The sequence below is a fragment of the Modestobacter versicolor genome, from assembly GCF_014195485.1.
Classification (GTDB): Bacteria; Actinomycetota; Actinomycetes; order Mycobacteriales; family Geodermatophilaceae; genus Modestobacter; species Modestobacter versicolor.
On the sequence record NZ_JACIBU010000001.1, the window covers coordinates 3,895,239 to 4,006,987 of the forward strand.

At 73.6% G+C, this 111,749-nt stretch carries 120 protein-coding genes and 1 pseudogene (2 of these 121 cut by a window edge); 96 read left to right on the top strand and 25 right to left on the bottom strand.

The window, feature by feature from the left end; genetic code table 11:
• Together rpoB and FHX36_RS19055 are read left to right on the top strand one after the other, a co-directional pair.
• Positions 1–1,056, top strand: partial view of a DNA-directed RNA polymerase subunit beta gene (gene rpoB / locus FHX36_RS19050; RefSeq protein ID WP_220035799.1) — the 3' portion only. Its footprint begins 2,454 nt before the window's first position; the window shows 1,056 of its 3,510 coding nt (coding positions 2,455–3,510); its start codon lies beyond the left edge, outside the window; its stop codon occupies positions 1,054–1,056.
• A 93-nt stretch (positions 1,057–1,149) separates the two neighbouring features.
• On the top strand, positions 1,150–5,049 hold the full coding sequence (locus FHX36_RS19055) for a DNA-directed RNA polymerase subunit beta' (RefSeq protein ID WP_110550667.1): 3,900 nt from the start codon (positions 1,150–1,152) through the stop codon (positions 5,047–5,049).
• A 111-nt stretch (positions 5,050–5,160) separates the two neighbouring features.
• On the opposite strand, the gene FHX36_RS19060 is transcribed toward FHX36_RS19055, so the two are convergent.
• The 3 genes from FHX36_RS19060 to FHX36_RS19070 form a co-directional block, all read right to left on the bottom strand.
• A complete protein-coding gene (locus FHX36_RS19060) occupies positions 5,161–6,201 on the bottom strand; it encodes an LLM class F420-dependent oxidoreductase (protein WP_110550666.1) in 1,041 nt (346 codons plus the stop codon).
• Between the two features lie 74 nt (positions 6,202–6,275).
• On the bottom strand, positions 6,276–6,491 hold the full coding sequence (locus FHX36_RS19065) for a hypothetical protein (protein ID WP_110550665.1): 216 nt from the start codon (positions 6,489–6,491) through the stop codon (positions 6,276–6,278).
• Between the two features lie 66 nt (positions 6,492–6,557).
• Positions 6,558–7,541, bottom strand: coding sequence for a chymotrypsin family serine protease (locus FHX36_RS19070; protein WP_110550664.1), 984 nt, complete (start codon positions 7,539–7,541; stop codon positions 6,558–6,560).
• Positions 7,542–8,163: 622 nt separating this feature from the next.
• Here FHX36_RS19070 and rpsL point away from each other — a divergent pair.
• The 36 genes from rpsL to truA all read left to right on the top strand — a co-directional run bounded on the left by rpsL (position 8,164) and on the right by truA (position 31,059).
• Positions 8,164–8,538, top strand: coding sequence for a 30S ribosomal protein S12 (gene rpsL / locus FHX36_RS19075; RefSeq protein ID WP_026857010.1), 375 nt, complete (start codon positions 8,164–8,166; stop codon positions 8,536–8,538).
• Positions 8,538–9,008: a 30S ribosomal protein S7 gene (gene rpsG, locus FHX36_RS19080; protein WP_110550663.1), complete on the top strand. Its 471-nt coding sequence runs from the start codon at positions 8,538–8,540 to the stop codon at positions 9,006–9,008. The genes rpsL and rpsG overlap by 1 nt, the downstream gene beginning before the upstream one ends.
• 88 nt (positions 9,009–9,096) lie before the next feature.
• The gene (gene fusA / locus FHX36_RS19085; RefSeq protein ID WP_110550662.1) at positions 9,097–11,196 is read left to right on the top strand and encodes an elongation factor G; all 2,100 of its coding nucleotides are present in this window, start codon (positions 9,097–9,099) and stop codon (positions 11,194–11,196) included.
• Between the two features lie 97 nt (positions 11,197–11,293).
• Positions 11,294–12,487, top strand: a complete 1,194-nt coding sequence (gene tuf / locus FHX36_RS19090) for an elongation factor Tu (protein ID WP_110550661.1) — start codon at positions 11,294–11,296, stop codon at positions 12,485–12,487.
• Between the two features lie 118 nt (positions 12,488–12,605).
• Positions 12,606–12,911 (top strand): 30S ribosomal protein S10, encoded by a 306-nt coding sequence (gene rpsJ, locus FHX36_RS19095; RefSeq protein ID WP_014742859.1) that lies wholly within the window; start codon positions 12,606–12,608, stop codon positions 12,909–12,911.
• 14 nt (positions 12,912–12,925) lie between these two features.
• On the top strand, positions 12,926–13,591 hold the full coding sequence (gene rplC, locus FHX36_RS19100; RefSeq protein ID WP_110550660.1) for a 50S ribosomal protein L3: 666 nt from the start codon (positions 12,926–12,928) through the stop codon (positions 13,589–13,591).
• Positions 13,588–14,376 carry a 50S ribosomal protein L4 gene (rplD, locus tag FHX36_RS19105; protein WP_258372570.1) on the top strand — a complete coding sequence of 263 codons (789 nt, stop codon included), beginning with the start codon at positions 13,588–13,590 and terminating at the stop codon, positions 14,374–14,376. The genes rplC and rplD overlap by 4 nt, the downstream gene beginning before the upstream one ends.
• Complete coding sequence (gene rplW / locus FHX36_RS19110) at positions 14,373–14,675, top strand: 50S ribosomal protein L23 (RefSeq protein ID WP_014742856.1); 303 nt, start codon at positions 14,373–14,375, stop codon at positions 14,673–14,675. The genes rplD and rplW overlap by 4 nt, the downstream gene beginning before the upstream one ends.
• A gap of 44 nt (positions 14,676–14,719) precedes the next feature.
• Positions 14,720–15,553: a 50S ribosomal protein L2 gene (gene rplB / locus FHX36_RS19115; protein WP_036334274.1), complete on the top strand. Its 834-nt coding sequence runs from the start codon at positions 14,720–14,722 to the stop codon at positions 15,551–15,553.
• Between the two features lie 23 nt (positions 15,554–15,576).
• Positions 15,577–15,858, top strand: coding sequence for a 30S ribosomal protein S19 (gene rpsS, locus FHX36_RS19120; RefSeq protein ID WP_110550659.1), 282 nt, complete (start codon positions 15,577–15,579; stop codon positions 15,856–15,858).
• Positions 15,859–15,879: 21 nt separating this feature from the next.
• A complete protein-coding gene (gene rplV, locus FHX36_RS19125; protein WP_110550658.1) occupies positions 15,880–16,347 on the top strand; it encodes a 50S ribosomal protein L22 in 468 nt (155 codons plus the stop codon).
• Entirely contained in the window at positions 16,347–17,261 is a 915-nt protein-coding gene (gene rpsC, locus FHX36_RS19130; protein ID WP_110550657.1) for a 30S ribosomal protein S3, read from the top strand. Before rplV ends, rpsC begins: the two co-directional genes overlap by 1 nt.
• A 2-nt stretch (positions 17,262–17,263) precedes the next feature.
• Positions 17,264–17,680 carry a 50S ribosomal protein L16 gene (rplP, locus tag FHX36_RS19135; protein ID WP_110550656.1) on the top strand — a complete coding sequence of 139 codons (417 nt, stop codon included), beginning with the start codon at positions 17,264–17,266 and terminating at the stop codon, positions 17,678–17,680.
• Positions 17,680–17,913, top strand: a complete 234-nt coding sequence (gene rpmC, locus FHX36_RS19140; protein ID WP_091536438.1) for a 50S ribosomal protein L29 — start codon at positions 17,680–17,682, stop codon at positions 17,911–17,913. The genes rplP and rpmC overlap by 1 nt, the downstream gene beginning before the upstream one ends.
• Positions 17,910–18,209: a 30S ribosomal protein S17 gene (rpsQ, locus tag FHX36_RS19145; RefSeq protein WP_110550655.1), complete on the top strand. Its 300-nt coding sequence runs from the start codon at positions 17,910–17,912 to the stop codon at positions 18,207–18,209. The genes rpmC and rpsQ overlap by 4 nt, the downstream gene beginning before the upstream one ends.
• A gap of 199 nt (positions 18,210–18,408) precedes the next feature.
• Positions 18,409–18,777: a 50S ribosomal protein L14 gene (gene rplN / locus FHX36_RS19150; protein WP_029433456.1), complete on the top strand. Its 369-nt coding sequence runs from the start codon at positions 18,409–18,411 to the stop codon at positions 18,775–18,777.
• 2 nt (positions 18,778–18,779) lie between these two features.
• Positions 18,780–19,127 carry a 50S ribosomal protein L24 gene (gene rplX / locus FHX36_RS19155; protein ID WP_246405513.1) on the top strand — a complete coding sequence of 116 codons (348 nt, stop codon included), beginning with the start codon at positions 18,780–18,782 and terminating at the stop codon, positions 19,125–19,127.
• Between the two features lie 5 nt (positions 19,128–19,132).
• Positions 19,133–19,717 carry a 50S ribosomal protein L5 gene (gene rplE / locus FHX36_RS19160; RefSeq protein WP_036334284.1) on the top strand — a complete coding sequence of 195 codons (585 nt, stop codon included), beginning with the start codon at positions 19,133–19,135 and terminating at the stop codon, positions 19,715–19,717.
• Between the two features lie 22 nt (positions 19,718–19,739).
• Positions 19,740–19,925, top strand: coding sequence for a type Z 30S ribosomal protein S14 (locus FHX36_RS19165; RefSeq protein ID WP_110550654.1), 186 nt, complete (start codon positions 19,740–19,742; stop codon positions 19,923–19,925).
• 139 nt (positions 19,926–20,064) lie between these two features.
• Positions 20,065–20,469 (top strand): 30S ribosomal protein S8, encoded by a 405-nt coding sequence (gene rpsH, locus FHX36_RS19170; protein ID WP_425487824.1) that lies wholly within the window; start codon positions 20,065–20,067, stop codon positions 20,467–20,469.
• A gap of 15 nt (positions 20,470–20,484) precedes the next feature.
• Complete coding sequence (gene rplF, locus FHX36_RS19175; RefSeq protein WP_110550652.1) at positions 20,485–21,024, top strand: 50S ribosomal protein L6; 540 nt, start codon at positions 20,485–20,487, stop codon at positions 21,022–21,024.
• The gene (gene rplR, locus FHX36_RS19180; protein ID WP_110550651.1) at positions 21,024–21,440 is read left to right on the top strand and encodes a 50S ribosomal protein L18; all 417 of its coding nucleotides are present in this window, start codon (positions 21,024–21,026) and stop codon (positions 21,438–21,440) included. Before rplF ends, rplR begins: the two co-directional genes overlap by 1 nt.
• 34 nt (positions 21,441–21,474) lie before the next feature.
• A complete protein-coding gene (gene rpsE / locus FHX36_RS19185) occupies positions 21,475–22,116 on the top strand; it encodes a 30S ribosomal protein S5 (RefSeq protein WP_110550650.1) in 642 nt (213 codons plus the stop codon).
• Between the two features lies 1 nt (position 22,117).
• Positions 22,118–22,300 (top strand): 50S ribosomal protein L30, encoded by a 183-nt coding sequence (gene rpmD, locus FHX36_RS19190; RefSeq protein ID WP_110550649.1) that lies wholly within the window; start codon positions 22,118–22,120, stop codon positions 22,298–22,300.
• 13 nt (positions 22,301–22,313) lie between these two features.
• On the top strand, positions 22,314–22,757 hold the full coding sequence (rplO, locus tag FHX36_RS19195; RefSeq protein ID WP_110550648.1) for a 50S ribosomal protein L15: 444 nt from the start codon (positions 22,314–22,316) through the stop codon (positions 22,755–22,757).
• A gap of 218 nt (positions 22,758–22,975) precedes the next feature.
• A complete protein-coding gene (gene secY, locus FHX36_RS19200; protein WP_110550647.1) occupies positions 22,976–24,286 on the top strand; it encodes a preprotein translocase subunit SecY in 1,311 nt (436 codons plus the stop codon).
• The gene (locus FHX36_RS19205) at positions 24,286–24,897 is read left to right on the top strand and encodes an adenylate kinase (RefSeq protein ID WP_110550646.1); all 612 of its coding nucleotides are present in this window, start codon (positions 24,286–24,288) and stop codon (positions 24,895–24,897) included. The genes secY and FHX36_RS19205 overlap by 1 nt, the downstream gene beginning before the upstream one ends.
• An 81-nt stretch (positions 24,898–24,978) precedes the next feature.
• A complete protein-coding gene (map, locus tag FHX36_RS19210; RefSeq protein WP_110550680.1) occupies positions 24,979–25,782 on the top strand; it encodes a type I methionyl aminopeptidase in 804 nt (267 codons plus the stop codon).
• A gap of 284 nt (positions 25,783–26,066) precedes the next feature.
• A complete protein-coding gene (infA, locus tag FHX36_RS19215) occupies positions 26,067–26,288 on the top strand; it encodes a translation initiation factor IF-1 (protein WP_012950459.1) in 222 nt (73 codons plus the stop codon).
• 70 nt (positions 26,289–26,358) lie between these two features.
• Positions 26,359–26,472, top strand: a complete 114-nt coding sequence (rpmJ, locus tag FHX36_RS19220; protein ID WP_014742835.1) for a 50S ribosomal protein L36 — start codon at positions 26,359–26,361, stop codon at positions 26,470–26,472.
• A gap of 14 nt (positions 26,473–26,486) precedes the next feature.
• On the top strand, positions 26,487–26,861 hold the full coding sequence (gene rpsM, locus FHX36_RS19225) for a 30S ribosomal protein S13 (RefSeq protein ID WP_110550645.1): 375 nt from the start codon (positions 26,487–26,489) through the stop codon (positions 26,859–26,861).
• 140 nt (positions 26,862–27,001) lie between these two features.
• Positions 27,002–27,409, top strand: coding sequence for a 30S ribosomal protein S11 (gene rpsK / locus FHX36_RS19230; RefSeq protein WP_026844840.1), 408 nt, complete (start codon positions 27,002–27,004; stop codon positions 27,407–27,409).
• A 35-nt stretch (positions 27,410–27,444) separates the two neighbouring features.
• Positions 27,445–28,071: a 30S ribosomal protein S4 gene (rpsD, locus tag FHX36_RS19235; RefSeq protein ID WP_110550644.1), complete on the top strand. Its 627-nt coding sequence runs from the start codon at positions 27,445–27,447 to the stop codon at positions 28,069–28,071.
• A gap of 120 nt (positions 28,072–28,191) precedes the next feature.
• Positions 28,192–29,259, top strand: coding sequence for a DNA-directed RNA polymerase subunit alpha (locus FHX36_RS19240; RefSeq protein ID WP_110550643.1), 1,068 nt, complete (start codon positions 28,192–28,194; stop codon positions 29,257–29,259).
• A gap of 143 nt (positions 29,260–29,402) precedes the next feature.
• Complete coding sequence (rplQ, locus tag FHX36_RS24045; RefSeq protein WP_110550642.1) at positions 29,403–30,185, top strand: 50S ribosomal protein L17; 783 nt, start codon at positions 29,403–29,405, stop codon at positions 30,183–30,185.
• A gap of 28 nt (positions 30,186–30,213) precedes the next feature.
• Positions 30,214–31,059 (top strand): tRNA pseudouridine(38-40) synthase TruA, encoded by an 846-nt coding sequence (truA, locus tag FHX36_RS19250; protein ID WP_110550641.1) that lies wholly within the window; start codon positions 30,214–30,216, stop codon positions 31,057–31,059.
• Here truA and FHX36_RS19255 read toward each other — a convergent pair.
• Both FHX36_RS19255 and mobA read right to left on the bottom strand, forming a co-directional pair.
• A complete protein-coding gene (locus tag FHX36_RS19255; RefSeq protein WP_110550640.1) occupies positions 31,056–31,721 on the bottom strand; it encodes an NAD(P)H-binding protein in 666 nt (221 codons plus the stop codon). The genes truA and FHX36_RS19255 overlap by 4 nt on opposite strands.
• Positions 31,722–31,730: 9 nt before the next feature.
• The gene (gene mobA, locus FHX36_RS19260; protein ID WP_183514021.1) at positions 31,731–32,339 is read right to left on the bottom strand and encodes a molybdenum cofactor guanylyltransferase; all 609 of its coding nucleotides are present in this window, start codon (positions 32,337–32,339) and stop codon (positions 31,731–31,733) included.
• A 42-nt stretch (positions 32,340–32,381) separates the two neighbouring features.
• Between mobA and fdhD the strand changes: the two genes are divergently transcribed.
• A complete protein-coding gene (gene fdhD, locus FHX36_RS19265) occupies positions 32,382–33,221 on the top strand; it encodes a formate dehydrogenase accessory sulfurtransferase FdhD (protein WP_110554124.1) in 840 nt (279 codons plus the stop codon).
• Here the strand turns inward: fdhD and FHX36_RS19270 are convergent.
• From FHX36_RS19270 to moeA, 3 genes are read right to left on the bottom strand one after another with little or no spacing between them, the layout of a single operon-like run.
• Positions 33,214–33,720 carry a MogA/MoaB family molybdenum cofactor biosynthesis protein gene (locus FHX36_RS19270; protein ID WP_110554125.1) on the bottom strand — a complete coding sequence of 169 codons (507 nt, stop codon included), beginning with the start codon at positions 33,718–33,720 and terminating at the stop codon, positions 33,214–33,216. The two genes, fdhD and FHX36_RS19270, sit on opposite strands and share 8 nt — an antisense overlap.
• Positions 33,717–34,190 carry a cyclic pyranopterin monophosphate synthase MoaC gene (gene moaC / locus FHX36_RS19275; protein ID WP_110554126.1) on the bottom strand — a complete coding sequence of 158 codons (474 nt, stop codon included), beginning with the start codon at positions 34,188–34,190 and terminating at the stop codon, positions 33,717–33,719. Before moaC ends, FHX36_RS19270 begins: the two co-directional genes overlap by 4 nt.
• Positions 34,187–35,392 carry a molybdopterin molybdotransferase MoeA gene (moeA, locus tag FHX36_RS19280; protein ID WP_110554127.1) on the bottom strand — a complete coding sequence of 402 codons (1,206 nt, stop codon included), beginning with the start codon at positions 35,390–35,392 and terminating at the stop codon, positions 34,187–34,189. Before moeA ends, moaC begins: the two co-directional genes overlap by 4 nt.
• A gap of 91 nt (positions 35,393–35,483) precedes the next feature.
• Here moeA and FHX36_RS19285 point away from each other — a divergent pair, with 91 nt between their 5' ends.
• From FHX36_RS19285 to FHX36_RS19345, 13 genes are all read left to right on the top strand, one after another.
• The gene (locus FHX36_RS19285; protein ID WP_221202968.1) at positions 35,484–36,455 is read left to right on the top strand and encodes a PfkB family carbohydrate kinase; all 972 of its coding nucleotides are present in this window, start codon (positions 35,484–35,486) and stop codon (positions 36,453–36,455) included.
• Positions 36,456–36,491: 36 nt separating this feature from the next.
• Positions 36,492–36,977 carry a beta-class carbonic anhydrase gene (locus FHX36_RS19290; RefSeq protein ID WP_110553633.1) on the top strand — a complete coding sequence of 162 codons (486 nt, stop codon included), beginning with the start codon at positions 36,492–36,494 and terminating at the stop codon, positions 36,975–36,977.
• Positions 36,978–37,152: 175 nt separating this feature from the next.
• Complete coding sequence (rplM, locus tag FHX36_RS19295; RefSeq protein WP_110553635.1) at positions 37,153–37,596, top strand: 50S ribosomal protein L13; 444 nt, start codon at positions 37,153–37,155, stop codon at positions 37,594–37,596.
• The gene (gene rpsI / locus FHX36_RS19300; protein ID WP_110553632.1) at positions 37,593–38,012 is read left to right on the top strand and encodes a 30S ribosomal protein S9; all 420 of its coding nucleotides are present in this window, start codon (positions 37,593–37,595) and stop codon (positions 38,010–38,012) included. The genes rplM and rpsI overlap by 4 nt, the downstream gene beginning before the upstream one ends.
• A 22-nt stretch (positions 38,013–38,034) precedes the next feature.
• Positions 38,035–39,378: a phosphoglucosamine mutase gene (glmM, locus tag FHX36_RS19305; protein WP_110553630.1), complete on the top strand. Its 1,344-nt coding sequence runs from the start codon at positions 38,035–38,037 to the stop codon at positions 39,376–39,378.
• A gap of 61 nt (positions 39,379–39,439) precedes the next feature.
• Positions 39,440–41,302 carry a glutamine--fructose-6-phosphate transaminase (isomerizing) gene (glmS, locus tag FHX36_RS19310; RefSeq protein WP_110553629.1) on the top strand — a complete coding sequence of 621 codons (1,863 nt, stop codon included), beginning with the start codon at positions 39,440–39,442 and terminating at the stop codon, positions 41,300–41,302.
• Between the two features lie 95 nt (positions 41,303–41,397).
• A complete protein-coding gene (locus FHX36_RS19315; protein ID WP_110553628.1) occupies positions 41,398–41,796 on the top strand; it encodes a holo-ACP synthase in 399 nt (132 codons plus the stop codon).
• Positions 41,793–43,229 carry an NAD(P)H-hydrate dehydratase gene (locus tag FHX36_RS19320; protein WP_183514025.1) on the top strand — a complete coding sequence of 479 codons (1,437 nt, stop codon included), beginning with the start codon at positions 41,793–41,795 and terminating at the stop codon, positions 43,227–43,229. The genes FHX36_RS19315 and FHX36_RS19320 overlap by 4 nt, the downstream gene beginning before the upstream one ends.
• Before the next feature lie 27 nt (positions 43,230–43,256).
• Complete coding sequence (gene alr / locus FHX36_RS19325; protein ID WP_110554327.1) at positions 43,257–44,411, top strand: alanine racemase; 1,155 nt, start codon at positions 43,257–43,259, stop codon at positions 44,409–44,411.
• Complete coding sequence (locus FHX36_RS19330) at positions 44,408–45,589, top strand: alpha/beta fold hydrolase (protein ID WP_110554326.1); 1,182 nt, start codon at positions 44,408–44,410, stop codon at positions 45,587–45,589. Before alr ends, FHX36_RS19330 begins: the two co-directional genes overlap by 4 nt.
• A 30-nt stretch (positions 45,590–45,619) precedes the next feature.
• On the top strand, positions 45,620–46,246 hold the full coding sequence (locus FHX36_RS19335; protein WP_183514027.1) for a uracil-DNA glycosylase family protein: 627 nt from the start codon (positions 45,620–45,622) through the stop codon (positions 46,244–46,246).
• Positions 46,243–46,701, top strand: coding sequence for a tRNA (adenosine(37)-N6)-threonylcarbamoyltransferase complex ATPase subunit type 1 TsaE (tsaE, locus tag FHX36_RS19340; protein ID WP_183514029.1), 459 nt, complete (start codon positions 46,243–46,245; stop codon positions 46,699–46,701). The genes FHX36_RS19335 and tsaE overlap by 4 nt, the downstream gene beginning before the upstream one ends.
• A gap of 81 nt (positions 46,702–46,782) precedes the next feature.
• Positions 46,783–48,642 carry a family 43 glycosylhydrolase gene (locus tag FHX36_RS19345; protein WP_220035932.1) on the top strand — a complete coding sequence of 620 codons (1,860 nt, stop codon included), beginning with the start codon at positions 46,783–46,785 and terminating at the stop codon, positions 48,640–48,642.
• Here FHX36_RS19345 and FHX36_RS19350 read toward each other — a convergent pair.
• On the bottom strand, positions 48,639–49,319 hold the full coding sequence (locus FHX36_RS19350; RefSeq protein WP_110552156.1) for an alpha/beta hydrolase: 681 nt from the start codon (positions 49,317–49,319) through the stop codon (positions 48,639–48,641). The two genes, FHX36_RS19345 and FHX36_RS19350, sit on opposite strands and share 4 nt — an antisense overlap.
• Before the next feature lie 94 nt (positions 49,320–49,413).
• On the opposite strand from FHX36_RS19350, the gene tsaB reads away from it, so the two are divergent.
• From tsaB to FHX36_RS19370, 4 genes are all read left to right on the top strand, one after another.
• Positions 49,414–50,043: a tRNA (adenosine(37)-N6)-threonylcarbamoyltransferase complex dimerization subunit type 1 TsaB gene (gene tsaB, locus FHX36_RS19355; RefSeq protein WP_110552155.1), complete on the top strand. Its 630-nt coding sequence runs from the start codon at positions 49,414–49,416 to the stop codon at positions 50,041–50,043.
• Positions 50,040–50,492 (top strand): ribosomal protein S18-alanine N-acetyltransferase, encoded by a 453-nt coding sequence (gene rimI / locus FHX36_RS19360; protein ID WP_220035931.1) that lies wholly within the window; start codon positions 50,040–50,042, stop codon positions 50,490–50,492. Before tsaB ends, rimI begins: the two co-directional genes overlap by 4 nt.
• Positions 50,493–50,559: 67 nt before the next feature.
• On the top strand, positions 50,560–51,600 hold the full coding sequence (gene tsaD, locus FHX36_RS19365; protein WP_110552154.1) for a tRNA (adenosine(37)-N6)-threonylcarbamoyltransferase complex transferase subunit TsaD: 1,041 nt from the start codon (positions 50,560–50,562) through the stop codon (positions 51,598–51,600).
• A 67-nt stretch (positions 51,601–51,667) separates the two neighbouring features.
• Positions 51,668–52,786: an NDMA-dependent alcohol dehydrogenase gene (locus FHX36_RS19370; protein ID WP_110552153.1), complete on the top strand. Its 1,119-nt coding sequence runs from the start codon at positions 51,668–51,670 to the stop codon at positions 52,784–52,786.
• Between the two features lie 15 nt (positions 52,787–52,801).
• On the opposite strand, the gene FHX36_RS19375 is transcribed toward FHX36_RS19370, so the two are convergent.
• Positions 52,802–54,043 carry a THUMP-like domain-containing protein gene (locus FHX36_RS19375; protein WP_343056666.1) on the bottom strand — a complete coding sequence of 414 codons (1,242 nt, stop codon included), beginning with the start codon at positions 54,041–54,043 and terminating at the stop codon, positions 52,802–52,804.
• A gap of 199 nt (positions 54,044–54,242) precedes the next feature.
• On the opposite strand from FHX36_RS19375, the gene groES reads away from it, so the two are divergent.
• The 3 genes from groES to FHX36_RS23660 all read left to right on the top strand — a co-directional run bounded on the left by groES (position 54,243) and on the right by FHX36_RS23660 (position 58,120).
• Positions 54,243–54,551 carry a co-chaperone GroES gene (gene groES, locus FHX36_RS19380; protein WP_014742799.1) on the top strand — a complete coding sequence of 103 codons (309 nt, stop codon included), beginning with the start codon at positions 54,243–54,245 and terminating at the stop codon, positions 54,549–54,551.
• Positions 54,552–54,668: 117 nt separating this feature from the next.
• Entirely contained in the window at positions 54,669–56,306 is a 1,638-nt protein-coding gene (gene groL / locus FHX36_RS19385; protein WP_110554070.1) for a chaperonin GroEL, read from the top strand.
• Positions 56,307–56,521: 215 nt separating this feature from the next.
• A complete protein-coding gene (locus FHX36_RS23660; protein WP_309147322.1) occupies positions 56,522–58,120 on the top strand; it encodes a GGDEF domain-containing protein in 1,599 nt (532 codons plus the stop codon).
• A gap of 88 nt (positions 58,121–58,208) precedes the next feature.
• Here FHX36_RS23660 and FHX36_RS19395 read toward each other — a convergent pair whose 3' ends face one another.
• A complete protein-coding gene (locus FHX36_RS19395; protein ID WP_246405516.1) occupies positions 58,209–58,508 on the bottom strand; it encodes a WhiB family transcriptional regulator in 300 nt (99 codons plus the stop codon).
• Positions 58,509–58,893: 385 nt separating this feature from the next.
• Between FHX36_RS19395 and FHX36_RS19400 the strand changes: the two genes are divergently transcribed.
• Positions 58,894–59,658 carry a LuxR C-terminal-related transcriptional regulator gene (locus tag FHX36_RS19400; RefSeq protein WP_183514033.1) on the top strand — a complete coding sequence of 255 codons (765 nt, stop codon included), beginning with the start codon at positions 58,894–58,896 and terminating at the stop codon, positions 59,656–59,658.
• 87 nt (positions 59,659–59,745) lie between these two features.
• On the opposite strand, the gene FHX36_RS19405 is transcribed toward FHX36_RS19400, so the two are convergent.
• Positions 59,746–60,168, bottom strand: coding sequence for a DUF5319 family protein (locus tag FHX36_RS19405; RefSeq protein WP_110551967.1), 423 nt, complete (start codon positions 60,166–60,168; stop codon positions 59,746–59,748).
• A 188-nt stretch (positions 60,169–60,356) separates the two neighbouring features.
• On the opposite strand from FHX36_RS19405, the gene guaB reads away from it, so the two are divergent.
• From guaB to guaA, 3 genes are read left to right on the top strand one after another with little or no spacing between them, the layout of a single operon-like run.
• Positions 60,357–61,877 (top strand): IMP dehydrogenase, encoded by a 1,521-nt coding sequence (guaB, locus tag FHX36_RS19410; RefSeq protein ID WP_110551968.1) that lies wholly within the window; start codon positions 60,357–60,359, stop codon positions 61,875–61,877.
• 4 nt (positions 61,878–61,881) lie between these two features.
• A complete protein-coding gene (locus FHX36_RS19415; protein ID WP_110551969.1) occupies positions 61,882–63,051 on the top strand; it encodes a GuaB3 family IMP dehydrogenase-related protein in 1,170 nt (389 codons plus the stop codon).
• Entirely contained in the window at positions 63,048–64,616 is a 1,569-nt protein-coding gene (guaA, locus tag FHX36_RS19420; protein ID WP_110551970.1) for a glutamine-hydrolyzing GMP synthase, read from the top strand. The genes FHX36_RS19415 and guaA overlap by 4 nt, the downstream gene beginning before the upstream one ends.
• A 220-nt stretch (positions 64,617–64,836) precedes the next feature.
• Here the strand turns inward: guaA and FHX36_RS19425 are convergent, their stop codons facing one another.
• The 3 genes from FHX36_RS19425 to FHX36_RS19435 all read right to left on the bottom strand — a co-directional run bounded on the left by FHX36_RS19425 (position 64,837) and on the right by FHX36_RS19435 (position 66,455).
• Positions 64,837–65,127 (bottom strand): hypothetical protein, encoded by a 291-nt coding sequence (locus tag FHX36_RS19425; protein ID WP_110551971.1) that lies wholly within the window; start codon positions 65,125–65,127, stop codon positions 64,837–64,839.
• Complete coding sequence (locus FHX36_RS19430; RefSeq protein ID WP_110551972.1) at positions 65,120–66,058, bottom strand: PspC domain-containing protein; 939 nt, start codon at positions 66,056–66,058, stop codon at positions 65,120–65,122. Before FHX36_RS19430 ends, FHX36_RS19425 begins: the two co-directional genes overlap by 8 nt.
• 163 nt (positions 66,059–66,221) lie before the next feature.
• Entirely contained in the window at positions 66,222–66,455 is a 234-nt protein-coding gene (locus FHX36_RS19435; protein ID WP_110551973.1) for a PspC domain-containing protein, read from the bottom strand.
• 132 nt (positions 66,456–66,587) lie between these two features.
• Here FHX36_RS19435 and FHX36_RS19440 point away from each other — a divergent pair, with 132 nt between their 5' ends.
• Together FHX36_RS19440 and FHX36_RS19445 are read left to right on the top strand one after the other, a co-directional pair.
• Positions 66,588–67,820, top strand: a complete 1,233-nt coding sequence (locus tag FHX36_RS19440) for an ATP-binding protein (protein ID WP_110551974.1) — start codon at positions 66,588–66,590, stop codon at positions 67,818–67,820.
• Positions 67,817–68,479, top strand: a complete 663-nt coding sequence (locus FHX36_RS19445) for a response regulator (protein ID WP_110551975.1) — start codon at positions 67,817–67,819, stop codon at positions 68,477–68,479. The genes FHX36_RS19440 and FHX36_RS19445 overlap by 4 nt, the downstream gene beginning before the upstream one ends.
• Here FHX36_RS19445 and FHX36_RS19450 read toward each other — a convergent pair.
• From FHX36_RS19450 to FHX36_RS19460, 3 genes are all read right to left on the bottom strand, one after another.
• Positions 68,445–69,701, bottom strand: a complete 1,257-nt coding sequence (locus tag FHX36_RS19450; protein ID WP_110551976.1) for an acetamidase/formamidase family protein — start codon at positions 69,699–69,701, stop codon at positions 68,445–68,447. The two genes, FHX36_RS19445 and FHX36_RS19450, sit on opposite strands and share 35 nt — an antisense overlap.
• A gap of 94 nt (positions 69,702–69,795) precedes the next feature.
• Positions 69,796–70,530 carry a PIG-L deacetylase family protein gene (locus FHX36_RS19455; RefSeq protein WP_110551982.1) on the bottom strand — a complete coding sequence of 245 codons (735 nt, stop codon included), beginning with the start codon at positions 70,528–70,530 and terminating at the stop codon, positions 69,796–69,798.
• 28 nt (positions 70,531–70,558) lie between these two features.
• Positions 70,559–70,837 carry a chorismate mutase gene (locus FHX36_RS19460; RefSeq protein WP_110551977.1) on the bottom strand — a complete coding sequence of 93 codons (279 nt, stop codon included), beginning with the start codon at positions 70,835–70,837 and terminating at the stop codon, positions 70,559–70,561.
• A 258-nt stretch (positions 70,838–71,095) separates the two neighbouring features.
• On the opposite strand from FHX36_RS19460, the gene pcrA reads away from it, so the two are divergent.
• A complete protein-coding gene (gene pcrA, locus FHX36_RS19465) occupies positions 71,096–73,387 on the top strand; it encodes a DNA helicase PcrA (protein WP_110551978.1) in 2,292 nt (763 codons plus the stop codon).
• A gap of 7 nt (positions 73,388–73,394) precedes the next feature.
• Positions 73,395–74,006: a class I SAM-dependent methyltransferase gene (locus FHX36_RS19470; protein WP_110551979.1), complete on the top strand. Its 612-nt coding sequence runs from the start codon at positions 73,395–73,397 to the stop codon at positions 74,004–74,006.
• Positions 74,007–74,009: 3 nt separating this feature from the next.
• On the opposite strand, the gene FHX36_RS19475 is transcribed toward FHX36_RS19470, so the two are convergent.
• The 3 genes from FHX36_RS19475 to FHX36_RS19485 form a co-directional block, all read right to left on the bottom strand.
• Positions 74,010–74,420, bottom strand: coding sequence for a VOC family protein (locus FHX36_RS19475; RefSeq protein WP_110551980.1), 411 nt, complete (start codon positions 74,418–74,420; stop codon positions 74,010–74,012).
• 40 nt (positions 74,421–74,460) lie between these two features.
• Positions 74,461–75,360 (bottom strand): M23 family metallopeptidase, encoded by a 900-nt coding sequence (locus FHX36_RS19480; protein WP_221202970.1) that lies wholly within the window; start codon positions 75,358–75,360, stop codon positions 74,461–74,463.
• Between the two features lie 243 nt (positions 75,361–75,603).
• Entirely contained in the window at positions 75,604–76,515 is a 912-nt protein-coding gene (locus FHX36_RS19485; RefSeq protein ID WP_110553508.1) for an esterase/lipase family protein, read from the bottom strand.
• 292 nt (positions 76,516–76,807) lie between these two features.
• On the opposite strand from FHX36_RS19485, the gene FHX36_RS19490 reads away from it, so the two are divergent.
• From FHX36_RS19490 to purH, 9 genes are all read left to right on the top strand, one after another.
• Complete coding sequence (locus tag FHX36_RS19490; RefSeq protein WP_258372951.1) at positions 76,808–77,758, top strand: hypothetical protein; 951 nt, start codon at positions 76,808–76,810, stop codon at positions 77,756–77,758.
• A 34-nt stretch (positions 77,759–77,792) separates the two neighbouring features.
• On the top strand, positions 77,793–78,197 hold the full coding sequence (icmB, locus tag FHX36_RS19495) for a coenzyme B12-dependent isobutyryl CoA mutase small subunit (protein WP_110553510.1): 405 nt from the start codon (positions 77,793–77,795) through the stop codon (positions 78,195–78,197).
• A gap of 104 nt (positions 78,198–78,301) precedes the next feature.
• Positions 78,302–79,465, top strand: a complete 1,164-nt coding sequence (gene sucC, locus FHX36_RS19500; RefSeq protein WP_110553511.1) for an ADP-forming succinate--CoA ligase subunit beta — start codon at positions 78,302–78,304, stop codon at positions 79,463–79,465.
• A gap of 26 nt (positions 79,466–79,491) precedes the next feature.
• Complete coding sequence (gene sucD, locus FHX36_RS19505; protein ID WP_110553513.1) at positions 79,492–80,370, top strand: succinate--CoA ligase subunit alpha; 879 nt, start codon at positions 79,492–79,494, stop codon at positions 80,368–80,370.
• Between the two features lie 234 nt (positions 80,371–80,604).
• A complete protein-coding gene (locus tag FHX36_RS22480; protein ID WP_221202972.1) occupies positions 80,605–81,708 on the top strand; it encodes an SUR7/PalI family protein in 1,104 nt (367 codons plus the stop codon).
• Between the two features lie 142 nt (positions 81,709–81,850).
• Positions 81,851–82,693, top strand: coding sequence for a hypothetical protein (locus FHX36_RS19515; RefSeq protein WP_183514035.1), 843 nt, complete (start codon positions 81,851–81,853; stop codon positions 82,691–82,693).
• A gap of 91 nt (positions 82,694–82,784) precedes the next feature.
• On the top strand, positions 82,785–83,981 hold the full coding sequence (locus FHX36_RS19520; protein ID WP_183514037.1) for a cell division protein PerM: 1,197 nt from the start codon (positions 82,785–82,787) through the stop codon (positions 83,979–83,981).
• A 42-nt stretch (positions 83,982–84,023) separates the two neighbouring features.
• A complete protein-coding gene (purN, locus tag FHX36_RS19525; RefSeq protein ID WP_183514043.1) occupies positions 84,024–84,674 on the top strand; it encodes a phosphoribosylglycinamide formyltransferase in 651 nt (216 codons plus the stop codon).
• Positions 84,671–86,221 (top strand): bifunctional phosphoribosylaminoimidazolecarboxamide formyltransferase/IMP cyclohydrolase, encoded by a 1,551-nt coding sequence (gene purH / locus FHX36_RS19530; RefSeq protein WP_110553456.1) that lies wholly within the window; start codon positions 84,671–84,673, stop codon positions 86,219–86,221. Before purN ends, purH begins: the two co-directional genes overlap by 4 nt.
• 58 nt (positions 86,222–86,279) lie before the next feature.
• On the opposite strand, the gene FHX36_RS19535 is transcribed toward purH, so the two are convergent.
• A complete protein-coding gene (locus tag FHX36_RS19535) occupies positions 86,280–86,978 on the bottom strand; it encodes a hypothetical protein (protein WP_221202974.1) in 699 nt (232 codons plus the stop codon).
• A gap of 96 nt (positions 86,979–87,074) precedes the next feature.
• Here FHX36_RS19535 and FHX36_RS19540 point away from each other — a divergent pair, with 96 nt between their 5' ends.
• From FHX36_RS19540 to FHX36_RS19560, 5 genes are all read left to right on the top strand, one after another.
• The gene (locus FHX36_RS19540; protein WP_110553455.1) at positions 87,075–87,944 is read left to right on the top strand and encodes a bifunctional methylenetetrahydrofolate dehydrogenase/methenyltetrahydrofolate cyclohydrolase; all 870 of its coding nucleotides are present in this window, start codon (positions 87,075–87,077) and stop codon (positions 87,942–87,944) included.
• Positions 87,941–88,285, top strand: coding sequence for a DUF3017 domain-containing protein (locus FHX36_RS19545; protein WP_110553454.1), 345 nt, complete (start codon positions 87,941–87,943; stop codon positions 88,283–88,285). Before FHX36_RS19540 ends, FHX36_RS19545 begins: the two co-directional genes overlap by 4 nt.
• Positions 88,286–88,343: 58 nt before the next feature.
• A complete protein-coding gene (gene mdh / locus FHX36_RS19550) occupies positions 88,344–89,297 on the top strand; it encodes a malate dehydrogenase (RefSeq protein WP_110553453.1) in 954 nt (317 codons plus the stop codon).
• An 87-nt stretch (positions 89,298–89,384) separates the two neighbouring features.
• Positions 89,385–90,599: an NADP-dependent isocitrate dehydrogenase gene (locus FHX36_RS19555; RefSeq protein ID WP_110553452.1), complete on the top strand. Its 1,215-nt coding sequence runs from the start codon at positions 89,385–89,387 to the stop codon at positions 90,597–90,599.
• A gap of 195 nt (positions 90,600–90,794) precedes the next feature.
• Positions 90,795–91,673: an endonuclease domain-containing protein gene (locus tag FHX36_RS19560; protein ID WP_343056669.1), complete on the top strand. Its 879-nt coding sequence runs from the start codon at positions 90,795–90,797 to the stop codon at positions 91,671–91,673.
• Between the two features lie 74 nt (positions 91,674–91,747).
• Here the strand turns inward: FHX36_RS19560 and FHX36_RS24050 are convergent, their stop codons facing one another.
• On the bottom strand, positions 91,748–92,581 hold the full coding sequence (locus FHX36_RS24050; protein WP_343056670.1) for a CAP domain-containing protein: 834 nt from the start codon (positions 92,579–92,581) through the stop codon (positions 91,748–91,750).
• A 179-nt stretch (positions 92,582–92,760) separates the two neighbouring features.
• On the opposite strand from FHX36_RS24050, the gene FHX36_RS19570 reads away from it, so the two are divergent.
• Complete coding sequence (locus tag FHX36_RS19570) at positions 92,761–94,086, top strand: hemolysin family protein (RefSeq protein WP_110553544.1); 1,326 nt, start codon at positions 92,761–92,763, stop codon at positions 94,084–94,086.
• Here the strand turns inward: FHX36_RS19570 and galE are convergent.
• The gene (gene galE, locus FHX36_RS19575; RefSeq protein ID WP_110553542.1) at positions 94,079–95,086 is read right to left on the bottom strand and encodes a UDP-glucose 4-epimerase GalE; all 1,008 of its coding nucleotides are present in this window, start codon (positions 95,084–95,086) and stop codon (positions 94,079–94,081) included. The two genes, FHX36_RS19570 and galE, sit on opposite strands and share 8 nt — an antisense overlap.
• A gap of 60 nt (positions 95,087–95,146) precedes the next feature.
• On the opposite strand from galE, the gene hisC reads away from it, so the two are divergent.
• The 4 genes and pseudogenes from hisC to FHX36_RS23145 form a co-directional block, all read left to right on the top strand.
• Positions 95,147–96,271: a histidinol-phosphate transaminase gene (gene hisC, locus FHX36_RS19580; RefSeq protein ID WP_110553540.1), complete on the top strand. Its 1,125-nt coding sequence runs from the start codon at positions 95,147–95,149 to the stop codon at positions 96,269–96,271.
• Between the two features lie 36 nt (positions 96,272–96,307).
• The gene (trpS, locus tag FHX36_RS19585; RefSeq protein ID WP_110553539.1) at positions 96,308–97,324 is read left to right on the top strand and encodes a tryptophan--tRNA ligase; all 1,017 of its coding nucleotides are present in this window, start codon (positions 96,308–96,310) and stop codon (positions 97,322–97,324) included.
• Complete coding sequence (locus tag FHX36_RS19590; RefSeq protein WP_110553537.1) at positions 97,321–97,923, top strand: 2'-5' RNA ligase family protein; 603 nt, start codon at positions 97,321–97,323, stop codon at positions 97,921–97,923. Before trpS ends, FHX36_RS19590 begins: the two co-directional genes overlap by 4 nt.
• Positions 97,924–98,089: 166 nt before the next feature.
• Positions 98,090–98,842 (top strand): annotated as a pseudogene (locus FHX36_RS23145) (YihY/virulence factor BrkB family protein); the annotation flags it as partial.
• A gap of 85 nt (positions 98,843–98,927) precedes the next feature.
• Here FHX36_RS23145 and FHX36_RS19595 read toward each other — a convergent pair.
• Positions 98,928–100,340, bottom strand: coding sequence for a serine hydrolase (locus FHX36_RS19595; RefSeq protein WP_183514044.1), 1,413 nt, complete (start codon positions 100,338–100,340; stop codon positions 98,928–98,930).
• A gap of 302 nt (positions 100,341–100,642) precedes the next feature.
• Here FHX36_RS19595 and FHX36_RS19600 point away from each other — a divergent pair, with 302 nt between their 5' ends.
• The 10 genes from FHX36_RS19600 to FHX36_RS19645 form a co-directional block, all read left to right on the top strand.
• The gene (locus tag FHX36_RS19600) at positions 100,643–101,695 is read left to right on the top strand and encodes a BMP family lipoprotein (protein ID WP_258372651.1); all 1,053 of its coding nucleotides are present in this window, start codon (positions 100,643–100,645) and stop codon (positions 101,693–101,695) included.
• A 181-nt stretch (positions 101,696–101,876) separates the two neighbouring features.
• Complete coding sequence (locus FHX36_RS19605) at positions 101,877–103,415, top strand: ABC transporter ATP-binding protein (RefSeq protein WP_110551658.1); 1,539 nt, start codon at positions 101,877–101,879, stop codon at positions 103,413–103,415.
• Complete coding sequence (locus FHX36_RS19610) at positions 103,412–104,638, top strand: ABC transporter permease (protein WP_110551659.1); 1,227 nt, start codon at positions 103,412–103,414, stop codon at positions 104,636–104,638. Before FHX36_RS19605 ends, FHX36_RS19610 begins: the two co-directional genes overlap by 4 nt.
• Positions 104,635–105,909: an ABC transporter permease gene (locus FHX36_RS19615; RefSeq protein ID WP_110551660.1), complete on the top strand. Its 1,275-nt coding sequence runs from the start codon at positions 104,635–104,637 to the stop codon at positions 105,907–105,909. Before FHX36_RS19610 ends, FHX36_RS19615 begins: the two co-directional genes overlap by 4 nt.
• Complete coding sequence (locus tag FHX36_RS19620) at positions 105,909–106,328, top strand: cytidine deaminase (RefSeq protein ID WP_110551661.1); 420 nt, start codon at positions 105,909–105,911, stop codon at positions 106,326–106,328. Before FHX36_RS19615 ends, FHX36_RS19620 begins: the two co-directional genes overlap by 1 nt.
• A 73-nt stretch (positions 106,329–106,401) precedes the next feature.
• On the top strand, positions 106,402–107,682 hold the full coding sequence (locus tag FHX36_RS19625) for a thymidine phosphorylase (RefSeq protein WP_183514046.1): 1,281 nt from the start codon (positions 106,402–106,404) through the stop codon (positions 107,680–107,682).
• A 43-nt stretch (positions 107,683–107,725) separates the two neighbouring features.
• Complete coding sequence (locus FHX36_RS19630; protein ID WP_258372650.1) at positions 107,726–108,616, top strand: ABC transporter ATP-binding protein; 891 nt, start codon at positions 107,726–107,728, stop codon at positions 108,614–108,616.
• Positions 108,613–109,428, top strand: coding sequence for an ABC transporter permease (locus FHX36_RS19635; RefSeq protein ID WP_110551663.1), 816 nt, complete (start codon positions 108,613–108,615; stop codon positions 109,426–109,428). Before FHX36_RS19630 ends, FHX36_RS19635 begins: the two co-directional genes overlap by 4 nt.
• A 42-nt stretch (positions 109,429–109,470) precedes the next feature.
• Positions 109,471–110,544, top strand: a complete 1,074-nt coding sequence (locus FHX36_RS19640) for an adenosine deaminase (RefSeq protein ID WP_110551664.1) — start codon at positions 109,471–109,473, stop codon at positions 110,542–110,544.
• Positions 110,545–110,827: 283 nt separating this feature from the next.
• A protein-coding gene (locus FHX36_RS19645) for a DEAD/DEAH box helicase (protein WP_110551665.1) crosses the window boundary here: on the top strand, positions 110,828–111,749 show its 5' portion. It continues 764 nt past the right edge of the window; 922 of the gene's 1,686 nt are visible here — the first part of the coding sequence; its start codon is at positions 110,828–110,830; its stop codon lies off the right edge, out of view.

A 111,749-nucleotide genomic window follows, 5' to 3' on the forward strand; every position in this document is an offset into this window, starting at 1 on the left:
GCGATCTTCGGTGAGAAGGCCCGCGAGGTCCGCGACACCAGCCTCAAGGTCAAGCACGGCGAGTCCGGCAAGGTCATCGGCGTCCGGGTCTTCTCCCGCGAGGACGGCGACGAGCTGCCCGCCGGCGTGAACGAGCTCATCCGGGTCTACGTGGCCCAGATGCGCAAGATCAGCGACGGCGACAAGCTGGCCGGCCGCCACGGCAACAAGGGCGTCATCTCCAAGATCCTGCCGCAGGAGGACATGCCGTTCCTCGAGGACGGCACCCCGGTCGACATCGTGCTCAACCCGCTGGGCGTGCCCGGCCGGATGAACGTCGGCCAGGTGCTGGAGACCCACCTCGGGTGGATCGCCAAGCAGGGCTGGCAGGTCGAGGGGACGCCGGAGTGGGCGGCCAAGCTGCCGGGCGCCGCGCGCCAGGCGGCCCCGGGCACCCGCACCGCGACGCCGGTCTTCGACGGTGCCAAGGAGGACGAGATCATCGGCCTGCTGGGCTCGACGATCCCGAACCGCGACGGCGACCGGATGGTCAAGGAGACCGGCAAGGCGCGGCTGTTCGACGGCCGTTCCGGGGAGCCCTTCCCCGAGCCGATCTCGGTGGGCTACGTCTACATCCTGAAGCTGCTGCACCTGGTCGACGACAAGATCCACGCCCGTTCGACCGGTCCGTACTCGATGATCACGCAGCAGCCGCTGGGTGGTAAGGCGCAGTTCGGTGGTCAGCGCTTCGGTGAGATGGAGTGCTGGGCGATGCAGGCCTACGGCGCGGCCTACGCGCTGCAGGAGCTGCTCACCATCAAGTCCGACGACATCCTCGGCCGCGTCAAGGTGTACGAGGCCATCGTCAAGGGCGAGAACATCCCCGAGCCGGGCATCCCGGAGTCGTTCAAGGTGCTGCTCAAGGAGCTCCAGTCGCTCTGCCTGAACGTGGAGGTCCTCTCCAGCGACGGCAACGCGATCGAGCTGCGCGACACCGACGACGAGGTCTTCCGGGCCGCGGAGGAGCTGGGCATCGACCTGTCCCGCCGCGAGCCGTCGTCCGTCGAAGACGTCTGATCGGCCGCCGGCCGGCCCTGCTGACGCAGGGCCGGCCGGCCCCCCACCTTTCGAAAAGAAGCGAAGAACTAGCCCCGGAAAGGGGTACATCGAGTGCTCGACGTCAACTTCTTCGACGAACTGCGCATCGGTCTGGCCAGCGGAGACGACATCCGCCAGTGGTCGCACGGTGAGGTGAAGAAGCCCGAGACCATCAACTACCGCACCCTCCGCCCGGAGAAGGACGGTCTCTTCTGCGAGAAGATCTTCGGTCCCACCCGGGACTGGGAGTGCTACTGCGGCAAGTACAAGCGCGTCCGCTTCAAGGGCATCATCTGCGAGCGCTGCGGCGTCGAGGTCACCCGCGCCAAGGTGCGTCGTGAGCGGATGGGCCACATCGAGCTGGCCGCACCGGTCACCCACATCTGGTTCTTCAAGGGCGTCCCCTCGCGCCTGGGCTACCTGCTCGACCTGGCGCCCAAGGACCTCGAGAAGATCATCTACTTCGCCGCCTACATGATCACGTCCGTCGACGACGAGGCGCGCCACCGCGACCTGCCGACCGTCGAGGCCGAGATCAGCGCGGAGAAGCACAACCTCGAGTCCCGTCGCGACGCCGACGTGGAGGCCCGCCAGCAGAAGCTGGAGGCCGACCTCGCCGAGCTCGAGGCCGAGGGTGCCAAGTCCGACGTGCGCCGCAAGGTCCGCGAGGGTGGCGAGCGCGAGATGCGCCAGCTCCGCGACCGGGCGCAGCGGGAGATCGACCGCCTCGAAGAGGTGATGGACACCTTCCGCAAGCTCGAGGTCAAGCAGCTCATCGCCGACGAGGGCCTCTACCGCGAGCTGCGCGACCGCTTCGGTGAGTACTTCGAGGGCGGCATGGGCGCCGCGGCGCTGCAGAAGCTGCTCGCCGGCTTCGACCTCGACGCCGAGGCCATCTCGCTGCGCGAGACCATCCGCAGCGGCAAGGGCCAGCGCAAGCTGCGGGCCCTCAAGCGCCTCAAGGTCGTCGCGGCGTTCCAGCAGACCCAGAACTCGCCCATGGGCATGGTGCTGGACTGCGTCCCGGTCATCCCGCCGGACCTGCGCCCGATGGTGCAGCTCGACGGTGGCCGCTTCGCCACCAGCGACATGAACGACCTGTACCGCCGGGTGATCAACCGCAACAACCGGCTCAAGCGACTGCTCGACCTGGGCGCGCCGGAGATCATCGTCAACAACGAGAAGCGGATGCTCCAGGAGTCCGTGGACGCGCTGTTCGACAACGGCCGTCGCGGCCGTCCGGTCACCGGTCCGGGCAACCGCCCGCTGAAGTCCCTGAGCGACCTGCTCAAGGGCAAGCAGGGCCGGTTCCGCCAGAACCTGCTGGGCAAGCGCGTCGACTACTCCGGCCGTTCGGTCATCGTCGTCGGCCCGCAGCTCAAGCTGCACCAGTGCGGTCTGCCCAAGCAGATGGCGCTGGAGCTGTTCAAGCCCTTCGTCATGAAGCGGCTGGTCGACCTCAACCACGCGCAGAACATCAAGTCCGCCAAGCGGATGGTGGAGCGCGCGCGGCCGGTCGTGTGGGACGTGCTCGAGGAGGTCATCACCGAGCACCCGGTGCTGCTGAACCGTGCGCCGACCCTGCACCGCCTGGGCATCCAGGCCTTCGAGCCCCAGCTGGTCGAGGGCAAGGCCATCCAGATCCACCCGCTGGTCTGCACCGCGTTCAACGCGGACTTCGACGGTGACCAGATGGCGGTGCACCTGCCGCTGTCGGCCGAGGCCCAGGCCGAGGCGCGGATCCTGATGCTGTCCAGCAACAACATCCTGAGCCCGGCCGACGGTCGCCCGATCACCGCGCCGACCCAGGACATGGTGCTGGGCCTCTACCACCTGACGTCGCTGGCCGGTTCGGCCGAGCTGGCCGAGGGCGAGCGCCCCAAGTCCTACTCCACGACCGCCGAGGCGGTCATGGCCTACGACAAGGGCGTGCTCGGGCTGCAGGAGCGGGTCCTCATCCGGATGGACGAGGTCTTCGGCGTCGACAACGGGCCGAACGACCCGTGGGAGGCCCCCGAGGGCTGGGAGCCCGGTCAGCCGGCGCTCGTCTCCACCAGCCTGGGCCGGGTCCTGTTCAACGAGGCCCTGCCGGAGGACTACCGGTTCGTCAACTACCAGGTGCCGAAGAAGGCGCTGGGCGCGATCGTCAACGACCTCGCCGAGCGCTACCCCAAGGTCCAGGTGGCGGCGACGCTGGACGCCCTCAAGGCCGCCGGGTTCCGCTGGGCCACCCGTTCGGGCGTGACGATCGCGATCGACGACGTCGTCACCCCGCCGGTGAAGCAGGCGATCCTGGACCGGCACGAGGACGAGGCCCGCAAGATCGAGCGCCAGTACGAGCGCGGCGTCATCACCGACGCCGAGCGTCGTTCCGAGCTCATCGAGATCTGGACCCGCGCCCGGGCCGAGGTCAGCCAGGCCATGGTGGACAACTTCCCGACCACCAACCCGGTCTGGGTCATGGTCAACTCCGGCGCCCGCGGCAACATGATGCAGATCAGCCAGATCGCCGGCATGCGCGGCCTGGTGGCCAACCCGAAGGGCGAGATCATCCCGCGGCCGATCAAGGCCAACTTCCGGGAGGGTCTGTCCGTGCTGGAGTACTTCATCTCCACGCACGGTGCCCGCAAGGGCCTGGCGGACACCGCGCTGCGGACCGCCGACTCCGGGTACCTCACCCGCCGGCTGGTCGACGTCTCGCAGGACGTCATCATCCGCGAGGAGGACTGCGGCACCGAGCGTGGCGTGATCATGCCGATCGGCACCGTGCTCGACGGCAAGGTCACCCGCGACGCCCACGTCGAGACCAGCGTGTACGCCCGTGCGCTGGCCGCTGACGTGGTCGCCTCCGACGGCACGCTGATCGCGCAGGCCGGCGCCGACCTCGGCGACGTGCTCATCGCCCAGCTGGTCGACGCCGGGGTGTCCGAGGTCAAGGTCCGCTGCGTGCTCACCTGCGAGTCGCTGCTCGGCACCTGCGCCACCTGCTACGGCCGGTCGCTGGCGTCGGGCAAGCTCGTCGACGTCGGCGAGGCGGTCGGCATCATCGCCGCCCAGTCGATCGGTGAGCCCGGCACCCAGCTGACGATGCGCACCTTCCACACCGGTGGTGTGGCCGGTGCTGACATCACGCACGGTCTGCCGCGTGTGGTGGAGCTCTTCGAGGCCCGCGTCCCCAAGGGCAAGGCCCCGATCGCCGAGCTGGCCGGCACCGTCCGCATCGAGGACGGCGACCAGTTCCGCAAGCTCACGATCACCCCGGACGACGGCTCCGACGAGGTCGTCTACGACAAGCTGTCGCGTCGCTCGCGGCTGCGGGTCGAGGACGGCGGCCACGTCGAGGTCGGCGAGCAGCTGACCGAGGGTGCGGTCGACCCGCACGAGGTGCTGCGGATCATGGGCCCGCGCGAGGTGCAGCTGCACCTCGTCCGCGAGGTCCAGGAGGTCTACCGCAGCCAGGGCGTGTCGATCCACGACAAGCACATCGAGGTGATCATCCGCCAGATGCTGAAGCGGGTGACCATCATCGACTCGGGCGCGACGGAGTTCCTGCCCGGTGCGCTGGTCGAGCGGACGCTGTTCGAGACCGAGAACCGCCGGGTCGTCGCCGAGGGCGGCGAGCCCGCCTCGGCCCGCCCGGTGCTGATGGGGATCACCAAGGCGTCGCTGGCGACGGAGTCGTGGCTGTCCGCGGCCTCGTTCCAGGAGACGACCAAGGTGCTCACCGACGCCGCGATCCAGGGCAAGAGCGACAGCCTGCTCGGGCTCAAGGAGAACGTGATCATCGGCAAGCTCATCCCGGCCGGTACCGGGATCAGCCGCTACCGCAACATCACGGTCGAGCCCACCGAGGAGGCGCGCGCCGCCGTCTACACCATGGCCGGCTACGACGACGGGCAGTACTACAGCCCGGACGTCTTCGGTCAGGGCACGGGCGAGGCAGTCCGGCTCGAGGAGTACGACTGGCGCTGATGCGCTGAGTGAGTGAGGGAGGGCCCCGGGAGCAGCTGCTCCCGGGGCCCTCTTCTCGTCCGTCGGCCGTCACGTGACGGAAGGGCCCGGGTGAGCGGCGCCCCGCGGAGGTCAGCCGGCCAGGCGGCGCATGGTCTCCACCGTGCGCAGGCGCCCCTCGCGGCTGTCGTCGAGGGGCTGCAGGTTGATCGTGGTGACCCCGGCCTCGCGGAAGGCGGCGATCCGCTCCGCCACGTAGGACTGCGGGCCGATCAGCGACGTCGCCCGCACCAGGTCCTCGGGGACCGCGGCCGCCGCCTCGTCCTTGCGCCCGGCCAGGTAGAGGTCCTGGATAGTCTCGGCCTCCTGCTCGTAGCCGTACCGGCGAGCCAGGTCGTTGTAGAAGTTCTTGCCCTTGGCACCCATCCCGCCCACGTAGAGCGCGATCCCGGGGCGCACGGCCTGGACCAGGTGGTCGACGTCCTCGCCGACGGCCACCGGCACCCCGACGACGACGTCCAGCTCGCCGAGGGCGGGGTCGCGCTTGGCCTTACCGGCCTCGAGCGAGGCGCCCCACACGTCGGCGGCCTTCTCGGGGTGGAAGAAGATCGGCTCCCACTTCTCGGCGATCTCGGCGGCCAGCTCGACGTTCTTCGGGCCGAGCGCGGCCAGCAGCACCGGCACCCGCTCGCGCACCGGGGTGTTGATCAGCTTGAGCGGCTTGCCCAGGCCGGTGCCCTGCTCGGCCGGCAGCGGCACGGTGTACTTCTTGCCCTCGTGGACCAGCCGCTCGCGGCGCCACACCTGGCGGCAGATCTCCACGATCTCCCGGGTGCGCTGCAGCGGGGCGTCGTAGGGCAGCCCGTGCCACCCCTCGATCACCTGCGGCCCGGAGGCGCCCAGGCCGAGGGTGAACCGGCCGTCGGAGACGAAGTCCAGCCCGGCGGCGGTCATCGCGATCAGCGCCGGGGTGCGGCTGTAGATGGGGAAGATGCCGCTCATCAGCTCGACCCGCTCGGTCACCGCCGCCAGGTAGCCGAGCTGGCTCACCGCGTCGAAGGTGTAGACCTCGGCGACCATCGCGACGTCGAGCCCGGCGGCCTCCAGGTCGCGGATCTCGTCCGCCGTCTGCTTGAAGTCCCCGCTGTAGCTGGCCTGGATCCCGATGCGCATCCGCGGAGGCTACCGTCACAGGACCCGCTGCCCCCACCCGCTCGCAGGCTCGCGGCGGGCCCCAGCAGGGGGCCTCAGAGCGGGCGGACGGTGCCGATCACGTGGGTGACGACGCGGACGCCGTCGACGTGGTGGGGCACCCGCGCGCCCGCTCCGGCGTCGGTCAGGTCGACCCGGACGACGTACTCCGCGTCCTGGCGGGACAGGCCCACCGCGGCCACCCCGGGGTCGGTGGCGAAGCGGGCGGCCAGTGCGCTCTTGGCGGCCCGGGCGGAGGCGCGGTCGGTCATGGCCCCATGGTGCCCCCGTCGACCGCGCCTGCCCAGGACCGCGGCCCCCGGCGTCCTCCCGGGGGGCTACCGGGTGGAGAGCCACTCCACGCCGAGGGTGCGCAGCACGGTCGCCAGCGGGTTGGCGAAGGTGACCCCGCCGCCGGCGCTGCCGCCCTCGGTCGAGCCGGCGAAGAGCAGGCCCAGCGGCGCCCGGTCGCGGCTGCGCCAGATCACCGAGCCGCTGTCGCCACCGGCGCTGAAGGCCCCGGTCAGCCCCTCGACCTCGACCTGGTCGTCGAAGGTGTGGACCCCGTCGTCGTACTGCACGCCGACGCCGTCGACCTCCACGGCGGTGATCCGGCCGCGGGTGTGCCCGGTCGTGCGGCCGACCTTCTCCACCAGCTCGTCGGGGTCGACGTCGTCGGCCGCCGCCACCGCAGCGGCCAGCGCGCCGCCGGGGTAGGCGGTGGGGTCGGCCTCGATGCCGGGGTCCAGGGCGGCCACCGCGGCGTCGACCAGGTTGCCGGAGTCGGTGAACCGGACGAAGCCGCTCAACGTGCCCACCCGGTCGGTCGGGGTGCCGCCGTCGGCCACCCCCGGCTGCAGCGCCAGGTCGCCCTCGACCGCCGCGTCGCTGTTGGCCAGCACGTGGTTGTTGGACAGCACCAGCAGCCCGTCGGAGCCCGGGCGGCGGACGAACCCGCCGAGCGTGCCGGCGGTGACGTCGGGGTGGCTGACCGACAGCCCCGGCCGCAGCGGCCGGACCCGGCGCTGCAGCTCGGCGGGTGACCAGCCGGTGGGGGAGGAGAACGGGCGCACCGGCCCTATCACCCGGACGTCGACCTCCTCCTTGGCCGCGTCGTCCAGGCCGGCGAGGACGACGTCGGCGTCGGACTGGTCGATCAGCCGGATGGCCAGGTGCACCTGGCCGGGGCCGACCGGGGCCAGCCCCAGCGCCACCCCGCTCCAGCGGGTCGGGACGCCGAGCGCGCTCGCGGCGGTGCCGGGTGCCTCGCTCAGCCGCTGGGACAGCCGGGCCTTCAGTTCGCGGGCGGAGTCGGGGAGCACGGCGGTACCTCCGGGGGGAGCGGGTGGTGAGCGGTTCGCCACCGACCGTAGGGCCGGGGGGTGACAGGAGCGACGCGAACGGAGCCCCGCGGAGGGCGCACCGCCGACGTGCGCGGGGTCCTCCCCAGCGCGGTCGTCCTCCGGTACCGTCGCCGCACACATCCCCCCGGGCGCGCGGCGACGCTCCCCGGGAATGGCCCACCGCCGTCCGCGGTTGGTACCGAGCAGACCGGCTGGCCCGGCTCTCGGACCACATGTCGACCCGGCTTTGACCGGGTCGAGAGGGCCGGGTACTGTGGTCAGCTGTGCCCAGGGTGTCCTGGGCCTGCTCCCGTTCGTGGTGCACCTGGGTGTCCTCCGGTCCTCTGGACCGGGTGGCGGACCAGGGGTCACTCCCGCCTCCGGCGGGGCCTGCCGCAAGGCCGGGTGACCGCGCCGAGTGGCGAGGGGCGACGAGTCCGGCCCGACCAGCTGGCCGGTTCTCGCGAAGGGCGACACGCCCGAACGCGGGGGCCGGACGGTGCGATACGGCCAGAATCGGACGGGCCGGGCGACCGGGCACACCACAGCACGCACCACATCCACAGCACGACCCAGCGCAGGTAGGAGATCCAGGCCACCCATGCCCACGATCAACCAGCTGGTCCGCAAGGGCCGCGAGGACAAGGTCGAGAAGACCAAGACCCCGGCGCTGAAGGGTTCCCCCCAGCGCCGCGGGGTGTGCACTCGCGTGTACACCACGACGCCGAAGAAGCCGAACTCGGCGCTGCGCAAGGTCGCCCGCGTCCGGCTCACCAGCGGCATCGAGGTGACCGCCTACATCCCGGGCGTCGGTCACAACCTGCAGGAGCACTCCATGGTGCTCGTGCGCGGCGGCCGTGTGAAGGACCTCCCCGGCGTGCGCTACAAGATCATCCGCGGTTCGCTGGACACCCAGGGCGTCCGCGGTCGCAAGCAGGCTCGCAGCCGGTACGGCGCGAAGAAGGAGAAGAGCTAATGCCGCGCAAGGGCCCCGCGCCGAAGCGTCCGCTCGTCGCCGACCCGGTGTACCAGTCCCAGCTGGTGACCCAGCTGGTGAACAAGGTCCTCGTCGACGGCAAGCGCTCGATCGCCGAGGCGATCGTCTACGGCGCCCTCGAGGGCGTCCGGGCGAAGAACGACACCGACCCGGTCGTCACGCTCAAGCGCGCGCTGGACAACGTGAAGCCGGCCCTCGAGGTCCGCAGCCGCCGCGTGGGTGGTGCGACCTACCAGGTGCCGATCGAGGTCCGCGCCTCCCGCAGCACGACCCTCGGCCTGCGCTGGCTGATCCAGTACAGCCGGGCCCGTCGCGAGAAGACGATGACCGAGCGCCTCATGAACGAGCTGCTGGACGCCAGCAACGGTCTGGGTGCCGCGGTCAAGCGCCGCGAGGACACCCACAAGATGGCCGAGTCGAACAAGGCCTTCGCGCACTACCGCTGGTGACGTCAGTCCACCAGCAGCCGCTGCCCGCGGTGACCCCGGGCGATCCCCGGGCACCGCGCACGGACGAGAAGGAAGAGGAGTAAGGGACATGGCCCAGAACGAGGCCCAACTCGCCAAGACCCGCAACATCGGGATCATGGCGCACATCGACGCCGGCAAGACGACGACGACCGAGCGGATCCTCTTCTACACCGGCATCAGCTACAAGATCGGTGAAGTCCACGACGGCGCGGCCACGATGGACTGGATGGAGCAGGAGCAGGAGCGCGGCATCACCATCACGTCCGCCGCGACCAAGTGCTCCTGGAACGGCCACGACATCAACATCATCGACACCCCCGGGCACGTCGACTTCACCGTCGAGGTGGAGCGGTCGCTGCGGGTGCTCGACGGTGCGGTCGCGGTCTACGACGGCGTCGCCGGTGTCGAGCCGCAGACCGAGCAGGTCTGGCGGCAGGCGGAGAAGTACGGCGTCCCGCGCATGTGCTTCGTCAACAAGCTCGACCGCACCGGCGCGGACTTCTTCCGCTGCGTCGACATGATGGTCGAGCGCCTGGCGGCGAACCCGCTGGTGCTGCAGCTGCCCATCGGTGCCGAGGCCGACTTCATCGGCGTCGTCGACCTGGTCCAGATGCGTGCGCTCACCTGGCGCGGTGAGACCAAGATGGGCGAGGACTACGACATCGAGGAGATCCCGGCCGAGCTCGCCGACCAGGCCGCCGAGTACCGCGAGAAGCTGCTCGAGAACATCGCGGACTTCGACGACTCGCTGATGGAGGACTACCTCGGCGGCGAGGAGATCGCAGTCGACCGCCTCAAGGCGGCCATCCGCAAGGCGACCATCGCCGGTCAGGTCAACCCGGTCGTGACGGGGACGGCGTTCAAGAACAAGGGCATCCAGCCCATGCTCGACGCCGTCGTGGACTACCTGCCCAGCCCGCTGGACATCGAGGCCATCGTCGGCACCGCGCTCGACGGTGAGACCGAGGTCCTGCGGCACGCTGACGAGAACGAGCCGTTCTCCGCGCTGGCCTTCAAGATCCAGACCGACCAGCACCTGGGCAAGCTGACCTACATCCGGGTCTACTCCGGCAAGCTCGACGCGGGCTCCCCGGTGCTGAACAGCACCAAGGACCGCAAGGAGCGGGTCGGCAAGATCTACCAGATGCACGCCAACAAGCGCGAAGAGCGTGCGGGCGTGGGCGCCGGCGAGATCGTGGCCGTCAACGGCATGAAGCAGACGACGACGGGTGACACCCTCTGCGACCCGCAGAGCCCGGTCATCCTCGAGTCGATGACCTTCCCGGCCCCGGTCATCTCGGTCGCCATCGAGCCGAAGACGAAGGGCGACCAGGAGAAGCTGGGCACGGCGATCCAGAAGCTCGCCGAGGAGGACCCGACCTTCCAGGTCCGCCTGGACGAGGAGACCGGCCAGACCGTCATCTCCGGCATGGGCGAGCTCCACCTGGAGATCCTGGTCGACCGGATGCGCCGCGAGTTCCGCGTCGAGGCCAACGTCGGCAAGCCGCAGGTGGCCTACCGCGAGACGATCCGCAAGCGGGTCGAGAAGGTCGACTACACCCACAAGAAGCAGACGGGTGGCTCCGGCCAGTTCGCGAAGGTCCAGGTCACGATCGAGCCCCTCGAGGTCGCGGCCGACGGCCCGACCTACGAGTTCGAGAACGCCGTGACCGGTGGTCGCATCCCGCGGGAGTACATCCCGTCGGTCGACGCCGGCATGCAGGACGCCATGCAGTACGGCATCCTCGCCGGCTACCCGATGGTCGGCGTGAAGGCGACGCTGATCGACGGTCAGTACCACGAGGTCGACTCCTCGGAGATGGCCTTCAAGATCGCCGGCTCGATGGTCTTCAAGGAGGCCGCACGCAAGGCCAGCCCGGCCCTGCTCGAGCCGCTGATGGCCGTCGAGGTCGTCACCCCCGAGGACTACATGGGTGACGTCATCGGCGACCTGAACTCCCGCCGCGGGACCATCCAGGCGATGGAGGAGCGCTCCGGCGCTCGCGTCGTCCGGGCCCTGGTGCCGCTGTCGGAGATGTTCGGCTACGTGGGCGACCTGCGCAGCCGCACCCAGGGACGGGCGAGCTACACCATGGTGTTCGACTCGTACGCCGAGGTCCCGGCCAACGTCGCCAAGGAGATCATCGCCAAGGCGACTGGCGAATAACCAGTCGGTCGGCCGCGGGTGACCACCCGCGGCCGGCGAGCACCGCCCGCACCCCCAGACACGCGCACGACTGCGAAGACACGGAGAGAGGATCCCAGTGGCCAAGGCCAAGTTCGAGCGGACCAAGCCGCACGTCAACATCGGCACCATCGGGCACATCGACCACGGCAAGACGACGCTGACCGCGGCGATCACCAAGGTCCTGCACGACAAGTACCCGAACCTCAACGAGGCGTCTGCGTTCGACCAGATCGACAAGGCGCCCGAGGAGAAGGCCCGCGGCATCACGATCTCGATCGCTCACGTCGAGTACCAGACCGAGAACCGCCACTACGCGCACGTCGACTGCCCCGGGCACGCCGACTACATCAAGAACATGATCACCGGTGCCGCGCAGATGGACGGCGCGATCCTGGTGGTCGCCGCGACCGACGGCCCGATGCCGCAGACCAAGGAGCACGTGCTCCTGGCCCGCCAGGTCGGTGTCCCCTACATCGTCGTGGCGCTCAACAAGGCCGACATGGTCGACGACGAGGAGATCCTCGAGCTCGTCGAGCTGGAGGTCCGCGAGCTGCTGTCCGAGTACGAGTTCCCGGGCGACGACGTCCCCGTGGTCCGCGTCTCGGCGCTGAAGGCCCTCGAGGGCGACGCCGAGTGGGGCGACAAGCTCATGGAGCTCATGGACGCCGTCGACTCGGCGATCCCCGAGCCCGAGCGTGAGATCGACAAGCCGTTCCTCATGCCCGTCGAGGACGTCTTCACCATCACCGGTCGCGGCACCGTCGTCACCGGTCGCGTGGAGCGCGGCATCGTCAAGGTCTCCGAGGAGATCGAGATCGTCGGCATCCGCCCGACCTCGTCGAAGACCACGGTCACCGGCGTCGAGATGTTCCGCAAGCTGCTCGACCAGGGCCAGGCCGGTGACAACGTCGGTCTGCTGCTGCGCGGCATCAAGCGCGAGGACGTCGAGCGCGGCCAGGTCGTCGTGAAGCCGGGTTCCATCACCCCGCACACGAACTTCGAGGGCTCGGTCTACATCCTCTCGAAGGACGAGGGCGGCCGGCACACGCCGTTCTTCAACAACTACCGCCCGCAGTTCTACTTCCGCACCACGGACGTCACCGGCGTCGTCACGCTGCCCGCGGGCACCGAGATGGTCATGCCGGGCGACAACACCGAGATGACGGTGGAGCTCATCCAGCCCATCGCCATGGAGGAAGGCCTGCGCTTCGCGATCCGTGAGGGTGGCCGCACCGTCGGCGCCGGCCGGGTCGTCAAGATCAACAAGTGACACCCTGACGGGCGGCGGCCGGATCGGCCGCCGCCCGTCAGCCGGGTCGGGAGACCCGACCCAGGGTCAGCAGACCCACTTGAACTTTCACAACCGATCGGCAGGAGCAAAGACACCGATGGCGGGACAGAAGATCCGCATCCGGCTGAAGGCCTATGACCACGAGGCGATCGATGCCTCGGCGCGGCGCATCGTGGACACGGTGACCAAGACCGGAGCGCGCGTCGTCGGCCCGGTGCCGCTGCCGACGGAGAAGAACGTCTACTGCGTCATCCGCTCGCCGCACAAGTACAAGGACTCGCGCGAGCACTTCGAGATGCGCACGCACAAGCGGCTCATCGACATCCTCGACCCGACGCCGAAGACGGTCGACGCGCTCATGCGCATCGACCTGCCGGCCTCGGTCGACGTCAACATCCAGTAAGGGCTGTCCCAGACATGGCGAGCACATTCCGTGGTCTCCTCGGCGAGAAGCTGGGGATGACCCAGGTCTTCGACGAGAACAACCGCATCGTGCCGGTGACCGTCGTCAAGGCGGGCCCGTGCGTGGTCACGCAGGTCCGCACCCCGGAGAAGGACGGCTACTCCGCCGTCCAGCTCGGGTTCGGCGCGATCGACCCCCGCAAGGTGAACAAGCCCGAGGGCGGGCACTTCGCCAAGGCGGGCGTCACGCCCCGGCGGCACGTGGTCGAGCTCCGCACCGCGGACGCCGGCGACTACACGGTCGGCCAGGAGCTGACCACCGACGTGTTCGACGGCGTCACCAAGGTCGACGTCATCGGCACCAGCAAGGGCAAGGGCACCGCCGGCGTCATGAAGCGTCACGGCTTCAAGGGCCTGGGTGCCGGCCACGGCACGCACCGCAAGCACCGCGCGCCCGGCTCGATCGGCGGGGCCTCGACCCCGGGTCGTGTCTTCAAGGGCATGCGCATGGCCGGCCGGATGGGCGTGGCCACCACGACCACCCTGTCGCTGAAGGTGCACGCGGTCGACGCCGAGAAGGGCCTCGTGCTGATCAAGGGCGCCGTCCCCGGCCCGCGCGGCGGGCTGCTGCTCGTCCGGTCCGCGGTCAAGGGCGGCCCCGTGGGGAGTGACACCAAGTGAGCCAGTCGATCGCCGAGTCCAAGGCGCAGGCGCGGACCGACCGCGAGGTCCCGGTCCGCAACGCGGCGGGGGAGAGCGCCGGCAGCGTCACGCTGCCCGGTGACCTCTTCGACGCCAGCGCCAACGTCTCCCTCATGCACCAGGTCGTGGTGGCCCAGCTGGCCGCCGCCCGCCAGGGCACGCACTCCACCAAGACGCGGGCCCAGGTCAGCGGTACCGGCGCCAAGCCCTACCGCCAGAAGGGCACCGGCCGCGCCCGCCAGGGCTCGCTGCGCGCGCCGCAGTTCGCCGGCGGTGGCGTCTCGCACGGCCCCGTGCCGCGCAACTACGAGCAGAAGACCCCCAAGAAGATGAAGGCCGCCGCCCTGCGTGGCGCCCTCTCCGACCGGGCCCGCGAGGACCGCGTGCACGTGGTCTCCGCCTTCGTCGAGGGCGACGCCCCGTCGACCAAGGCCGCGATCAAGGTGCTCGACGCCGTCACCGCCGCCAAGCGCGTGCTGGTCGTCCTCGACCGCGACGACGTCCTCAACTGGGTGAGCCTGCGCAACGTGCCGCGGGTCCACCTGATCGAGGCCGGTCAGCTGAACACCTACGACGTGCTCGTCGCCGACGAGGTGGTCTTCACCGAGACCGCCCTGGCCGAGTTCGTCTCCGGCCCCGCGACGGGTGCCACCGGCGAGGCCAGCTCGGCCGAGCTGCCCGACCTCAGCACCACCGAGGTCGAGGAGACCGCCCCCTCGATCGCCCCGGCGACCACCGAGGACACCACTGAGGAGAAGGCATGAGCGTCCGCGACCCCCGGGACGTCCTGCTGTCCCCGGTCATCTCGGAGAAGAGCTACGGCCTCCTGGACGAGAACAAGTACACGTTCATCGTCCGGCCCGACGCCAACAAGACCCAGATCAAGATCGCTGTGCAGCAGGTCTTCAACGTGAAGGTCCTCGCCGTCAACACGATCAACCGTCAGGGCAAGAGGAAGCGCTCGAAGGGCGCTGTGATGGGCAAGCGCAAGGACACCAAGCGCGCCATCGTCTCCGTGGCCCCCGGCGACCGCATCGAGCTCTTCGGGGGCCCGGGCGCCTGACGGCACCCGGACCCACCGATCGGACCAGAGGACTCTGAGGAACCATGGCCATCCGTAAGTACAAGCCGACGACGCCGGGCCGCCGCGGCTCGTCCGTCGCCGACTTCGCCGAGGTCACCCGCGACCACCCCGAGAAGTCGCTGGTCCGGCCGCTGCACGGCCGCGGTGGGCGCAACGTCCACGGGCGCGTCACGGCGCGCCACCAGGGCGGCGGGCACAAGCGCGCCTACCGGCTGATCGACTTCCGCCGGGCGGACAAGGACGGCGTGCCGGCCAAGGTCGCGCACATCGAGTACGACCCGAACCGCACCTCGCGCATCGCGCTGCTGCACTTCGCCGACGGAGAGAAGCGCTACATCATCGCCCCGGCGAAGCTGAAGCAGGGCGACACGGTCGAGTGCGGCCCCGCGGCCGACATCAAGCCGGGCAACAACCTGCCGCTGCGCAACATCCCGGTCGGCACGGTCATCCACGCCATCGAGCTGCGGCCCGGTGGCGGCGCGAAGATCGCCCGCTCGGCTGGCACCAGCGTCCAGCTGGTGGCCCGCGAGGGTCGCTTCGCCCAGCTGCGCATGCCGTCCGGCGAGATCCGCAACGTCGACGTCCGCTGCCGCGCCACCATCGGCGAGGTCGGCAACGCCGAGCAGTCCAACATCAACTGGGGCAAGGCCGGCCGCATGCGGTGGAAGGGCAAGCGCCCGACCGTCCGCGGTGTCGCCATGAACCCGGTCGACCACCCGCACGGTGGTGGTGAGGGCAAGACCTCCGGTGGCCGGCACCCGGTCAACCCCAAGGGCAAGCCGGAGGGCCGGACGCGCAAGCGGAAGGCCAGTGACGCCCTGATCGTGCGCCGCCGGCGCACCAACAAGAAGCGCTGAGCGGGTAGAGGAGTCCGACAGACATGCCACGCAGCCTCAAGAAGGGCCCGTTCGTCGACGACCACCTGCTCGCCAAGGTGGACGCCCAGAACGACAAGGGCACCAAGAACGTCATCCGCACCTGGTCGCGGCGCTCGACGATCATCCCCGACATGCTCGGGCACACGATCGCCGTGCACGACGGCCGCAAGCACGTCCCGGTGTTCGTCACCGAGGCGATGGTCGGGCACAAGCTCGGCGAGTTCGCGCCCACGCGCACCTTCCGTGGGCACATCAAGGACGACCGCCGGTCGCGGCGCGGCTGACCAGGTAGAGAAGAGAGTCACATGACTTCCCAGTTGGGACAGGAGACGCCGGTCGCCCGGGCCACCGCCCGGTTCGTCCGCGTCACCCCCATGAAGGCCCGGCGGGTGGTGGACATGATCCGCTACCTGCCGACCGATGAGGCACTCGCCCTGCTGCGCTTCGCGCCGCAGACCGCGAGCGAGCCGGTGGCCAAGGTCGTCGCCAGCGCCGTCGCCAACGCAGAGCACAACCTGCGTCTGGACCCGACCGCGCTCGTCGTCTCCGCCGCGTTCGTCGACGAGGGCCCCACGCTCAAGCGGATCCGTCCGCGTGCGCAGGGCCGGGCATTCCGCATCAACAAGCGGACCAGCCACATCACCGTCGAGGTGAGCGAGGTGACCACCAGCGCGGAGCTCGCGCAGCGGTCGCGCAAGGCACGTCGGGACACCGGCCAGTCCGGTCCCGCCACCCAGCAGCAGAAGAGCAACACGAGGGGAGGGACCCGCTAGTGGGTCAGAAGGTCAACCCGCACGGGTTCCGGCTCGGCATCACCACCGACTACAAGTCCCGGTGGTACGCGGACAAGCTGTACGCCGACTACGTCAAGGAAGACGTGGCCATCCGCAAGCTCATGGGCAAGGGCATGGAGCGCGCCGGCATCTCGAAGGTGGAGATCGAGCGCACCCGTGACCGCGTCCGCGTGGACATCCACACCGCTCGCCCGGGCATCGTCATCGGCCGCCGCGGCGCCGAGGCCGACCGCATCCGCGGCGAGCTGGAGAAGCTCACCGGCAAGCAGGTGCAGCTGAACATCCTCGAGGTCAAGAACCCCGAGTCCGACGCGCAGCTGGTCGCCCAGGGCGTCGCCGAGCAGCTCTCCAGCCGGGTCAGCTTCCGCCGTGCCATGCGCAAGGCGATGCAGTCCGCGCAGCGCAGCCCGCAGGTCAAGGGCATCCGGGTGCAGTGCTCGGGTCGCCTCGGCGGCACGGAGATGAGCCGGTCGGAGTTCTACCGCGAGGGTCGGGTGCCCCTGCACACGCTCCGCGCGAACATCGACTACGGCATCTACGAGGCCCGCACGACCTTCGGCCGCATCGGCGTGAAGGTCTGGATCTACAAGGGCGACGCCAGCGGTTCGCGCGCCGAGCGGGAGGCCCTCGAGGCCCTCGCCCAGCGTCAGCAGCGCCGTGAGCGGGCCCAGCGCCCGCAGCGCCGGTCGGGTTCGACCGGCACCACCGCCGGCGGGACCGAGGCCGGTCGCGCCGCCGCCGAGGGGCCGACCAGCCCGGTGGAGGACACCACGGCAGCCGCCGTGGCCGTCACCTCCGGTGAGGTCGCTCCCGAGCAGAGCGTCGGCGAGGCAGTCGGCGCCGAGGGCACCGCGACGGCGCAGGCCGCCGGTGCCGAGAACACGGAGGCCTGATCATGCTGATCCCCCGTCGGGTCAAGCACCGCAAGCAGCACCACCCGAGCCGCTCGGGTGCTGCCAAGGGCGGCACCGCGATCAACTTCGGTGACTTCGCGATCCAGGCCCTCGAGCCCGCGTACGTCACGAACCGGCAGATCGAGTCCGCTCGTATCGCCATGACCCGCCACATCAAGCGTGGCGGCAAGGTGTGGATCTCGATCTACCCCGACCGTCCGCTGACCAAGAAGCCGGCCGAGACCCGCATGGGTTCCGGCAAGGGCTCGCCCGAGTGGTGGGTGGCGAACGTCAAGCCGGGCCGGATCATGTTCGAGCTGTCCGGTGTCGCCGAGCCCGTGGCCCGCGAGGCCATGCGCCGCGCGATCCACAAGCTGCCCATGAAGTGCCGCTTCATCACTCGCGAAGGAGAGGTGTGATGGCCGCCGGACTGTCCGCGCCCGAGCTGCGCGAGCTGTCCGCCGACGAGCTGGCCACCCGGCTGCGCGAGTCGCGCGAAGAGCTGTTCAACCTGCGCTTCCAGGTGGCCACCGGCCAGCTGGACAACAACCGGCGACTGCAGACCGTCCGCCGTGACATCGCCCGGATCTACACGATCATGCGCGAGCGCGAGCTGGGCCTCTCGGTCGCCCCGAACGAGGGTGTGGCATGAGCGAGAGCGAGCAGACGCAGGCCGCCAGCGGCCCGGGTCTTGCCGGCCGTGGCTACCGCAAGGTCCGCGAGGGCCTGGTGGTCAGCGACAAGATGCACAAGACGATCGTGGTCGAGGTCGAGGACCGCGTGAAGCACGGCCTGTACGGCAAGGTCCTGCGCCGCACGAGCAAGCTCAAGGCGCACGACGAGGACAACACCGCCGGCATCGGCGACCGGGTGCAGATCATGGAGACGCGCCCGCTCTCGGCCACCAAGCGCTGGCGTCTGGTGACCGTCGTCGAGAAGGCCAAGTAAGCAGTTCGGTACCGGCCTCCCGAGGCCGGTGAGCCAGGAGTACCCTGGACGACTGGCGCGCCCTCCGGTGCGCGCCGCATCCCGGTCCCGTGCTCGGACGCACCGGCGGCACACGCTGCCGGTGCGTCCGCACGTGGGTACCGGACAGCCGGTTCACCGATCCGGTCCGGCTGTCGTCTCTCAGATTCAGGAGCAGGTAGTGATCCAGCAGGAGTCGCGACTGCGAGTCGCCGACAACACCGGTGCCAAGGAGATCTTGTGCATCCGCGTGCTCGGCGGGTCGGGGCGGCGCTACGCGGGCATCGGTGACGTCATCGTCGCCACCGTCAAGGACGCGCTGCCCGGCGCCGGCGTGAAGAAGGGCGACGTGGTCAAGGCCGTCGTCGTCCGCACGGTGAAGGAGCGCCGTCGTCCCGACGGTTCCTACATCCGCTTCGACGAGAACGCCGCGGTCATCATCCGCGACAGCGGCGACCCGCGCGGCACGCGCATCTTCGGCCCCGTGGGCCGGGAGCTCCGTGACAAGCGCTTCATGCGGATCATCTCGCTCGCTCCGGAGGTGTTGTGACCATGGCTCAGCCGACGAGCGGGAAGACCCCGTCGATGAAGGTCAAGAAGGGCGACCAGGTCGTCGTCCTGTCCGGCAAGGACAAGGGTGCGAAGGGCCGCGTCATCGCCGCCTTCCCCAAGACCCAGAAGGTCCTCGTCGAGGGCATCGGCCGGGTGAAGAAGCACACCCGGATCAGCACCACCCAGCGCGGAGCCCAGTCGGGCGGGATCGTCACGCAGGAGGCGGCCGTCCACGTGAGCAACGTGATGGTCATCGACTCCGAGGACAAGCCGACCCGGGTCGGCTACCGCAAGGACGAGGAAGGCCGCAGCATCCGGGTCTCGCGGCGCACCGGTAAGGACCTCTGACCACCATGAGCGCACCCACCCGCGAGCTGCCCCGCATGCTGGCCCGCTACCGCGAGGAGATCGCGCCGGCGCTGCAGTCGGAGTTCGGCTACCCGAACGTCATGCAGATCCCCGGCCTGGTCAAGATCGTCGTCAACATGGGCGTCGGCGAGGCCACCCGCGACGCCAAGCTGATGGACGGCGCGGTCCGCGACCTCACCGCCATCACCGGCCAGAAGCCGGCCGTCGTCCGCGCCCGCAAGTCCATCGCGCAGTTCAAGCTGCGCGAGGGCATGCCGATCGGCGCCAAGGTCACCCTCCGCGGCGACCGCATGTGGGAGTTCCTGGACCGGCTGCTGTCGCTGGCCCTGCCCCGCATCCGTGACTTCCGTGGGCTGAACCCCAAGCAGTTCGACGGTCACGGCAACTACACGTTCGGTCTGACCGAGCAGTCGATGTTCCGCGAGATCGACGTCGACAAGATCGACCGGCCGCGCGGCATGGACATCACCCTGGTGACCACCGCCACCACCGACGAGGAGGGTCGCGAGCTGCTCAGCCTGCTCGGGTTCCCCTTCGCCGGCCAGACCGTCGTGAACGCGACCCGCTGACCGCGGGCGAGGAGACCCAGAGATGGCCAAGAAGGCTCTTGTCAACAAGGCGGCGCGCAAGCCCAAGTTCGCCGTCCGCGCCTACACCCGCTGCCAGCGTTGCGGGCGTCCGCACGCCGTGTACCGCAAGTTCGGCCTCTGCCGGATCTGCGTGCGCGAGATGGCGCACGCCGGCGAGCTGCCCGGCGTGACCAAGTCCAGCTGGTAGCACCTGCACGCCGGTCCGCCCCCACCGGGGCGGGCCGCTCGCTCCCGAGCACGACCCGGAGCACCACCCACGTCGCCGAGAGGCCCGCGCACGACAGCGTGCGGAACCGCGGTGAGAGAGGCAACACACACCCATGACGATGACCGACCCGATCGCGGACATGCTCACGCGGCTGCGGAACGCCAACCAGGCGTACCACGACGCAGCTGCCATGCCGTCGTCGAAGCTCAAGACGCACATCGCCGAGATCCTCCAGAAGGAGGGTTACATCGGCGGCTGGACCGTCAACGACGTCGAGGTGGACGGCCACATCCGCAAGGAGCTCGTGGTCACCCTCAAGTACGGCCCGAACCGTGAGCGCAGCATCGCCGGCGTCCGGCGGGTGTCCAAGCCCGGCCTCCGGGTCTACGCGAAGTCGACTGCCCTGCCCAAGGTGCTCGGCGGCCTCGGGGTGGCGATCATCTCCACCTCCACCGGGCTGCTGACCGACAAGCAGGCGACCAAGAAGGGCGTGGGTGGGGAAGTCCTCGCCTACGTCTGGTAAGAGGAGCGAGCAGACATGTCACGGATCGGACGACTCCCGATTCCGGTGCCGAGCGGTGTGGACGTCGCCATCGACGGACGCACGATCAACGTCTCCGGCCCGAAGGGGAAGCTGAGCCACACGGTGGCCGCTCCCATCACCGTCGAGCGCGCTGAGGAGGGGACGCTGCTGGTGCAGCGCCCCGACGACGAGCGCGAGAGCCGTGCGCTGCACGGCCTCTCCCGCACCCTCATCGCGAACATGATCACCGGCGTCACCCAGGGGTACGACAAGACCCTGGAGATCGTCGGTGTCGGTTACCGCGTGCAGGCCCGCGGGTCGGACCTCGAGTTCGCCCTCGGCTTCAGCCACCCGGTCGTCGTGAAGGCCCCCGAGGGGATCTCCTTCACCGTCGAGGCCCCCACCCGCCTGCGGGTGACCGGCATCGACAAGCAGCAGGTCGGCGAGGTCGCGGCCAAGATCCGCAAGATCCGCAAGCCCGACCCGTACAAGGGCAAGGGCGTGCGGTACCAGGGCGAGGTCGTCAAGCGCAAGGTCGGGAAGACGGGCAAGTGATGGCACAGGCAGCCAAGACCGAGAAGGGTGCCCGGGTGCACAAGCCCGTCGGCACCGACGTCAGCACTGCGCGCCGCACCTCGCGGCTGCGCCGTCACAACCGCCTGCGCAAGCGGGTGGGTGGCACGCCGGAGCGCCCGCGCCTGGTCGTCAAGCGCAGCTCCCGGCACATCCACGTCCAGGTCGTGGACGACACCGTCGGCCGCACCCTGGCCAGCGCGTCCACCATGGACGCCAGCCTGAAGGGCGCCGAGGGCGACAAGTCCGCCCTCGCGCGCCAGGTCGGTGCTCTGGTCGCCGAGCGCGCCAAGGCCGCCGGCATCGCTGCGGTCGTCTTCGACCGTGGCGGCAACCGGTACGCCGGGCGCATCGCGGCTCTGGCCGACGGCGCCCGCGAGGGCGGGCTGGACTTCTGATGAGCACCATCACCGAGATCGAGAGGGACGTCTGATGCCAGGACCACAGCGACGCGGCGGTGGCGCCGGCGGGACGGGTGGCCCCGGTGGCGCCGGCGGCGGCAACGACCGCCGCGACCGTCGTGACGGCGGCCGCGGCCCCGGCGGCGGTGCCGCCGAGAAGAGCCAGTTCATCGAGCGCGTGGTCGCGATCAACCGCGTCTCGAAGGTCGTCAAGGGCGGTCGGCGCTTCAGCTTCACCGCGCTGGTGATCGTCGGCGACGGCGACGGCACCGTGGGCGTCGGCTACGGCAAGGCCAAGGAGGTGCCCGCGGCGATCGCCAAGGGCGTCGAGGAGGCCAAAAAGCACTTCTACAAGGTGCCGCGCATCGCCAGCACCATCCCGCACCCCGTGCAGGGTGAGGCGGCGGCCGGTGTCGTGCTGCTGAAGCCGGCCAGCCCGGGTACCGGGGTCATCGCCGGTGGTCCGGTGCGCGCCGTCCTCGAGTGCGCCGGGATCCACGACGTGCTCTCCAAGAGCCTCGGGTCCTCGAACCCGATCAACATCGTCCACGCGACCATGCAGGCGCTGAAGGACCTCGTCCGCCCCGAGGAGATCGCGGCTCGCCGCGGTCTGCCCCTGGAGGACGTCGCCCCGGCCGCCATGCTGCGCGCGCGGGCCGGTCAGGGGGTCTGAGATGGCTCAGCTGAAGGTCACCCAGATCAAGTCGACCATCGGCACCAAGCCGAACCAGCGCCAGACGCTGCGTTCGCTCGGGCTGAAGCGGATCAGCGACTCGGTCGTCAAGGAGGACCGTCCCGAGATCCGCGGGATGGTCGCGACGGTGCCGCACCTGGTCACCGTCGAAGAGATCGTCTGAGCAGGGGAACACCATGACTCTCAAGGTCCACCACCTGCGTCCGGCCCCCGGTGCCCACACCAAGAAGACCCGTGTCGGTCGTGGTGAGGGTTCCAAGGGCAAGACGGCTGGTCGCGGCACCAAGGGCTCCGGCGCCCGCGTGCAGGTCTCTGCCCGCTTCGAGGGTGGCCAGACCCCCCTGCACATGCGGCTGCCGAAGCTCTCGGGCTTCAAGAACAACAACAAGGTCGTCTTCCAGGTCGTCAACCTGGACCGGATCGCCTCCCTGTTCCCGCAGGGCGGCACGATCGACCCGGACACGCTGGCGAACGCCGGCGCGGTCCGGCGCGGTCAGCCGGTCAAGGTGCTCGGCACCGGCGAGCTCGGCGGGGTGAAGGTCGACGTGCAGGCGCACGCCTTCTCGAAGTCCGCCGAGGAGAAGATCGGCGCTGCCGGGGGCAGCACCACCCAGATCTGAGCGAGGACCCCCCTGTAGGAGGTCCCTCCTCCCCGTCCCGAGCACGACCGGGACCGGGAGGGGGCCACCTGCAGGGGGGCCTTCTGCTGTCCGGCCGGTGATCGGCCGGAGGCACCACCGACCGCGCCCCGCCCCACCGCGCCGCCGCACCGGCGGACGGGGGGAGGGGGTCGCGGCCTGACGTTGATAGCCTCATACGACCGACTCGGGGAGGGCACGTGCTGCAGGCGTTCGCCGCGGCGTTCCGGACGCCAGACCTCCGGCGCAAGCTGCTGTTCTCCCTGGCGCTGATCGCCATCTACCGGCTGGGTGCCAGCGTGCCCGGTCCCGGTGTCTCCATCGAGGCGATCAACAGCTGCCTGGACCAGGCCAACGCCTCGGACCAGCGCGACGTCTACTCGCTGGTCAACCTGTTCTCCGGCGGCGCACTGCTGCGGCTCTCGGTCTTCGCGCTCGGCATCATGCCGTACATCACCGCGAGCATCATCGTGCAGCTGCTGGTCGTGGTCATCCCGCGGTTCGAGCAGCTGAAGAAGGAAGGGCAGTCGGGCCAGCAGAAGCTGACCCAGTACACCCGCTACCTGACGATCGCGCTCGCCGTGCTGCAGAGCACCGGGATCATCGCCCTGGCCCGCAGCGGCCAGCTCTTCCCGAACTGCCAGCAGGACATCATCCCGTCGGACTCGGTGTGGACCACGATCGTCCTGGTCGTCACGCTGACCGCCGGTACCGCCGTGATCATGTGGCTGGGCGAGCTGCTCACCGAGAAGGGGATCGGCAACGGCATGTCCGTGCTGATCTTCACCTCGATCGCGGCCCGCATCCCCGCCGAGGGCGGCGCCATCCTGCAGAGCCGCGGCGGCTTCGTCTTCACGCTCATCTGCATCCTGGCGGTGCTGATCATCGCCTCGGTGGTCTACGTCGAGCAGGCGCAGCGGCGCATCCCGGTGCAGTACGCCAAGCGCATGGTCGGCCGCCGGATGTACGGCGGGACCTCGACCTACCTGCCGCTGAAGGTCAACCAGGCCGGCGTCATCCCGGTCATCTTCGCGTCGTCCCTGCTGTACCTGCCCCAGCTGATCACCCAGCTCCAGGGTGACTCGACCGGTCCGGTCCGGCGGTTCTTCGAGAACTACGTGGTCGACCAGAGCAGCCCGGTGCACATCGCGGTGTACTTCGCGCTGATCGTCTTCTTCACCTACTTCTACGTGTCGATCACGTTCAACCCCGAGGAACGGGCCGACGACATGAAGCGCTACGGCGGCTTCATCCCCGGCATCCGTCCCGGCCGCCCCACCGCGGAGTACCTGCAGTACGTGCTGTCCCGGATCACGCTGCCCGGCGCGATCTACCTCGGGTTGGTGGCGGTGCTGCCCAACCTGTTCCTGTCGATCACGCAGGAGGGGCAGAACCAGAACTTCCCGTTCGGCGGGACCGCGGTGCTGATCATGGTGGGAGTGGGCTTGGAGACGGTGAAGCAGATCGAGACGCAGCTCAACCAGCGCAGCTACGAAGGGTTCCTCCGCTAGTGCGCGTCGTCCTGCTGGGCCCTCCCGGAGCGGGCAAGGGGACCCAGGCGCAGATCATCGCCGGGCGCCTGGGCGTGCCGGCGATCTCGACCGGCGACATCTTCCGCGCGAACGTGAGCGGGCAGACCGAGCTCGGCCAGAAGGCCAAGACCTACATGGACGCCGGGGACCTCGTCCCCGACGCGATCACCGTGGCGATGGTCTCCGACCGGCTGGCCGAGCCCGACGCGAAGGCCGGCTTCCTGCTCGACGGGTTCCCGCGCACCATCGCCCAGGCCGAGCAGCTGCGTGACTCGCTGGCCGAGATGGGCAACGTGCTGGACCGGTGCCTCGAGCTGGTCGTCGACGAGGACGAGCTGGTCCGCCGGCTCTCCGGCCGCCGCATGCTCGTCGACGGCGAGTGGGTCCAGCGCGACGACGACAAGCCCGAGACCGTCCGGCACCGCCTGGAGGTCTACCGGGAACAGACCGCGCCGCTGTCGGGCTTCTACGAGCAGGCCGGCCTACTGAGCCGGATCAACGCGATCGGTGAGATCGACGAGGTCACCCATCGCGCCCTGGAGGCCCTCGGGGCCGACGAGGCGCTGGCTGACGAACCGGCCGAGGACTGAGACCGCGAGGTCGCGGTGCACGGTGACCGCGGAGCCGCCCTGCTGGCCCGGCTGCCGCTGCTGGCGAAGTGGAGTGGACGCATGATCCAGATCAAGACCGCGCACGAGATCGAGCTGATGCGGGCCTCCGGCCTGGTCACCGCCGGCGCGCTGGCAGCGGTCAAGGCCGCCGTCCGCCCGGGCGTGACCACCGGTGAGCTCGACGCGATCGCCGAGGCGCACATCCGCTCCCGGGGCGCGGTGCCCAACTTCCTCGGCTACCACGGCTTCACCGGCACGATCTGCGCGTCGATCAACGACGAGGTCGTGCACGGGATCCCCAGCCCGGACCGGGTGCTCGCCGAGGGCGACAACATCTCGATCGACTGCGGCGCGGTCCTCGACGGCTGGCACAGCGACTCCGCGGTGACCGTGACGGTGGGGGAGGCCTCCGCCGCCGACGCCGCGCTGCTCGAGGTGACCGAACGCTCGATGTGGGCGGGGCTGGCCCGGGCCGTCGCCGGTGGCCGGCTGACCGACATCAGCCACGCGGTCGAGGAGTCGATCACCGCCCACGAGCACCCGTACGGGATCGTCGACCACTACGGCGGCCACGGCATCGGCACCGAGATGCACCAGGACCCGCACGTGCTCAACTACGGCCGCGCCGGCCGCGGGCCCAAGCTGGTGCCCGGCCTGGTGCTGGCGATCGAGCCGATGGTGACCGTGGGCGACCCGGCCACCGCCGAGCTCGACGACGGCTGGACCGTGGTCACCAAGGACGGCTCCCGCGCGGCGCACTTCGAGCACACCGTGGCGATCACGCCCGAGGGTCCGTGGGTGCTCACCGCGGAGGACGGCGGCGTGGCCGGCCTCGCACCGTTCGGGGTCACTCCCCGCGTCTGAGGAAGACCCTCCTGCCCCCCGTCGCTCGCAGGCTCGCAACGGGCCCCTGCAGGAGGGTCCTCCATCACCCAGCCCCCGGGTTGGAGAGCGGGTGCTCCTGGGAGTACAGTGGCCGTTGGCGTTCGCGCCGTCCGTCGTCCTGCTGTGGCCGCAGGGACCGGACGCCCTCTGCGAGATCGCCCGCACCACCGCATCCAGCACGTCAGTGCTGAACCCAGATCCACCGCCCTGCCGGTTCCGGCATGGGCGCATGCAGGTCGATCGAACGAGGAGGCCGTGTAGGCGTGGCGAAGAAGGACGGGGCCATCGAGGTCGAGGGTCGTGTCGTCGAACCACTGCCCAACGCGATGTTCCGGGTCGAACTGCAGAACGGGCACCGGGTGCTCGCCCACATCAGCGGCAAGATGCGGCAGCACTACATCCGCATCCTGCCCGAGGACCGCGTGGTCGTGGAGCTCTCGCCCTACGACCTGACGCGCGGTCGCATCGTCTACCGCTACAAGTAACCCACCGCCGGTGGGGCCCCTGACCGGGGCCGGGGCCGGCGCACGATCTACAGGAATGAGGGCGGCACCGGTGAAGGTCCAGCCGTCGGTGAAGAAGATCTGCGACAAGTGCAAGGTGATCCGCCGGCACGGCCGGGTCATGGTCATCTGCGAGAACGCCCGGCACAAGCAGCGCCAGGGCTGAGGGAGTACCTGAACATGGCACGTCTGGCTGGCGTCGACCTCCCCCGCGAGAAGCGGATGGAGATCGCACTCACCTACATCTACGGGATCGGGCCGACCTCGGCGAAGGCGACCCTGGCCGCGACGGGCGTCAGCCCGGACCTGCGCGCCAAGGACCTCTCCGACGAGGACCTCCTCAAGCTGCGCGACTACATCGACGAGCACTTCCGCGTCGAGGGCGACCTGCGCCGCGAGGTGGCCGCCGACATCCGCCGCAAGGTGGAGATCGGTTGCTACCAGGGGCTGCGGCACCGTCGCGGGCTCCCCGTGCACGGGCAGCGCACGAAGACGAACGCGCGCTCGAGCAAGGGCCCGCGCAAGACCATCGCGGGCAAGAAGAAGGCCCGCTGACCCAGGCATGACGGCGCACCGCCGCAGGTCCGAGAGGGCCGGACCGGCGGTGCGCCTGCGCACGACCGCCCCCGCGCGCTGAACGCCGCGGCGGCACCCGCACCACCCAGGCCACGAACACAGACTCAGACCGGAGAGAGATGCCTCCCAGGGCTCGCGCGGCAGCTGGCACCAAGAAGGTGCGCCGCAAGGAGAAGAAGAACGTCGCTCACGGCGCGGCGCACATCAAGAGCACCTTCAACAACACGATCGTGTCGATCACCGACCCCACGGGCAACGTGATCAGCTGGGCCTCGGCCGGCCACGTCGGGTTCAAGGGCTCGCGCAAGTCCACGCCGTTCGCGGCGCAGATGGCTGCCGAGAACGCCGCGCGCAAGGCCCAGGAGCACGGCATGCGCAAGGTCGACGTCTTCGTGAAGGGCCCTGGCTCCGGTCGCGAGACCGCGATCCGGTCCCTGCAGGCCACCGGCCTCGAGGTCGGGCAGATCCAGGACGTGACGCCGCAGCCGCACAACGGCTGCCGGCCCAAGAAGCGCCGCCGGGTCTGACCGGTCACTGACGAGACGAAACAGGAGTATTTGACGTGGCCCGTTACACCGGAGCCGATTGCCGCCTCTGCCGGCGCGAGAAGATGAAGCTGTTCCTCAAGGGCAGCAAGTGCGAGTCCCCGAAGTGCCCGATCGAGATCCGGCCCTACCCGCCGGGCGAGCACGGCCGTGGCCGCACCAAGGACAGCGAGTACCTGCTCCAGCTGCGCGAGAAGCAGAAGGCCCGCCGCATCTACGGCGTGCTGGAGAAGCAGTTCCGCGGCTACTACGAAGAGGCCAACAAGAAGCAGGGCAAGACCGGTGAGGTCCTCCTGCAGATCCTCGAGTCGCGCCTGGACAACGTCGTCTACCGGGCCGGCTTCGCCGAGTCCCGCGACATGTCGCGCCAGCTCGTCCGCCACGGCCACATCAAGGTCAACGGCCGCAAGGTGGACATCCCCTCGTACCGGGTGACCGCGAACGACATCGTCGAGGTGGCTGCGAAGTCCGCCGAGATGGTCCCGTTCCAGGTCGCCCAGGCCAAGGCCGGCTCCCGTCCGGTGCCGCCGTGGCTCGAGGTCATCAGCACCCAGCTGCGCGTGCTGGTGCACAACATCCCGGCCCGCCAGGTGATCGACACCCCGGTCCAGGAGCAGCTGATCGTGGAGCTCTACTCCAAGTAAGGAGTCCAGCTCCGAGCACGCAGCACGACGGCGGGGCGGGTGGACCGATGTCCGCCCCGCCGGCACCACCCCCTCACGGCGTCATATGGCGGGTGCCGGAGGACACGAAGGAGAACCACCATGCTCATCGCACAGCGTCCGACCCTCACCGAGGAGACCATCGACGCCCAGCGCTCGCGGTTCGTCATCGAGCCGCTGGAGCCGGGCTTCGGCTACACCCTCGGCAACTCCCTGCGTCGCACCCTGCTGTCCTCGATCCCCGGCGCTGCTGTCACCAGCATCCGCATCGAGGGCACCCTGCACGAGTTCACCACCGTGCCGGGCGTCAAGGAGGACGTCACCGAGATCATCCTGAACCTCAAGGGCCTCGTGGTCAGCTCGGACTCCGACGAGCCGGTGACCATGTACCTGCGCAAGCAGGGCCCGGGTGAGGTCACCGCCGCCGACATCGCGCCCCCGGCCGGTGTCGAGGTGCACAACCCCGAGCTGCACATCGCCACGCTGAACGCGAAGGGCCGGCTCGAGATCGAGCTGGTCGTCGAGCGCGGCCGCGGCTACGTGCCGGCCACCCAGAACAAGCAGCCCGGCCAGGAGATCGGTCGCATCCCCGTCGACTCGATCTACTCCCCGGTGCTCAAGGTGACCTACGCCGTCGAGGCCACCCGCGTCGAGCAGCGCACCGACTTCGACCGCCTCGTGGTCGACGTCGAGACCAAGCCGTCGATGGAGCCCCGCGACGCCATCGCCAGCGCCGGCTCGACCCTGGTCGAGCTGTTCGGCCTGCTGCGCGAGCTGAACGTCGACGCCGAGGGCATCGAGGTCGGGCCCAGCCCGGCCGAGGCCGCCGACATCGCGAACTTCTCGATGCCGATCGAGGACATGGACCTCACCGTCCGGTCCTACAACTGCCTCAAGCGCGAGGGCGTGCACACCGTCGGGGAGCTCGTCACCCGCTCGGAGGCCGACCTGCTCGACATCCGCAACTTCGGTGCGAAGTCGATCGACGAGGTCAAGCTCAAGCTCGCCGCGATGGGCCTGGCCCTCAAGGACAGCCCGCCCGGGTTCATCCCCACCTCGGTGGAGAGCTACGACGAGGGCTACGAGACCGACGCCTACCAGGGCGACGCGACCTACGGCGACCCGGCTCAGTACGACGAGACGGCGTTCCAGGAGACCGAGCAGCTCTGAACCACCTCGGCCGGACGGCGGTGCACCCGCCGTCCGGCCGTACCACCGGGCGCGCCACACTGGCCCGGACGCAGCACGACGCAGCACCGCGATGGACGACGCAGCCGGCAACCGCCCGCCCGGCCGCCTGAGGAAGGACCGACATGCCCACCCCCACCAAGGGCCCCCGTCTCGGCGGGTCCCCCGCGCACGAGCGGCTGATGCTGGCCAACCTGGCCACCTCGCTGTTCGAGCACGGGCGGATCACCACCACCGAGACCAAGGCCAAGCGGCTGCGCCCGTACGCCGAGAAGCTGGTGACCTTCGCCAAGCGCGGTGACCTGCACGCCCGCCGGCAGGTGATGACGGTGATCCGCGACAAGGACGTCGTCCACCACCTGTTCGCCGAGATCGGTCCCCGCTACGAGAACCGCCCCGGCGGCTACACGCGGATCACCAAGGTCGGTCCCCGCAAGGGCGACAACGCCCCGATGGCCGTCATCGAGCTCGTCGAGGCCACCACGGTCGCGCAGCAGGCCGTCGGCGAGGCCGAGCGCGCTCGCGGCACCCGCTTCGCCGCCGGTGCCGGCGCCTCCGCCGCCGCCGGTGAGGTCACCGCCGACACGGCCGAGCCCGGCCTGGTCGACGAGGACGTCACCACCGGCCCGGGCGGGGACACCAGCCCGGCCGTGGTCGCCGACGCCGAGGGCCTCGAGGAGGCCGAGGAGGTCGTCACCGACGTCTTCAACCCCGACGGTGAGCGCCAGGACGACGGCGACGTCACCCCGGAGCCGACCGCGGAGAACCTCGCCGTCGTCGACGACCCGACCCTCTCGCCCGACGTGGCCGCCGCTGCTGCCGCCGAGGTCGAGGCCGCCGAGCTGAGCGACGCCGCGACCGCGGGCGTCCACGCCCCCGGCGGCGAGCCCGAGGTCGACCCCAAGTGACCTCGACCGTCTCCTGACGGTCCGCTCCGTGGAGCACCTGCACGTCGACGAGCCCGCCACCGGCACCGGTGGCGGGCTCGTCCGCGTCCGGCTGGGGATCGCCTACGACGGGACGGCGCTGCACGGCTGGGCCCGCCAGCCCGGCCAGCGCACGGTCCAGGGCGAGCTCGAGCTCGGCCTCGCGACCGTGCTGCGGCACGACGTCGACCTGACCGTCGCCGGCCGGACCGACGCCGGGGTGCACGCCACCGGCCAGGTCGCGCACACCGACCTGCCGGCCGCGCTGTTCGCCGTGCACGAGGGGCGGCTGCTCCGCCGGCTGCGCGGGGTGCTGCCGCCCGACGTCGCGGTCACCGGCGCCCGGGTGGTCAGCGACGCCTTCGACGCCCGCTTCGGCGCGCTGGCCCGGCACTACGTCTACCGGCTCACCGACGCCGACTCCGGCCCGCCCCCGCTGCGCCGGGCCGACACCGCCGCCTGGGGACGGCGGCTGGAGGTGCCCGCGATGCGGGTGGCCGCGGCCCTGCTGCTCGGCCAGCAGGACTTCGCCGCCTACTGCCGCCGCCGCGAGGGTGCCACCACGATCCGCACGCTGCTCGACCTCGACGTGTCCCGCGACGGCGACGTGATCGAGATCCGGGCGTCAGCGGACGCGTTCTGCCACTCGATGGTGCGCAGCCTGGTCGGCGCGCTCATCGCGGTGGGGGAGGGCCGCCGCCCGGCGGGCTGGCCGGCGTCGCTGCTGACCATGACCACCCGGGCGAACGACGTCCCGGTCGCCCCGGCCGGCGGGCTGACCCTGGTGCGGGTCGACTACCCGCCCGACGACCAGCTGGCGGCACGGGCGCTGGTGACCCGGGCCAAGCGCGCTTAGGGGAGCGCGGCGACGGCCTCGGCCACGGGGGTGTCGCCGGACAGCAGCTCGGCGACCAGGCCGTCCTTGGGGTCGTCCAGCAGTGCCAGCAGCACCGCCGCGACGTCGTCCCGCGGCACCTGGCCGGAGTCGGTGGTGTGCTCCAGCCGCACCCGGCCGGTGCCCGGGTCGTCGGTGAGGCCCCCCGGCCGCACCACCATCGACGCCAGCCCCTCGCGGGAGAGGACGTGCTCCTCGGCGGCCAGCTTGGCCCGCAGGTAGGCGACGAAGACCTCGTCCATCCCGTCGGGGGTGGCGCCGTCGGCGACCTGCTCGACGCCGATCGAGGAGACCAGCAGGTAGGGGCGGACGCCGGCCGTCGCGGCCGCGTCGGCGAGCAGCACGGCGGCGCCGCGGTCCACGGTGTCCTTGCGGGCGATCCCGCTGCTCGGCCCGCCGCCGGCGGCGAACACGACCGCGTCGGCGCCGGAGACGACCGCGGCGACGTCGTCCACCGAGGCCTGCTCGAGGTCCAGCACGACCGGCTCGACGCCGTCGGACTGCAGGTCGGCCTGCTGGTCGGGGTTGCGGATGATGCCCAGGACGGTGTCCCCCCGGCCGCTGAGCAGCCGGCCGAGGCGGCGGGCGATCTGACCGTGGGCACCTGCGATGACGACGCGCATGTTCCTCGCCTACCCCGCCTTCCCGCCGGGCAGTCGGCCGGCGGCGACCGCCCGTGCCCGGGCGAGCTCGGCGGGGGTGTCGCAGTCGGTCCACGGCGCGGGCACCCCGGCGGTGACCGGCGGGCGGTACCGGCGGACGGCGAGCGGCGACAGCACGGCGCGCAGCGGGGTGTGCGGCCGGGCGCCCTGGAGCGCCGTGCGGAGCACGGCCGTCCGCCACACCCCCAGGAGCAGCTGGTCCCGGCCGGTGTCGTCGACGACGAGCACCCCGTCACCGGTCAGCCGCTCGCGCAGCTCGCCCACCAGGGCGTGGGTCACGAAGGGCAGGTCGGCGGCGAGGACGGCGACGACCTCCGTCCCGCCCACGGCGGCGAGACCGGCGGCCAGGGCGGGCACCGGGCCCCCGCCGGGCGGCTGCTCGCGCACCAGCCGCACGCCGTCCGGCACCGGCTGGGGCGGGCCGACGACGACGCGGGGGGCGGCGCCGTCCAGGGCGGTCAGCACGGCGTCGAGCATGCTGCGCCCACCGACGTCCAGCTGCGGCTTGGGCTGCCCGCCCAACCGCGCTGCCCGCCCGCCGGCCAGCACGACAGCGGCGAAGGGCGGCAGCGGGCTCATGGCCGGAACGGTAGGGCGCTACCGCGCAGTACCGTCAGCGCCGTGGGAAGAGTCACCAGCCGCACCCCGGTGCTGCGCATCCGCGGACCCGTGCACACCCGGCGTCCGGACACCGTCGCGTCCGAGGAGCCGCTGGAGATCCGGCTGAGCGGGAGGCCGCTGGCGGTGACCATGCGGACCCCCGGTGACGACTTCGACCTGGTGCACGGGTTCCTGGCCACCGAGGGCGTGATCACCTCCGCCGCCGACATCGCCGGGCTGCGCTACTGCAACTCCGTGGACGACGAGGGCCGCAACACCTACAACGTGGTCGACGTCGACCTGGCGCCCGGCGTGGAGGCCCCGGACACCGCGCTGGACCGGAACTTCTACACGTCCAGCTCGTGCGGCGTGTGCGGCAAGGCGAGCATCGACGCGATCCGCACCAAGACCGCCTTCGATGTCGCCGGTGACGCCACCCGGCTGACCCTGGAGACGCTGCTGGCGCTGCCCGACCGGCTGCGCGCCGCCCAGCAGGTGTTCGACAAGACCGGCGGGCTGCACGCCGCCGGGCTGTTCACCGCCGCCGGCGAGCTGGTGGCGCTCCGCGAGGACGTCGGCCGGCACAACGCCGTGGACAAGGTCGTCGGTGACGCTGTCCGCGAGGGCCGGGTGCCGCTGGCCGGGCACGTGCTGATGGTCAGCGGGCGCTCGTCGTTCGAGCTCACCCAGAAGGCCGCGATGGCCGCGGTGCCGGTGCTCGCGGCGGTCTCCGCGCCGAGCTCGCTCGCGGTGGAGCTCGCCCAGGAGGTCGGCATCACCCTGATCGGCTTCCTGCGCGGCGACGGGTGCAACGTCTACACGCACCCCGAGCGGCTGGTGCTGCCCGACCAGCTCAGCTGACCGCCCCGTGGTCGCCGCCGCGGAGCTGGCTGACCACGTGGGGGAGCAGCGGGCCGAGCACGGCCAGACCGTCGCGCACGCCGCCGGTGGACCCGGGCAGGTTGACGATCAGCGTCCGTCCGGCGGTGCCCGCGACGCCGCGGGAGAGCACCGAGGTGGGCACCGTCGCCTCGCCGTACCGCCGGACGGCGTCGGCGATCCCGGGCGCCTCCCGCTCCAGCACCGCGCGGGTCGCCTCGGGGGTGACGTCGGTGGGGGAGAGGCCGGTGCCGCCGGTGGTGAGGACGACGTCGGCGCCGGAGGCGACCGCCTCGCGCAGCACCTCGGCCAGCGACTCCACCTCGTCGCGGCAGACGTGCGGGCCGTCGACGGTGAACCCGAGCTCGGCCAGCCCCTCGGCGAGCGCCTGGCCGCTGCGGTCGGGGTAGACCCCGGCCGAGGCCCGGTTGGAGGCGGTGACGACGACGGCGCGGGCGTCGGCCGGCAGGGCGGAGGTCATCGGACCCAGTCGCCCTTCTTGCCGCCGGACTTCGCCAGCAGCCGGACGTCGGTGATGCACGCCCGCGGGTCGACCGCCTTGACCATGTCGATGACGGTGAGCCCGGCGACGGCGACCGAGGTCAGCGCCTCCATCTCCACCCCGGTGCGGTCGGCGGTGCGGGTGGTGGCGGTGATCTCCACGGCGTCGTCGGCGACCTCGATGTCGACGGTGACCCCGTGCAGGGCGATCGGGTGGCACAGCGGCACGAGGTCCGGGGTCCGCTTGGCGCCCATGATCCCGGCGATCCGGGCGACCGCGATCGCGTCGCCCTTGGGCACGCCCGCCCCGCGCAGCAGGGCGACCACCTCGGGGCTCACCAGCACCCGGCCGGCCGCCGTCGCCACCCGGTCGGTGACCGTCTTGGCGGTGACGTCGACCATCCGGGCGGCGCCGGTCTCGTCGACGTGGGTCAGTCGGGCCTCGGTCATTGCAGAGCTCCTTCGACCAGGACGACGGACACCTCGGCGCCGGCGGGCAGCTCGGTGACGTCCTCGGGGACGACGACCAGGCAGTTGGCGCGGGCCAGGTGCGCGACCAGGTGCGAGCCCGGCCCGCCGACCTGGGTGACGACCTCGCCGTCGAACCGCCCGCGCAGGAACTGGCGGCGGCCGGCGGGGGAGCGCAGCGCCGCGGTGAGCCGCGCGGTGGTGCGCAGCCGGTCGGGGGCGGCGTGCCCGAGCGCGCGGCGCAGCGCGGGGCGGACGAACACCTCGAAGGAGACGAACGAGCTCACCGGGTTGCCCGGCAGCGTGACGACCGGGACGCCGTCGACCGTGCCGGCGCCCTGCGGCCCGCCCGGCTGCATCGCCACCTTGGTGAACTCCACGGTGCCCAGGCCGCGGAAGGCGTCCTTGACCACCTCGTAGGCGCCGGCGCTCACCCCGCCGCTGGTCACCAGCAGGTCGGCGGTCGCCAGCTCGGCCCGCACGGTGGCGAGGAACTGGTCGACGTCGTCGGGGACGAAGTGCAGCGTGCGGGCCTCGCCGCCGGCCTCGGTGACCGCGGCGGCCAGCAGCACCGAGTTCGACTCGTAGATCTGCCCCGGCTGCAGCGGGAGACCGGGCTCGACCAGCTCGCTCCCGGTGGACAGCACCAGCACCCGCGGGCGCCGGCGCACCGGCACCGAGGCGTGCCCGACGGCGGCGGCCAGGCCCAGCTGCGCCGCGCCGAGCGCCGTCCCGGCGGGGAGGGCCAGCTCACCGGCGCGGATGTCCTCCCCGGCGTGCCGCAGGTGGGTGCCGGCGTCCGGCGAGCCGGTGATCGTGACGACGTCGGTGGCGCCGTCGGTGCGCTCGACCGGGACGACGACGTCGGCGCCTTCGGGCAGCGGGGCGCCGGTCATGATCCGGTGCACCGTGCCGGGCTCCAGCCGCGGGACGTCGGTGCGGCCGGCCGGGATGTCGGCGGCGACGGGCAACCACACGGGCGCGGACTCCGACGCAGCACCCACCTCGGCGTGCCGGGCGGCGTAGCCGTCCATCGCGGAGTTGGCGAAGCCGGGCAGGGAGACCAGCGCGGGCAGGTCGTGCGCCACGACCCGGCCGGCGGCGGCGGTCAGCGGCACCTCCTCCACCGGGAGCCCGGACAGCAGCGCGCCCACGACGGCCTGGTGTTCCTCGACGGTGCGCACGGGCCCATCCTCACCGATGCGCCGGCGGGCCGGAACGGTGGAGCCCCGCGGAAGGGTGCGCGACGCAGCGTCACCGGGCAGGGTGTGCTGCGTGATCAACCCCGGGAGCCCTGCGGTCGTCGTCGGCCAGGTGGGCCGGGACCTCGTGCTGGAGATCGACCGGCTGCCCCGTGGCGGGCGCAGCACCACCGTCCACCGGCGGCGCGAGCTGCTCGGTGGCAGGGGCGCCCAGCAGGCGGTCGCGCTGGTCCAGCTCGGCTGCCCGGCGGCGGTGGTCGGCGTCCTGGGCGACGACCCGGCCGGTGACCAGGTGCTCGCCCAGGCGGTCGCTGACGGGCTGTGGATCTCCGGCATCGCCCGCCGCCCGGTGCCGACGGCGCTGCTGGTCGACCTGGTGGAGCCCGGCGGCACCCGGCGGCTGCTGGAGGAGGCGCCCGGCCCGACGCTGCTCACCGCGGCCGACGTCGCCGCGGCGGCCCCGCTGCTCGCCCGGGCCGGTGCGGTCGTGCTCCAGCTGGAGCAGCCGGGGGAGGCGGTGCGGGCAGCGCTGGCCGCCACCGGGCGCGGCGCCCTCCGGGTGGCCGACGGGGCCCCGCCGGACGCCGGCACCCGGGAGGCGCTGCTGGCCTCGGTCGACGTGCTGCGCGCGGACGCGGTAGAGGCGGGGCTGTGGGTGGACGGCGAGCTGGGCGGGCTGGACGACGTCCGGGCCGCTGCCGAGGAGCTGTGCGCGGCCGGGCCACGGGTGGTGAGCGTGGCCACCGGCGAGGACGGCGACCTGACGGTGTGGCGGGAGCCCGGCGGCCGGCTCCGCGAGGAGCTTGTGCCGCTGCTGGCCGACGACCCGGCCGACCCCACCGGCGGCGACCCGGTCGTCGCGGCCCTCACCGTGGCGCTGCTCCGCGGCGCGGACCCGGCCACCGCGGCGTGGGAGGCCGGTGCGGCCGCGGCCCTCACGGTGCCCGGCACCGGCGGGCGGCGCCGGCTGGACCCGGCCGAGGTGGGCCGGCTGGCCGAGGAGGGCCGGCGACGTGGCGGTGCCCGCCGCCCGGCCGCGCGTTAGCGTCTCCGACGCAGACGACGGCGCGAGGAGGGGCACGTGACGGAGATCGACCGGATGCTGGCGGCCAACGAGGCCTGGCTGGGGCAGTTCCCCGGCGACCTGCCGGTGGCGCCGGCCCGCAAGGTGGCCGTCGTCGCGTGCATGGACTCCCGCATGCCGCTGTTCGGCCTGCTCGGCCTCGAGGTCGGCGACGCGCACGTGATCCGCAACGCCGGCGGCGTGGTCACCGAGGACACCCTGCGCTCGGTCGCGATCTCCCAGCACCTGCTGGGCACCCGCGCGGTGGTGCTGGTGCACCACACCGACTGCGGGCTGCAGAAGTCGACCGACCAGGACTTCGCCGACCTGGTGGAGCGGACGACGGGGCACCGCCCGCCGTGGCCGGCCCGCACCTTCACCGACGTGGACGCCGACGTCCGGGAGTCGATGCGGACGATCCGCGAGACCCCCTACCTGCTCAGCACCGAGGTGCGCGGCACGGTGTACGACGTGGCCAGCGGGCGGTTGCGCGAGATCAGCTGACCCGGGCGCGGGCGGGGCGGGGTCTGCCGGCTGGTATCGTGCTCGGTTGGTGCGCGACGCCGGTTGGTGCGCGCGCGTCCGGGGCTCCCGATCTCGTCGGGCCCGCCCAAGTCTCCCGTGCTCGGTGAGGCGATCCCACCAGCCACCCGCCCCATGACGAAGGACAGTGAGCCTCGTGCGCACGTACTCCCCCAAGCCCGGTGACATCACCCGGGCCTGGCACGTCATCGACGCCACCGACGTGGTGCTCGGTCGACTGGCCAGCCAGACCGCGATCCTCCTGCGCGGCAAGCACAAGCCGCAGTTCGCGCCGCACATCGACGCCGGCGACTTCGTCGTCATCGTCAACGCGGGCAAGGTGGCCCTCACCGGCTCCAAGCGCGACTCCAAGATCGCCTACCGGCACTCGGGCTACCCGGGCGGTCTGCGGGCGATCAACGTCGGCGACGAGCTGAAGACCCGCCCCGACCGCGTCATCGAGCGCGCCGTCAAGGGGATGCTGCCGCACAACACGCTGGGCCGGCAGATGCTCTCCAAGCTCAAGGTCTACGCCGGGCCTGAGCACCCGCACGCCGCCCAGCAGCCCCAGACCTTCGAGATCAAGCAGGTGGCCCAGTGACCAGCGCACTGACCGTGACCGACGCCGACGGGCGTCCCATCCAGACCGTCGGCCGCCGCAAGGAGGCCATCGTCCGGGTGCGCCTCCTCCCCGGCACCGGCCAGTTCAAGCTGAACGGCCGCACCATCGAGGAGTACTTCCCCAACAAGGTGCACCAGCAGCTCATCCGTGAGCCGTTCGTGATCCTGGAGAAGGCCGAGCAGTACGACGTCGTCGGCATCCTGCACGGTGGCGGCGTGAGCGGTCAGGCCGGCGCGCTGCGCCTGGCGATCGCCCGGGCCCTCATCGAGGTCGAGCCCGACGACCGCCCCGCGCTGAAGAAGGCCGGCTTCCTCACTCGTGACGCCCGCGTCACCGAGCGCAAGAAGTACGGGCTGAAGAAGGCCCGCAAGGCCCCTCAGTACTCCAAGCGCTGACGGGTCGGGTCCGCGTCCTTCCATGGGTCGCCTCTTCGGGACCGACGGCGTCCGTGGTCGGGCCAACGCCGACCTGACGCCCGAGCTGGCCCTCTCGGTCGCCCGTGCGGCGGCCAGCGTCCTCGCCGACCGCGACGGGACCTCGCGTCCCGTCGCGGTCGTCGGCCGTGACCCCCGCGCCAGCGGGGAGATGCTCGAGGCCGCCGTCGTGGCCGGCCTGGCCAGCGCGGGCGCCGAGGTGCTGCGGGTGGGCGTGCTGCCCACGCCGGCGATCGCCCACCTGACCGGCCGCACCGACGCCGACCTCGGCGTGATGCTCTCGGCCAGCCACAACCCGATGCCGGACAACGGCATCAAGCTGTTCAGCCGCGGCGGGCACAAGCTGCCCGACGCCGTCGAGGCCGCCATCGAGCAGCGGGTCACCGGGCGCGACGGTGTCGACCACCGTCCCACCGGCGGGGGCATCGGCCGGGTCCGCGACCTGGCCGGGGCCGCCGAGGACTACACCGCCCACGTGCTCTCCGCCCTGCGGGAGCCGCTGCGCGGGCTGCGCGTCGTCGTCGACTGCGCCCACGGCGCCGCCTTCCGCTGCGCCCCCGAGGTCTACCGCCGGGCCGGTGCCCAGGTGCACGTCATCGGTGGCGAGCCCGACGGCTGGAACATCAACGACGGCATCGGCTCCACCCACCTCGGCCCGCTGATCGACGCCGTGGCCCGGCACGGGGCCGACATCGGCATCGCCCACGACGGGGACGCCGACCGCTGCCTGGCCGTGACCGCTGACGGCGACGTCGTCGACGGTGACGTGATCCTGGCGATCTGCGCCCTCGCGCTGCACGAGAGCGGCAACCTCACCGACCAGACCGTCGTCGCGACGGTGATGAGCAACCTCGGCTTCCACCACACGATGCGCCAGGCCGGCATCGCGGTGCAGACGACGGCGGTCGGCGACCGCTACGTGCTGGAGGCGCTGCGCTCCCGCGGGCTGTCCCTCGGTGGCGAGCAGAGCGGCCACCTGGTCTTCCTCGACTGGGCGACCACCGGCGACGGGCTGCTCACCGGCCTGGCGCTGCTGTCCCGGATGAGCTCCACCGGCGCCTCGCTGGCCGAGCTGGCCTCGGTCGTGCACCGGCTGCCGCAGACGCTGGTCAACGTGCCGGTCACCGACCGGCTCGCGGTCGCGGAGAGCGAGGAGGTCGCCGCGGCGGTCAACGCCGTGGAGGCCGAGCTCGGCGACTCCGGCCGGGTGCTGCTGCGCCCCTCCGGCACCGAGCAGCTGGTGCGGGTGATGGTCGAGGCGCCCACCCAGGAGCAGGCCGACGCCGTCGCCGCCCGGCTGGCCGAGGTCGTCGCCGCCACGCGCTGACGACCCGCCCCCCTCCTGCGGGTGAGGTCGCCGGCCCCCGACCGCCGGTATCCTCGGTCGAATGTGCGGCATCGTGGGGTACGTCGGCCCGCAGGACTCGTTGGACGTCGTCCTGGAAGGGCTGCGCCGGTTGGAGTACCGGGGCTATGACTCGGCCGGGATCGCCGTCCTGGCCGACGGCGGGCTGAGCACCGCCAAGAAGGCCGGGAAGCTGGCGAACCTGGAGAAGGAGCTGGCCGAGGAGGCGCTGCCGCCCTCGACGCTGGGCATCGGGCACACCCGGTGGGCCACCCACGGTGGGCCGACCGACCGCAACGCCCACCCGCACGTCTCCGCCGACGGCTCCGTCGCGGTCATCCACAACGGCATCATCGAGAACTTCGCCCCGCTGCGCGCCGAGATCGAGGCGACCGGGGTCGAGTTCAGCTCCGAGACCGACACCGAGGTCGTCGCCCACCTGCTGGCCGCCGAGTACCCGCGGACCCCCGAGGGCCCGGGCCGGCTCGCCGAGGCGATGCGCGCGGTCAGCCGCCGGCTCGAGGGCGCGTTCACCCTCGTCGCGGTCCACGCCTCCGAGCCCGACACGCTGGTCGCCTCCCGCCGCAACAGCCCGCTCGTGGTCGGGGTCGGTGACGGCGAGTACTTCGTCGGCTCGGACGTCGCCGCGTTCATCGCGCACACCCGCAACGCCCTCGAGCTGGGCCAGGACCAGGTCGTCGAGCTGCACCGGGAGCGCGGCGTCACCGTCACCGACTTCACCGGCACCGTCGTCGAGCCCACCGCCTACAGCGTCGACTGGGACGCGGCCGCGGCGGAGAAGGGCGGCTACGACTGGTTCATGCTCAAGGAGATCGCCGAGCAGCCGCGGGCGGTCGCCGACACCCTGCTCGGCCGCCTCGGCGAGGCCGGCGAGCTGGTGCTGGACGAGGTGCGCCTCTCCTACGAGGACCTGCGGGGCATCGACAAGGTGTTCGTCGTCGCCTGCGGCACCGCCTACCACGCGGGCCTGATCGCCAAGTACGCCATCGAGCACTGGACCCGCATCCCGGTCGAGGTGGAGCTGGCCAGCGAGTTCCGCTACCGCGACCCGGTGCTGGACCGCTCGACCCTGGTCGTGGTCATCAGCCAGTCCGGCGAGACGATGGACACCCTGATGGCCCTGCGGCACGCCAAGGAGCAGAAGGCCCAGGTGCTGGCCATCTGCAACGCCAACGGGTCGACCATCCCGCGCGAGTCCGACGCCGTGCTCTACACCCACGCCGGCCCCGAGGTCGCCGTCGCCTCGACCAAGGGCTTCCTGACCCAGGTCGTCGCCTGCTACCTGGTCGGCCTGTTCCTCGCCCAGGTGCGCGGGGTCAAGTACGCCGACGAGGTCGCCGCGATCGTCGAGGACCTGCGCGCGCTGCCCGACGCCGTGGCCACCGTGCTGGAGAGCATGGAGCCGGTGCGCGAGCTCGCCCGCTCGCTGGCCGGGGAGAACACCCTGCTGTTCCTGGGCCGGCACGTCGGCTACCCGGTGGCCCTGGAGGGCGCGCTCAAGCTCAAGGAGCTCGCCTACATCCACGCCGAGGGGTTCGCCGCCGGCGAGCTCAAGCACGGTTCGATCGCGCTGATCGACCAGGGCACGCCGGTCGTGGTCGTCGTCCCGTCGCCGCGCAGCCGCGGGTCGGTGCACGGCAAGGTCGTCAGCAACATCCAGGAGGTGCGGGCCCGCGGGGCGCGCACCATCGTGATCGCCGAGGAGGGCGACGAGGACGTCGTCCCCTACGCCGACCACCTGATCCGGGTGCCGCGGACGCCGACGCTGCTGGCGCCGGTGGTCACCACCGTGCCGCTGCAGGTGCTGGCCTGCGAGATCGCCGCCACCCGGGGCCTGGACGTCGACCAGCCGCGCAACCTGGCCAAGTCCGTCACCGTGGAATAAGGACCTCGTTGCCCCCCACGGCTCGCTCCGCTCGCCGCGGGACCCTGCAACGAGGCCGTTCCAGCACGTCGCCATGCCACTGACAGACTGGGTCGGTGATCATCGGCGTCGGCATCGACGTGTGCCCGATCGAGCGGTTCGCCGCCTCCCTGGAGCGCACCCCCGGGCTCCGCGACCGGCTGTTCACCGCGGCCGAGCAGGTGACCCCCTCCGGTGCCGAGCGCACCGGGGAGTCGCTCGCCGCGCGGTTCGCCGCCAAGGAGGCGCTGGCCAAGGCGCTCGGGGCACCGGGCGACCTGCACTGGCACGACGCCGAGGTGACCGTCGGCGAGCGGGGCCGCCCGCACCTGGTGGTGCGCGGCACGGTCGCCCGCCGGGCCACCGAGCTCGGCGTCACGTCCTGGCACGTGTCGTTGAGCCACGACGGGGGCATCGCCTCCGCCGTGGTCATCGCCGAGGGTGGAGTGCACCCGCAGGGCCGGCAGCACCTGTGATCGACCTCTACACCGCGCCCCAGGTGCGGGCCGCCGAGCAGGCCGCGATGGCCGGCCTGCGCCCCGGGGTGCTGATGCAGCGCGCCGCCACCGGGCTGGCCACCGTCTGCCTCGGGCTGCTGGGCCGGGCGCACGGCGTGCGGGTGGTGCTGCTGGTCGGGTCCGGTGACAACGGGGGCGACGCGCTGCTCGCCGGCGCCCTGCTGGCGTCCCGCGGCGCGCAGGTGACCGCCGTGCTGCTGGCCCCCGACCGGGCGCACGCCGCGGGGCTGGCCGCGCTGCGGCGGGCCGGTGGCCGGGTGGCCGCCGGCGGGGAGACCGGGTTGGAGCGGGCCGACCTGGTGCTCGACGGGATCGTGGGCATCGGCGGGTCCGGCGGCCTGCGCGACGACGCGGTGCAGCTGGTGCGCGCGGCGACCGCCGGCCCCGGGCTGCTCGTCGCCGTCGACGTGCCCAGCGGGGTCGCGGCGGACACCGGGGACGTGCCCGGTGCGGCGTTCCCCGCCCAGCACACGGTGACCTTCGGCGCGGTGAAGACCGGGCTGCTGGTAGGCGCGGGCCGGCAGCACGCCGGCACCGTGCACCTGGTCGACATCGGGCTGGCCGATCACCTGCCCGACCCCGACGTCCGGCAGCTCACCGACGCCGACGTCGCCGTGCACCTGGAGGCCCCCGGCCCCGAGGACGACAAGTACTCCCGCGGGGTGGTCGGCGTCATCGCCGGCTCGGCCGGCTACCCCGGCGCCGGCGTGCTGTGCACCGGTGCCGCGCTGCGCACCCGGCCGGGCCTGGTCCGCTACGCCGGCACCGCCGCCGAGGGCGTCCGCGCCGCCTGGCCGGAGGCGATCGTCACCTCCGGGCGGCCGGGCGACGCCGGGCGGGTGCAGGCCTGGGTGGTCGGCCCCGGCGCAGGCACCGACGACGCCGCCCGCAGCGTGCTCGCCGAGGTGCTGGGCACCGACCTGCCGGTGGTGGTCGACGCCGACGCGCTCACCCTGGTGGCCAGGCACCGGCAGCTGGTCGGCGACCGGACGGCGCCCACCCTGCTCACCCCGCACGACCGGGAGTTCGCCCGGCTGTTCGGCGACGTCGGCCCCGACCGGGTCGCCGCCGCCCGCCGCGGGGCGGCCGACCTCGGGTGCACCGTGCTGCTCAAGGGCGACGCCACGGTGGTCGCCGACGCCGACGGCACCGCGTACGTCAACGGCACCGGCACCCCGTGGCTGGCCACGGCGGGCACCGGTGACGTGCTGGCCGGCGTCCTCGGGGCCGTGCTGTCGACCGGGGTGCCGCCGGGGGAGGCCGCCGCCGTCGCCGCCCACGTGCACGGCCGGGCCGGGCAGCTGGCCGCCGAGGAGGGCCCGCTGATCGCCGGTGACCTGGTGCGGCACCTGCCGCGGACCATCGCCCGGCTGCGCGGCAGCGCGGGCTGAGCCCGGCCGCCTGGGAGAGTGGGGACCGTGACGACGGTGGAGCAGGGGATCGGCAGCCGCGCCGAGGTGGTCGTCGACCTGGACGCGATCGCGGCGAACGTGGCCGCGCTGCGCGAGCGGGTCGGCCGGCCGCTCATGGCGGTCGTGAAGGCCGACGCCTACGGGCACGGCCTGGTGCCCGCCGCCCGGGCCGCGCTGGCCGGCGGCGCCGACGCGCTCGGCGTGACCGTGCTGGAGGAGGCGCTGGCGCTCCGCGCGGCGGGGGTCACCGCCCCGCTGCTGTCCTGGCAGCACGCGCCGGGTGAGGACTACGCCGCCGGGCTGGCCGCCGACGTCGAGATCTCGGTCAACGCGGAGTGGGCGCTGGCCGAGCTGGTCGCCGCGGCCCGCGCCACCGGGCGCACCGCCCGGGTGCAGCTGTTCGCCGACACCGGGCTGTCCCGCGAGGGCGCGACCCCCGAGGCCTGGCCCGGGCTGGTCGCCGCGGCGACGCGCGCCCAGGCCGACGGCGACGTCGTCGTCACCGGGCTGTGGAGCCACCTGGCCTACGCCGACGCGCCCACCCACCCCACGATCGGTGCCCAGGTGCGGGTCTTCGAGGAGGCCGTCGCGCTCGCCCGGCGGGCCGGCCTGACCGAGGCCCGGCGGCACCTGGCCAACTCCGCCGCCACCGTGGCGCTCCCGGAGACCTGGTGCGACATGGTCCGGCCCGGCGTCGCCGTCTACGGCCTGGACCCGCTGGGCGGCGACCCCGCGCCCTACGGGCTCCGCCCGGCGATGACCGTGCAGGCGCGGGTCGCGCTCACCAAGCGGGTGCCCGCCGGCACCGGGGTCTCCTACGGGCACACCTACGCCACGCAGGCCGAGACCACCCTGGCGCTGGTGCCGGTCGGCTACGCCGACGGCGTGCCGCGCGCCGCCGGCAACCGCGCCCCGGTGCTCGCCGCCGGTGCCCGGCGCACCATCGCCGGGCGGGTCTGCATGGACCAGTTCGTGCTCGACGTCGGCGACGACGAGATCGCCCCCGGCGACCCGGTGGTGCTGTGGGGCCCCGGCGGGCAGGGCGAGCCGACCGCGCAGCAGTGGGCCGAGGCGCTGGACACCATCCACTACGAGCTGGTCACCCGGGTCGGCGGGCGGTTCTCCCGCCGGTACGTCGGGTCGGCCGGGGTGGTCCGGTGAGCCGGGGCGACCACGGGCCGCACCACCTCGGCCGGACGGCGGGGCTGATCGGCGCCGCGGTCGGCCTGGCCGCCGCCGGGACGGCGATCGGGGTGGCGGTCACCCGCTCGGCCACCTCCGCCGTCCGGGCCAACCAGCTGGCCGGGCAGGCCGGCGACGACGGCCGCGAGGTCGCCGACGTCCCGGCCCGCGAGCTGCGCCAGCAGGACCCGCTGGGCTCGGCGAGCCGCAGCGCGGACCGCAGCGCCCTGGTGCACACCGACGACGGGGTGCTGCTGGCGGTGGAGGAGATCGGCCCGCTGGACGCGCCGCTGACCGCCGTCTTCGTGCACGGCTACGCGCTGTCGATGGCGTCCTGGACCTTCCAGCGCCGCGACCTGGGCGCCCAGCTGGCCACCGCCAACGGGCACCGGCCCAGCGCGCGGCTGGTGTTCTACGACCACCGCGGGCACGGCGCCTCCGGCCGCGGCGACGCCGAGCACGCCACCATCGACCAGCTCGCCGCCGACCTCGAGGTGGTGATCGACGCCCGGGCGCCCCGCGGGCCGGTGGTGCTCGTCGGGCACTCGATGGGCGGGATGACCGTGCTCACCCTCGCCCAGCGGCGGCCGGAGCTGTTCGGCACCCGGATCGCCGGCGTCGCCCTGGTCTCCACCTCCAGCGGCAACCTCGCCGACCTCGACTTCGGACTGCCGCAGCTGCTGACCCGGGTGCGCGCGGCGGTGCTGCCGGTCGCGGCGTGGACGATGCGCCGCCGTCCGGCCCTCGCCGAGCACACCCGCAAGCTGGCCAAGGGCATCGTCTCGGCGGCCACCTGGTCGCTGTCGTTCGCCTCCACCGACGTCGACCCCGCGCTGGGCCGCTACGTCGACGCGATGATCGGCGGCACCCCGGTCGACGTGATCGCCGAGCTGTACCCCGCCATCGCCGGGCTGGACGCGAGCGGCGCCGTCGAGCCGCTGCGCCGGGTGCCCGTGCTGGTGCTCACCGGCGACGCGGACAAGATGATCCCGATGCAGCACAGCGAGCGGATCGCCGGCGAGCTGCCGGACGCCGAGTTCGTCGTCGTCCCCGGCGCCGGCCACCTGGTGCTGCTGGAGAAGCCGGAGCAGGTGACCGCCGCGCTGGGCGAGCTGATCCGCCGGGTCGCCGCCGAGCAGGGTGCCCGCAGCGCGTGACCCGCTGAGCCCGGGTCGTAGGGTGCTGGCGTGGCCGCCCTCCGACCGCCCCGCCTCGACGCGGCCGCCGACGAGGTGGCCCGCACCGCCGCGGCGGCGCCCGACTGGGGTGCCCTCGCCGAGGTCGCCCGGTCCTGCGTCGCCTGCCCCGAGCTCGCCGCCACCCGCCAGCACGTCGTCGTCGGCGACGTCCCGGCGACCGGCCGGCCGCGGCTGGTGGTCGTCGGCGAGGCGCCCGGCGCGACCGAGGACGAGACCGGCCGGCCGTTCGTGGGCAGGTCGGGTGCGCTGCTGGACCAGCTGCTCGGCCAGGCCGGCCTGGACCGGGCCGACTGCGCGGTGCTCAACATCGTGAAGTGCCGGCCGCCGGGCAACCGGACGCCCAGGTCGCCGGAGGTCGCCCGCTGCAGCGGGTGGCTGCGCCGCCAGCTCGACCTGCTCGACGCCCGGGTGGTGGTGGCCCTCGGGCTGTCCTCGGCGAAGTTCTTCCTCGGGCCGCGCACGGTGCTGGGCGAGGTGCGGGGCCGGCCGCACGAGGTCGACGGCCGGGCGGTCTGGGTCACCTACCACCCCTCCGCGGCCATCCGGTTCGGCCCGAACGGGGCGCCCCGCGCGGCGCTGCTGGCCGACCTCACCGCGGTGGCGGGCACGCTGTGAGGCGCGAGCAGGAGCTCCCCACCGTCGCCGACACCCAGGCGTTCGGCCGGGAGCTGGCGCAGCTGCTGCGGCCCGGCGACCTCGTCGTCCTGGCCGGACCGCTGGGGGCCGGGAAGACCGCCCTCACCCAGGGCATCGGGGCGGGCCTCGGCGTGCCCGGCCCGGTCACCTCGCCCACCTTCGTGCTGGCCCGGGTGCACCGCGGCGGCCGGGTCCCGCTGGTGCACGTGGACGCCTACCGGCTGTCGGGCATGGCCGACGTCGACGACCTGGACCTGGACGCCACCACCGACGAGGCGGTGACCGTCGTGGAGTGGGGCCACGGCCTGGTCGAGCAGCTGGCCGACGAGCACCTCGTCGTCGAGCTCGACCGCCGGGACGACGACGTGCGCACCGCCCGGCTGGTGCCCGTGGGCCCCGGCTGGGAGCAGCGGCTGGGCGACGGCGCCGGCTGACCTGCGCGACGGGGGCGGTTGACGGCCGGAGTGAGCCAGGTCACGATCCTCGGGACCCGGCTCCGGCCCGAGAGGTGCACCGTGACACCGACGAGGACGCGCATCCCGGCCTGGATCGGGGGGCTGCTGCTCGCGCTCGGCCTGCTGGTCCCGGTCTCCGCCGGCACCGCCCAGGCCGCCCCGCCGGGCGCCGGGAGCGGGCACGGCCCGGCGACGATCGAGCCGGTCATCGACGCCAACTTCCCCGACCCCGACGTGCTGCTGGTCGACGGCGTCTACCACGCCTACGCGACCAACTCCGAGGGCCAGAACGTGCAGCACCGCACCTCGCGGGACCTGGTGCACTGGCGTCCGCAGGCCGACGTGCTGCCCACGCTGGGCGACTGGGTGGGGGAGTGCAGCTTCGCGCCCGGCGGTGCCACCGACCGGTGCATCTGGGCGCCCGAGGTCTCCGCCGTCCCGGGCGGCGGATACGCGCTCTACTACACCGCGCGCGACGAGCTGGCCCCGCGCCAGTGCATCGGGGTCGCGCTGTCGGCGTCCCCGGACGGCCCGTTCGCGCCGGTCGGCGACCAGCCGCTGGTGTGCCCGGACGGCACGCGCGGCACCACCGACCTGGGCGGCGCCATCGACGCCGCGACCTACACCGAGGACGGGCAGCTGTACCTGCTCTGGAAGGCCGACGGCAACTGCTGCCCCGGGCTGACGGCGATCATCTTCCTGCAGTCGCTGTCCGCCGACGGCACCACGCTCACCGGGCCGCCGCAGGAGCTGATCCGCCGCGACCGGCCCTACGAGGGCAACGTCGTCGAGGCGCCCACGCTGGTGGAGCGGGGCGGCGTCTACACGCTGATCTACTCGGCCAACGACTTCGGCGGTGGTGGCTACCGGACGTCCTACGCGACCTCGTCCAGCCTGACCGGCCCGTACACCAAGGCGACGACCGAGCTGATGACCACCGACCGGTTCCGGGGTGACGTGCGCGGCCCGGGCGGGCAGGACGTGGTGCCCACCCGGCGGGGCGGGACGGCGATCGTCTTCCACGGCTGGGACCCGACCTACAGCTACCGGGCCATGTACCTCAGCGGGCTGGAGTGGTCGGCGGACGGCGTCCCGTCGGTGACGGCCGCGGGCGACCGGTACCAGGCCGAGGACGGCGTGGTCACCCACGCCACCGTCGTCGCCGACCCCACCGCCTCCGGCGGGGCTGGGGTCGGCGGGATGGACCTCCCCGACAGCTCCGTCACGCTGCAGGTCACCGCCGACCGGTCCGGGCCGGCGACGCTGGCGATCCGCTACGCCAACGGCTCCACCGACGCCACCGGCCGGGTGCTCGCCACCGACCGGGTCACCGTGAACGGCCGGGACGCCGGCGTGGTCACCTTCGCACACACCACCTGGGGCAACTGGCAGCTGGTCGAGCACGGCGTCCGGCTGCAGCGGGGGGTGAACACGGTCACCCTGACCCGGGGCACCGCCTCCGCCGAGCTCGACGCCGTCGACGTCCACCCGGGGCGGCCGACGTCGCCACCGATCGGCCCGACGACGGACCCCGCGGACGCCACCCGGTACGAGGCCGAGGACGGCGAGATCACCAACGCCAAGATCCGCGAGGACGCCACCGCGTCCGGCGGTGCCGTGGTCGGCGGGCTGGACCTCGCCGACAGCTCGGTCACCGTGCAGGTGCACGCCGAGCGGGGCGGCCGGGCGACGCTGGGCATCGTCCACGCCAACGGTTCCGAGCGCGGCGGCTGGCCGCTCGAGGCGACCCACACCGTCACCGTTAACGGCCGGGACGCCGGGGTGGTCACCTTCGCCCACACGACCTGGGGCAACTGGACGACCGTCGAGCACGAGGTCCGGCTGTCCCGCGGCTGGAACGCCGTCACCCTCACCCGGGCGACGTTCTTCGCCGAGATCGACGCGGTGGACGTCTCCTAGCCGACCCGCCCGAGCACGCCCCGCAGCAGCGCCGCCAGCTCGGCGGGCGCGGACAGGAAGGGGGAGTGCCCGGTGTCCATCCGCAGCACCGTGCCGGCGTGCCCGGACATCGCCTCCTGCGCCGGCACCGGGATCGCCTGGTCCTGCTCGCACACGACGTAGGTGCTCGGCAGCTCCCGCCAGGCGGCGCGGCTCAGCGGCTGGGTGACCGAGCTCGTCGACTGCAGGCCGATCCGGGCCACCGCCCGGGCGGTCAGCTCCGGGGGCACCCCGTTGTAGAAGACCGCCTCCGGCGTCGTCACCTGCACGTGGGTCGGTTGCACCCCCTGCCAGGACGGCACGGCGCCACCCAGGCTGCCCACCAGCGACTCGCCGACGTCGAGCTGGAAGGCGCACAGGTACACCAGGTGGGCCACGCCCAGCTCGGCCGTGGCCGCCTCGGTGACCGGGATGCCGCCGTAGGAGTGCCCCACCAGGACGACGGGTCCCTCGACCCCGGCGAGCGCGGCCCGGACGGCGTCCGCGTCGGCGGTGAGGTCGCCGAGCGACTCGGGGTCGGGGCCGGAGCTGGGCAGCGCGACCGTCACGACGTCGACGTCGGGCAGCTCGTCGACCACGGGCTGCCAGCACCACGGACCGTGCCAGGCGCCGTGGACCAGGACCAGGGTGGGGGGCATCGGGTTCCTGTCGTCGTGGGGCGGGGCCGGGGGAGTCGATCAAGTCCACCGGCCGGGCGCAAGACCCGGGCGCGCCCAACTACGCTGGCCTCCCGTGCTCGTCCTCGCGCTCGACACCGCCACCCCGACCCTCGTCGTCGGCCTGGCGCGCTGGTCCGCCGAGCAGGGCACCGAGGTGCTCGCCGAGCGGGCCGTGGCGTCGGGCAACCGGCACGCCGAGCTGCTCACCCCCGCCGTCCGGGAGGTGCTGGCCGAGGCCGGGGTGGCCATGCGCGAGCTGGACGCCGTGGTCACCGGCCTGGGCCCCGGGCCGTTCACCGGGCTGCGGGTCGGCGTCGTCACCGCCGCGGCGCTCGGTGACGCCCGCGGCCTGCCGGTGCACGGTGTCTGCTCGCTGGACGCGGTCGGCGACGGCGCCCGCTCGGTGGTCACCGACGCCCGGCGCAAGGAGGCCCACTGGGCCGTCTACGACGCCGACGGGCAGCGCGTCGCCGGCCCGGGCGTCGACCGGCCCGAGGACGCCCCGGTCGTCGAGCCGGTGGTGGGCGACGTCCGCTTCGCCGAGCGGCTGGGCCGGGACGTCGCCGCCGCCGAGGTGACGACGGCGGGGCTGCTGCGGGCGGCGGCCCCGCTGTTCGGGTCGACCCCCGCACCGCTCGAGCCGCTGTACCTCCGCCGTCCGGACGCCGTGCCCTCGGTGACCCGCAAGCCGGTGTCGCAGTGACCGTGCGGCTGCGCGAGATGACCCGCGACGACCTCGACGCGGTGATGCGGCTGGAGGAGGAGCTCTTCGCCCCCGACACCTGGACCCGGTCGATGTACCGGGAGGAGCTGGGGATGCGCGACACCCGCCACTACCTGGTCGCCGTGGACGACGCGGACGCCGTGGTCGGCTACGCCGGGCTGATCGCCTACCCCGAGGAGGCGCACGTCGCGACGATCGGGGTGTCCGGCGCCCGCCAGGGGGAGGGGATCGGCGGCACGCTGCTGGACGCCCTCCTCGCCGAGGCCGACCGCCGGACCCCGGTCGTGCTGCTCGAGGTGCGGGCCGACGACGAGCCGACCCAGGCCTTCTACCGCCGCCGCGGCTTCGTCGAGATCGGGCGCCGGCCGAACTACTACCCGTTGAGCGGCGCCGACGCCGTGGTGATGCGCCGGGAGGTGCTTCGTTGAGCGGACAGGGAGTGAGCATCGCAGCGAGGTCTGCGAGCGGGGCGCGGAGCGACCGCGGGAGCGGGTCATGACGTCGAGCGAGCCGCTGGTGCTGGGGTTCGAGACCTCCTGCGACGAGACCGGCATCGGCCTGGTGCGCGGGCAGACGCTGCTGTCCGACGCGCTGGCCACGTCGATGGCCGAGCACGAGCGCTTCGGCGGGGTGGTCCCGGAGATCGCCAGCCGGGCCCACCTGGAGGCGATGGTCCCGACGGTGCACCGGGCGCTGGCCGAGGCGGGGGTGACCCTGGACGACGTCGACGCGGTGGCCGTGACCGCCGGGCCGGGCCTGACCGGGGCGCTGCTCGTCGGCGTGGCCGCGGCCAAGGCCTACGCGCTGGCCCTCGACGTCCCGCTGTACGGGGTCAACCACCTGGCCGCGCACGTCGCCGTCGACGAGCTGGAGCACGGCCGGCTGGCGGAGCCGTCGATCGCGATGCTGGTCTCCGGCGGGCACAGCTCGCTGCTGCTGGTGCCCGACCTCGCCCAGGACGTGCAGGAGCTGGGCCGCACGATCGACGACGCGGCCGGCGAGGCCTTCGACAAGGTCGCCCGGGTGCTCGGCCTGCCGTTCCCCGGCGGCCCGCCGATCGACCGGGCCGCCGCCGACGGCGACCCCGGCTCGATCCCGTTCCCGCGCGGCCTGACCGGCCCGCGGGACGCCGCCTACGACTTCTCCTTCTCCGGCCTGAAGACGGCGGTCGCCCGCTGGGTCGAGGCGCGGGAGCGGGCCGGCGAGCCGGTGCCGGTCGCCGACGTCGCCGCCGCGTTCCAGGAGGCGGTCGTCGACGTGCTCACCGCCAAGGCCGTGCGCGCCTGCCGCGACCACGGCGTCGACCACCTGGTGATCGGCGGTGGGGTGGCGGCGAACTCCCGGCTGCGCGCGCTGGCCCAGCAGCGCTGCGACGCCGCCGGCATCGTGCTGCGGGTGCCCAGCCGCCGGCTGTGCACCGACAACGGCGCGATGGTCGCCGCGCTCGGCTCCCGGCTGGTGGCGGCCGGGGTCGCGCCGTCCGCGATCGAGCTCGGCGCTGACAGCTCGCTGCCGATCGAGGTCGTCTCGCGCTGACCCGGTCGGTCTTCCGGCAGGCGGACATGCCTGGCCGTGCACGTGTCGGGTGCGTCACAGTGCAGCCATGAGGACCACGGCGGCGGTCATCCGCGAGACGGGCAAGCCCTTCCAGATCACCGAGCTGGAGCTCGACGAGCCGCGCACCGGCGAGGTGCGGCTCCGGTTCGTCGCCTCGGGCATGTGCCACTCCGACGAGCACCTGCGCACCGGTGACTCCGTCGCCCGGCTGCCGATGGTCGGCGGGCACGAGGGCGCCGGCGTCGTCGAGGCGGTGGGCCCCGGGGTGACCCGGGTGGCGGTCGGCGACCACGTCGTCTGCTCGTTCATCCCCGCCTGCGGGGTGTGCCGCTACTGCTCGACCGGGCGGCAGAACCTCTGCGACCAGGGCGCGCAGATGGCCACCGGCATGCTCGCCGACGGCAGCTTCCGCTTCCACGACGACGACGGGACCGACCTGGGCGGCTTCTGCATGCTCGGCACGTTCTCCCAGCGCGCCGTGGTGTCCCAGGCCTCGTGCGTGCGCATCGACGAGGACATCCCCTTCGAGGTGGCCGCCCTGGTGGGCTGCGGGGTGCCGACCGGCTGGGGGGCGTCGGTGTACGCCGCGAAGGTCGCCGCGGGCGACACCGTGGTCGTCTTCGGCGCCGGCGGCGTGGGCAGCAACGCGGTGCAGGGCGCGCACTTCGCCGGGGCGAAGAACCTGGTCGTCGTCGACCCGGTGGCCTTCAAGCGCGAGAAGGCGATGGAGTTCGGCGCCACGCACGTCTTCCCGGACGCGGCGTCGGCGCACGAGGCCGTCGTCGACATGACCCGCGGGCAGCTGGCCGACCACGCCGTCATCACGGTGGGCGTGCTCGACGCCGACGTCGTCCGGCAGGCCACCGCGATCGTCGGCAAGGGCGCGCAGGTGACGGTGACCTCGGTGGGCCGCAGCACCGACGAGCAGATCCAGCTGGCCGCCAACGGGGGCGTGGTGGGCTACCAGCGCAACATCCAGGGCCACATCTTCGGCATGTGCAACCCGCTCACCGACATCCCGAAGCTGCTCGGCCTCTACCGCAGCGGGCACCTCAAGCTCGACGAGCTGATCACCCGCCGGTACCCGCTGGACGAGGTCAACCAGGGCTACCAGGACCTCGAGGACGGGAAGCTGATCCGCGGCGTCATCGTGCACGACAGCTGACCGCGCCCGGCCCGCCTACCCGGCTGCGGCCGGTGGCCCGCACACGAGCACGGTGGGGGCGCCCGCCACCCGGGTGACGACGACGACCGCGCTCTGCTCGCCCGGGCCCCGCAGCTGCCGGGCCAGCGCCTCCGGCTCGATGGGGGAACCGCGCTTCTTCACGGTCACCCGGCCGACGCCGGCCGCGCGGAGCAGCGCCTTGAGCTTCTTGAGGTTGAACGGCAGCACGTCGGTGACCGGGTACGAGGTGACCCACGGCGACGGCGCGGGGGAGTCGCTGGTCAGGTAGGCGATGGTCGGGTCGACGAGGGTGGCGCCGAGCTGCTCGCCGACCAGCGCGACCAGCCCGGAGCGGCTGACCGCCGGGTCGGGCTCGTGCAGCCAGCCGCGCACCGGACCGTCGGGGGCGGTACCGGGGTCGGTGCCGGCGGTCAGCTCGGCCACCGCGCCGTCCCGGCCCACCACCGTCGCCCGCCGCCAGGTCGCCGACAGCGCCCGGCCCCACAGCACGGCCTCCACGATCGAGCCGCCGACCGACACCCACTCCGCCTCGACGCCGGCGGGCACCCGGTCGTGGTCCAGACCGGGCGCCACCTTGACCACGCACCGCGGGACCCGGTCTAGCAGCGCCTGCACCGTCGACCACGGCGGGGACCAGCGGTCCGGGTCGAGCAGCCGGCGGCCCCCGGCCCGGCGGGCGGGGTCGAGCACGGCGGCGTCGCACCCGGCCACCCGGCCGTCGGCCGCCGCGGCCACCAGGTCGACGACGTCGGCGTCGCGGACCTCGACCCCGGTCAGCCCCAGCGCCGCGGTGTTGAGCGCGGTGAGCTCGCGGGCGACCGGGTCGCGGTCGACGGCGACCACCCGGGCGCCGGCGCGGGCCAGCGCCACGGTGTCCGTGCCCGCCGCGCAGCCCAGGTCGGCCACCGACCCGGCGCCGTCGGCCAGCAGCCGGTGCGCCCGCCGGTCGGCCAGCACCGGGCGGCCGGCCTGCTCGAGGGTGTCGCCGGTGAACAGCAGCCGGTCGGCGTCCGCGCCGAACACCGGCCGCGCCTTCTCCCGCTGCCGGGCGATGCCCCAGGCCGGGCCGGCCAGCTCGACGCCCACCTCGGCGCGCAGCCGGCTCAGCGCGGCGACCGCGTCGATGCGGGCGGCCAGCAGCCCGGCGGCCCGGCTCAGCGCCGCCGCGCCGGCCGGGGTCGCCAGCGACCGCAGCTGCCGCACGGTCTCGGCGGCCTCCTCGCTCCCGGTGGGCACCCGCACAGCCTGGCCCATCACCCTCGGGAGGTGGCACCGGGGACCCGGTTGAGCGGCTGGCACTCTGGTGGGTAGAGTGCCAATCGACACGGGTCGGGGCTGACCCCCGCGACGGCAGGTCCGACCCCCGTGCCACAGCATCAGCACCACCTGAACCATCCACTGAGAGCCCGTCCGACACCGAAGGGGGCGTCACGACGTGACGACCGCTACCAAGGTCAACATCAAGCCGCTCGAGGACCGCGTGGTCGTCCAGGCCAACGAGGCCGAGACCACCACCGCCTCCGGTCTGGTCATCCCGGACACCGCCAAGGAGAAGCCCCAGGAGGGCACCGTCATCGCTGTCGGCCCCGGCCGCGTCGACGACAACGGCAACCGGGTCCCGCTCGACGTGAACGTCGGCGACGTGGTCATCTACTCGAAGTACGGCGGCACCGAGGTGCGCTACGGCGGCGAGGACTACCTCGTCCTCTCCGCGCGCGACCTGCTCGCCGTCGTGGAGAAGTGACCTCGCTCCACCGCTGAACACCAGCACGTCAACCGCCCCGGCGACCCGAACCACCGGGTCCCGGGGCGGTCGTCGTCTGCCCCCGCACCCCCGAGAACTCTCCTGAGAGGTCTGGCAATGGCCAAGATCATCCTGTTCGACGAGGACGCCCGGCGCGCCCTCGAGCGCGGCGTCGACAAGCTCGCCGACGCCGTCAAGGTCACCCTCGGCCCCCGCGGCCGCAACGTCGTCATCAACAAGAACTTCGGCGCCCCGACGATCACCAACGACGGCGTGACGATCGCCCGGGAGATCGAGCTCGAGGACCCGTACGAGAACCTCGGCGCCCAGCTCGCCAAGAACGTCGCCACCAAGACCAACGACGTCGCCGGTGACGGCACCACCACCGCTACGGTGCTGGCCCAGGCGCTGGTCCACGAGGGCCTGCGCAACGTCGCCGCCGGCGCCAACCCGATGGCCGTGGGCCGCGGGATGCGCGCGGCCGTCGACGCCGTGCACGAGGCGCTGGACAAGGTCGCCATCCCGGTCGACGAGCGCTCGGCCATCGCCGAGGTCGCCACCATCTCCGCCCAGGACGCCGAGGTCGGCGAGCTGATCGGCGAGGCGATGGAGCGGGTCGGCAAGGACGGCGTCATCACCGTCGAAGAGGCCAACGGGATGACCACCGACCTCGACGTCACCGAGGGCGTGCAGTTCGACAAGGGCTACCTGTCGCCGTACTTCGTCACCGACAACGAGTCGATGGAGGCCGTCCTCGAGGACGCCCTCGTGCTGCTCGTGCAGGGCAAGGTCAGCGCGCTGGCCGACCTGCTGCCGCTGCTGGAGAAGGTCCTGTCGACCGGCGGCCGCCCGCTGCTGATCGTCGCCGAGGACGTCGAGGGCGAGGCGCTGTCGACCCTGGTCGTCAACTCCATCCGCAAGACCATCAAGGTCGTCGCGGTGAAGTCGCCCTACTTCGGCGACCGCCGCAAGGCGTTCATGGCCGACCTCGCCGTCGTCACCGGCGGCCAGGTGGTCAGCGAGGACGTCGGCCTGTCCCTGGACTCCGTGGGCCTCGAGGTGCTCGGCACCGCCCGCCGGGTCTCGGTCACCAAGGACGACACCACGCTGGTCGACGGCGGCGGCACGTCCGAGGGCATCTCCGACCGGGTCGCCCAGATCCGCCGCGAGATCGAGGCGACCGACTCCGACTGGGACCGCGAGAAGCTGCAGGAGCGGCTGGCCAAGCTGGCCGGCGGCATCGCGGTCATCCGGGTCGGTGCGGCCACCGAGGTCGAGATGAAGGAGAAGAAGCACCGGATCGAGGACGCCATCGCCGCCACCCGCGCTGCGGTGGAGGAGGGCGTCGTCCCCGGTGGCGGCTCCGCCCTGGTGCACGCGGCCAGCGCGATCGACGCCCTGGACCTCACCGGCGACGAGCTGGTCGGGGCCCGGTCGGTGCGCAAGGCGATCGACTCCCCGCTGTCGCTGATCGCCTCCAACGCCGGCTTCGAGGGCCCGGTCGTCGTCGGCCGCGTCCGCGAGCTGGGGATCGGCCAGGGCTTCAACGCCGCGACCGGTGAGTTCGGCGACCTGGCCGCCCAGGGCGTCATCGACCCGGTCAAGGTCACCAAGGCCGCGCTGGCGCACGCCGTGTCCATCGCCGCCATGGTGCTCACGACCGACTCGGCCATCGTGGAGAAGCCCGCCGAGGAGGAGTCCGACGGCGGGCACCACACCCACGGCCACTCGCACGGGCACGGCCACAGCCACTGATCGAGGACCCCGCTGCCCCCCCACCGCTCGCGCGCTCGCGGCGGGCCCCTGCAGCGGGGCCGTTCCAGTCGCTCACCACGTCCGCCCCCGTCACCGCATGGTGACGGGGGCGGACCCGTCCCGGAGGTGCATGATCCTGTCCCCCGGGAGGGGCAGGACGAGCAGGGCGGCGCTCAAGGTGCCGCCCCCGGTGCCGATGGGCAGGTGTGCCAGACGTGGAGATCGATGTCCAGCGCACGGTTGTCGGTGACCCCGACGCCGCGCTGCTGACCGCGACCCTCGACGAGCTCGAGCGGCTCTCCCGGTTCGACCACGACCTCGCCGGCGGGCGCGCGCAGCAGGTTGTCGCCGCCGCCGCCGAGCAGGGGCTGACCGAGCTGGAGCTGCGCGGCCGGCTGGTGCAGGCCGACGTGGCGCGCCGCCGCGGCGACGTCGCCGCGGCCGGCCGGGTCGCCCAGGAGGTGCGCCGCTGGGCCACCGACCGCGGCTCGCCCCACCTCCTCGCCCGCAGCCACTTCCTCCTCGCCGCCGTCTTCCAGGAGCTGGGTGACCTCTCCCTGGCGCTGGAGCACGCCGTCCAGGCCGTGGACCTGCTCGGCGAGGGGGCGCACCCGGCGCTGCGGATCGACCACCTGGCCCGGATGGCCGACTGCCTCGGACTCCAGGGCGACCTCGGCGCGCGCGAGCGCTACACCGAGGTGCTCGAGCTGGCCGAACGGCTCGGGGACGTCGACCGCCAGCTGCTGGTGCTGAACAACCGCGCCTACGTCGAGACCCTCGCCGGGGAGTACGACACGGCGCTGGTCCTGGCCACCCGGCTGCAGGCGCTCGCCGCCGAGCACGGCGTCGCGCTGAGCATCGGCCGGCTGGACACCGTCGCCCGCGCGCTCATCGGTATCGACCGGCTCGCCGAGGCCGAGGAGGTGCTGCTGCCGGGGCGCAGCCCGGAGGTCCTCGACGCCTCCCCGGACGGCGACGCCGGTGCCGACTTCCTGCTCACCCTCGCCGAGATCCAGCGCCGCCAGGGCCGGGTGCGGCAGGCCCAGGAGACCCTCGAGGAGTGCGTCCGGCGCTGCGACCAGCACGGGCTGACCTCCATCCGGGTGCGCGCACGGCGGGAGCAGGCCGAGCTGCACGCCGCCGGCCAGGACTTCCGGGCGGCCTTCGAGGAGCACAAGCTCTACGCCCAGGAGGCGCTGGACCTGCAGTCGGCGCAGCGCGACGCCCGGGCGCGGGCCCTGCAGGCGATGTACGAGACGACGGAGGCCCGCCGGCAGAGCCGCCGCTACCGCGAGCTGTCGCTGCGCGACCCGCTCACCGGCCTCTACAACCGCCGCTACGTCGACGAGCAGCTCCCGCGGCTGCTCGGTGACCTGCCCGGGGCGGTCCGCGGCCGCACGGCCGCCGTCACGGTCGCGCTGCTCGACCTCGACCACTTCAAGGCCGTCAACGACACGTACTCCCACGAGGTGGGGGACGAGGTGCTCCGCACGATCGGGGAGCTGCTCCTGCAGGCCGGGACGGCGGGCCCCGGCTCCTTCGCGGCCCGGATGGGCGGCGAGGAGTTCCTGCTCGTGCTCGTCGGCACCGAGCCGGCCGCCGCGGCCCGGCAGCTGGACGAGCTGCGCCGGGAGGTGGCCGGGCAGCCCTGGTCCGACGTCGTCGCCGGCTTGGCGGTCACCGTCAGCGTGGGGGTGGCCAGCACCGTCGGCGTCCGCGACCCCGCCCCGACCGACCTGCTGAGCCGCGCCGACGCGCACCTGTACCGGGCCAAGAGGCTGGGCCGCGACCGGGTCGTCAGCGACCTCGACTGACCCGCACACACCGAGAGGGCCGGTCCGACGTCTCGTCGGACCGGCCCTCTCGGTGTGCGTCGGCGGGTGGAGGCCTCCCGCCGGTGGTTCAGACCCCGGCAGCGATCGCCGCGGGCTCCGCGGCGATCAGGCGCGCCCGCTCTTCCTCGCTCATGCCGCCCCAGACCCCGTAGGGCTCGCGCACGGACAGCGCGTGCCGCAGGCAGGAGTCGAGGACGGGGCAACGTCCGCAGACGGCCTTCGCGGCGGCCTGGCGCCGGGCCCGGGCCGGCCCCCGCTCGCCGTCGGGGTGGAAGAAGAGCGACGTGCTCTCGCCCCGGCAGGCGCCGTGCAACTGCCAGTCCCAGACTTCGGCGACGGGGTTGGGCAGTCGGCGGATGTCAGCCATTGGACCTCCTCGGCTCGGGTGCACCGGGGGGTCTGCCCGGTCACTTCTGGGCCGATGCCCGCTGCTTCTGGGGCGCAAACACCGCCGTCCGCTTTCGGGCTGCGAGATCGCCCGCGGTGTGCTGGTCGCACTCACGCGGTGGCACCCGCCCCGCGGAGCCTCACCCGGCGGGGTGACGGACGCTGTCCAGCAGCTACCGAGGGCATCAAGGTGATCACAGGGAGTGCCGACCACGAGTGGTGTGGGGGACACCCGACACCCGTCCGGGACACCGGTCGAGGTCGGCGCTCCCAGGAGCGGGTGACCAACCCGCTCCGGACACCCGCCCGGGCGACGCCCGGTCGGCAGGTCGCCGGCTCGCTGCCGGCGCGGACGGGAGCACGTCGTGATCGAGGACAGGATGCGCGGCAACGGCGGCGGTGGAGCCGTGGTCTGGGTGTTCGACGAGCGGCGCCGGGTCCGCGACGACGTCGCCGGCCGGCTGCTCGCGCTGCCCTTCGTCAGCCGGGTGGAGGCCGTCGGTGACCCCGCGTCGCTGATGACCCGCCTGGACAACCGCCTGCCCGACGTCCTCCTCGTCGGCACCCAGCGGGCCACCGACAGCGGGCTGTCCGTGGCCACCCAGGTGCTGCGCACGCACCCCGGGGTGCCGGTGCTCATGCTCGGGGCCCCCGACGACGCCGAGACCGTCCGCGCCGCGGTGGCCCTCGGTGCCCGCGGCTACCTGCGCTGGGACGCCAGCCCGCTGGAGCTCGGCCTCGGCCTCTCCCGCACCGGCATGCGCCCCGACCCCGGCCGCCCGCAGCTGGCGCCGCCGCCGCGCGCCCCGCAGCACGCGGTCGCCATGGCCGGCGGCCCCGGGCCGTCGTCCGGCCCGTCGCCGTGGGGCGGGGCCAGCGCGCTGGCCGGCTCCGCGCCGACCACGGTGCGCTCCACGGTGCCCGAGACGCCCCAGGTGAACCTGTCCATGCGCGAGATGCAGGTGCTCACCGGCATGAGCCAGGGCAAGAGCAACGCCCAGATCGGCCGGGAGCTCTACCTGTCCGAGGACACCATCAAGACCCACGCCCGGCGGCTGTTCCGCAAGCTGGGCGCCAAGGACCGCGCCGAGGCCGTCGCCACCGGCTTCCGCCGCGGGATGATGACCTGACGAAGAACTCCTCGAGAAGCGCCTCAGCGCGGTGTCCGGTCGACCGGACACCGCGCTGAGGCGTTCCTGGGCGTGCGGGGTCGGTCCTCAGTCGTCGCGGGCGTGCTTGCCGGCGGCGCCGTGCCGGCCGCTGGGCTCCTCGCGCTCGGCGAGCGCGGCCACCCCGTCGGCGTAGCCGCTCGCGTAGTCCCAGCTGACGTAGTCGTCGGGGTTGGGGTCGAACGGCGGCTCGTGCCGGCCGGTCTGGCCCTCGTCGAGCAGCTGGCGCAGGTTGGCCTGCATCAGCGCCCAGTCGACGTGGTGCTCCTCGTCGCAGTCGGGGCAGTCGACCACGATGCCCTTGACCCCGGTGGGCTCCAGCAGCGTGCGGAAGACCTCGAGCTCGGCGAGGTCGTCGAGCACCCCGGCGCGCTCCTCCATGGTCAGCGGCGGCTGACCCACCCGGTCGTCCGGCCCGAAGTCCGGGTCGCGATCCGGGGATGCGCCGAATGCGTCGTCCCACGCGTCCACGTGTCCTCCTCGCCGGTACGGCCGGCCTGGTGCGGCGCTGCTGGTCTCTCAGCAGCTGGACGGGCACGCCCGTCCAACAGACCACGGTAACGGGGGGAGGGGGCGATGTGGTGCTCCGCCTAGCATGGTGTGGGTTCCCGTGCGCCCCGGAGGCGCTCCCAGGTGAGAAGTCGAGAGGGAAGCGGCACATGCAGCCCGACGAGCGCGTCCCCGAACTGCCGGCCAAGTTCGCCCCCCTGGGGCTGACCTACGACGACGTCCTCCTGGTGCCCGGCGCCTCGGACATCGTCCCCACCGAGGTCGACACCAGCACCCGGCTGACCCGGGGGATCCGGCTGGCCATCCCGCTGGTCTCCTCCGCGATGGACACCGTCACCGAGTCGCGGATGGCGATCGCCATGGCCCGCGCCGGTGGTGTGGGCATCCTGCACCGCAACCTCGCCGCCGAGGACCAGGCCAGCCAGGTCGACCTGGTGAAGCGCTCCGAGGCCGGCATGGTCACCAACCCGGTCACCTGCGCGCCCGGCAACACCCTGGCCGAGGTCGACGCGCTGTCGGCCCGCTACCGCATCTCCGGCGCCCCCGTCGTCGACGCCGACGGCGTGCTGGTCGGCATGGTCACCAACCGCGACATGCGCTTCGAGACCGACCAGAGCCGCCTCGTCCGCGACGTGATGACGCCGATGCCGCTGGTCACCGCGCCGGTCGGCGTCGAGCCGGAGACCGCGCTGGCGCTGCTGAAGCAGCACAAGATCGAGAAGCTCCCGCTGGTCGACCCCGCCGGCCGGCTGCGCGGGCTGATCACCGTCAAGGACTTCGTCAAGCGCGACCAGTACCCGCACGCCACCAAGGACGTCGACGGCCGGCTGACCGTGGGCGCGGCCCTCGGCGTCGGCGACGACGCCTACAAGCGCGCCGGGCTGCTCGTGGACGCCGGGGTCGACGTGCTCGTCGTCGACACCGCCCACGGCCACCAGCGCGCGGTGCTGGAGATGGTCGCCCGGGTGAAGAAGGACTTCGCGAACGTCGGCCACGGCGTGCAGGTCGTCGGCGGCAACGTCGCCACCCGGGCCGGCGCCCAGGCGCTGGTCGACGCCGGGGTCGACGCGGTCAAGGTCGGCGTCGGGCCGGGCTCGATCTGCACCACTCGGGTGGTCGCCGGCGTCGGCGTCCCGCAGGTCACCGCCGTCTACGAGGCCGCGCTCGCCGCGCGCCCGGCCGGCGTCCCGGTCATCGCCGACGGCGGGCTGCAGTACTCCGGCGACATCGTGAAGGCCCTGGTCGCCGGCGCGGACACCGTGATGATCGGCGGGCTCTTCGCCGGCGTCGAGGAGGCCCCGGGCGAGCTGGTCTTCATGAACGGCAAGCAGTACAAGACCTACCGCGGCATGGGCAGCCTCGGCGCCATGCAGAAGCGCGGCAACCAGTCCTTCAGCCGCGACCGCTACTTCGCCGACGACGTCCTCTCCGACGACAAGCTCGTCCCCGAGGGCATCGAGGGCCAGGTGCCCTACCGCGGGCCGCTGTCCGGGGTCGCCCACCAGCTCGTCGGCGGCCTCCGCGCCGGGATGGGCTACGCCGGCACGGCCACGGTGGCCGAGCTGCAGGAGCGCGGCCAGCTCACCCGGATCACCTCCGCCGGGCTCACCGAGAGCCACCCGCACGACATCCAGATGACCGTCGAAGCCCCCAACTACCGAGGTCGGTGACCCGTTGCCCGTACGCGACAACGTCGAGATCGGCCTGAACCGCTTCGCCCGCCGGGGCTACGACCTGGACGAGGTGTCGATCGTCCCCTCGCGGCGCACCCGTGACCACGACGATGTCTCGACCGCCTGGCAGATCGACGCCTTCCGGTTCGAGATCCCGCTGGTCACCAGCCCCAGCGACGCCGTGGTGAGCCCGGCGACCGCGATCGCCGTCGGCCAGGCCGGCGGCCTCGGGGTGCTCAACGCCGAGGGCCTGTGGGCGCGGTACGAGGACCCGACCGAGGTCTACCGGCAGCTGCGGGACGCCGCCGGCCCGGACTCCGGCCCGCCGACCGCGCTGCTGCAGCAGGTCTACGGCGAGCCGGTGAAGCCCGACCTGATCGCCGCCCGGATCAAGGAGATGAGCTCCGCCGGTGTGACGACGGCGGTCCGCGTCTCCCCGCAGCACACCGTGGCGCTGGCGCCGACGGTGCTGGCCGCCGGGGTCGACCTGCTGGTCATCCAGGGCACCATTGTCTCCGCCGAACACGTCACCACGGCCGGGGAGGCGCTGAACCTCAAGGAGTTCATCGCCGACCTCGACGTCCCGGTGATCGTCGGCGGTGCGGCCGACTACCAGACGGCGCTGCACCTGATGCGCACCGGCGCGGCCGGCGTCATCGTCGGCGTCGGGGCCGACAGCTGGTCGACCGCGGACGCCGTCATGGGCATCCGGGTGCCGCTGGCCAGCGCCATCGCCGACGCCGCCGCGGCCCGCCGCGACTACCTCGACGAGACCGGTGGCCGGTACGTGCACGTGATCGCCAACGGCCGGATCGAGACCAGCGGCTCCATCGCCCGGGCGCTGGCCTGCGGCGCCGACGCCGTGCAGCTGGGCGAGCCGCTGCGGATCGCCGAGGAGGCCCCGGCCGGCGGCGTCTGGTGGGACTCCGTGGCCGCCCACCCGCGGCTGCCCCGCGGCGGCACCTCCGCCCCGGCGGCCCCCCGCGGCTCGCTGGCCGACGTGCTGGCCGGCCCGGCCGACTCCGCGGACGGGCGCACCAACCTGTTCGGGGCGCTGCGCCGCACCATGGCCAAGACCGGCTACCGCGACCTGAAGGAGTTCCAGCGGGTCGACCTGGTGCTGGGCGGCGACGGCGTGAGCGCCGCGGGTCCGGGGCACCTGGTCGGATGAGCATGGACTTCCCGACCGTCCTGGTCGTCGACTTCGGCGCGCAGTACGCCCAGCTGATCGCCCGCCGGATCCGCGAGGCCGGCGTCTACTCCGAGCTCGTCGGCTCCGACGTCCCGGTGGAGGAGCTGCTGGCCCGCAAGCCGGCGGCGATCGTGCTCTCCGGCGGGCCCTCCAGCGTCTACGCCGAGGGCGCCCCGCAGGTCGACCCGGCGGTGTTCTCCTCCGGCGTCCCGGCCTTCGGCATCTGCTACGGCTTCCAGGCGATGGCGCAGAGCCTCGGCGGCACGGTCGCGCACACCGGCGACCGCGAGTACGGCGGCACCCCGCTGACCGTCACCACCCAGGCGCGGCTGTTCGGCGACCTGCCGAACGAGCAGTCGGTCTGGATGAGCCACGGCGACGCGGTCAGCGCGGCCCCGCCCGGGTTCACCGTCACCGCCACCTCGACCGGCGCCCCGGTCGCGGCCTTCGAGGACGTCGACCGCCGGCTGGCCGGGGTGCAGTTCCACCCGGAGGTCAAGCACACCGCGCACGGCCAGACGGTCCTCGAGCACTTCCTGTTCGACATCGCGGGCCTCACACCCAGCTGGACGATGGCCAACGTCGTCGACGAGCAGGTCGCGCTGATCCGCGAGCAGATCGGCGACCGGCGGGCGATCTGCGGGCTGTCCGGCGGCGTCGACTCCGCGGTGGCCGCCGCGCTCGTGCAGCGCGCCATCGGCGACAAGCTCACCTGCGTCTACGTCGACCACGGGCTGATGCGCCAGGGCGAGACCGAGCAGATCGAGCGCGACTTCGTCGCCGTCACCGGCGCCGACCTGCGGGTCGTCGACGCCAGCGAGCAGTTCCTCGCCGCCCTCGCCGGGGTCAGCGACCCGGAGCAGAAGCGGAAGATCATCGGCCGCGAGTTCATCCGGGTGTTCGAGCAGGCCGCGCTGGACGTCGTCGCCGACGCCCAGGCCCACGGCGAGACCGTCGACTTCCTGGTGCAGGGGACGCTGTACCCCGACGTCGTGGAGTCCGGCGGCGGCACCGGGACGGCGAACATCAAGAGCCACCACAACGTCGGCGGGCTGCCCGAGGACCTCACCTTCACCCTGGTCGAGCCGCTGCGCACGCTGTTCAAGGACGAGGTGCGCGAGGTGGGACGCCAGCTCGGGCTGCCCGACACCCTGGTGCAGCGCCAGCCGTTCCCCGGCCCCGGGCTGGGCATCCGGATCGTCGGCGAGGTGACCCGCGAGCGGCTGGACGTGCTGCGCCAGGCCGACGCCATCGCCCGCGAGGAGCTCACCGCCGCCAAGCTGGACACCGAGATCTGGCAGTGCCCGGTGGTGCTGCTCGCCGACGTCCGCTCGGTCGGCGTGCAGGGCGACGGCCGCACCTACGGCCACCCGGTCGTGCTGCGCCCGGTGTCCAGCGAGGACGCGATGACCGCAGACTGGACCCGGCTGCCCTACGACGTGCTGGCGAAGATCTCCACCCGGATCACCAACGAGGTGGCCGAGGTGAACCGGGTCGTGCTGGACGTGACGAGCAAGCCCCCGGGCACCATCGAGTGGGAGTGAGGACCCCCTTCTCCCCACCACTCGCAGGCTCGCGGCGGGCCCCGGAAGGGCGCCTGACCGGCCCTCGCTGGCGCTCGGGCCGGGCACCAGAGCCACTGCGGTGAGCGCGGATCTCACGTCCTCCCACTGACTGCACGCGACGAAGGGCCCGGGGAGCTGTGCTCCCCGGGCCCCTCGTGGCTGCACCGGCGCCGGGTGACCCTGGCCCGGCGCCGGTGGCTCAGCGCCGGCGGCGGGCCTTGCGCAGCTCGTTGAACAGCAGCGCGACCCCGGCGCCGATCAGCAGCACCCAGGCGATGCCCGAGCCGAACCAGTCGGCCGGGATGTCCACCCCGGTCATCAGCAGCACCGCCAGCAGGATGAAGACCACCCCGGCCACCAGCGGCGTCGGCTCGACGTCGCGTCGCGGCGCGGCCGGCTCGACGGAGGTGGCGCCGGCCGGCGTCCCGCCCTCGGGGAACACCTCCGTGTCCTGGCGCTCGAGGGGCTGGCGCTCGAAGGGCTCAACCACGGGACACCTCCACGTTGCCCAGACCGTTGTCGATCGTGATCTCGAACTCGGCCTCGTCGTCGCCGGACCACGGCGAGCCGGTGCCCGGGTAGAAGCCGCTCTCGGAGCTGTCGCCGAAGACCTCGACCTCGCCGATCCCGGAGTCGACGCTGATCCGGACGTCGGCGGAGAAGGGCACCAGCACCTCGACGTCGCCCAGCCCGTGGTCGACCCGGGTGACGATCGGGTCGCGGACCTCGGTCAGGTCGACGTCGGTCAGGTCGATGTCCAGGTCGCCGACGGCGTGCTCGTAGACGTCGTCGACCGCAGCGGCGGTGACGGGCCGGAACGTGCGGTCGCCGACGTCACCGTCGGGCAGGTCGATGGCGGAGACGACGACGAGCGCTGCGGAGAGCACGATGCCCAGCCCGATCAGGCCGCTCTTCGCCCCCCGGCCCACGCCGGTGACCGCGCCGACCACCAGGCCGACACCGACCACCAGCAGCGCGGTGCCGAGGAACCCGCGGGCGCCCAGGTCGACGTCGGTGAACTGGGTGAGCAGCACGCCGATGCCGGCGACGATGAGCAGCGCCGCGACCGTGATGCCGGGGACGGGGGAGCGGGGCCCGGTGCGGGGACGCTCGACGGCGGCGGGCTCACCGGGCTGGACCTGCGGACCCGCCGGCATGAGCAGCCACAGCAGCACGTAGATGACCAGGCCGCTGCCGCCGGCGAGGGTGAGCGCGATGGCGCCCACCCGCCAGAGCAGCGCGTCGACGCCGGTGTACTCGGCGAGACCGCCGGCGACACCGCCGATCACCTTGTCGCTGCGGCTGCGGCGCAGCTGCTGGCGGGGCGGGGCCGACGGCGGGGGCGGCGGCGGGGGCGGCCACGCGCCGACGGGCTGGTCGGCAGCCGGCGGCGGGGCGGACGGGGGGAGTGCTGAGGTCATGCCACGAGCCTGCCCAGCTCGGCGTCCCGGCGGTATCCGGGAACCCCCTGGACCGACCCTGATCTCGCCGGCTCGGGGATGACCCCGACACGCGGACGGGACCGGGGACGGACGCGCGGTGGCGTCCGTCCCCGGTCCCGGGGGAGAGCGGTGCGGGGAGCGGTCAGGCCTGGTCGGCCTCCGGCAGCAGCAGGCACAGCAGCCCGTAGACCAGCACGCCGCTGCCACCGGCCAGGGTCAGGGCCACGAAGGCCACCCGCCACAGCACGGCGTCGATGCCGGTGTGCTCGGCCAGCCCGCCGGCGACGCCGAGCAGCCGGCGGTCGGTGCGGCTGCGGGTCAGCCGGGGGCGGGACGGGGCGGGAAGGAGGGGGGCGGGGGCGGTCGTCGAGGTCATGCCACCAACCTGCTCGGCGATCGGCTCCAGCGGTATCGGGGAACGCCCGGGACCGCCCCTGATCCGCACGGCTGCCAGCACTCCGGGTGATCACCGGTGTGCGGCGAGCCGGCGCGGTGACACCATCGGTGCGTGACGACGAGCACCGCGCCGACGGCCGGCCGCACCGCCGGGGAACCCGGCCGGGCGCCCCGGCCGGCCCTGGTGCGCCCCCGCGACGGCCGGCTGCTCGCCGGCGTCGCCCGGGGGACGGCGGCGCACCTGCGGCTGGACCCGATCGTGGTGCGGGTGGTCTTCGTCGGCCTGGCGGTCACCGGGATCGGCGTGGTGGCCTACGCGCTGCTCTGGCTCACGATGCCGGTGGCCTCGACCGACGGCGACCCCGACGAGGTCCAGCCCGGCGTCGTCCCGCAGCGCCCCAGCCGCCGGCAGCTGCTCGGGCTGGCGCTGCTGGCGGCCGTCGCCGTCGGCGCGGTGTCGCGGCTGGCGAGCTTCGGCGGCACCGACGTCCTGCTGCCCCTGCTGCTGGCCGGTGCCGGTCTCGCCGTCATCTGGCGGCAGTTCGACAGCCAGTCCGACCTCACCCAGGGCAACGCCCGCTGGGGCCTGGCCGGCGGCATCGCGCTCGGCGTCGGGGGCGTCGTGCTGCTGCTGGTCACCACCGGGCAGCTGGCCAACGCCCGCAACGGCTTCACCGCGACCGTCGTCATCCTGGTCGGCATCACCCTGGCCACCGCGCCGCTGTGGCGCCGGCTGCTGGACCAGCGGGCCGCCGAGCGCGCCGCGGTGATCCGGTCGGAGGAGCGCGCGGCGGTCGCCGCCCACCTGCACGACTCGGTGCTGCAGACCCTGGCGCTCATCCAGCGGCACGCCGACGACCCGACCGTCGTCGGCCGGCTGGCCCGCAGCCAGGAGCGCGAGCTGCGGGCCTGGCTCTACGAGCCGGCCATCGCCACCGGCGGCACCTGGGCCGGTCTGGTGGCCCGGCTGGTCTCCGAGGTGGAAGCCGACCACGCCGTCACCGTGGAGCCGGTCGTCGTCGGTGACCTGCCGGTCGACGAGGCCGTCGCCACCCTCGGGCAGGCGGCGAAGGAGGCGGTGGTCAACGCGGCCAAGCACTCCGGCGCGGGCACCGTCTCCCTCTACAGCGAGGTGACCGGCGGGTCGGTCACCGTCTTCGTCCGCGACCGCGGCACGGGGTTCGACCCGGAGACCGTGCCGACCGACCGGCGCGGACTGCGGGACTCCGTCGTCGGCCGGCTCACCCGGCTCGGCGGCACGGCGACGGTGCGTTCGGCACCAGGAGAGGGGACCGAGGTGGAGCTGTGCCTCCCGCGGGACGAGCACGTGGAGGCACCGGCATGAGCACCACGAGGGTCTTCCTGGTCGACGACCACGCGATGGTGCGCGCCGGGGTCCGCGCCGAGCTCGGCGGCGACGTCGAGGTGGTCGGCGAGGCCGCCGACGTCGCCACCGCCGTCACCGGCATCCGGGCGACGACGCCCGACGTGGTGCTGCTCGACGTGCACCTGCCCGGCGGGGGCGGGCACGCCGTCCTGGAGTCGCTGCGGACCGAGCTGCCGACCGTCCGCTGGCTGGCGCTGTCGGTGTCCGACGCCGCCGAGGACGTCATCGCCGTCATCCGGGCCGGCGCCCGCGGCTACGTCACCAAGACCATCTCCGGCGCCGACCTGCGCGACGCCGTCCGCCGGGTCGCCGAGGGCGACGTCGTCTTCAGCCCCCGGCTCGCCGGCTTCGTGCTCGACGCCTTCGCCGCCAGCGGCCCCGCCGCACCCGCGCCGGCGGAGGACCCGGCCACCGACCCCGGCCTGGACCTGCTGTCGGCCCGGGAACGGGAGGTCATGCAGCTGCTCGCCCGCGGCTACACCTACCGGGAGATCGGCGGCCGGCTGTTCATCTCGGTGAAGACCGTGGAGTCGCACGCGTCCAACGTGCTGCGCAAGCTCCAGCTGTCCAACCGCAACGAGCTCACCCGGTGGGCGGCGACCAACCGCCTGCTGTGAGGAAGTGGCTCTTCGGGATGAGCCCGTGCGCACCGACCGTGCGGTCCACCACCTGGGAGATCTCGAAGTCCGCCGCGGCCGACAGGTAGGCGTAGGCGGTGGCGCGGTCCATCCCGAGGTCGGTCTCCAGGAAGTCCAGCGCGTTGACCACCGCCCGCCGGACGGCGACGCCGAGGTCGCCGCCCTGCCCGTTGCGCGGGCCGTCGGGGTCGGCCAGCCCGATCGGCAGCCACGCCTCCGGTGTCTCGCCGAACGGGTAGCGGAAGGCCACCGACGGCGCGTCGCCGGAACCGGGCCGGCAGACCGTGAGCCGGAAGGTGAGCCGCAGCGAGCCCTCCAGCGCCGTCAGCGCCACCTCGCCGTGGCCCATGGAGAAGTGCGGGTCGCCCACCGAGAACAGCGCCCCGGGCGCCACCACCGGCAGGTAGAACGCCGACCCCACGACCAGGTGCCGGACGTCGATGTTGCCCCCGCCCAGCGTCGGCGGCACCGAGTGCAGCAGCGGGTCGTCCAGCCGGGCGGCGTCCCCCACGGTGGCCACGGCCATCAGCCCGGCGAACGGGGCCACCGGCCAGGACGCCGAGCCGTGCCGGCCGACCGGGAGGGTGGCGACCAGCCCGCCGCCCGGGCCGGCGCCGATCGGGGTGAAGACCGAGACGTTGCCGTACCGGGTCGGGTCGCCGGTGGCCCGGCCGTCGGGGGTGGCGGGCATGACCTCCGCGGCGGTGATGCCGCCGGCAGGGGTGGCGAAGCCCGCGGCGAGCGCGCCCTTGCCGTGCCGGTTGGAGACCACGCCGTAGGGCACCCGGGGGAGCGCGGAGAGCGTCTCCACCTTCAGCACGTCACCGGGCCGGGCACCCTCGACGTGCACCGGGCCGGTGACCACGTGCGGCCCGTCGGCGTCGAAGTCCCGGACGTGCCGGGAGTAGCCCCGGGCCAGCGCCACCGCGTCGTCCAGCACCTGGTCGCGGGGCACGCCGCGGGCGCCGAACCAGGCCACCGGGTCGCGGCCCTGGTCCTCCAGCACGCCCTCGTGGCTGAGCGTGTCGATGGTGATCGTGCCGCCGGACCGGACGGTGGCCACCGGCCGCTCCCCGGTGCCGGGCAGGTAGCCCCACAGCAGCTGGTCGGGGTCGGCCGGCAGGTACACGTCGCCGTCGACCGGGCCGGCGCCGGGCTGCAGCACCTCGCCGGGCAGCCGGGTCCTCGTCGTCGCGGTCATCTGCTCTCCCGGGTGCTCGTGGAGCGGTCGGGGGAGTTCTACGGCGGCCGTGTTGCCGGGATGCGCCCCGGCGGCGACGGGGCGGTTTCGGCCGTCAGGCGGTGTGCACCACGTGGAAGGCCTCCGCCAGCCGGCCCTCGGGCAGGCCGTGGGCCCGGGCGGTCTGCCGCATCCAGCCGGTGACGAACTCCTGCAGCTGCCCCTCGGGCTGGTGGCTGACCTGGGTGACGTGGCTGAGCAGGGCGGCGAACTTCCGGTCGACCACGTCGGTGACGTCGACGGCGTGGTCGGCCCGCGGGCTCGCACCCAGCCAGACCTCCGACACGGTCCAGGCGTCCAGGCCCTCGTCGGCCAGCAGCTCGGGGAAGGCGAAGGGGTTGCGGGCGTCGGGGTAGACCGCGCGCAGGGTCGACTCCCCGACGGTCATGTGGTCGGGGTGGCTGGCGCCGATGCGCTCCCAGAACCGCTCCGGCGAGCTGGTCAGCACCCGCTGCGGGCGGACCTGGCGGATCACCCGGCTGATGTCCCGGCGCAGGTCCAGGGTCAGCTCGAGACGGCCGTCGGGGTACCCGAGGAACCGGACGTCGGTGACCCCGACGGCGGCCGCGGCCTTCCGCTGCTCCTCGCGGCGCAGCGGGCCCATCTGGTCGCGCGGGGTCTCGTCGAAGCCGCCGGCGTCGCCGTCGGTGACGATGCAGTAGGTGACCTCGGTGCCCGCGGCCGTCCACTGCGCCACCGTTCCGGCGCTGCCGAAGTCGACGTCGTCGGGGTGGGCGAGCACGCACAGCGCCCGCTCGACGTGCTGGGCAGGACCGGAGGGCAGCGGCATCACGCGGCGGAGCCTAGGCGGGTCGCCGTCAGAGCCGGCCGCGGCCCTGGCGGAGCAGCATCATGCCCAGCGCTGCGCCGTCCGGGCCGAGCGCCGTCCGGAAGCGGTCCAGCACCCGCTGCTCGCGGGCCAGCGAGAGGCGCATGCCCCCCGAGGCGGTGCGCAGCGCGCCGATCTCCTGGGAGATCGACAGCCGGCGCTGCACCAGCTCGATGATCTGCGCGTCGCAGGCGTCGATCTCGCTGCGCAGCGCGTCGATCCGGTCGGCCGGGTCGGTGGTGGCGTCGGTGGAGAGGGTGGGGCTCATCGGTTCCTCCGGGGCGGGCTGAGGCCGTCGGACCCCGGAGACGAGAGACGCCCCGGGGCCGTGGGCCCGGGGCGTCGTGTGCGTTGGCTGCTCAGCCAGCGAGGACGGACACCGGAACCCGGTGGCCGTAGGAAAACTCCCGCTGCGTCAGCACGCGGGGGAGTCTGCCACAGGGTCCCCGCCGACGCCCAGCGCTGCCCGGGCGACGACACGCGCGACCCCGGACCTGTCGGTGCCCCGGCCTAGAGTGGACGGGCCATGAGCAGCCCGCAGAACACCCTCCCCGGCACCGCCGCGCTCCCCCGGCACACCTCCGGCCAGACCGGGCGCGAGCTGGACCGGATGCTGGCCGGTCTCAACGGCCCGCAGCGCGACGCGGTCGTGCACGAGGGCAGCCCGCTGCTCATCGTGGCCGGTGCGGGCTCGGGCAAGACCCGGGTGCTCACCCACCGGATCTCCTACCTGCTGGGTGCCCGCGGGGTGCAGCCCGGCGAGATCCTGGCGATCACCTTCACCAACAAGGCCGCCGGCGAGATGAAGGAGCGGGTCGCCGCGCTGGTCGGCCCGCGCGCCCGGGCGATGTGGGTCTCCACCTTCCACTCGATGTGCGTGCGGATCCTGCGCGCCGAGGCCGCCAAGCTCGGCATGAAGAGCTCGTTCACCATCTACGACCAGGGCGACTCCGTCCGGCTGATGACGATGGTGGCCCGCGACCTCGACCTGGACGCGAAGCGCTATCCCGGCCGCAGCCTGGCCAACCAGGTGTCCAACCTGAAGAACGAGCTGGTCGACGAGGAGTCCTTCGCGCCCGTCACGGCGCCGGAGAAGGTGCTCAAGGAGGCGTACACGCTCTACCAGCGGCGCCTCCGCGAGGCGCACGCGATGGACTTCGACGACCTGATCATGACCACCGTGCACCTGCTGCAGGCCTTCCCCGACGTGGCCGAGCACTACCGGCGCCGGTTCCGGCACGTGCTGGTCGACGAGTACCAGGACACCAACCACGCCCAGTACGTGCTGGTCCGGGAGCTGGTCGGCACGGCCGGCGGTGCGGTGCCGCCGGCCGAGCTGTGCGTCGTCGGCGACGCCGACCAGTCGATCTACGCCTTCCGCGGCGCGACGATCCGCAACATCGACGAGTTCGAGCGCGACTACCCCGAGGCGACCACGATCGTCCTGGAGCAGAACTACCGGTCCACCCAGCGCATCCTGCGGGCGGCCAACCAGGTCATCTCCCGCAACACCTCGCGCCGGCCGAAGAACCTGTGGTCCGACGCCGGTGACGGCGAGCTGATCGAGGGCTACGTCGCCGACAACGAGCACGACGAGGCGGCCTGGGTCGCCGAGCAGATCGACGCGCTCACCGACGAGGGGCTGGCCCAGCCCAAGGACATCGCGATCTTCTACCGCACCAACAACGCCTCCCGGGTCTTCGAAGAGGTGTTCATCCGGGTCGGCATGCCCTACAAGGTGGTCGGCGGCGTCCGCTTCTACGAGCGGCGCGAGGTCCGCGACGCGCTGGCCTACCTGAAGGTGGTGGCGAACCCGGCCGACGTGGTGAGCCTGCGCCGGGTGCTCAACACCCCCAAGCGCGGCATCGGCGAGCGCGCCGAGTCCGCCGTCGAGCGGTTCGCCGACCGGGAGCGGATCCCCTTCGCGGCCGCGCTGCGCCGCGCCTCGGAGGTTGGCGAGCTGGCCACCCGCTCGCTCAAGGCCATCCAGGAGTTCGTCGCCCTGCTCGAGGAGTTCGAGCAGCTGGTCGAGACCGGGTCGGGCCCGGCAGCCCTGCTGGAGAGCATCCTCGACCGCACGGGCTACCTCACCGAGCTGTCGGCCAGCACCGACCCGCAGGACGAGGGGCGGGTCGACAACCTCAACGAGCTCATCTCGGTCGCCGCGGAGTTCGAGGCCGGCACCCCCGGTGGCACGGTCACCGACTTCCTCGAGCAGGTCTCGCTGGTCGCCGACGCCGACCAGATCCCGGTGACCGGCGACGACGCCGGGGTGGTCACGCTGATGACCCTGCACACCGCCAAGGGGCTCGAGTTCCCGGTCGTCTTCCTCACCGCGCTGGAGGACGGCGTCTTCCCGCACCTGCGCGCGCTCGGCGACCCGCGCGAGCTGGAGGAGGAGCGCCGGCTGGCCTACGTCGGCATCACCCGGGCGCAGAAGCGGCTGTTCCTCTCCCGCGCGACGATCCGGACCAGCTGGGGGCAGCCGGCGTACAACCCGCCGTCCCGGTTCCTCGACGAGCTGCCGCCCGACGCCGTCCACTGGGCGCGCACCGAGCCCGCGCACACCACGCCGATGAGCTCGGCGCAGTCCCGGGTCGCCGCGACCGGCCTGTCCACCGGTGGGCTGCGGGGCGGTGCCGGCAACCGCGCGGTGATCAGCGTCGACGTCGGCGACCGGGTCAGCCACGACGCGTTCGGGCTCGGCACCGTCGTCGAGGTCAACGGGGTCGGCGACAAGGCCCAGGCGACGGTCGACTTCGGGTCCGGCGGCACCAAGCGGCTCGTGCTCCGGTACGCCCCGCTGGTCAAGCTCTAGGTCCGCCGTGCGCGGCGAGGCCGACCTCGCGGCGTACTACGACCAGGACGCCCCCCGGCGCCTGACCCGCGCGGTCGATCCCGAGCGCGTGGAGCGGCGCCAGGAGTTCGCCCGGCTGCTCACCGGCGAGCAGCGCCACCGGGTGCTGGAGCTGGGGGCCGGACCCGGCGTGGACGCCGCCGAGCTGCACCGGGCCGGCCTGCAGGTGACTGCCGTGGACCTCTCCGTGACCGCCGCCGGGCTCTGCCGGTCCGCCGGCGTCGACGCCGCGGTCGCCTCGGTGCTGGCGCTGCCCTTCGCCGACGGGGCCTTCGACGCCGGCTGGACGATGAGCACGCTGCTGCACGTACCGGACGCCGACGTGCACCGGGCGCTCGAGGAGGTCGCGCGGGTGCTCCGGCCCGGAGCCCCGCTGGCCGTCGGCCTGTGGGCCGGCGCCGACGTCGAGGGGCCCAGGCCGGACGACGACTTCGACCCGCCCCGGTTCTTCAGCCTCCGCTCCGACGCCCGGGTGCGGCAGGTGCTCGGCCGCCACGGCCGGGTCGAGCGGTTCGACACCTGGTCCCCGGCCGGTTCGCCGGACGCCACCTACCAGTGGTGCCTGCTGCGGTTGCCCTGACGGTCAGCCGTCCTCGGTGCCCTCGAAGCCGACCAGCCAGTGGACGCCGAAGCGGTCCACGACCTGACCGTCGGAGGCGCCCCAGGGCCGCTGCTGCAGGTCCTCGACGACGCGGCCGCCGGCCGCCAGGCCGGTGAACCAGCTGCGCAGGGTGGCCGGGTCGGCGGTGCCCAGCAGCGAGAACATCAGCCCCTCGCACCGCAGCGGGGCCTGGTCGCCGGCCACGTCGGCCGCGTTCAACGCCACCGGTCCGTCGACCAGCTGACCGTGGGCCACCGCCTCGGCGGGGCCGTCCGTGCGGCCGAAGTCGGCGAAGGAGTGCACCGTCACCCCGCAGCCGAAGACGGCCCCGTAGAACGACAGCGCGTCGCGGGCGGTACCGGGCAGGTGCAGGTACGGCGTCGGGGCGGTCATGCGGCGGCATGCTAGGGCCGCCGGCGACCGGCTGACCAGGTCAGCCGACCGACAGGCCCCGCTCGGCCAGCCAGTCCTGCGGGTCGGTCGGCCGGCCGTTGATGCCGCCGACGTGGATCTCGTAGTGCAGGTGCGGACCGGTCGACTGGCCCTGGTTGCCGACCTTGGCGATCTGCTCGCCGGCCGAGACGACGTCACCGGCCTCGACGTTGTAGTACTTCATGTGGCCGTAGATGTGCACGTTGCCGTCGGCGTCCTGGATGTAGACCGCGTTGCCGTAGCCGGAGGCCGTGCCGGCGCGCAGCACCACGCCGTCGGCGGCGGAGTAGATCGGGGTGCCGAGCGGGGCGGCCAGGTCCAGGCCCCAGTGCATGCTGCCCCAGCGCTGGCAGAAGCAGGTGGTCAGCCGGCCGTCGGTGGGCACGACGAAGTCGGGTTCGCGGGCGGCGCGGGAGGCGGCGATCTCGCCCAGCCGGGCCTGCGCCTCGGCCTGGCTGATCTCGCCGCGGGCGCCGGCCACGTCGACGCCGCCGGAGAAGCTGGCGTCGGACATGCCCAGGCCGTAGTCGAGGCCGGAGGCGACCGGCACCGGCTCGCTGCCGCCCCAGCCGCCGAGCAGGCCGGTGAGCACGGCACCGACGACGGCGGCGGCCAGCAGCGCGGGGGCGCGGCGGCCCGGCGGGCGGGGGAGGGCCGGGGTCGGCAGGCCCGCCCGCAGCCGGCGGCCGGCGCGGGGGGCGGCGGACTCGTCGTCGTCGCCGTCCTCGACGGTCTCGTCAGCGGCGGCGTCGGTGCGGCCGGGGTCGGCCGGCTCGTCGTCCTGGGTGGCCGCCCAGGCGGCGTCCCAGTCCCACTCGGCGGAGGCAGGGGCGACGGCGAGGTCGGCATCGAGGCCGTCCTCGGACCGGGTACGGCCCACGAGCTCGCGGAGACGGGACAACGGGCACCTTCCGGGGCGGGCGCCCACGGGGGGAGCCGTGGGGTGGCACGGGCACCCGGCGGCCGGGTGACCGGCGGGTGCGCACTGCGTCTGGTCGACATGACGACGAATTGCATCGGTGTCATTCGGGACGCTAACCACGGCTGGTGCCCGGTTCAATCACCTGACCGCACGTGTCGCCCTCAGGTGCGATGAGTAGCGACACCCGCTGAGAAAGGGGTGACAGATGGGTCGTGCGAGTGCTCAGGCGACCGCGGCGGGAGCCGTCTCGGCCCGGTTCCGCAGCCCGGCGAGGGTGGCCGCGACCTCGTCGACGACCCCGCGGTGGATCGGCAGCGACATGTGCCCGACGCCGCGGACGAGCACGTTGCGGGCCTGCAGGTCGGGGTGGTCGCAGCGGCCGGCGGACGACGGCACGACCATCTGGTCCAGGTCGCTGTAGACGGCGGTGATCGTGGTGCGGCAGGTCGGCGCCGGTTCGGCGAGCTCGCGGATCAACGCCGACCCGGGGCGGAGCTGGCGCACCAGCGGCGTGGGCAGCACGTGCGCCCAGCGGCTGCCCGCGTGCGGCGTGCCCAGCGTCACCAGCGACTCGACCCGCTCGTCGCCGCCGAGCCGCTGCACGAGGTACCGGGCGACCAGGCCGCCGAGGCTGTGCCCGACGACGTGCACCCGGTCGTGGCCGGTCTCCCGGCAGACCCGCTCGACGTGCCGGCCCAGCGCCTCGGCGGCGCTCTGCACGTCCCGCTGGAACGGGCTGTAGTTCCAGGTGCACACCTGGGCGAAGCCCCGCCGCCGCAGCGCCCGCCGCATCACGGTGAAGATCGACCGGTTGTCGACCAGCCCGTGCACCAGGACCACCGGGATGTGCGCGGCCAGCGGGTCGTCGGCGAAGAGGGCGCGCACCACCGGCGGCTGCGCACCGGGCCGGTAGCGGCCGTCGAGCCGCAGCTGCTCGGTGCGGGTGCCCAGCGGGTAGAGCAGCGCGTGCGCGCCGACCCAGGCCAGCTCGGTGAGGCTGCCGGTGAGCGCGGCGGGGGAGACCAGGGCGCGCAGCCCGCGCACGGTGGCGCGCACCGGCGTCGGGACGTCGCTCCCCGCCTCGGCGGCCGGGGCGTGCCACGCTGGTGCGGAGGGCAGGTCGGTGGAGAACACGCCGAGCCCCCTCCCCGTCCGCCGCGGCCCGCGCCGGGCGGCGGGCCTGAGCACCTGGTGTGCTCCGGCGTCGGGACGGTAATGCCCCGGTGTGCTGGGCGTCACACACCGGACACACGACACGCCCCCCACCCCCACGACGAGCCCCGAGCGACCCAGGAAGAGGCGACCAGTGCCCGCCCGTGACCGTGCTCCCGCCCGATCGGCCAAGGGCGGAGGTCGGCCGGCGCCCGCCTCCCGCGGGCGCTCGCCGAAGCCGGCCACCGGCTCGAAGCGGCGGACCGGCCCCGGCGTGCCCGAGGAGCCCACCGACGTCCTGGTCGTCGGACCGGTCCCGGTGCTGGCCCGCGCCGTCGGCGTCCTGCTGGTCCTGGCCGGGCTGGTCGCCGCGGCCGCGGCGTTCCCGACCTACCTGGTCGTCGGCGGCACGGAGGTCTCCCCGGTCACCGGGGTCGCCGACGCGCTGGTCGCCCTGGTGGCGCCGGTCGCCACGCTGGCGGTGGGGGTCGGGTTGCTGCTGGGCCGGGTGCCGCGGCTGGGGCTCGGCTACGCCGCCGTCGCCGGCTCGCTGGCGGTCGGCCGGCTGCTGATCGAGCTCTACCAGGGGCACGGGTCGACGGTCCGCCCGGCGGTCGAGGTGCTCGCCGGCGAGCGGGTGATCACCAGCTCGGTCGAGATCTCCGCCGGCTGGGTGCTCGGCGTCGTCGCGCTCTCCCTGACCGTGCTCGCCGCGGTCGTCGCCCTGGTCGCGTGGGGTCGCACGGTGATGGAGGACGGCGGGGCGCTGGACCCGCTGCGCCCCGCGCTGGCCGGGGCCGCCGCGGTGCTGGGCGTGGGCGCCGTCCTGTGCCTGGCGCTGCCCGCCGCCGACGTGCCCGACCGGGTGGTCACCGACCCGGCCACCGGGCTGGAGACGGTGGTGACCCAGGAGGGGCCGCAGGCCCTCCTCGAGCGGCCGGGGCTGGCCCTGCTGGGTGGGCTGCTGCTCGCCGGCGCCCTGCTGCTCTGCGCCGTCATCGCCCCCTCGCTGCGCCCCCGGCTGGGGGCCGTGGGCGGCCTGCTGGGCGTCGCGGTCTTCCTGCTGGCCGCCGCGCTCACCGGCCTGCGCGACGCCGCCCGCAGCGCGGACGTCGAGTGGACCGTGCCCGGTGCCGGTCTGCTGGTCGTGGGACTGGGCTTCGCGGGGCTGACCCTGCTGGCCTGGCGCTGGCGCGCGCAGCGGGTTCCCTCCGTCGGGGCGTGACACGCGCCACGTCCGGGCCCCTAGAGTCGGCGACGTGGCAACCGAACGCATCCGTGTGGTGATCGCGAAGCCCGGGCTCGACGGGCACGACCGTGGGGCGAAGGTGGTCGCGCGGGCGCTGCGCGACGCCGGGATGGAGGTCGTCTACACCGGCCTCCACCAGACGCCGGAGCAGATCGTGGAGACCGTCGTCCAGGAGGACGCCGACGCCGTCGGCCTCTCGGTGCTCTCCGGCGCGCACATGACCCTCTTCGCCCGGCTCTCCGAGCTGCTGCGCGAGCGGGAGGTCGACGACGTCGTCGTCTTCGGCGGCGGGATCATCCCCGACGACGACCTGCCCGAGCTGCAGCGGCTGGGCGTCGCCCGGGTGTTCACGCCCGGCGCCACCACCGAGGAGATCGTGAGCTGGGTGCGCGAGCACGTCGGGACGCCGGTCTGAGGGGTCCGTCCGACCGCCGGTGAGCGGAAGAGACGTGTGATACGACCCACCCTGCCCGAGGCGCGTGCGGCGGTGCGGACACCCGCGAGCTACGGTGCCTGTTCGTGGATCTCTTCGAGTACCAGGCCCGTGACCTGTTGGCCTCGCACGGGGTGCCCGTGCTCCCCGGTGGCGTCGCCGAGACACCCGAGCAGGCGGAGGCGATCGCCCGCGAGATCGCCGCGCCGGTCGTCGTGAAGGCTCAGGTCAAGGTGGGTGGTCGCGGCAAGGCCGGCGGCGTCAAGCTCGCCGACGACCCCGAGAGCGCCAAGGCGCGCGCCGGCGACATCCTCGGGCTGGACATCAAGGGGCACATCACCCACCGGGTGATGGTGGCCCAGGCCAGCGACATCGCCGAGGAGTACTACTTCTCCTACCTGCTCGACCGCTCCAACCGCACCTTCCTGGCGATGGCCTCGAAGGAGGGCGGCATGGAGATCGAGCAGCTGGCCGTCGAGCGCCCCGAGGCGCTGGCCCGCATCCCCGTCGACGCCTCGGTCGGGGTCGACACCGCCAAGGCCGCCGAGATCGTCGACGCCGCCGGCTTCCCCGCCGAGGTGCGCGACCAGGTCATCGCGATCGCCGTGCAGCTGTGGGAGGTCTTCACCCAGGAGGACGCCACCCTGGTGGAGGTCAACCCCCTCGCCAAGGCCCCCGACGGCACCGTCCTCGCGCTGGACGCCAAGGTCACCCTGGACGAGAACGCCGGGTTCCGGCACGCCGAGCACGCCGCCCTCGAGGACGCCGCCGCGGCCGACCCGCTGGAGGCCGCGGCCAAGGCCAAGGACCTCAACTACGTCAAGCTCGAGGGCGAGGTCGGGATCATCGGCAACGGTGCCGGCCTGGTCATGAGCACCCTGGACGTCGTCGCCTACGCCGGCGAGGAGTTCGGCGGGGTCCGCCCGGCCAACTTCCTCGACATCGGCGGCGGCGCCTCGGCCGAGGTCATGGCCAACGGGCTGGGCATCATCCTGTCCGACCCGGCCGTCAAGAGCGTCTTCGTCAACGTCTTCGGCGGCATCACCGCCTGCGACGAGGTCGCCAACGGCATCGTCGCGGCGCTGCGCCAGCTCGGCGACGAGGCCACCAAGCCGCTCGTCGTGCGGCTGGACGGCAACAACGTGGAGGAGGGCCGGCGGATCCTCGCCGAGGCCGCCCACCCCCTGGTGACCGTGGTGGACACCATGGACGGCGCCGCCCGCCGCGCCGCCGAGCTCGCCGCCGCCTGAAGCCCTAGCGAAACGGACCTGTAGAGATGTCGATCTTCCTCACCGAGAACAGCAAGGTCATCGTCCAGGGCATGACCGGTTCCGAGGGGCGCAAGCACACGCAGCGCATGCTCGCCTCGGGCACCGCCGTCGTCGGTGGCGTGAACCCCAGCAAGGCCGGCCAGAGCGTGGACTTCGACGGCGCGTCCGTCCCGGTCTTCGGCTCCGTCGCCGACGCGATGAAGGAGACCGGGGCCGACGTCAGCGTCGTCTTCGTGCCGCCGAAGTTCGCCAAGGACGCCGTGCTGGAGGCCATCGACGCCCAGATCGGGATGGCCGTGGTCATCACCGAGGGCATCCCGGTGCACGACTCGACCTACTTCTGGGCGCACGCCCAGGGCGGCTCGACCCGGATCATCGGCCCGAACTGCCCCGGGCTGATCAGCCCCGGGCGGTCCAACGCCGGCATCATCCCGGCCAACATCACCCAGGCCGGCAAGATCGGGCTGGTCAGCAAGTCCGGCACGCTGACCTACCAGATGATGTACGAGCTGCGGGACATCGGCTTCTCCACCGCGGTCGGCATCGGTGGCGACCCGGTCATCGGGACGACGCACATCGACTGCCTCCAGGCCTTCCAGGAGGACCCGGAGACCGAGGCCATCGTGATGATCGGCGAGATCGGTGGCGACGCCGAGGAGCGGGCCGCGGACTTCATCAAGGCCAACGTGACCAAGCCGGTCGTCGGCTACGTCGCCGGCTTCACCGCCCCGGAGGGCAAGACCATGGGCCACGCCGGCGCCATCGTGTCCGGCTCCGCCGGCACCGCGGCCGCCAAGCAGGAGGCCCTCGAGGCCGCCGGCGTCAAGGTCGGCAAGACCCCGTCGGAGGCCGCGCGCCTCATGCGGGAGATCGTCGGCGCCTGACGCCCCGGCGAGCATCGCAGGGAGCGCCAGCGACCGAGGAGCGGAACCGGGGCGGAAGGCGCCGGATCCGACTCGGCGCCTGACGCCCCGCGCGCACCACACGACCGCTGCCCGGTCCCTCCGCGTGAGGGGCCGGGCAGCGTCGTCCGGGGGCTGCCGGGGTGGTTCGCTTGCGGCCGTCGGGGCGGGGCCGGGACCATGCTCGCGCAGGTCGAGGACGAGGAGAGCGACACGATGACAGCCAGTGGTCCGGGCGAGCACGAGCGCGGCCCCGAGGTCGGAGGCCCCGCCGCGGCTCGGCCGGAGCCTCCTCACGGACCGGCGCAGCAGCAGCCGTACGGCCAGCAGCCCGGCTGGGGGCAGCAGCCCGGGTACGGCCAGCAGCCGGGCTACGGCCAGCAGCCCTACGGCCAGCAGCAGGGGTACGGCCAGTCCTACGGGCAGCAGCCCGGCTACGGCCAGCCCCACGGGCAGCAGCCCGGGTACGGGCAGCCGTCCTACGGTCAGCAGGCCGGCTACGGCCAGCCCGGCGGGTACGGACCCGGCCCGGTGTACGGCAGCCAGCCCGCCTACGGTCCGCCGCGGACGCCGATCAGCTTCGACCTCCGGCGGCTGCGCGTCGCCGACTACGCCATCGCCGCGCTGACCGTGCTCGTGCTGGTGTTCATGGTGCTGTCCTGGGACGGCGACGGGTACTACTACGACTACAACGGCTTCGACGTCTCGCCGATGACGTTCGGCTTCGTCCTCCTGGTGCTCGCCGGCGTCTGGACCGTCGTGAGCTCCGCGGCCGACCTGCGACTGCCGTTCCCCGCTGCCGCCGTCACGGTCGGGCTCACCGGGCTCGCCCTGCTGATGACGCTGATCGCCTGGATCCGCAGCTTCGAGGACGGTTTCAGCGTCTTCGCCTTCCTCACCTTCCTGTCGGTCATCGTGGCGACGGCGGCCGCCGTCCTGATGCTGCTGCCCCAGCTGCGCAACCGGGCCGCGCTCGGCGGTCAGCTGGGCCAGGCGGCGCAGTGGGCCAACCGCCCGGGCGCGGCGTTCCCCGGCGGCCAGCAGCACCAGCAGGGGTGGCAGCAGCCGGGCCAGTACGCGCAGGGCCAGCCCGCGCCGGGTCAGTGGCCGCAGGGTCAGCCCGCGCAGGTCCAGTGGCCGCAGGGTCAGCCGCCGCAGGGCCAGCCGCCACAGGGCCAGCCCCCGCAGGGGTCGCCGCCCTCCTCGGGGCCGTCCCCGGCATGGGGCGGCCCCGCGCAGCAGCCCGGCGGCGCCACGGCCTGGCGCCCCGGGCCGCCGCCGCCCCCTCCGGCCGGTCCGGGCCCGCACCAGGGCTCCTGACCTGGGGGGGGGGTCCGCCCCGATCGCGGCGCCGGGCCGGCAGAACGAGATCGGACGCCGACCCACGTTCGGGGGACTGTGCGATCACCGTCCGTACCGGGACACTCCTCTCCATGATCAACAACACAGGAGGAGCGTCACGATGACGTCCAGCGGTCCGGAGCAGACGCCGAGCGGTCCGGCGCAGCCGCCGCTCTCCGCCCAGGGGAACACCCCACCCGCCCAGGGACCCGCGGGTCCGGGCGCACCGTCGTCCGGCCGGTCGGGCTTCGACCTGGGCCGGCTCCGGCTGGCCGACGTGGCCGTGCCCGTCGGGACCCTGCTCTACCTGGTCTTCATGGTCATCCCGTGGTTCAGCGTCGAGGGGTTCGACCTGGGCTCCGGCTACAGCATCCCGGGCGTCTCGGTGAACGGGTTCGACTCGGGCACCCTGACCTTCGCGTTCGTGCTGCTGCTGCTGGCCTCGGCGTGGGCGCTGCTGCCGGCCTTCGCCGACGTCGCCGTCCCGTTCCCGCGGTCCTTCCTGACCGCGGGCCTGGCGGGGCTGGCCTTCGTGCTGACGCTGATCGAGTGGCTGAGCACCTTCGACGCCGGCTTCACGCTGATGGGGCTGCTGACGTTCCTCTCGTCGGTCGCGATCCTGGTGTTCGCGGTGCTCCGGCTGCTGCCGGAGCTGCGGAGCAGCGGCACGATGCCGGGCCGGCTCTCCGGCGCAGCGCAGTGGGCCAACCAGTCGGCGCCGCAGTTCGGCGGCGGCGGCAAGGGCACGCCGACCGCACCGACCGCACCGACGGCGCCGGCGCCGGCGGCGCCGTTCGCCGGCCAGCCCGCCCACGGCCAGCCGCCTGCCTACGGCCAGCCGGCTCCGGCGGCGCCGCAGGGCCCGCCGCCCGGCTACACCCCGCCGCCGCCCACCCAGCCCCCGCACGGGCAGGCGCCGTACGGCCAGCAGCCGCCGGCTCCGGGCGGGTCCCCGACGGTCTGACCGCGTCGCCGGGCCGGCTCGTCGAGCGTGAGATGAGCCGGCCCGGCGCGTGCACCGCGCGCCCTCCAGCCGCGCTTGCGAGAGTGGAGGGGTGACCTCCCTGCTGGCGCGGCTGCCGTCCCTCGGGCCGGGACGGCCGGGGGAGCGCCGTGGCCCGGCCAGCGGCTGGCTCGCCGTGGCCACCACCCTGGCCGTCACCGCCACCGGGCTGCTGGGGCTCGGCCTCGCGCTGGTCGTCGTCCAGACGCTCGACCCCGACGGCGGGCTGCCGGTGAGCGGGTCGGCCCGGCTCGCCGGCCAGCTCTGGCTGCTCGCCCAGGGCGGCGAGCTCGACCTCCCCGCCGGGCCGCTGCGGCTGGCCCCCCTGCTGCTCACCGCCGCGATCGCCTGGGGCCTCAGCCGCGCGGCCGGTTCGGTGGTGGCGCTGCGCGACGTGCAGGACCCGGCAGCGGTGGCCCGGGTCGTCGCGGCGGTCGTCGGCGTGCACACCGTGGTCACGACCGGGACCGCGCTGCTGGTCAGCGCGCCGGAGGCGTCGGTCGACCTGCTGCGCACGGTGCCGGGTGCGCTGGTGCTCGCGCTGGTCGCCGGGGGGCTGGGCGCGCTGCGCGACTCGGGGCTGAGCGCGGAGGTCGCCGACCGGTTCCCCGGGCCGGGCCGGGTGCTCGTGCGCGCCGCGGTCGCCGGGACCCTGGCGCTGGCGGCCTGCTGCACCGCGGTGATCGCCGTCGCCCTGGTCGACGACGTCGACGGCGTCGGCCGGCTGGTCACCGGGCTCGGGGGAGCCAGCGCGGGCGCCGCCGGGCAGGTCGGCCTCAGCCTGCTGCTGCTGCCCAACGCCGCCGCCGCCGTGATGGGCCTGGCCGCGGGGCCGGGCTTCCTGGTCGGCGCGGGCACCTTCGTCTCCACCGGCGGGGTCACCCTGGGCAGCGTCCCCGCGCTCCCGCTGATGGCCGCCCTCCCCGACACCCAGGCGGTGCCGCTGCTGGCCTTCCTGTCCCAGGCGCTGCCGGCGCTGGCCGGCCTGGTCGCCGGCGCGGCGGTCGGCCGGCGGCTCGGGGACGCCGACGGCGGTGCGCTCACCGCCGCGCTGTGGGGCGTGGTCGCCGGGGTCGGGGTCGGCGTGCTGTCGGGGCTGTGGGTCCTGCTGGCGTGGGGGCGCCTGGGCGACGCCGGGCTGGCGGAGGTCGGGGCACCGGCGCTGGCCACCGGGCTGGCGATCGCCGCCCAGGCCGGGATCGCCGCCGGTCCGGTGGCCGCGGTCACCCGCTGGCGCAACCGCGGCTGACGCGGCGGCAGGCGGCCGAGGGCGCGCAGCTAGGGTCCTTGCGTGTCCGCCGACGCGCCCGCCGTCCCGCGGTCCCGCCCCGTCCGGTCGCGGGTCGTCGTCCTGCTGTCCGGCACCGGGAGCCTCTTCGCCGCCCTGCTGGCCGCCGCGGCCGCACCGGGGGCCCCGTTCGAGGTCGTCGCCGTCGGCGCTGACCGCCCGGACGCCGGCGGCCTCGCGCACGCCGCCGCGCACGGCGTGGAGACCTTCGTGACCGCGCTGGGCGACCACCCCGACCGCGCCGCCTGGGACCGGGCGCTGGCCGCCGAGCTCACCGCCCGCCGTCCGGACTGGGTGGTCTCGGCCGGGTTCATGAAGCTGCTGGGCCCCGCCGTGCTGGGCGCCTTCCCCGGCCGGGTGGTCAACACCCACCCGGCGCTGCTGCCCGCCTTCCCCGGCGCGCACGCCGTCCGGGACGCCCTGGCCGCCGGGGTCACCACCACCGGCGCGACCGTCCACCTCGTCGACGCCGGCGTCGACACCGGCCCGGTGCTCGCGCAGCGGCCGGTACCGGTGCTGCCCGGCGACGACGAGGCCACCCTGCACGAGCGGATCAAGACCGAGGAGCGCGAGCTCCTGGTGCAGACCCTGGCCGGCCTGGTGGCCGCCGGGCTGCCCCCGACCGTCGTACCCACCGAGGAGAGCACCCGATGAGTGACCGCATCCCCGTCCGCCGCGCGCTGCTCGGCGTCTACGACAAGAACGGGATCGAGGAACTGGCCCGAGGGCTCGCCGCGGCCGGCGTCGAGCTGGTCAGCACCGGGGCCACCGCGGCCCGGATCGCCGCCGCCGGCCTGCCGGTGACGCCGGTGGAGCAGGTCACCGGCTTCCCCGAGGCGCTCGACGGCCGGGTGAAGACGCTGCACCCGTCGGTGCACGCCGGGATCCTGGCCGACCGGCGCAAGCCCGACCACGTGCGCCAGCTCGAGGAGCTGGGCATCGCGCCGTTCGACCTCGTGGTGGTCAACCTCTACCCGTTCAGCGACACGGTGGCCTCGGGCGCCTCGCCCGACGAGTGCATCGAGCAGATCGACATCGGCGGCCCGGCGATGGTGCGCGCGGCCGCGAAGAACCACCCGTCGGTGGCGGTCGTCGTCGACCCGGGCCGCTACGACGAGGTCGTCGATGCGGTCGGCGCCGGCGGCTTCACCCTCTCCCAGCGGCAGGGCCTGGCCGCCGAGGCGTTCCGGCACACCGCCGCCTACGACGTCGCGGTCGCGTCCTGGATGGGCAACGTGCTGGCCCCGGACGACGAGAGCGGCTTCCCGGCCTGGGTGGGCGGGAGCTGGGAGCGCGCCGACGTGCTGCGCTACGGCGAGAACCCGCACCAGGGCGCCGCGCTGTACCGCAGCGGTCAGCCCGGGCTGGCCGACGCCGAGCAGCTGCACGGCAAGCCGATGTCCTACAACAACTACATCGACACCGACGCCGCCTGGCGCGCCGCGCACGACCACGACGACCCCTGCGTGGCGATCATCAAGCACGCCAACCCGTGCGGGATCGCCGTCGGTGCCGACATCGCGGCAGCGCACCGCAAGGCGCACGCCTGCGACCCGGTCTCGGCCTTCGGTGGCGTGATCGCGGCCAACCGCGAGGTCGACCTGACCCTCGCCGAGCAGGTCGCCGAGGTGTTCACCGAGGTCGTCGTCGCGCCGTCGTTCACCGAGGACGCCCTCGGCGTGCTCACCCAGAAGAAGAACATCCGGCTGCTGCAGATGCCGACCGCGCCCCGGCTGTCGGTGGAGCTGCGGCCGGTCAGCGGCGGGCTGCTGCTGCAGACCGCCGACCGGATCGACGCCCCCGGCGACGACCCGACCAGCTGGACGCTCGCCACCGGTCAGCCGGTGGACGCCGCGGGCCTCGACGACCTGGTCTTCGCCTGGCGCTCGGTGCGCGCGGTGAAGAGCAACGCGATCCTGCTGGCCAGCGACAAGGCCACCGTCGGCGTGGGCATGGGCCAGGTCAACCGGGTCGACTCGGCCAAGCTCGCCGTCGCCCGGGCCGGTGAGCGGGCCGCCGGCTCGGTCGCCGCCTCCGACGCGTTCTTCCCCTTCGCCGACGGCCTGCAGGTGCTGCTGGACGCCGGGGTGAAGGCCGTCGTCCAGCCCGGCGGCTCGATGCGCGACGAGGAGGTCGTCGCGGCCGCGGAGGCCGCCGGGGTGACCCTGTACCTCACCGGCACCCGGCACTTCGCGCACTGAACGGGGGCCCCGCTGCCCCCCACCCCCGCAGCGGGGCCGTTCCAGCGTGTCGCCTGGGTCAGCGCAGCCGGGGGTGGGTCATCAGCGCCTTGAGCGCGCCGAGGAACCCGAGGCCGGCCACCGCGACGGTGAACCAGCCGCCGACCGCCCAGCGCTGCACGTCCCAGTTGGCATCGGCCAGCGGCACCAGCACCGCGGCGGCCACCACCAGGCTCACCAGCAGGGCCAGCACGCCCAGGAACCGGTGGCTCTTGGCCGGGACGAACGCCAGCAGCCCGAGCACGAACAGCGCCGCGCCGCCGAACACCACCGCCAGCGGCTCCCAGGTGTCCCGGTCGTCCAGCCGCTGCGGGTCGCCCAGGTCGTCGATGCCGTCGGTCACCAGGTCCAGGCCGGTCCCGCCGCCGTTCACCCACACGACGAGCAGGCTGACCCCGGCGGCGATGCCCGCCAGGAGCAGCAGCAGCCCGGCGAGGGTGTCCGCGCGGCGCACCAGCACCGGGGCGTCGCGGTAGTCGGGCTGGGTCGACGTCCCGTCGTCCCACTGCTGGTCGGTCGCGGCCTGGTCCCAGATCTCGGGCTGCCCGGTGTCCGGCGGCCGGGGCGAGGGGTACGGGGCGGTGCCGCCCACCACCGTGTCGTATCGGGGATCGGCTCCGCCGGGGTGCACGACCTCCGTCGGCTGGTCGGCCAGCGGCCGGCCGGGGAACGCGGTGCTGCCGTTCGGGTCGTCGTACCGGCGGTCGGGCTCGCTCATCCGGGGCCTCCTCCACGCGCGGACCACGGCGGGTCCGGGCGCCTCTCGGTGCCGTCGAGCCTAGGGCCGACGGCGTCGTCGGGCAGACTGCACCACGTGGCGGCGACGACTCTGGACGGAAGGGTGACCGCGGCGGCGATCCGGGCCGAGCTCACCGAACGGGTGGCCGGCCTGGCGGCGGCCGGACGTCGCCCGGGGCTGGGCACGCTGCTGGTCGGCGACGACCCGGGCAGCCGGTGGTACGTCTCGGCGAAGCACTCCGACTGCGCGCAGGTCGGCATCGCCAGCATCCAGCGGGAGCTGCCCGCCACCGCCGACCTGGCCGAGGTCCTCGCCGTCGTCGACGAGCTGAACGCCGACCCGGCGTGCACCGGCTACATCGTGCAGCTGCCCCTCCCGCGGGGCATCGACGAGAGCGCCGTCCTGGAGCGCATCGACCCGGCCAAGGACGCCGACGGGCTGCACCCGGTCAACCTGGGGCGGCTGGTCCTCGGCGTGCCCGGCCCGCTGCCCTGCACCCCGCTCGGCATCGTCGAGCTGCTGCGCCGCCACGACGTCCCGCTCGCCGGCGCCGAGGTGGTGGTCGTCGGCCGCGGCATCACGGTGGGCCGGCCGCTCGGGCTGCTGCTCACCCGCCGCACCGAGAACGCCACCGTGACCCTCTGCCACACCGGCACTCGCGACCTGGCCGCGCACACCCGGACCGCCGACATCGTGGTCGCCGCGGCCGGTGTGCCGGGGCTGGTCACCGCCGGCATGGTCAAGCCCGGTGCCGCGGTGCTCGACGTCGGCGTGAGCCGGGTCGACGGGAAGATCGCCGGTGACGTCGCCGCCGACGTCCGCGAGGTGGCCGGCTGGGTGGCCCCCAACCCCGGCGGCGTGGGCCCGATGACCCGGGCGATGCTGCTGGCCAACGTCGTCCTGGCCGCCGAGCAGGCCGCCGCGGCCGAGGTGCTCACCGCATGACCGGCCCGGCCCGCCCGGCGCCGGGCCAGCGCGGGGTGCAGCCGCAGCGCCCCCCGCTGTACCTGCGCCGTCCGCTGCTGGCCGGGTTCCTGCGCCAGTGGCCGCTGCTGCTGGTGATCGTGATGGTCGGGCTGGGCCTGCTGCTCGTCGCGGTCGAGCGGTGGCGCAGCGGGCTGCTGCTGATGGCGCTCGGGCTCGTCGTGGCCGGCCTGTTCCGGATGTTCCTGCCGGTGCGCCGGATCGGCTTCCTCGCCGTCCGGAGCCGGCCGGTCGACGTCACCCTCACCCTCGGGGTCGGGCTCGCCGTGGCCCTCATCGTGCTGGCCATCCCGCCCACCTGAGTGGTGGGCGGCGGCCCCGCATGGCCGGACGACGGCGCCCGGGGCTAGGTTTGCGGTCATGGCAGAGCGGGCCCGGAACGGCAAGGTGACCGTCGTCGGTGCCGGTTTCTACGGCTCGACCACCGCGTTGCGCCTCGCGGAGTACGACGTCTTCGACACGGTCGTGCTCACCGACATCGTCGAGGGCAAGCCCGAGGGGCTGGCGCTGGACATCAACCAGTCCCGCGCGATCGAGGGCTTCGAGACCCGGGTCGTCGGCATCGGGGGCGGCTCCTACGCCGGCACCGAGGGCTCCGACGTCGTGGTGATCACCGCCGGCCTGCCGCGCAAGCCCGGCATGAGCCGGATGGACCTCATCGAGACCAACGCCGGCATCGTCCGCCAGGTCGCCGAGAACGTCGCGCAGACCTCGCCGGACGCCGTCGTCATCGTGGTGTCCAACCCGCTGGACGAGATGACCGCGCTGGCGCAGCTGGCCACCGGCTTCCCCAGGGGCCGGGTGATGGGCCAGGCCGGGATGCTCGACACCGCGCGGTTCACCAACAACGTCGCCGAGGAGCTCGGCGTCCCGGTCGGCTCGGTGCGCACCCTGACCCTCGGCTCGCACGGCGACACGATGGTGCCGGTCCCCTCGCGCTGCACCGTCGACGGCAAGCCGCTGGCCGACGTGCTGCCCGCCGACCGGATCGCGCACCTCGTCGACCGCACCCGCAACGGCGGTGCCGAGGTCGTCGCGCTGCTGAAGACCGGCTCGGCGTACTACGCGCCCTCGGCGGCCGCGGCCCGGATGGCCCGCGCGGTGATCGAGGACTCCGGCGCGGTCATGCCGGTCTGCGCCTGGGTGGACGGCGAGTACGGCATCTCCGGGGTCTACCTCGGGGTCGAGGCCGAGATCGGCCGTGAGGGAGTGCGGAAGGTCGTCGAGGGCGACCTGTCCGACAGTGAGCTGGCGGGCCTGCGCGAGGCGGCTGAGGCCGTGCGCGCCAAGCAGGCCGACGTGGCCGACCTCTGAAGAAGGACCCCACTGCCCCCCCCACCGCTCGCACGCTCGCGGCGGGATCCTGCAGCGGAGCCACAAGAGCAGAAGGAGAAGAAGTCTGTGAGCAAGATCAAGGTCGAGGGCAAGGTCGTCGAGCTCGACGGCGACGAGATGACCCGGATCATCTGGCAGTTCATCAAGGACCAGCTGATCCTCCCGTACCTCGACGTCGACCTCGAGTACTACGACCTGGGCATCGAGCACCGCGACGCCACCGACGACCAGGTCACGGTCGACGCGGCGAACGCGATCAAGCAGCACGGCGTGGGCGTCAAGTGCGCCACCATCACCCCGGACGAGGCGCGGGTCGAGGAGTTCGGCCTCAAGCGCATGTACCGCTCGCCCAACGGGACGATCCGCAACATCCTCGGCGGTGTCATCTTCCGCGAGCCGATCATCATGCAGAACGTGCCGCGGCTGGTGCCGGGCTGGACCAAGCCGATCATCGTCGGCCGTCACGCCTACGGCGACCAGTACCGGGCCACGGACTTCCGGTTCCCCGGCGAGGGCACCCTGACGCTGACCTACACCCCCAAGGACGGCTCCGCGCCGATCGAGCACGAGGTCTTCCAGACCCCCGGCCCGGGCGTCGTGATGGGCATGTACAACCTCGACGCCTCGATCCGCGACTTCGCCTACGCCTCGCTGAACTACGGCCTGGCGCGCGGCTACCCGGTCTACCTGTCCACGAAGAACACGATCCTGAAGGCCTACGACGGCCGCTTCAAGGACATCTTCGAGGAGGTCTTCCAGACCGAGTTCGCCGACAAGTTCAAGGAAGCCGGCATCACCTACGAGCACCGGCTCATCGACGACATGGTCGCCGCCTCGCTCAAGTGGGAGGGCGGCTACGTCTGGGCGTGCAAGAACTACGACGGTGACGTGCAGTCCGACACCGTGGCGCAGGGCTTCGGCTCGCTCGGCCTGATGACCTCGGTGCTGGCGACCCCGGACGGCCGCACGGTCGAGGCCGAGGCCGCGCACGGCACGGTGACCCGGCACTACCGCCAGCACCAGCAGGGCAAGGAGACGTCGACCAACCCGATCGCGTCGATCTTCGCCTGGACCCGGGGCCTGGCCCACCGCGGCAAGCTCGACGGCACCCCCGAGGTGACCCGGTTCGCCGAGACCCTGGAGAAGGTCTGCATCGACACCGTCGAGAGTGGCCAGATGACCAAGGACCTCGCGCTGCTGATCTCCAAGGACAGCCCGTGGCTGACCACCCAGGACTTCCTGGCGGCGATCGACACCAACCTGACGAAGGCCATGGCCTGAGGCAGGCGGCTGCCTGACGGCCCCCGCACCCACCCGGGTGCGGGGGCCGTCGTGCGTCCGGGGGGTGAGGCGTGGCGACGTGATCACCTCCCGCTCACGGCTGTCTCCCGGCGGTGGTGACGACCACCAGCGGGGGGTGATCACGCCTGTGGACGGCGACAGCGGCACACGGCGGCCGTCGGCCAGGCTGCTCGGGTGCCACGGACCGCTGCCCGCCCGGACGTCCTGGTGGGCACGGTGTTCCGGGGGACATGGGCGGTGAGGACCGGGTTGCTGACCCGGGCCCAGCTGCGCAGCAGCGCGTGGCGGCGCCTGCGGGAGGACGTCTACGCCGACGCGGAGCAGCCCGACACCCACCGGTTGCACGCCCGCGGCGCGTGCCTCGTCATGCCGGCGGGGGCGGCGCTGGGGGGTCGCACGGCCGCGGAGCTGCACGGCCTGGTCGACGTGGCCCCGGTGGACCTCCCGGTGGAGGTCGTGCTCCCGCCGGGCGTGCGGTGGCATCCCCAGCCTGGCCTGGTGGTGCGAACCGCGCCGCTCGACGGGGACGTCGTGGGCCGTGGCCCCTGGCTGCGCTGGACGTCCGGCGTCCGGACGGCGGTCGACCTGGCGCGCCGCGAGCCGCCGGTGGAGGCGGTCGTGCTCGTCGACCGGCTGGTGCACGCGGGCGTGGCCGAGCTGACCGCGGTGCGGGCGGCTGCTGGAGCGCTGTCCCGGGTCCGCGGTTCCGCCCGTGCCCGGGCGGCTGCCGCCGCGGCCGACGGCCTCGCCGAGTCCCCGCAGGAGACCCGGCTTCGGCTGCTGCTGCGCGGAGGCGGGCTGCCGGAGCCCGTCGCCCAGCACCGGGTCGAGGACGCCGGCCGGTTCGTCGCTCGCGTGGACTTCGCGTGGCCGGAACGCCGGCTCGCGCTGGAGTACGACGGGCTGTGGCATGCCGAGCCCGGCCAGTTCGCCCGTGACCGGCAGCGGCTGAACGCCCTGACCGCCGCCGGTTGGCGGGTGCTGTTCGTGACCGCCGCGGACCTGCGCCGGCCCGACGAGCTGGTCGTCCGCATCCGCAGCGCGCTCGGGTGATCACCTCCCGCTCATGGTCGTCTGGGGGTGCGGGAGGCAGCGCTCAGCGGGAGGTGATCAGCGACCGGGAGGTGTCAGGAGCCGAAGAGCTGGGTCCACCACGGGCCGCCGGCGCCCTGGGCGACACCCACCCCGAGCGTGCGCAGGCTGCAGTCCAGGATGTTGCGGCGGTGGCCGCTGCTGTTCATCCACGCGGTCATCACCGCTGCGGCGTCGGGCTGCCCGTAGGCGATGTTCTCGGCCCGCGCGTTCCCCACCCCGGCGGCCCGGGCGCGGGCGAAGGGGTCCAGCCCCTCGGGGTTGACGTGGGAGAAGAAGCCGCGGTCGCGCATGTCGGCGCTGTGCGCCCGGGCGACGGCGGCCAGGGCCTCGTCCGCGCGCACCGCCGGGCACCCCGCGGCCGCCCGCTCGGTGTTGACCAGCGCGAGCACCGCACCCTCGGGCCCGGGGGCCGGTGCCGCCGCGGCCACCGGAGGAGCGGGGGCGGGCACGGGCGCAGGGGCCGGAGCAGGAGCCGGGGCGGGGGTCGTCTCCTCCGGCTCGGGCTCGGCCTCGGGCTCCGGCGCGGCCGGCGGCGGGGTGGCCTCCGTCGTCGTCGCCACCGGCGCCGGGGTGGGTGCGACCTCCGTCGTCGGCGGGACGACGACCGTCGGGGCGGCGGAGGAGCTGGTCGGGACGGCGGCGGTGCTCGGCGGGGCGGCCGCCTCGGCGCGCGGGGCGTCCGTCGTGCTCGAGGCGTCGCTCAGCCCGGGGAGCCGGCCACCGCCGACGGCGGCGGTGAGGGCGACCGCCGCGACCACGCAGGCCAGCAGCAGCGGGGCCCACAGCGGGCGGCTGCGGACCCGGGACCACAGGGAGGGCGGCGGGATGGGGCGGTGGTGCACGGCGTCGTCCTCACGAGAGGTCACGAATCGTTACCTGGCCGAGGGTAGCCGTGCGCGGACGGTCATCGGCTTCGTCACGCAGGAACACCCGGCGGGGTGGGGGGAGTTGATGCTCCGGGGTCTGCGCCCGGTCGCAGCCACTACCGTTGTCCGCCTCGGGATCGTCCCGTCGCAGCACCACAGCTTGGAGGCGCACGCCGCTCGTGAGCGACGTTTGGCTCAACATCGTCATGGTGATCGCGTTCGTGCTGATCGGCGGTGCGTTCTCCGGCGCCGAGATCGCGCTGGTCTCCCTCCGCGAGTCGCAGGTCCGAGCGCTGGCCGAGACCGGCCGCCGCGGTCAGGCGCTGAACAAGCTGCTCGGTGACCCGAACCAGTTCCTCGCCGCCGTCCAGGTGGGCGTCACCCTCGCCGGCTTCTTCTCCGCCGCGTTCGGTGCCAGCACGCTCTCCGGGCCGCTGGCCGACTGGGGCGTCACCGGCCTCGGGCTGTCGCGCAGCCTGGCCGACCCGCTCGCCTTCGTCGCGGTGACCATCGCGATCAGCTACCTGTCGCTGGTCGTCGGCGAGCTCACGCCCAAGCGGCTCGCCCTGCAGCGCGCCGAGGGCTTCTCGCTGATCGTCGCGGCACCTCTCAACGCCATCGCCAAGCTGTTCCGGCCGATCATCTGGTTCCTCTCCCAGTCCACCAACGTGCTGGTGCGGCTGCTCGGCGGCGACCCCAAGGCCAGCGGCGAGTCGATCAGCCAGGAGGAGCTGCGCGACCTGGTCGCGGCGCACGAGTCGCTGTCCAGCGACGAGCGCCGGCTCATCGACGAGGTCTTCAGGGCCGGCGACCGCGAGGTGCGCGAGGTGATGACCCCCCGCACCGAGGTGCACTTCCTCGAGGCGAGCATGACCGCCAGCCGGGCGGCCAAGCAGGTCGCCGACTCCAGCTGGTCGCGCTACCCGGTCGCCGGCCGCAACGAGGACGACGTGGTGGGCTTCGTGCACGTCCGCGACCTGCTGCTGCCCAACCACCCGGCCGGCCGTGCGGCGACCGTCGGTGACCTGGTGCGCGAGGTCAAGCAGCTGCCCGGCACGGCCGGGGTGCTCACCGCCCTGTCGCAGATGCGCAAGGAGAACCGGCACTTCGCGATCGTGGTCGACGAGTACGGCGGCACCGACGGCATCGTCACCCTCGAGGACCTCATCGAGGAGGTCATCGGCGACATCTACGACGAGTACGACGAGGACGTCACCCCCGACAACGACGAGCCCGCCGAGGGCCCGCACGAGGTCGACGGCCTGTGGAACCTCGACGACTTCGCCGAGGCGACCGGCCTGCAGCTGCCCGAGGGCCCGTACGAGACGGTCGCCGGCTACGTGCTGGCCCACCTCGGCCGGCTGCCGGTGGTCGGCGACACGGTGGGCGTCGAGGGCCGCACGCTGACCGTGCTGGAGCTCGACGGACGGCGGATCGCCCGGATCTCGGTCAGCGCCGCCCCCCAGCCCGCCGACGAGACCGCGGCAGAGGCGAGCGCTAGCTGAGGCCTTCCTGCAGGGTCCCGCCACGAGCTCGCGAGTGGTGGGGGGCAGGGAGGTCCTTCATGAACGACCAGGCGTCGGCGACGATCTCGGTCAGCTCGGTGTGCACCGGCGTCCAGCCCAGGTCGGCGTGGATGCGGGCCGAGCTGGCCACCAGCCGGGCCGGGTCGCCGGGGCGCCGGTCACCGACGACGACCGGCAGCGGGTGCCCGGTGACCGTGCGCACCGCGTTGACCATCTCCTGCACCGAGAACCCGGTGCCGCTGCCCAGGTTGTAGACCCGGTGCTCACCGGCCGCGGGGGCGGGCAGCGCGAGCAGGTGGGCGGCGGCGAGGTCCGCCACGTGCACGTAGTCGCGGATGCACGTGCCGTCGGGGGTCGGGTAGTCCTGCCCGTAGACGGTGAGCGCCTCGCGGGTGCCCGCGGCGACCTGCAGCGCGATCGGGATGAGGTGGGTCTCGGTGGCGTGCCGCTCGCCGCGCCCGTAGGCGGCGCCGCCGACGTTGAAGTACCGCAGGCTCACCGCGGCGAAGGCGTGTGCGGCCGCGTAGGAGGTGAGCATCGCGTCGACGGCGAGCTTGCTGGCCCCGTAGGTGTTGGTCGGCCGGGTCGGCGCGGTCTCCGGGATCGGCACCTCGTCGGGCTCGCCGTAGGTCGCCGCGGTGGAGGAGAACACGATCCGCCGACAGTCGGCGGCCCGCATCGCCTCCAGCAGCGCCAGCGAGCCGCCGACGTTGTTCTCCCAGTACAGCTCGGGTGACTGCTGGCTCTCGCCCACCAGGCTCTTCGCCGCGAAGTGCAGCACCGCCTCCGGGCGGACGTCGGCCAGCACCGGCGCGGAGTCCTGCAGCCGGGCCTGGACGAAGGTCGCGCCCTCGGGGACGGCGTCCTCGTGGCCGGTGCTCAGGTCGTCGAGCACGGTGACCTCGTGGCCGCCGTCCAGCAGGGCCGCGGTGACTACGCTGCCGATGTACCCGGCGCCGCCGGTGACGAGAACGCGCATGGTGCGAGCCTAGACAGCACCCTCCCGGGGGCGGCCGCCCGCGCGGAGGAGGAGCCCCTCGTGGTCAGCGCACGCCCCGCCGTCGCCGCGATGCCGGCCTACCGGCCCGGCCGCAACCCCGCCGACCTGGCCCGCGAGATCGGGGTCGACCGGGCGGTCAAGCTGGCCAGCAACGAGGTCGCCTTCCCGCCGCTGCCCGCCGTCCTGCAGGCCATCGCGGCGACCGCCGGCGAGACCAACCGCTACCCGGACAACGGCGCGACCGTGCTCACCGCGGCGCTGGCCGACCGGTACGGCGTGGGCACCGAGCAGGTCGCCGTCGGCTGCGGCGCGGTCACCGTCTGCCAGCAGCTGGCGCAGGCCTACACCGAGCCGGGCACCAGCATCGCCTTCGCCTGGCGGTCCTTCGAGATGTACCCGCTGCTCGCCCAGGTCGCCGGGGCGGCCACCCAGCAGGTGCCGCTCGTGCCGGGCACCGACGGCGGTGCGCCGGACACCCACGACCTGGCCGGGCTGGCCGCCGCGGTCGACGGAAGCACCCGGCTGGTGTTCGTCTGCAACCCGAACAACCCCACCGGGACGGCGGTCCGGCGGGCCGAGCTGGAGCGGTTCCTGGACGAGGTGCCGGACACGACGCTGGTCGTGCTGGACGAGGCCTACCGCGAGTTCGTCACCGACCCGGAGGTGCCCGACGGCGTGGAGCTGATGCGCGGGCGGCCCAACGTGGCGGTGCTCCGCACGTTCTCCAAGGCCTGGGGCCTGGCCGGGCTGCGGGTGGGCTACCTGCTGGCCGAGGACCCGGCGGTGGCCGACGCCGTCCGCCGCACCCACGTGCCGTTCAGCGTCTCCAGCCTGGCGCAGGCCGCCGCGGTGGCCGCCCTGGCCAGCGAGGACGAGGTGCGGCAGCGCTGCGCCGCCGTGGTGGCCGAGCGCACCCGGCTGACCGGGGAGCTGCGCGGCCGCGGCCTGGCGGTGGCCGACAGCCAGGCGAACTTCGTCTGGCTGCCGCTGGGGGAGCGCACCGCGGCGGTCGCCGCGGCCCTGGAGGCGCGCGCGGTGATCACCCGGCCGTTCGCCGGCGAGGGCCTGCGGGTGTCGGTCGGGACGCCGGAGGAGGACGACGTCTTCCTCGGCGCGCTGGACGCCGTCCTGACCAGCGAGCCTGTCGGAGCTGCGGGCTCCTGAGCCGTGACGCGTGGGGCGCGTGGTTCGATACGGGACGTGCCACTTCCCCGCGTGCTGTCCGGCATCCAGCCGACGGCGGACTCCTTCCACCTCGGCAACTACCTGGGTGCGCTGAAGCAGTGGGTCGCCCTGCAGGACGACCACGACGCCTTCTACTGCGTCGTCGACCTGCACGCCATCACCGTCGAGCAGGACCCGGCCACGCTGCGCCGGCGCACCCTCGTCTCCGCCGCCCAGCTGCTGGCGCTGGGCGTCGACCCGGATCGCAGCGCCCTGTTCGTGCAGAGCCACGTGCCCGAGCACGCCCAGCTGGGCTGGGTGCTGCAGTGCATGACCGGCTTCGGCGAGGCCAGCCGGATGACCCAGTTCAAGGACAAGAGCCAGCGCCAGGGGACGACGGGCACCAGCGTCGGGCTGTTCACCTACCCGGTGCTGCAGGCCGCCGACATCCTGCTCTACCAGGCGCAGCGGGTGCCGGTCGGCGAGGACCAGCGCCAGCACCTGGAGCTGACCCGCGACCTGGCCACCCGGTTCAACAACCGGTTCGGCCCGACCTTCACGCTGCCCGAGGCCTACATCCCGCCGGGCGCGGCCAAGGTGCTGGACCTGCAGATGCCGGACAAGAAGATGAGCAAGAGCCTGCCCCCGGCCGGCTGCGTGAACCTGCTCGACGACCCCAAGGTGACCGCCAAGAAGATCCGCTCCGCGGTCACCGACACCGGCCGCGAGGTCGTCGCCGACCCGGCCGGCAAGCCCGGCGTCACGAACCTGCTGACGATCCACGCGGCGCTGTCGGGGCAGACCGTGCCCCAGCTCGAGGAGCACTTCGCCGGCCGCGGCTACGGCGACCTGAAGAAGGAGCTCGCCGAGGTCGTCACCGACGCGCTCGCGCCGGTCCAGGCGCGCACCGCGGAGCTGCTGGCCGACACCGCCGAGCTGGAGCGGGTGCTGGCCGCCGGCGCCGCGCGGGCCCGCGAGGTGGCCGCGCCGACGCTGGCCGCGGTGTACGACCGGGTGGGCTTCCTGCCGGCCGGCGGGGGACCGGTCACGTGACCGGCCGGCCGCTCCGCGCCGACGACACGTTCATCCACCGCCCGGGCGACGCGGCGCGGACGTCGCCGGAGACCGCCGTCCTCGGCGTCGTGCTGTCGGTCCCCGAACCGTGGGCCCAGCTGCTGGTCGAGTGGCGCGGCAAGTGCGGCGACCCGCAGGCGACGCTGGTCCCGCCGCACGTGACCCTGCTGCCGCCCACCGAGGTGCCGGTCGGCCAGCGCCCGGCGATCAGCGACCACCTGGCGCGGGTGGCAGCGGTGCACCCGCCGTTCGACATGCACCTGGCCGGCACGGCCACCTTCCGGCCGGTGTCCGAGGTGGTCTACGTCGCCGTGGCGCGCGGGATGGCCGAGTGCGAGCGCATCGCCTCCGACGTCCGCACCGGGCCGCTGGCGCGCCCGCTGGCCTTCCCGTACCACCCGCACGTGACCGTGGCCCACGACGTCCCGGCGGACATGCTGGACATGGCCTCGGCCGGGCTGTCCGACCTCGAGGCAGAGTTCCGGGTCGCCTCCTTCACCGAGTTCGAGCAGCTCCCCGGCGGGGCCTGGGCCGTCGCCCGCGAGTACCCGCTGACCGGCGCCCCCCAGCGGTCGTAACGCCCGGGCCGCCGCCGGGCGGGACCGGCGGCCAGCACGCAGACTCGGCCCGGTGAGCGACCCGTTCAGCCGCGCCGTCGGTGCGGCCCGCGGGCTGCTGCGCCGCCAGCGGGCCCGCCGGCCGTGGCTGGACCACCTCGTGCACGCCGGCGGTCGCTACAACCGGGTGCAGGGCGACCTGCTGGCCTCCGGGGTCACGTACTACGTGTTCCTGGCGCTGTTCCCGGTGCTGCTGCTGGTCGCCTCGATCGCCGGCTTCGTGCTCTCCGGCAACGCCCTGCTGGAGGAGCAGCTGGTCACCGCCATCCGGGAGGCCGTCCCCGGCTCGACCGGGGCCGAGCTCGCCGAGCAGGCCAGCGGGGCGATCGACCGGGCCACCACCTTCGGCCTGATCGGCCTGGCCGGCTTCCTGTTCGTCGGGCTCGGGGCGGTGGACAAGCTGCGGGTCGGCATGGACGTCGTCTGGCGCGGCCGGCCGGACCCGCCGGACTTCCTGGTCGACCGGCTCAAGGACCTCGGCGCGCTGCTCGGGCTCGGTGCCGCCGGGGCGCTGAGCATCGCGCTCACCACCGGTGCCACCGCCGCGTCGTCCCGGGTGCTGGGCCTGCTGGGCGTCGACGAGGTGCCCGGCGCCTTCCTGCTCACCGGCGCCGTGGCCATCGCGCTGGCCCTGGCCGGGGACACCCTGGTGTTCCTCTGGCTGCTCAAGGGCGTGCCGGGCAACCCCTTCGGCGTGCGGCAGCTGCTGCCCGGCGCGGTGTTCGGCGCCGTGGGCTTCGAGGTGCTCAAGCTCGTCGGGAACTGGTACCTGACGCTGATCGGCCAGAACGTCACCGCGCAGACCCTCGGCGGCTTCGTCGGCCTGATCGTGTGGATCAACGTGGTGGCCCGGTTCGCGTTCTACACCGCGTCGTGGACGGCGACGATCCCGTCGATCGAGCACGCGCACGCGCTGGTGCCGCACGGGCCGGCCGCGCCCACCCCGCTGCCCGACGTCGCGCTGGTCAGGGAGCGGGGCGCGGGTCCCCGCCCGCTGCGGGTGGCGGCGGGTCTGCTGGCGGCCGGTGCGCTGGCGGGTGCGGCGGGGAGCCGGCTGCTGCCCCGGGCGCTGGCCCGCTCGGCGGCCCGCCGGGTGGACGCCGGGGAGTGACCGGGGTCGGCGCCGGTCGCAGCGCCCGCCGGCGGCCCACCACGGTGGCGGCCACGACGAGCAGCGCCCCGCCGGCGAGCGCCACGGGCAGCGCGGGGAAGGGGTCGTCGGCGGGGCTCGCTGCCGGGGAGGGTGCGGTCGACCGGGGAGCCGCCGAGCTGCCGGCGGCCGCGGACCCGGTGGCCTCTGCGGCCTTGGTCGTCGCGGGTGCGCTCGTCGTCGGGGCGGGTGTCGCCGGCACCTCGCCGGGGTCGACCAGGCGGCCGATCCCGCCCGCACCGGGTGCGGTGCTGAACCCCCAGTCCAGCAGCCGGGTGGCCTGCTCCAGCTCGTGCACCGGCCGGCGCTCGGCCTGCATCAGGCTGACCACCAGCCGCCGGCCGCCGCGCTCGGCGGCCGCGACGAAGGTGTGCCGGGCGGCGTCGGTGAACCCCGTCTTGCCGCCGAGGGTCCCGGGGTAGGTGGAGAGCAGGGTGTCCTGGTTCTGGATCTGGTAGCCCGCGGCCCGGCCCTCGACCGCCGGGATGTCGGCCGTGCGGGTCTGCAGCACCCCGGAGGTGTACGGGTCGGCGATCAGCTGCCGCATGATCAGCGCCAGGTCGTAGGGCGAGGAGGACTGCCCGGCGACGTCCAGGCCGGACGGCGTCCCGGCGACGGTGTCGTAGGCGCCCAGCCGCTCGGCGGTGGCGTTCATCGCCTGCAGGGTCGGCCCGACCCCGCCGGCCGCGCGGGCCAGCGCGTTGGCGGCGTCGTTGCCCGACTGCATGACCAGCGCCCGGAACAGCAGGTCGACGGAGTACTGGCCGCCGTTGACCAGCCCGACCCGGCTGCCCTCGATCGCCTCGTCCTCGGTGGTGCCCTGCACGACGAGCGCGTGGTCGAGGGTCGGGGCCAGGGTGAGCAGGGTCAGCGTCTTGAGCGTGCTGGCCGGGTAGTAGCGGCCGTGCGGGTCCTGCGCGCCCAGCACCGCCCCGGTGCCGAGGTCGGCGACCAGCCAGCCCCGGGCGTCGATGCCGGGGGGCGGCGCCGGCGCCCCGGCGACCGTGACCAGGCCGCGGGTGTCCAGCGCGTCGCCGCCGACCGTGCTGCCGTCGGGCGCGCTGCCCTGCGGCGGCGGGCCGGGGTAGGGGGAGGTCGGCGTCGGCGCCGACGGGTCGACGGTCGGCCGGCTGCTCTCCGCGAGCGCCGGTCCGGCCGTGCCCAGCAGCAGCGTCGCAGCGACCAGCAGCGCGGCGGCCGGTCGGCGCAGCGGAGGGGGTCGGCGCACTCCCGGACGCTAACCCGCCGGCCGGAGGACGTCCCGCCGAGCCCGGCTGTGTCCGCGGTCTCAGGGCCGGGCCCGCGATGTGTGCCCGGTGTTGCCCGTTGGCAACGATCGGGTCTCTATCCGGATGAGGGCCGCCACGGGTGCCGGACCCGCAGTTAGCGTGCCGGGGTCGCCGTCGCCTGGTCGGCCCGCTCGGAGCGGGCGGAGCCGGACGGCGGGGGAAGCCTGGAACACACCGCACCGGGGCGCGGCCGGCCTGAGGCCGGCGGCGCCCTCTCAGAGAGGAGACCGTCTTGCGCCGAGTGCGTGGGATGAAGGCCGCAGCGCTGCTGCTGGCCGGGAGCATGGCCCTGGCGGCCTGCGCCAGCGACGAGGACGACAGCGCGAGCGGCGGCAGCAGCGAGAGCAGCAGCGCCAGCGGCGACCTGAGGATCGGGCTCGCGTACGACACCGGCGGCCGCGGCGACAAGTCGTTCAACGACTCCGCCTACGCCGGCGTCGAGGCCGCGATCGCCTCCCTGGGTGGCGAGGTGCAGGAGCTGTCGCCCAACGACGACGCCTCCAACCGGCCCGAGCTGCTCACCCAGCTGGCCGAGCAGGGCTTCGACCCGGTCATCGCGGTCGGCTTCGCCTACGGCGACATCATCAGCGACATCGCCGCGGACTTCCCGGACACCACCTTCGCGATCATCGACTCCACCGGTGTCGACCTCGGCGAGGGCAACGTGACCGGCCTGCAGTTCGCCGCCAACGAGGGCTCGTTCCTCGCCGGCGTCGCTGCCGCGCTGAAGAGCACCACCAACTACGTGGGCTTCGTCGGTGGCGTCGAGACCCCGCTGATCCAGTCCTTCGAGGCCGGCTTCGCCGCCGGCGCCGAGGCTGCCAAGCCGGGCATCACCGTCGACGTCAAGTACATCTCGCCGGCTGGTGACTTCAGCGGCTTCTCCGACCCGGCGCGTGGCCAGATCGTGGCCCAGGGCATCTTCGACGCCGGCGCCGACATCGTCTACCACGCGGCCGGCGGTTCGGGCACCGGCGTGTTCGAGGCGGCTGCCGCCTCGGGCAAGCGCGCCATCGGCGTCGACTCCGACCAGTACCAGACGGTCGACGACCCGGCCCAGCAGGCCGTGATCATGACCTCGATGCTCAAGCGGGTCGACAACGCCGTCGAGGCGTTCATCACCGACTTCAGCGAGGGCAACGTCGAGGGCGGCACGGACATCACCAACGACCTCGAGACCGAGGGCGTCGGCCTGTCCTACTCCGGCGGCTTCATCGACGACATCAAGACCCAGATCGACGAGTTCGCCCAGCAGATCATCGACGGCGAGATCGAGGTCCCCACGGCCCCGTGACCCGCTCGTCCTGAGCAGCACGGACGCGGCGGGCCCGGGGGCGTACACGCCCCCGGGCCCGCCGTTTTCCGTGTGTACCGTCTCCGCGTCGGACGACACACCGCCCGACCCACCCGTGACCGGAAGACCTCCGGTCACGAGACCCCGGTCCACCCGCCCTCCCGGCACCCAGGAGACCCCGTTGAACGAGTCGGCACCGCTGGCGGTCGAGCTGCGCGGCATCACCAAGCGCTTCCCCGGCGTGGTGGCCAACAAGGACATCGAGCTGCGCGTGCGGCGCGGCGAGGTGCACGCCATCGTCGGGGAGAACGGCGCCGGCAAGTCGACGCTGATGAAGACCCTGTACGGCATGCACCGCCCCGACGAGGGCGAGATCCTGCTCGACGGGACGGCGGTCACCTTCAAGAGCCCGGCCGACGCCATCGCCGCCGGCATCGGCATGGTCCACCAGCACTTCATGCTGGCCGACAACTTCACCGTCCTGGAGAACGTGGTCCTGGGCAGCGAGCCCACCAAGGGCGGCCGGCTGGACCGCGCCGAGGCCCGCCGCCGGATCCGGGAGATCTCCGACCGCTACGCGCTGGGCCTGGACCCCGACACCCTGGTCGAGGACCTCGGTGTCGGCGACCGGCAGCGCGTCGAGATCGCCAAGGTGCTCTACCGCGGTGCCACCACGCTGATCCTCGACGAGCCGACCGCGGTGCTGGTGCCGCAGGAGGTCGACGAGCTGTTCGGCAACCTCGCCGAGCTCAAGCGCGAGGGCCTCACCGTCATCTTCATCTCGCACAAGCTCGACGAGGTGCGCAAGGTCGCCGACTCGATCACCGTCATCCGCCGCGGCACGACGGTCGGCGAGGCCGACCCGCGGACGACGACGGCCAAGCAGCTGGCCGAGATGATGGTCGGCGCCGAGCTGCCCACGCCGCAGACCCGCACGTCCACCGTCCGCGACACCCCGGTGCTGCAGCTGCGCGGGGTCACCGTGGCCACCGTGGGCGGCCGCCCCGCCGTCGACGACGTCTCGCTGACCGTCCGCGAGGGCGAGGTCGTCGGCATCGCCGGCGTCGAGGGCAACGGTCAGGCCGAGCTGGTCGACGCGATCATGGGGCTCCGCCCGCTGGCCGCCGGCAGCATCGTGCTGGGCGCCGACGACATCGCCGGGTGGTCGACCCGTCGCCGCCGCGAGCAGGGGCTGGGCTTCATCCCGGAGGACCGGCACCGCCAGGGCATGCTGCTCGAGGCGCCGCTCTGGGAGAACCGGATCCTCGGCCACCAGACCCGCCCGCCGGCGGTCAAGGGCGCCTTCATCGACCGCAAGGGCGCCCGGGCGGACACCGAGCGGATCATGCGGGACTACGACGTCCGGGCCCCCGGGCCCGACACCCTCGCCGTGGCGCTGTCCGGCGGGAACCAGCAGAAGCTGATCGTCGGGCGGGAGATGAGCGCGCGACCGCGGCTGCTCATCGCCGCCCACCCGACCCGCGGCGTCGACGTCGGCGCGCAGTCGGTCATCTGGGAACTGCTCAAGGACGCCCGCGCTGAGGGGATGGGGATCGTGCTGGTCTCGGCGGACCTCGACGAGCTCATCGGCCTGTCGGACACGCTGCACGTCATGCTCCGCGGGGCGCTGGTCGCCACGCTCGACCCGGCGTCGCTGACGCCGGAGGAACTCGGTGGCCACATGACCGGCGCCCGGGACACCACGGTCGGTGCCGCGTGACCCTCCTCCGCCGCACCGGCCTGGCGCTGCTCGCGCCGGTCCTGGCCATCGTCGTCGCGCTGGCCATCTCCGCGCTGGTGATCACCCTGATCGGCGAGAACCCGTTCACCGCCGTCCGGGTCATGTTCGACTTCGGCGACACCCCGAGCCAGCAGACGCAGGCCATGGTCGTGGTGCTCAACCGGGCCGTGCCGCTGTTCCTGGCCGGTCTCGCCGTCTCGGTGGCGTTCCGGATGGGCCTGTTCAACATCGGCGTCGAGGGGCAGTACCGGCTGGCCACGATCCTGGCCGCCGCGGTCGGCGCGGCCGTCGCGCTGCCGGGCCCGCTGCACGTGCTGCTGATCGTCGTCGTCGCGATGGCGGTCGGCGCCATCTGGGCCGGCATCGTGGCGCTGCTCAAGGTCACCCGCGGGGTCAGCGAGGTGATCAGCTCGATCATGCTGAACTTCATCGCCCTGGGGACGGCGTCCTTCCTGCTCACCGGGCCGCTGCGGGGCAGCGAGCCGGGCGCCTCGATCATCACCACCGCCGACGTCCCCGAGTCCGGCTGGTTCCCCGGGCTCAACGGGGTCTTCTCGGTGCTGGGGCTGGCCGAGCCGCGCACCGAGCTCTACGGCTTCCTGCTGGTCGCGGTCGTCGTGGGCGTCGTGGTGTCGGTGCTGATCAAGCGCACCCGCTTCGGCTTCGACCTGCGCGCCAGCGGCCTGTCGCCGTCGGCGGCCACCGCCAGCGGGGTCGACGCCCGCGGCATGGTGATCAAGACGATGCTGATCTCCGGGGCGATCGCCGGGCTCATCGGCCTGCCCGACCTGCTCGGCGACCAGCACAACTACGGCACCGAGTTCACCTCGGGCCTGGGCTTCCTGGGCATCGCGGTCGCCCTGCTGGGCCGCAACACCCCGGTCGGGATCGCGCTCGGCGCGCTGCTGTTCGGCTTCCTGGACCGCGCCGCCATCCCGCTGCAGTTCGCCGACATCCCGGCCTCGGTGGTCACGATCATCCAGGGCACGATCGTGCTCTCGGTCGTCATCGCCAACGAGGTCGCCCGCCGGCTCACCCGCCGCCAGGCCGAGCGGGGCAACGCGGTCGCGCCGCCGAGCACCGGCGACGGCAGCACCGGTGGAGGGCAGGGCCCCGGTGGCGGGCCGCCGCCGGACGACGGGCCCGGCTCGGCCACCGGCCCGGGCCTCACGACCGCACAGCCGCAGGGAGCAGGGCGATGAGCACCGCGACGACGACGCCCGCGCCCAGCCGCGGCGCGCTGACCGACCGGCTGCTCGGCCGCAACCCGCAGCGCCGGGTGCTCTACCTGCTGCTCGGCCTCGTGGTGCTCTTCTCGGCGGTCCGGGTGATCTCCGGCGAGCAGGCGCTCACGTCGTCCTCGACGTTCTCCGCGGCCCTGCTGCTCGCCGTGCCGCTGGCGCTGGTGGCCCTCGGCGGTCTCTTCTCCGAACGCGCCGGCGTGGTCAACATCGGCCTCGAGGGCATGATGATCCTGGGCACCTGGGGCGCCGGCTGGGCCGGCTACCAGTGGGGCTGGACCGGTGCGCTGATCGGCGGTGCGGTCTTCGGTGCGGCCGGCGGGCTGGTGCACGCCATCGCCACGGTGACCTTCGGCGTCGACCACGTGGTCTCCGGTGTGGCGATCAACATCCTCGCCGAGGGCGTCGTCCGGTTCCTCTCCGAGCTGCTCTACACCGACAACGCGGCCGGCGGCGGCGTCACCCAGTCACCGCCGCTGTCCTCCCGGCCGCCGTCGTTCTCGCTCCCGGTGCTCTCCTCCGGCCCCGACCTGCTCGGTGACCTCGAGGGCAAGCACTGGTTCCTGCTGTCCGACGTCGCCGGGCTGCTGCGCGGGCTCACCAACGGCGTCGGGGTGCTGACCGTGCTGGCCGTGCTGCTCATCCCGGCCTCCTACCTGGTGCTCTGGCGGACGGCGTTCGGGCTGCGGCTGCGCTCGTGCGGCGAGAACCCGGCGGCCGCGGACTCCCTGGGCGTGCCGGTGTACCGGCTGAAGTACATCGCGGTGATCATCTCCGGCGCACTGGCCGGCCTCGGCGGCGTCTTCCTGGTCTTCATCGCCACCATCTACCGCGAGGGCCAGACCGGCGGCCGCGGGTTCATCGGCCTGGCCGCGCTGATCTTCGGCAACTGGCGCCCGGGCGGCCTCGCCGCCGGCGCCGGGCTGTTCGGCTTCGCCGACGCGCTGCAGCTGCGCAGCGCCACGGCGGTCGTCGCCCTGCTGCTGCTCATCGCCGTCCTGCTGGCCGCGGTGGCGGTCTGGCAGGCGCTGCGCGGCAAGCGGACCCAGGCGGTGCTGGCCGCCGTCTTCGCCGCGGCCGCGCTGGTCGCCTTCCTCACCGTCGACGAGCTCCCCGAGGGGATCGTCTCCTTCACCCCGCACCTGACCACCTTGCTGGTGCTCTCGCTGGCCTCCCAGCGATTGCGGATGCCCAAGGCCGACGGGCTGGTCTACCGACGAGGAGAGCACTAGTGCCCGCCATCCCCGACCTCGACTGGGACGCGCTGCGCGCGGCCGCGCGCGAGGCGATGACGCACGCCTACGCGCCCTACTCGCACTTCCCGGTGGGGGTGGCCGGCCTGGTCGACGACGGCCGGGTGGTCACCGGGTGCAACGTGGAGAACGCCTCCTACGGGCTGGGCCTGTGCGCGGAGTGCGGGATGGTCAGCGACCTGGCCCGCAGCGGCGGTGGCCGGCTGGTGGCCGTCGCGTGCGTGGGCGGCGACGGCCGGCCGCTGATGCCCTGCGGCCGCTGTCGGCAGCTGCTCTGGGAGCACGGGGGCGCGGACATGCTGATCGAGACGGTGTCGCTGGGCATCGTGCCGATGCGCGAGGTGCTGCCCGACGCGTTCGGCCCCGAGGACCTGGTGAAGGCGGCGGAGCGTCGGTGACCGAGCTCGCGAGGTCACGGATGGGTGGAGCGACGTCCGGCATGTGGTCGACGAGCGCCAGCGAGGAGATCTCATGACGTCGCCCTTCGACGCGATCGACGTCATCCGCGCCAAGCGGGACGGGGTCGCCCTCTCCGCCGAGCAGATCCGCTGGGTGATCGGCGCCTACACCGGCGGCCAGGTGCCCGACGAGCAGATGAGCGCGCTGCTGATGGCGGTGTTCTTCCGCGGCATGTCGCCCGACGAGCTCGCGGTGTGGACCCAGGCGATGATCGACTCCGGCGTCCGCAAGGACCTCTCCGCGCTGGGCCGGCCGACCGCCGACAAACACTCCACCGGCGGGGTCGGCGACAAGATCACCCTGCCCCTCGCGCCGCTGGTCGCCGCCTGCGGTGTCGCCGTGCCGCAGCTGTCCGGCCGCGGGCTCGGCCACACCGGCGGCACCCTGGACAAGCTGGAGGCGGTGCCCGGCTGGCGGGCGTCGCTCAGCGACGAGGAGTACGTGCAGCAGCTCCGGGACGTCGGCGCGGTCATCTGCGCGGCCGGCAACGACCTGGCGCCGGCCGACAAGGTGCTCTACGCGCTGCGCGACGTCACCGGCACGGTCGAGTCGATCCCGCTGATCGCCAGCTCGATCATGAGCAAGAAGATCGCCGAGGGCGCCGACGCGCTGGTGCTGGACGTGAAGACCGGCTCCGGGGCCTTCATGCGCGACCCGGCCGACGCCCGCACGCTGGCCCGCACGATGGTCGGCCTGGGCGAGGCGGCCGGCGTGCGCACCGTCGCCCTGGTGACCGCGATGGACCGGCCGCTGGGCCGGGCCGCGGGCAACGCGGTCGAGGTCGCCGAGTCGGTGGAGGTGCTCGCCGGTGGCGGGCCGGCCGACGTCGTCGAGCTGACCCTCGCCCTGGCCCGGGAGATGCTCGCCGGTGTCGGGCGGGACGACGTCGACCCCGCCGACGCCCTCGCCGACGGCCGCGCCATGGACGTCTGGCGCCGCATGATCGCCGCTCAGGGCGGCGACCCGGACGCCGCGCTGCCGCAGCCGGCCGAGCGGCACGTGGTGACCGCGCCGGCCACCGGCACGCTCACCCGGCTGGACGCCTACGCGCTCGGGGTCGCCGCCTGGCGGCTCGGTGCGGGCCGGGCGCGCAAGGAGGACCCGGTGTCGGCCGCCGCGGGCGTCGTCTGGACCGCCGGGGTGGGGGAGCAGGTGACCGCCGGCCAGCCGCTGCTGGAGCTGCAGACCGACGACGCCGCCCGGATCCCGCGGGCGCTGGAGGCGCTCGAGGGCGCGATCGGCGTCGACACCGACGACGAGCCGCTCCCGCTGGTGCTCGACCGGATCTCGTGACCGGGCGCAGGTCACACAGCTCGGGAGAGGACACTGTCGGCTCGTGAGCCGTCCGTCGACCGTGTCCGCGCCCGTCCCGAGCCAGCTCGACCCCGACGCGGCGATCTCGGTGCGCGGGCTGGTCAAGCGCTACGGCGACCGCAACGCCGTCGACGGGGTCGACCTGGACATCCGGCGCGGCGAGATCTTCGCCCTGCTCGGCCCCAACGGTGCGGGGAAGACCACCACCGTGGAGGTGCTGGAGGGGTACCGGCACCGGGACGGCGGCGAGGTGCGGGTGCTCGGCGTCGACCCGGCCCGCGGCGGGCGGCGCTGGAAGGCCGACCTGGGCATCGTGCTGCAGTCCGGCGCCGGTGACAGCCAGCTGACCTGCCTGGAGCTGCTCCGGGCGCAGGCCGCCTACTACCCCGACGCCCGCGACCCGGCGGAGGTGCTGGAGCTGGTCGGGCTCACCGAGAAGGCGGGCTCCCGCGGCCGCACCCTGTCCGGTGGCCAGCGGCGCCGGCTCGACGTCGCCCTGGGCATCGTCGGCCGCCCCCGGCTGCTGTTCCTCGACGAGCCGACCACCGGGTTCGACCCCGAGGCGCGCCGGCAGTTCTGGTCGCTGATCCGGTCGCTGCGCGACCTGGGGACGACGATGCTGCTCACCACCCACTACCTGGACGAGGCCGAGGAGCTGGCCGACCGGGTCGGGGTGATCGCCCGCGGCCGGCTGGTCGAGGTGGCCGTGCCCGGCGAGCTGGGCGGCCGGGGCACCGCGCCCGCCGTCGTGCACTGGACCGAGGGCGGCGTCCGGCGCACCGCCGAGACCGCGACCCCCACCGCGTTCGTCGCCGAGCTGGCCGCCCGGTTCCCCGGCGAGGTGCCGGACCTGGCCGTCGCCCGCCCCACCCTGGAGGACGTCTACCTGCGCATGATCGGTGAGCCCGCATGACGACGACCACGGACCGCTCGCTCCCGTCGATCGTGACGGTCTGCCGGACCCGGGCCGGGGTGGAGCTCAAGGAGTTCTTCCGGCAGCGCGAGTCCGTCGTCTTCACGCTGTTCTTCCCGGTGATCCTGCTGCTGGTCTTCGGCGCGGTCCTCGACTACGACCTGGGCAGCGGCGTCTCGTTCACCCAGTACTTCATGGCCGGGGTCATCGCCGCCGGCATCCTCGGCGCGAGCCTGCAGAACATGGCGATCGGCATCGCCACCGAGCGGTCCGACGGCACGCTCAAGGGCCTGGCCGGCACGCCGATGCCCAAGAGCGCCTACTTCGTCGGCAAGGTCGTGCAGGTCTTCGCGGTCACCGTGCTGATCATCGCGATCCTGCTGGCGATCGGGTCGCTGTTCTACGACATCGACCTGCCCTCGGGCACCGGCTGGGTCACCTTCGCCTGGGTGGCCGCGCTCGGCTCGGCGGCCTGCACGCTGCTGGGCATCGCCGTCTCCAGCCTGGCGCGCAACGGCCGGTCGGCATCGGCCACAGTCACCCCGGTGGCGCTGGTGCTGCAGTTCATCTCCGGCGTCTTCTTCCAGTTCAGCGAGGTCCCGACCTGGCTGCAGACCGTCGCCGCGGTCTTCCCGCTCAAGTGGATGGCCCAGGGGCTGCGCTCGGTGTTCCTGCCCGACGCGCTGGCGGCGCAGGAGCCCGCCGGTACCTGGGAGCTCGGCCGGGTCGCGCTGGTGCTCGCCGTCTGGTGCGTCGTCGGCCTGCTGCTGTGCGTGCGCACGTTCACCTGGCAGGACCGCGGGGTCAAGTAGGGGCCCCGGAACGCCCCGCGCCCGGCTGGGTAGCGTGCGGGGATGCCCGCCGCACCACTGGACGCCGACTCCCTCCGCCGCGCTCCCAAGGTCCTGCTGCACGACCACCTGGACGGCGGGCTGCGGCCGCAGACGGTGCTGGAGCTGGCCGGCGAGCTGGGCTACCGGGGCCTCCCGGCCGACGAGCCCGAGGCGCTCGGCCGCTGGTTCCGCGAGGCCGCCGACTCCGGCTCGCTGGAGCGCTACCTGCTCACCTTCGCGCACACCGTCGCGGTGATGCAGCACCCCGACGCGGTGCAGCGGGTGGCCCGCGAGTGCGCCCTGGACCTGGCCGCCGACGGGGTGGTCTACGCCGAGGTGCGGATGGCGCCCGAGCTGCTCACCGCCATGCCGTTGGAGACTGCGGTCGAGGCGATGCTCGACGGGTACGCCCAGGGCAGTCGCGAGGCCGCTGCCGCCGGCCACCCGATCGTCGTCGGCACGCTGCTGTGCGCCATGCGGCAGGCCGACCGCTGGGTCGAGGTGGCCGAGCAGGTCGTCCGGTACCGGGACGCCGGGGTGGTCGGCTTCGACCTCGCTGGCCCGGAGGACGGCTTCCCGCCGGACCGCATCCCGGAGGCGATCGCGCTGCTGGACCGCGCCGGAGCGCACCGCACCATCCACGCCGGCGAGGCGGCCGGCACCGGGTCGATCCGGGCGGCGCTGGACGGCGCCCGGGCGGAGCGGCTGGGCCACGGCGTCCGGATCGCCGACGAGGTGCCGGTCGAGGGTGCACTGGGCCCGGTCGCGCAGCGGGTGCTCGACGAGCAGGTGCCGCTGGAGGTGGCCCCGTCGTCCAACGTGCAGACCGGGGCGTACCCGTCGCTGGCCGCCCACCCCGTCGACCGGCTGCACCGGGCCGGCTTCGCCGTGACGCTCAACACCGACAACCGGCTGATGAGCGGGGTCTCGGTGACCAGCGAGCTCACCGACGTCGCGGCGACCCACGGATGGGGCTGGGCGGACGTGCAGGCGGTCACCGAACAGGCGCTGACCAGCGCGTTCCTCGACGACGCCGAGCGGGCCCGGCTGCTGGCCGACGTCGTCCGGCCGGGGTTCGCCGCGCTCGCCGGATGACCAGGGCGGGGCACCCGAAGGACCCCGTCGCCCCCCACCACTCGCGAGCTCGCGGCGGGTCCCTGCGACGCGGCCGAACAGCTCGGGAATCATTCCGGGCCCCACGCTGCTAACCTGATCGTGCCGGTGAGTGCCGGTCATCCTCCCGGACGGTCCTGTCCGGGCAGCGCATCCGTGCAGATCACGCGTCATCGCAGACGGCGACGATCACCAGTGTGGACGCCGGGCATCCGGCGGTCAGCATCACCACGGGACGCGCACCGATCTGTATCGGAGTTCCCGCTTGTCCTCGTTCGACTCTGTCGACGTCCAGAACACCGCACCTGAGTTCGACCTCCCCGAGGCCACGGCCGCCGTGACCGAGGAGACCCCCGAGACCCCGGCCGAGCCCACCGGCCCGACCTTCGCCGAGCTGGGCCTGCCGCAGCTGCTGGTCACCGCGCTCGAGCGCAAGGGGATCCGCCACCCGTTCGCCATTCAGACCTCCGCCCTGCCGGACGCCCTCGCCGGGCGCGACGTGCTCGGCAAGGCCGCCACGGGCTCGGGCAAGACGCTGGCCTTCGGCCTGCCGCTGCTGGCCCGCCTCGGCGCGGACGTGCAGCACGGTCGCCGCGCACCCCGCGGCCTGATCCTGGTGCCGACCCGCGAGCTGGCCCAGCAGGTGCACGACAACCTGGCCCCCCTCGGCCAGAGCAACGGCGTGCAGCTGGCGGCCGTCTACGGCGGCGCCTCGATGTACCGCCAGATCCAGCAGCTGCGTCGCGGCGTCGACGTGCTCATCGCCACCCCCGGCCGGCTGCAGGACCTGATCAACCAGGGCGAGGCGACCCTCTCCGAGGTCGTCGTCTCGGTCATCGACGAGGCCGACTTCATGTCCGACCTCGGCTTCCTGCCGGTGGTCAAGGAGCTGCTCGACCAGACCAAGGCCGACGGCCAGCGCCTGCTGTTCTCGGCGACGCTGGACGGCGAGGTCGACACCCTGGTCCGCCGCTACCTCAAGGACCCGGCCCGCCACGAGGTCGCCAAGGCCGAGGACAGCGGCCCCCAGGCCGAGCACCTCGCCTACAGCGTGTCCTTCCCGGACAAGCTGAAGATCGCCGAGGCGATGGCCGCCCGCCCGGGCCGGATCATCATCTTCGTGCGCACCCAGCACGGGGCCGACCGGCTCGCCGACAACCTGCAGCACGTCGGCATCCAGGCCGAGG

Bases quoted from the DNA above. Each gene is read 5' to 3' on its own strand.
- rplP (WP_110550656.1), top strand. From the start codon at position 17,264: ATGCTGATCCCCCGTCGGGTCAAGCACCGCAAGCAGCACCACCCGAGC.
- rpsQ (WP_110550655.1), top strand. From the start codon at position 17,910: ATGAGCGAGAGCGAGCAGACGCAGGCCGCCAGCGGCCCGGGTCTTGCC.
- guaB (WP_110551968.1), top strand. From the start codon at position 60,357: ATGCAGCCCGACGAGCGCGTCCCCGAACTGCCGGCCAAGTTCGCCCCC.
- FHX36_RS19435 (WP_110551973.1), bottom strand. From the start codon at position 66,455: ATGACCTCGACGACCGCCCCCGCCCCCCTCCTTCCCGCCCCGTCCCGC.
- mdh (WP_110553453.1), top strand. From the start codon at position 88,344: ATGGCAGAGCGGGCCCGGAACGGCAAGGTGACCGTCGTCGGTGCCGGT.
- FHX36_RS19060 (WP_110550666.1), bottom strand. From the start codon at position 6,201: ATGCGCATCGGGATCCAGGCCAGCTACAGCGGGGACTTCAAGCAGACG.
- FHX36_RS19625 (WP_183514046.1), top strand. From the start codon at position 106,402: ATGACGTCGCCCTTCGACGCGATCGACGTCATCCGCGCCAAGCGGGAC.
- rpsK (WP_026844840.1), top strand. From the start codon at position 27,002: ATGCCTCCCAGGGCTCGCGCGGCAGCTGGCACCAAGAAGGTGCGCCGC.
- tsaD (WP_110552154.1), top strand. From the start codon at position 50,560: ATGACGTCGAGCGAGCCGCTGGTGCTGGGGTTCGAGACCTCCTGCGAC.
- rpsE (WP_110550650.1), top strand. From the start codon at position 21,475: ATGCCAGGACCACAGCGACGCGGCGGTGGCGCCGGCGGGACGGGTGGC.
- rplO (WP_110550648.1), top strand. From the start codon at position 22,314: ATGACTCTCAAGGTCCACCACCTGCGTCCGGCCCCCGGTGCCCACACC.
- rplQ (WP_110550642.1), top strand. From the start codon at position 29,403: ATGCCCACCCCCACCAAGGGCCCCCGTCTCGGCGGGTCCCCCGCGCAC.
- purH (WP_110553456.1), top strand. From the start codon at position 84,671: ATGAGTGACCGCATCCCCGTCCGCCGCGCGCTGCTCGGCGTCTACGAC.
- moaC (WP_110554126.1), bottom strand. From the start codon at position 34,190: ATGACCGAGGCCCGACTGACCCACGTCGACGAGACCGGCGCCGCCCGG.
- FHX36_RS19445 (WP_110551975.1), top strand. From the start codon at position 67,817: ATGAGCACCACGAGGGTCTTCCTGGTCGACGACCACGCGATGGTGCGC.
- FHX36_RS19535 (WP_221202974.1), bottom strand. From the start codon at position 86,978: ATGAGCGAGCCCGACCGCCGGTACGACGACCCGAACGGCAGCACCGCG.
- rplE (WP_036334284.1), top strand. From the start codon at position 19,133: ATGAGCGCACCCACCCGCGAGCTGCCCCGCATGCTGGCCCGCTACCGC.
- FHX36_RS19165 (WP_110550654.1), top strand. From the start codon at position 19,740: ATGGCCAAGAAGGCTCTTGTCAACAAGGCGGCGCGCAAGCCCAAGTTC.
- guaA (WP_110551970.1), top strand. From the start codon at position 63,048: ATGAGCATGGACTTCCCGACCGTCCTGGTCGTCGACTTCGGCGCGCAG.
- sucD (WP_110553513.1), top strand. From the start codon at position 79,492: ATGTCGATCTTCCTCACCGAGAACAGCAAGGTCATCGTCCAGGGCATG.
- rpsH (WP_425487824.1), top strand. From the start codon at position 20,065: ATGACCGACCCGATCGCGGACATGCTCACGCGGCTGCGGAACGCCAAC.
- rpmD (WP_110550649.1), top strand. From the start codon at position 22,118: ATGGCTCAGCTGAAGGTCACCCAGATCAAGTCGACCATCGGCACCAAG.
- FHX36_RS19370 (WP_110552153.1), top strand. From the start codon at position 51,668: ATGAGGACCACGGCGGCGGTCATCCGCGAGACGGGCAAGCCCTTCCAG.
- FHX36_RS19350 (WP_110552156.1), bottom strand. From the start codon at position 49,319: ATGCCCCCCACCCTGGTCCTGGTCCACGGCGCCTGGCACGGTCCGTGG.
- rplV (WP_110550658.1), top strand. From the start codon at position 15,880: ATGACTTCCCAGTTGGGACAGGAGACGCCGGTCGCCCGGGCCACCGCC.
- FHX36_RS19460 (WP_110551977.1), bottom strand. From the start codon at position 70,837: ATGAGCCCCACCCTCTCCACCGACGCCACCACCGACCCGGCCGACCGG.
- rpsL (WP_026857010.1), top strand. From the start codon at position 8,164: ATGCCCACGATCAACCAGCTGGTCCGCAAGGGCCGCGAGGACAAGGTC.
- rpsM (WP_110550645.1), top strand. From the start codon at position 26,487: ATGGCACGTCTGGCTGGCGTCGACCTCCCCCGCGAGAAGCGGATGGAG.
- galE (WP_110553542.1), bottom strand. From the start codon at position 95,086: ATGCGCGTTCTCGTCACCGGCGGCGCCGGGTACATCGGCAGCGTAGTC.
- FHX36_RS19515 (WP_183514035.1), top strand. From the start codon at position 81,851: ATGACGTCCAGCGGTCCGGAGCAGACGCCGAGCGGTCCGGCGCAGCCG.
- rplF (WP_110550652.1), top strand. From the start codon at position 20,485: ATGTCACGGATCGGACGACTCCCGATTCCGGTGCCGAGCGGTGTGGAC.
- FHX36_RS19065 (WP_110550665.1), bottom strand. From the start codon at position 6,491: ATGACCGACCGCGCCTCCGCCCGGGCCGCCAAGAGCGCACTGGCCGCC.
- FHX36_RS19240 (WP_110550643.1), top strand. From the start codon at position 28,192: ATGCTCATCGCACAGCGTCCGACCCTCACCGAGGAGACCATCGACGCC.
- FHX36_RS19455 (WP_110551982.1), bottom strand. From the start codon at position 70,530: ATGCCGCTGCCCTCCGGTCCTGCCCAGCACGTCGAGCGGGCGCTGTGC.
- FHX36_RS22480 (WP_221202972.1), top strand. From the start codon at position 80,605: ATGACAGCCAGTGGTCCGGGCGAGCACGAGCGCGGCCCCGAGGTCGGA.
- map (WP_110550680.1), top strand. From the start codon at position 24,979: ATGATCCAGATCAAGACCGCGCACGAGATCGAGCTGATGCGGGCCTCC.
- FHX36_RS19255 (WP_110550640.1), bottom strand. From the start codon at position 31,721: ATGCGCGTCGTCATCGCAGGTGCCCACGGTCAGATCGCCCGCCGCCTC.
- rplX (WP_246405513.1), top strand. From the start codon at position 18,780: ATGGCTCAGCCGACGAGCGGGAAGACCCCGTCGATGAAGGTCAAGAAG.
- rpsJ (WP_014742859.1), top strand. From the start codon at position 12,606: ATGGCGGGACAGAAGATCCGCATCCGGCTGAAGGCCTATGACCACGAG.
- FHX36_RS19640 (WP_110551664.1), top strand. From the start codon at position 109,471: ATGCCCGCCGCACCACTGGACGCCGACTCCCTCCGCCGCGCTCCCAAG.
- FHX36_RS19450 (WP_110551976.1), bottom strand. From the start codon at position 69,701: ATGACCGCGACGACGAGGACCCGGCTGCCCGGCGAGGTGCTGCAGCCC.
- FHX36_RS19635 (WP_110551663.1), top strand. From the start codon at position 108,613: ATGACGACGACCACGGACCGCTCGCTCCCGTCGATCGTGACGGTCTGC.
- groL (WP_110554070.1), top strand. From the start codon at position 54,669: ATGGCCAAGATCATCCTGTTCGACGAGGACGCCCGGCGCGCCCTCGAG.
- pcrA (WP_110551978.1), top strand. From the start codon at position 71,096: ATGAGCAGCCCGCAGAACACCCTCCCCGGCACCGCCGCGCTCCCCCGG.
- rpsS (WP_110550659.1), top strand. From the start codon at position 15,577: ATGCCACGCAGCCTCAAGAAGGGCCCGTTCGTCGACGACCACCTGCTC.
- mobA (WP_183514021.1), bottom strand. From the start codon at position 32,339: ATGAGCCCGCTGCCGCCCTTCGCCGCTGTCGTGCTGGCCGGCGGGCGG.
- rplW (WP_014742856.1), top strand. From the start codon at position 14,373: ATGAGCGTCCGCGACCCCCGGGACGTCCTGCTGTCCCCGGTCATCTCG.
- rpmC (WP_091536438.1), top strand. From the start codon at position 17,680: ATGGCCGCCGGACTGTCCGCGCCCGAGCTGCGCGAGCTGTCCGCCGAC.
- FHX36_RS19475 (WP_110551980.1), bottom strand. From the start codon at position 74,420: ATGACCGCCCCGACGCCGTACCTGCACCTGCCCGGTACCGCCCGCGAC.
- FHX36_RS19395 (WP_246405516.1), bottom strand. From the start codon at position 58,508: ATGGCTGACATCCGCCGACTGCCCAACCCCGTCGCCGAAGTCTGGGAC.
- FHX36_RS19545 (WP_110553454.1), top strand. From the start codon at position 87,941: ATGACCGGCCCGGCCCGCCCGGCGCCGGGCCAGCGCGGGGTGCAGCCG.
- rplR (WP_110550651.1), top strand. From the start codon at position 21,024: ATGGCACAGGCAGCCAAGACCGAGAAGGGTGCCCGGGTGCACAAGCCC.
- FHX36_RS19615 (WP_110551660.1), top strand. From the start codon at position 104,635: ATGAGCACCGCGACGACGACGCCCGCGCCCAGCCGCGGCGCGCTGACC.
- rpsG (WP_110550663.1), top strand. From the start codon at position 8,538: ATGCCGCGCAAGGGCCCCGCGCCGAAGCGTCCGCTCGTCGCCGACCCG.
- fusA (WP_110550662.1), top strand. From the start codon at position 9,097: ATGGCCCAGAACGAGGCCCAACTCGCCAAGACCCGCAACATCGGGATC.
- glmM (WP_110553630.1), top strand. From the start codon at position 38,035: ATGGGTCGCCTCTTCGGGACCGACGGCGTCCGTGGTCGGGCCAACGCC.
- FHX36_RS19270 (WP_110554125.1), bottom strand. From the start codon at position 33,720: ATGACCTCCGCCCTGCCGGCCGACGCCCGCGCCGTCGTCGTCACCGCC.
- rplB (WP_036334274.1), top strand. From the start codon at position 14,720: ATGGCCATCCGTAAGTACAAGCCGACGACGCCGGGCCGCCGCGGCTCG.
- FHX36_RS19430 (WP_110551972.1), bottom strand. From the start codon at position 66,058: ATGACCTCAGCACTCCCCCCGTCCGCCCCGCCGCCGGCTGCCGACCAG.
- glmS (WP_110553629.1), top strand. From the start codon at position 39,440: ATGTGCGGCATCGTGGGGTACGTCGGCCCGCAGGACTCGTTGGACGTC.
- rplC (WP_110550660.1), top strand. From the start codon at position 12,926: ATGGCGAGCACATTCCGTGGTCTCCTCGGCGAGAAGCTGGGGATGACC.